The sequence below is a fragment of the Ruixingdingia sedimenti genome (genome assembly GCF_031432425.1).
In the GTDB taxonomy this organism is placed as follows: Bacteria; Pseudomonadota; Alphaproteobacteria; order Rhodobacterales; family Rhodobacteraceae; genus Ruixingdingia; species Ruixingdingia sedimenti.
This window is the reverse complement of record NZ_JAVKPH010000002.1, coordinates 54,334-169,676: the sequence shown is the minus strand read 5'-3', so window position 1 is coordinate 169,676 and position 115,343 is coordinate 54,334. Positions and strand designations below refer to the sequence as shown.

The following is a 115,343-nucleotide window of genomic DNA, read 5'->3' as shown; positions in this document are numbered from 1 at the left end:
GCGCGGCCGATGCCGATGCCGCCGCCGGTGATCAGACAGACCTGGGTCATAGCATCACGTCTCCGGAATTGGGGCCAAGGGTCTGGCCGACGAACAGGGAAGCGGCGGGCGAACACAGGAAGGCGACGGCCTCTGCCACCTCCTCGGGTTCGCCGAACCGGCCCAAGGGCAGTTCCGCCGCCTTGGCGGCCTGCCATTCGGGCGAAAGGCTGCGCACCAGCGGCGTATTGATCGGGCCGGGGGCGACGGCGTTCACCCGCACGCCCTGCCCCGACACCTCGCGCGCCAGCGCCTTGGTCAGGCCGATGATGCCGGCCTTGGCGGCGGAATAATGCACCAGTTCCACCCCGCCGATCTGGCCGAGCTGCGAGGCGATGTTGACCACGCAGCCCGCGCCGCGCGCCACCATCCCCGGCAGCACCGCCCGGGTGCACAGGAAGGTGCCGCGCAGGTGGACGGCGATCATGCGGTCGAAATCCGCCACCTCCAGATCGGTGAAGCGCGCCTGATGCACATGGCCCGCGCAGTTCACCAGATGGGTGACGGGCCCGAAGGCGCCCTCCGCCGCCGCCACCATCGCCGCCACGTCGTCGGGGTTCGACACGTCGCCGCCGATGGCGCGCGCGCCGGACCTCGCCTCGGTCGCCACGGCCTCTGCCGCGGCGGGGTTGTAGTCGTTGACGAGGACGTTGTAGCCCTGCCCCGCCAGCTTCTGCACGATCGCGCGCCCGATGCCCGACCCCGCGCCGGTGACGATGGCCGTGTTCGCGGTCGTCATGCGATGTCCTCCTGCATGGCGAGCTTCCTGGCCCGGCGCACGGAAAGGCCCATCAGGATCGCATAGACCGTCAGCAGCGAGAACGAGAACAGCGTCGTCAGCACCCCGAAGGCGAAGATGTTCGGGTGGATTTCCACCGCGAAGGTGCCGTAGATCGCCAGCGGCAGCGTCTGGTCACGCCCCGAGGCGAACAGCGTGCGGGGGAATTCGTCGAAGCTCAGCGTGAAGGCGAACAGCATCGCCGACAGCACGCCCGGGAAGATCAGCGGGAACGTGACCTTGCGGAACGTGGTCCAGGGCGACACGCCGAGCGACCAGGCCGCTTCCTCGACCGAGGCGTCGAAGCGGTTGAGGATCGCCAGCATCACCAGGAAGGCGAAGGGGAAGGTGTAGGACACATGGGCCACGAAGGCGGTGGTGTACCAGTGCCGCTCGATCCCGATGAAGTTGTTGGCCAGAAGCGAGGTGCCGAGCCCGGTCAGCACGCCCGGCACCATCATGCCGAGCACGATCAGGTAGAACACCACGCCCGACCCGCGGAACTTCTTGCGGAAGGCCTGCGCCGCCATCACCCCCAGGACGGTCGAGGTGACCATGGTCATGAAGGCGAGGATCAGGCTGCGGATCAGCGCCTGGCCGACCGGCAGCGGCGCGATGCGCGAGGGCGGCGTCAGCCCGAAGATGTGCCTGTACCAGTAGGTCGACCATTCGACGATCGGAAACTGCGGCCCGCCTTCCGGCCCCTGCTGGAACGAGATGATCGTCAGCACCACGAACGGGCCGTAGAGGAACAGGATGAAAGCCGCGACATAGACCGCGAGGATCGGTTTGAGGATACGCGATTCCATCGCTCACAGCTCCCGTTTCAGGTCGACGATGCGCAGGAAGGCCGCGATCACGATGCCCATCACCACGGTGAGGATCACCCCCACCACCGAGGCCGTCGCCCATTTGAGCGACCCCACCTGGGTCACGATGATGTTGCCCAGAAGGTTCACCTTGCGGCCCGACAGCGCGCCAGAGGTGGCGAATTCACCCAGCACCATCACGCTGACGAAGATCGCGCCCACGACGACGCCGGGCAGCGACAGCGGGAAGATGATCTTCCAGAAGATCCGGCCGAAGCCCGCGCCCAGATCGCGCGCCGCCTCGATGATGTTGCGGTCGATCCGCGCCAGCATGAAGGCGATGGGGCCGACCATGAACACGCAATAGATCTGCGTCATGCCGATGATGACCGACAGTTCGGTGAACAGCAGCACCTCGATCGGCTGGCTGATGATGCCGGCCTTCATCAGCACGATGTTGATGGCGCCCTCGCGCCCCAGCATCGGCCGCCAGGCCAGCACCCGGATCAGGAACGAGGTCCAGAACGGGATGACGCAGATGACCAGCAGCACCGTCGACAGCGTCTTGGACTTGACGAAAAGCCCCACGAACAGCGCCGTGGGATAGCCCACGATGAAGGTGCAGGCCAGAACGATCAGCCAGATGCGGATCGTGGTCCACAAAGAGCCCATATAGGTGTCGGAGCTGAAGAACTGCTTCCAGCTCGCCAGCGTCATGTCGGGCTTGATGTTGAAGGTGGTCTGCGTCCAGAACGAGACATAGACGATCATCAGGATCGGCACGACCAGGAACAGCACCATCCAGATGACGCCCGGGGCGATCAGCCAGCCGGTGGCGGAACGGCGCCGCGTGACGGTTGCGTCGGACATCAGTGCGCCTCCCGGCCAAAGACGATGGCCTGTTCGGGGTTCCAGGTCAGCAGGTAATCCTGCCGGGGAACGTAGGTGTCGGGCGCGCCGAGGCTGAGATGGTGTTCCATCTCGATCACGCGGCCGTCGGGGGTCTCGAAGAAGTTCATCACCGACGAGCCCAGATATTCGTTGGCCACGAAATGCGCACGGATCGCCGGGCCCTGGGGCGCGGCGTCGGCCGGCAGCACGCGCATGCGGTCATAGCGCACGCCGTAGATGTCGGATTTCGCCGGCCGGGCGCGGGGGGCGGCGACGCGGCCGAAGGGCCCCTCGAACACACCGCCCTTGAGGCTGCCCTCGAACAGATTGAAACGGTTCATGAAATGCGCGACCTCGGGGGTTTCGGGCATGTCGTAGACCTGTTCCGAGGTGCCGATCTGGATGATCCGCCCGCGGTCCAGCACCACCACCCGGTCGCCCATCGCCAGCGCCTCGGTCTCGCTGCCGGTCACATGCAGGAAGGTCACGCCGAGCCGTTCGCGGATCGCGCGCAATTCATTGCGCATACGCGCGCGCAGGTTGGCGTCCAGCGCGCCGAGCGGTTCGTCCAGCAGCACCAGCTTGGGCTGCATCACCAGCGTGCGCGCCAGCGCCACGCGCTGCCGCTGGCCGCCGGAAATCTGGTCGACCCCGCGGTCTTCCATCCCCGCAAGGCCCACCATCTCGATCATGTCGCGGCAGCGTTGGTCGATTTCCGCCTGCGGGACCTGCGCGCCCTTGCCGTGCATCAGGCCGAAGGCGACGTTCTTCATCACCGTCAGATGCGGGAACAGCGCGAAGTTCTGGAACACGAAGCCGATGCCGCGTTCATGCGCCGGAAGGGCGGTGATGTCGCGCCCCTGGAAATGCACCCGCCCGGCGTCGGGGGCCTCGAAGCCCGCGATCACGCGCAAAAGCGTGGTCTTCCCCGACCCCGAGGGCCCCAGAAGCGAGATATATTCGTTCACCCCCGCATCGAGCGTGACGCCGTCGAGCGCCGTCACGTCCCCGAAGCGCCGGGTGACCCCTTCAAGTCGAAAGATTGCCGATTGTGCTGCCATGCCTGCTGTCCCCGGCGCGATTCCGCAGAACCGCTCGCCGTCGCTGACTCCCCTAGACGTGTCCAACCCTGTAGCGGCGCATTGTCGTCTGCACCTGCCGTGCGAAGTGCCGCCGCAGCAGCATCAAACTGTATATCGTATAAAATAGCGAATAGATCTGTCTGTCAACATGTGTCTTTCTTTCTTTTGGCGTATATTCAGGGCATGAAAACCGCAGACATGCCCATGTATTCCGCAAAAATGCGAGAACACCGCAAACTTCAAAATGGATAAAGAACGCAATATACGTTTTATTGAGGCGTCAGATAGGGCGCGAGCTTGCGTGTCTCGCTGATCACGGCGACGATCTTCATCCGGGCGAGGTTCTTGCGCGCCATGATGTGCAGGTGGTCGCGCAGGTATTCCGCCGCGGAATCAATCGGATGGCGGGCGATGAGGTGGAAAAGCGTCCGGTACTGGTCCAGCGCGATGTCGTCCGGCGGCAGGCCGAGCCCGGTCAGCGCCCGGTTCACCGCCGACAGAAGCAGCCGGTTGTTGCGGATCATTTCGACGAGAGTCGTGTTTGGTGCCTGCGCGATGCACTCGTCCATCAGCGCGTCCTCCAGCGCCTCCCAGGTCAGGTCGGGGTCGGCGCCGATGCGGTTGCGAATCGCCTCGACGGCGGCATAGCGGATGTGGGGCGCGGCAAGGCGCAGCGCCGCCGGTTCGACGATGGCGCGCAGCTCGAACTTCTCGCGCAGGGTGCGGGCGGTCAGGGGGCCGGCGATCCAGTGGGAACTGGGGTTCTTCTGGATCAGCCCGCGTTCCTGCAACCGCGCCAGCACGTCGCGCACCACGGTGCGGCTGACGCCCAGATAGTCGGCCAGTTCGGTTTCCACGATGCGGTATTCGCCGAACACCTGACAGGTGGCGACCTCTTCCTCCACCTGGTCGTAGACATGCCGCCAGGTGCCGCGCACCTGAAGCGCGTCGTCCACCGCCGCGGGGATTTCCAGCGCGAAATCGCGGATGTCGCGGCGCAGCGGCGCCACCTCCGCCCCCGGCGGGCCGACGAGAAAGCCGCGCCCCTCGAACCGGTGGATCAGCCCCTCGGCCTGCAAGCGGCGCAGGGCCGATTGCACGGGCGCGCGGCTGGTCTGCATCAGCGCCGCGATCGGCCCTTCCAGCAGCACCAGCCCCGGCGGCAGGCGGCCCTCGGCGATGTTTTCGCGCAGGACCTGGGTGATGAGTTCATAGCGCGGTTCCTGCGCCAGCGGGTTCGCGGTCCTGATCATGGCGCCCCCGCATTCACACGCTGGATGAACCGGTCCCAGACCCGGACGGCGTAGTTGTATTCCTCCATCACCGTGTTCCACACCGCGATGCGGCTGAGCCGTTCGCGATAGGCTCCCCCTGCCCGGCGCGCGCCCGCGCGCACCACGATCTGGCCCGAGGGCCCCGGCAGGTCGCAGGCCGCCGGCGCGCCCTCGTACCAGTAGGCCCATTCCTCGGGCGTCATCTGGGTGCGCGCGCGTTCGGGGGTGGAAATGTAATAGCCCTGCCGGGCCATGATCGCCCCGGCGCGCCCGGCCAGCCACCAGTTGAGATATTCATAGGCCATGTCGAGTTCCGCCCCCGCGGCATGGCGCGACAGGCTCGCCCCCCCGTGCCAGGCGCGATAGCCCTCGGCGGGCGCGGCCTCGGCGAAAAGGCCGGTCATCGGGCCCAGATCGCCATAGACGGGCGACCACATGCTCTGCACCGCGACGCGGCCCTCGTGCAGCAGGCGCGCCGCATCCTCGCCGTTGCGCCAGGATCCGCAGAAATAGCCCTGCCGGCGGCGATCCTCCAGCAGAGCCATCAGCGCGTCGATTTCCGCGATGGTCATGTTGCCGATATCGGCGAAGGACAGCTCTCCCGTCGCCTCGGCGGCCAGCGCCGCATCGAAAAGGCCGATGGCGGGTTCGTCCACCAGCGCGATCCGGCCCTTGGCGCGCGGGTCAAGAAGCCAGGCCCAGCTTGGCGTCCGGGGCGCCTCGCCGGTGCCGAACACGCGGGGGTCGAAGCCGAAGCTGTCGACGTTGTGCACCGTGGGCAGCATCGCGATCTGCCGCCCCGGCCGGTCGCCCAGAAAACCCCCGGGCTGGATGTAAAGCTTGCCCACCGGCGCGTCGCCATGCCCGCGCCAGGCATATTTGCTGACCCCGCCGGTCTTGGTCAGGTCGGACATGCTGTCCCATTCGACGATGCGCTGCGTGTCGATGGGCTGCAACGCGCCCCAGAACCACACGATGTCGAGATTCTGGAAGCAGTGTTCGTAGACGTCGTAGGCCTCGGGTTCCAGCGCCGCACGGCGCTGGCATTCCACGAAGTCGAGCAGTTCGTAATCGACCCGGAACCCCAGATCCCGTTCCGCCTGTTCGCGCATCTGGCTGAGCAGCGTGATCGAGGTGCCGCGCACGCGCAGCCGGCGGCGGGCCACCCCCGGGGGGGCCGCAAGGGCGCCGTTCACCTCGGTCTTGCCGGTCGATCTCACCTTCGATGCTCCCTGTCAGGGGCGGCGGGTGGGCCCGCCGCCGCCGGTCCTATTCCAGCGCCGCGGTGATCGCGGCCAGGGTGGCCTTGCGTTCGGCCCGCGCCGCCAATGCCTGATCCATCGTCACCGGCACGAAGCGCGTGGGGGTATGCGGCTGCAACTGGCCGATCAGGTCCATGTCGGCGGACACCACCGTGCCGATCATGAAATACCCCCCGCCCGACACCGCATCGCGGTGCAGCACGATGGGTTCCGTCCCCGAGGGCACCTGGACGGACCCATAGGGATAGGGCGCATCCACGATGTTCGACGGGTCGGACCCGGCGCCGAAGGGCGGTTCGCGCGGCACGAAATCCAGCACGCGGCCCGCCTTGAAGCGATAGCCGATCCGGTCGGCCTCGGGCGCGACCTTCCAGATGTCCTCGAAGAACGCCTTGCCCGCGCCTTCGGTGATCCGGTGCCAGTAGAGCCCGGGCACCATGCGCAGTTCCGCCGGATTGCCGGGCCCGCGGCGCAGGTTTTCGGCCAGCACGCGGCCCTCGGCCACCGTGGCCCCCTGCCCGACCGGCAGCACATCGCCCGGTTCCAGCTTGCGCCCGTTGAAGCCGCCGAGCGCGCCGAGCGCATAGGTGGACCGCGATCCCAGGACCACCGGCACGTCGATGCCGCCCGAGATGGCGATATAGGCCCGCGCGCCCTTTTTCAGGAACCCGAAGGACAGCACCTGCCCCTTCTTCACCCGGAACGCCGTCCAGCCCGGCTGTTCGACGCCATCGACCTTGGGCGGCATCTCTGCCCCGGTCACGGCCACCATGGCGTCCTGTTGGAATTCCAGTTCCGGGCCCAGGAACACCGCCTCCAGCGCCGCGGCGCCGGCGGGGTTGCCGACCAGCAGGTTCGCGGCCGTCAGCGAAAGCTGGTCCATCGCCCCCGACAGCGGGATGCCCAGATGGTAATACCCCGGCCGGCCCAGATCCTGCACCGTCGTGGCAAGGCCCGGCTTGATGACATTAACGGCCATTGAGCGCCTCCATCACCTTGGCATTGGTGCCATCCATGTCCTTCTTGAAATCGGCCAGCGAAAAGGTCACAGGCGCGATCCGCGGCATCCAGCGGCCGGCCTCGACCTCGGCCAGGGTATGGTCGTATTCGGCGCGGTCGATGGGGGTGAACTTCACGATGTCGCCCGGCGTGAAAAGGCACATGAAATCGCGCAGATACGGCACCTCTTGCGCGGGGTCGAAGATCGGCATCGGCGTGATGCCGAACATCTGGTAGCCGCCCGCACCGCGCACCGAATAGATGCAGCCGAAACAGCCCCCGTGCCCCACCGTCAGGCGCGGCGTGTCGGTGCGCGGGCGCAGGTATTTCGGCGACTGGATCTGCCGCGCGCGGTCCACCATCTGGTAAAGGAACGGCAGCCCCGCGACGAAGCCCACCATCGACACGAACCACGGCGCGCCGGAATGCGCCTTGACGAAACCGTCCACCCCGTCGAGATCGTTGATCCGCGCGGTATATTCGATGTCGGTGGAACCCGGGTCCTGATGGCGTTCGCGGAACCGCATCAGCGTCTCATGCGTCCAGGGATCGTTGTAGAGAACCGGCACCTCGATGATGCGGGTATCGAGCACCGAACTGCCCACATCCGCCGCGGCCTCCAGCGCCTTCAACTCGCGCATCATGTCGTCGGGCGCGATCACGTCGGGGTCGAAACGCACGAGGAACGACGCGTTGGCCGGGCAGATTTCCGTCACGCCGGGGATCTTCGCCTCTTTCAGCGCGGTGGTGATCGACATGCCCTTGAAGAAAGCGTCGAGCGACATTTCCTCGTCGCATTCGACGAAGACATGTTCGTCGCCGCCGAAGGAATACCGGGTCTTCATGCACTTCCTCCTTCTGCCGCCAGCGCCGCGGCGTTCTGCTCCAGCCAGGGTTCCAGCCAGCGGGTGTGGAAATCGCCGAGCCGCACGCCCGGGTCGCGGGCCAGCGCCTGATGCAGCGGTTTGGTGGTGGCGATGCCGCCGACCTGCAATTCATCCAGCGCGCGGGCCATGCGGGCGATGGCGGATGCGCGGTCCTCGTCCCAGACGATCAGCTTGGCCAGCAATGAATCGTAAAAGGGCGGGACGGTGTAGCCGTCATAGAGCATGGAATCGAACCGCACCCCCGCACCGCCGGGCACGCGCAGGCCGCTGATCGTGCCCGGCCCGGGCTTGAAGTTCTGCGCCGGATCCTCGGCGCAGATGCGCACCTCGATCGCGTGGCCGTTCAGCCGCACGTCCTCCTGCGCCAGGCGCAGGGGTTCGCCGCCGGCGATGCGGATCATCTCGCGCACGAGGTCGATGCCGGTGATCATCTCGGTCACGGGATGTTCCACCTGGATGCGGGTGTTCATCTCGATGAAGTAGAAATGCCCCGTCGCATCGTCGTAAAGGTATTCCAGCGTCCCCGCCCCGCGATATTTCACCGCCTCGGCCAGCGCGACGGCAGAGGCGCAGAGCCGCGCGCGCATCTCCTCGGGCAGGGTGGCCGAGGGCGCCTCTTCCCAGACCTTCTGGCGGCGGCGTTGCAGCGAACATTCGCGTTCAAAGCAATGGATCGCGCGGGCGCCGTCGCCGAGGATCTGCACCTCGATATGCCGCGCGCGTTCGATCACCTTCTCGATATACAAACCGCCGTCGCCAAAGGCCGATTTCGCCTCTGCCGCGGCCTGGGGCATCAGGCGGTCGAATTCCTCCATGTCGTGGCAGATGCGGATGCCGCGCCCGCCGCCGCCCGCCGCGGCCTTGATCATCAACGGAAAGCCGATGGCCAGCGCCACCGCGCGGGCCTGCGCGGGATCGTCGATGCGCCCGTCCGATCCGGGCACCACGGGCACACCGGCGGATTCGGCGGCGACCCGCGCGGCCACCTTGTCGCCCATCACCCGGATCGCATCGCCCGAAGGCCCGACCCAGACCAGCCCCGCCGCCACCACCGCATCGGCGAAATCGGCGTTTTCGGCCAGAAAGCCATAGCCCGGATGCACCGCATCCGCGCGGGTATCGGCCGCGGCCTTCAGGATCGCGGCGATGTTGAGGTAGCTTTTCGCCGCCATCGGCGGGCCGATCAGCACGGCTTCATCCGCCATCCGCACGGCAAGGCTGTCGGTGTCGGCGGCGGAATGGACCTGTACGGTGGCAATCCCCAGTTCGCGCGCGGCGCGGATGATCCGCACCGCGATCTCGCCCCGGTTGGCCACCAGAAGCTTGCGGATCGCCATCAGCCCAGGTCCACCAGCGGCTGGCCGGCCATCACGGGTTCTTCGTCATCGGCGGGAAAGCCGGTGATGGTGCCCGCCTGATCGGCCACGACCTCGTTGAAGGATTTCATCACCTCGATCAGCCCCACCACATCGCCCACCGCCACGGCATCGCCCACATCCTTGAAGGCGGGCTGGTCGGGGGCGGGCTTGCGGTAGAAGGTGCCGGGCAGCGGCGACAGGATCTGTTTGGTCATGCGTTGCATCCCTTGTCAGGCAGAGGTCAGGTAAGGCTCGACGGCGGCGCGCACCCGGCGCGCGACGGCGACCGCATTGGGCGTGTCGGAATGCACGCAGATCGCATCGGCCCGCACCGTCACGTCCTTGCCGTTCACGCTTGTCACCTTGCCCTCGCGGATGGCCCGCAGGCAAGCCTGCGCGGCGTGATCTTCATCCGTCGCGGCATGTTCGCGGGTGATGATGACGCCGCCTTCGTCGTTATAGTCCAGATCGGCGTAGAATTCGGAAATGAACCCGTGCCCGCGCGCGGTATAGACCTGTTCGTGCAGCGTGCCGGCCATGCCCATCAGCGGCACCCTGAACACATCCGCCGCATCGGCCACGGCATGGGCGATGTCCTCCATCCGCGCGGCCATGCCGTAAAGGCTGCCGTGCGGCTTGATGTGGTTCAGTTCCATCCCCTCGGCTTTCAGAAAGCCCGACAGCGCGCCGATCTGGTAGATGATGCAGTTCGCCAGTTCCTCGCGCCCGATCTTCATCTCCCGCCGCCCGAAGCCCTGAAGGTCGGGCAGCGAGGGATGCGCGCCCACCTTGACCCCGTGCTTCTTCGCCAGTTGCACCGTCGTGCGCATGTGGTTGAAATCCGAGGCGTGAAAGCCGCAGGCGACATTGGCCACGTCGATCAGCGGCATCAGCCCGGCATCGTCGCCGATCTTCCACAGGCCGAAACTTTCGCCCATGTCGCAATTGATGATGGTCATGCTGGTCTCCCTGTTATCGTTGGTTGGCCCCGAGGGTCCGAAACCTCGGGGCCAACGTCAAGTGCGCCCTGTGTCCCGGCGGCGATCCGCGCCGGGGCGGGTTCACTCTTCGGTCATGGTCAGCACATAGACCCCGCTGTCGTGCAGGTCGGCGACCCAGCCCGGCTCGATCACGATGGTGGTCGTCACCTCCTCGATCACCGCGGGGCCGGCGATGCGGTCGCCCGCGCCCAGTTTCGCGCCGTTGTAGACGGGCGTGTCCTGCGCGGTGCCGTCGGCGCGGAAGATCATCTCGCGCGTGCCGTCGAGCGCGGTATGCGCGCCCCTGCCCGCCGCGATGCTCACCCGCCTGGGCTTGTCCACCCGGCCCCAGATCGCGCTTTCGACGTTCACCACCTCGACCGCGCTTTGCGGTTCGGAATAGGTGTAGAGTTCCTCGTGCCGGGCGTGGAAGGCGGCCTTGAGCTTTTCCAGCGCCGCCTCGTCGACGGTGAACGGGTCCACGTCCACGGTGCATTCATGCACCTGCCCGACATAGCGCATGTCGAGGCTGCGGCGGATGGCGATGCGGTCCTCGGTAAACCCGTCCTCGGCCAGATCCTGGCGGCCCCGCGCCTCCAGCCCGTTGAAAAGGGTGTCGAGCTTCGCCGCCGCCTCTGCCCCTTCCAGACGCACCGGGGCGGGGGCCATGTAGTTGTACTTCACATCCGAAATGATCTGCCCATAGGCGCAGAGCCCCGAAGCGAGTTTGGAAATCAGGATCTTGCGGATCCCCATTTCCCGCGCCAGCGCGGTGATATGCGCCGCCGTCGCACCGCCCGCGCAGTTCAGCACGAAGTCGCGCGGGTCGTAGCCGCGTTCGACCGACACGCGGCGGATCGCGTTCACCATGTTGTTGTTCACGATGGTGAACATGCCGTAGGCGGCCTTTTCCACGCTCATGTTCAGCGGATCGGCCAGATGCGCCTGCACCGCGCCGCGCGCCTTTGCCACGTTCAGCGGCAGCCGCCCGCCCACCAGCCCGTCGGGGTTGAGATAGCCGAGGACAAGGTTCGCGTCGGTGGTCGTCGGCCGCTCGCCCCCCTGGTCATAGCAGGCGGGCCCCGGTTCGGACCCCGCCGACTGCGGCCCCATCTGCATCAAGCCCATCGAGTCGATCCAGCCGATGGACCCCCCGCCCGCGCCGAGCGTTTCCACCTGGATCATCGGGATGCCGATGCGGTAGCGCAAAAAGTCGATGTTCTTCGACACGTTGGCCCGGCCGTCGCGGGTCAGGGTGATGTCGAAGGACGTGCCGCCCATGTCGACGGTGATGATGTTCTTCAGATCCCAGGGCGCACCGATGTAAAGCGCGGCCTGCGGCGCCGACGCGGGGCCGGAGTTGATGGCATAGACCGACTGGTCCGTCACCACCGACCCCACCGCAAGCCCGCCGTTCGACTGGAAGTAGCGCACCGGGTTCCGGGCGCCGAGGCTGCGGAAATAGCCGTCCACCGCCTCGACATAGCGTTGCAGGATGGGGGCGAGGTAGGCGTTCACGATGGCGGTCGAGGTGCGGGTGTATTCGCGCACCTGCGGGTAAAGCTGGCTGCCCACCGTCAGGCGCACGTCCGGCATCATCTCGCGCACGATTTCCGCCGCGCGCAGTTCGTGCTGGGGATGCAGCACCGACCAGACGAAGGAAATGGCGACCGACTGCACGCCTTCCTTGAGGAAGAAGCGGCAGGCGTCGCGCACGTCGTCCTCGTTCATCGGCGTGTGGACGGCGCCGGTGGAAATCACCCGTTCGCGCACCGGGCGGCGCAGGTAGCGCGGCACCAGCATCGTCGCGGGCGGATATTCCGGGTCGTAGCGGTAGCCGTCTTCCTTGTGGCCGAGGCGGATCTCGATGCTGTCCTCATGGCCCGAGGTGGCGATGAGGCCGGTCTTGGCGCCGGTATGGGTGATCAGCGCGTTCAGCCCCACCGTGGTGCCGTTGATGCACAGGTCGGCGTTCGACACGATCTCGGTCGGCGTGATGCCGGTTTCCTCCTCGATCAGTTTCAGGCCGTTGCGGATGGCCAGCGTCGGGTCCTGCGGCGTGGACAGCGCCTTGAAGATGCGGACCTCGCCGTCGCGGTCGGCCAGGATGAAGTCGGTGAAGGTGCCGCCCGCGTCGATGCCGAGGCGATATTTGTTCAGCATGGTATGCTTCCTTGGTGGCGTCGGGGCCCGTGGCTGCTGCCGGCGCCGGGGGCTGCCTGCCCCCGGACCCCCGAGGATATTTCTGGACAGAAAATGTGCGCGTCGCGGATCAGGCGGCGGCCGCGCGCAGTTTCCGGGTGGCGTCGTGATCGACGGCGAGGGTTTCGGCATCGGTGATGACGACACCGTAGTCGGCCTTGGCCCCCGCGAGGCTGACGAGGCCGTTGCGCACGTCCTCGACCACCTTCTGGATGTCGCGTTCATACGGGTTGCCGTAGCCGCCGCCGCCGGGGTTCTTGTTGGCCGCGCGTTCGCCGGGCTGGATCGTCTCGATGACGTTTTCGGTGATGATCTTGGTCTCGCCGTTGCGCGTGACCTCCAGCCGCCCGACCTTGGGCGCGACCATGTTCGACTTCGCCCCCGCGGCCCCCATCGCCGGGATGCGGCGGCCTTCGCCGAAGGTGATCAGCGTCATCGGGGTATCCAGCGGCTCCACCTCCCAGCAGGTGCCGGACCCGCCGCGGTTCTTGCCCGCGCCGCCCGAATCCTCCATCAGCCCGTAGCGGTGGATGATGATCGGGTAGCTGTGTTCCAGCATCTCGATATCTCCGCTGGTCAGCGCGCCGAAGCAGCATTCCGGCCCGCAGGCATGCCAGCCGTCCTGGCTTGCCGTGGCCCCGGCGCCCGAGATGATCGAGGCCAGCACCATGGTCACATATTCCTCGTCATGCCGCTTGTCCCAGCCGGCGATGTTGCAGCCGTTGGCATGGCCCCAGCTTGCCGAAACCTTGGCGGGCGCCGCCTGCTCGAACGCCAGCCGCACGGCATCGGTCAGCGTTTCCATCGGCGTCGTGGTGCAGTTCATGTGCGGCGCGGGCGATTTCGCGTTGCAGAGCGTGCCCTTGGGGCCCATGTCGGTGGTGACGCAGCGATAGAGCCCCTCGTTGTAGGGCGGCGGAAGCTGCGCGAACATCATCAGGCCCAGATAGACGCCCGAATGGCTGTTCCCTTCATAGCTGTTGATGAAATAGGGCACCTGCGGGGGCGAGTTCACGGCGATATGGCAGTTGTCGCCGGTGATCGTCACCGTCGCGGTGATCTCGAAATCGCCGAAGCCGTGGCCGGCGTCCTCGAGGATCGCGGTGCCGGTATAGGTGCCGTCCGGGACCTCGGAGATGAGCTTGCGCATATGCGCCTCGGCCATGTCCAGCAGTTCGGCGATGCAGTCCTGCACCATGTCCTTGCCGTATTTGTCCATCAGCCCGGTCAGCGCCCTCGCGCCCACCTTGCAGGCGCCGATGAGCGCGTTGAAATCGCCCTCTTGGTCGCGGCGCGCGCGCATGTTGGTCAGCAGCAGGTTCATCACGTCATGGCGGGGCTTGCCCTTGTCCCACAGCTTGACGGGGGGGATGCGCAGACCCTCGGCATAGATCTCCGTCGCCGCGGGGTTGTAGCCGGCGGGCACCGGGCCGCCGATGTCGGTCAGGTGGCCCTTGCAGACGGTCCAGAACACCAGCTCGCCCTCGTAGAACACGGGGTAGTACATGCAGGTGTCGATGATGTGCGACCCGCCATAGGCCGGGTCGTTGTGCAGGATCAGGTCGCCATCGTGGATGTCGCCCTCGAAGAACTTCGCCACCGACTTCATCGCCGGGATCAGCGAGCCGAGGTGGATCGGGATGTCCTGCCCTTGCAGGATCATTTCCGGCGTGTGGTTGAAAAGCGCGGTGGAATAGTCGTGCGCGAGGTTGAAGACCGAACTGCGCGCGGTCTGTTCCAGCGTCAGGGTCATCTCGCGCTGCGTCGTCTCCAGCACGCCGCGCACGACCGAAAGCGTGATCGGGTCGACCTTCCGTTTGGTCATGGTCCATCCTTCCTGTGGGGCCGTCCGGCCGCGCAGGCGCCATCGCCGCCCCGGAAGGGGTGGTTGTCCGGCGAAACTCCCTGCACTGGCCGATTCCCGGCTTCTTGAACTCTGGCAATCAGCGTCGCGCGATTCGGGGGCGGCGTCTTGCAGGCCAGCGCGGAAGGATTTGGCAATCCGTGCACCCGGGCCGTGCACCCGGGCCCTGCACCCGGCCCCATCGGGTGCGGCAAGACGGCGGCGGGGCGGAAATGCCTTGCAATGAGGTGCCGCGGGACTATCTAGAATCAACCCATGTCACGCTGTCGGGGGGTGGCGCGTCCATGCAGACCAAGGCACACAGCACCGATCATGTGGCCGCGCCGGAACGCGCGGGCCACTGGAACGCCGTGATCGCCGAGGCCTATTTCCCCCTGCAACTGACCTTCCGCGATGCCGGGGCCTTTCAGGGCCGGCTGGAAAAGGGCAGCGTCGGCGCGGTGTCGCTGTCGCGGTTGCAGACGCAGCCGCTGCGCTATGAACGCAACCTGCGCCACATCGCCGGCACGACGGAAGAGGAATACCTGATCACCATCCCCCGCCGCGCGCCGGTCGATTTCCGGCAACTGGGCCGCGACGTGCGCTGCGACCCCGGCGGGTTCATCATCGAACGCGGGGACGAGCCCTACCGGTTTTCCTACGAGGCGCCGAACGACCTTTACGTGCTGAAGGTGGCCCGGCCGGTGCTGGCGGAAAAGATCCGCAGCCCCGACCGCCATTGCGCGCAGGTGTTCGACGGGCGCGGGGGGATGGGGGCGCTGTTCGTATCGATGGCGCAGCAGGTGCAGGCGCAGCGCGACGTGGATCCCCGCAGCGCCGAGGTGCTGGGACGGCAGCTGATCGAACTGCTGGCGCTGGCGGTCGACGGGCAGGCAGGCGGGGGCGAGGGCGTGCGCTCGGCCGTGCGCGAGGCGCATCTGCGCCGGGCCGAAGCGGTGATCCGCCGCAGCCTCGCCGACCCCGCGCTGTCGCCCGACATGGTGGCCGAGGCCTGCGGGATTTCCAAACGCTACCTGCACGAACTGTTCGCAGAGGCCAACAGCACCGTGTCGCAATATATCCGCGACCAGCGCCTCATCGCCGCGCGCGACCTGCTGCAACTGCCGGGCACCATGCCGATGTCGGACATCGCCTACCGCTTCGGCTTTTCCGACCAGGCGCAGTTTTCCCGCCTGTTCAAGGCCAAGTTCGGCCAGACCCCCTCGGGCTATCGCCAGCAGCACGCGGCGCGGGGCGGCTAGACCCCCGCCCGGCAGCCCCGGGACCGCCGCCTCGGGGGGCATCGAGCCCCCCTCGCCGGCGCTGCCGCGGCCCGGTGGCGACGCTGGCCGCATCTTCGGACGGGTGGAGCGGGTGGGCAGGTCGGGGGCCTCCGGCGGGGATATTTGGGGACAGAAAATGCGGCGGCCGCGCTTGCCCGGCAAGGGTGGGCGGCTTCATCTTTTTCCAAATACTCCCGCCGGAGGCTGCCGACGGATGTCAGGGGCACGGCCCCGCCGAAAGGGCGATGGCCGTGGCGCGGGGCCGGCCCTCTCACGCCACCGGGGTCCAGAGCACGTCGTCGATGCGCGGGGCGGCGGTGGCCAGCATCACCAGCCGGTCGAAGCCCATCGCGATGCCGCTCGCGGCGGGCATATGGGCGAGGGCCGCGAGGAAATCCTCGTCCAGCGGGTAGCGCTCGCCATAGACGCGGTGTTTTTCCGCCATCTCGGCCTCGAACCGGCGGCGCTGTTCGGCGGGGTTGGTGAGTTCGCCGAACCCGTTCGCCAGTTCCACCCCGCAGGCGTAAAGCTCGAACCGTTCGGCCACGCGCGGGTCGTCGGCAGCGGGGCGCGCCAGCGCCGCCTCGGCCACCGGATAGCGGTCGAGCACCGTCAGGCGGCCATGGCCCAGATGCGGCTCCACCGCCGCGACCAGCACGCGGCTGAGCATGTCGGACCAGGTGTCGTCCGCCGCCGTGCGGTGGCCGCGCGCGGCCAGTTGCGCGCGCAGGGCGGGGGCGTCGGTCGTCCCGTCGGGGGCGAGAGTGGCCAGCAGGTCGATGCCGGCGTGGCGCGCGAAGGCCTCTGCCACCGACAGCCGTTCGGGTTCGGCGAAGGGATCGCATTCATGGCCGCTGAACCGCAGCGCCGTGCCCCCCGCCGCCCGCACCGCCAGCCGCGCCAGCGCCGCGCAATCGGCCATCAGCACCTCGTAGCCCTGCCCGGCGCGGTACCATTCCAGCATGGTGAATTCGGGGCTGTGCAACACCCCCCGTTCGCGGTTGCGCCAGACATGGGCGAAGGCGGCGATGCGGGTCTCGCCCGCCGCCAGCAGCTTCTTCATTGCGAATTCGGGGCTGGTGTGCAGATACATCGCCCGGCCCGCGCCGTCATAGCCTAGGGCCTCGGTCGCGAAGGCATGCAGATGCGCCTCGTTTCCCGGGCTGACCTGCAACGCGACGGGATCGACCTCGGTGAACCCCTCGGCCGCCAGCCAGCCGCGCAGGGCCGCCTGGATCCGGTTGCGCGCCAGCAGCGCCGGGCGGCGGTCGGCATGGCGTTCGGGCGACCACCAGGGCGGGGCATCGGGCGTTCCGGCGGGCATTTCGGTGTCCTTGGGGCTGGCGATTCCGGTCAGGATGCGCTAGGGCGCGGTCATCCCGCCCCGCCCTACCGCGCGGGCGCGCCGCAAACAAGGATCGAAACCCGTGGTCAAAGTCATCGCCTCCAGCATCCGCAAGGGCAACGTCATCGACATGGACGGCAGGCTCTATGTCGTTCTTCAGGCCCAGAACATCCACCCCGGCAAGGGCACGCCCGTGACCCAGGTCGACATGCGCCGCATCGCCGACGGGGTGAAGGTATCGGAACGCTGGCGCACGACCGAACAGGTGGAACGCGCGACGGTGGACGAACGCGAATACGATTTCCTCTACGAGGACGGCGAGGGCTATCACTTCATGGAGCCCGAGACCTATGAACAGCTCGCCGTGTCGCCCGATGTGGTGGGCGACGGCAAGGTGTTCCTGACCGAGGGGATCCGCGTCTATCTCAAGACCTTCGAGGGCAATGCGATCGCCATCGAATATCCCCAGAAGGTGACGGTCGAGATCGCCGAGACCGAGCCGGTGGTGAAGGGCCAGACGGCCTCGTCGTCCTACAAGCCCGCGATCTGCACCAACGGGCTGCGGGTGATGGTGCCGCCGCATATCGGCGCGGGCACCCGGATCGTGATCAACACCGAGGACAATTCCTACGTCGAGCGCGCGAAGGACTGACGCGCCCTGCGGCAGGGCCGGAACATGCGGGCGGTGGCGCGGGCCACCGCCCGTTTTCGTTGCCGCCGCCGGGGCGGGGCCAGCTGTCGCCGGAAAACACCTGAGAGCCGCGACCATACCGCCTTTTCCCTGCCGTCACAGGGCATGAGCGCGGTTTGGCCGGGCGGGATCAGGAAACGCATTGCGTTTCCCCCGCCCGTTCGCGCGGGGTTGCCGTCAGGAATGGTGTGCCGGGAAATCCTGGTAGGCCAGCGCCTGCCCCGGCGGGCGAGTAGCGCCCGCCATGGGCGGGGCGCTGGTCGAGGGCTTGGGGCCCCCGGCCGGGGCAACTCCACCTGAATCGCGGTGGCGAAGGCACGCGCCTTCGCCAGACAGCGCGGTGAATGCGAATTCCGATCCGGCTTGCGGCCAGGTGAGTGAGCCGGCATTCCTACCGCCCCCGTCAGGCCCGCCCTCACCCCCGCCCGCGCAGAATATCCGCCGCGCGTTCCGCGATCATCACCACCGGGGCATGGGTGTTGCCCGACACGATCCGCGGCATGACCGAAGCGTCGGCGACGGTGACATTCGTCAGCCCCCGCAGCCGCAACTGCGGATCCACCACCGCGCCCGCATCGCCCGCAGGCCCCATGCGCGCGGTGCCCACGGGGTGGAAGATCGTGGTGGCGATGCGGCCCGCCGCCGCGACCGGATCGGCGTCGGCATCCACCTCCGCCCCCGGCAGCACCTCTTGCGGCGCCATCCCCGCCATCCGCCGCGTCGCCATCAGCCGCCGCGCCAGCCGGACCGAGGCGACGGCGACCTCCATATCCTCGGGCGTGGACAGATAGCCGGGCGCGATCCGCGGCGCCTGCCGCCAGTCGGGCGATTGCAGCGTCACCGCCCCGGTGCTGGTCGGGCGCAGGTTGCAGACCGAAACGGTGATCGCCGGATCGCGGTGCAGCGGCTGCCCGAAGGCATCCAGCGACAGGGGCTGGACGTGGAATTCCACGTTCGGCGTGGCATGACGCGGATCGGTGCGGGTGAAGATGCCCAACTGGCTCGGCGCCATCGCCATCGGGCCGCGCCGGAACAGCGCATATTCCGCCGCGATCCCCGCACGCCCCAAGGGCCGCGCCGCGCGGTCGTTCAGCGTGCGCACGCCGGACACCCGGAACACGGTGCGGATCTGCAAATGATCCTGCAAGTTCCGCCCCACCGGCAGGTCGAGCCGCGGCGCGATGCCCAGATCGGCCAGGTGATCCGCCGGGCCGATGCCCGACAGCATCAGGATCTGCGGCGTGCCGACCGCCCCCGCCGCCAGCACCAGTTGCCCGGCCACATCCACCCTGCCCGGCCGGCCCCCGCGGTCATAGTCCACCGCCGTCACCCGGCCGTCCGCCAGCACCAGCCCCGTCACCTGCGCCTGCGTCAGGATCGTCAGGTTCGCCCGCGCCCGCACCTTGCGGCCCAGAAAGGCGCGCGCCGCGCTATGCCGCAGGCCGGATTTCTGCGTGACCTCGAAATAGCCCACGCCCGCATTGTCGCCGGCGTTGAAATCCGCCGTGGGGGCAATGCCCAGTTCGCCCGCCGCCTCCGCCACCGCGTCCAGCACCGGCCAGTGAAGCCGCTGGCGTTCCACCCGCATCTCGCCCGCCGTCCCGTGGGCGGGCCCGCCGGCATGATGCGCCTCGGACCGGATGAACAGCGGCAGCACGTCGTCCCAGCCCCATCCGGTGCAGCCCATCTGCGCCCAACCGTCGTAATCGGCCGCCTGCCCGCGCATGTAGATCATGCCGTTGATCGACGAACAGCCGCCCATCAGCTTGCCGCGCGGGTAAAGGATCGACCGCCCGCCGAGGCCCGGTTCGGGTTCGGTCCGGTACATCCAGTCGGTGCGGGGGTTGCCGATGCAGTAGAGGTAGCCCACGGGGATATGCACCCAGTGGTAGCGGTCGGATCCGCCCGCCTCGATCAGCAGGACGCGGGCGCGCGGGTCCTCGGACAGGCGGTTCGCCAGCACGCAGCCGGCGGAGCCCGCACCGATGATGACGAAATCGAAGCTTCCTTCCATCGCCCCTCCCTGCGCGCGCCGCTATCGCCGCAGCGAGGCCGCGCGCCGTTCCAACCACCAGCCCGCCTGCGGCGGCCAATGGTCCCACCGGTCGCCCGTCAGCGCCCGTTCGGCATGCAGCGGCCAGTTCGGATCGTCGAGCGCGGTGCGTCCGATGGCGATCAGGTCGGCATCGCCTTCGGTCAGCGCGGCCTCGGCCTGATGGGGGTCGAGGATCAGCCCCACCGCCATCGCGGGGATCCCCGCGCCCTCGCGCACCGCGCGGGCATAGGGCAGCTGGAACCCCGGCCCGCGGGGCACGCGCGAGGCGGTGGCGCTGCCCAGCATCCCGCCGGTCGAGCAATCCACCACATCCACCCCGAGCGCCTTCAGTTCCCGGGCGAAGGCCACCGTATCCTCCACCGTCTGCCCGCCATCGGCCCCGTCCACGACCGAGACGCGCACGAACACCGGCCGGTCGGCGGGCCAGATCGCGCGCAGGTCCGCCGCCACCTCCAGCGCCAGGCGCATGCGGCGCGCGCGGTCGCCGCCATAGGCATCGTCGCGCGTATTCGACAGGGGCGACAGGAATTCGTGCAGCAGATAGCCATGCGCGGCATGGATCTCGATCACGTCGAACCCGGCCGCCAGCGCGCGGCGGGCGGCGGCGGCGAAATCGGCCCGGACCTGCGCGATACCCTCGAGGCTCAGCGCCTGCGGCACCGGCCAGCCCTCGGCCATCGCCAGCGCAGAGGGCGCGACCACGGGCCAGGCGGGTTCGCCCCGCAGATCGGCATCCTCGGGGCCGAGCGGCCCCGCGCCATGCCAGGGCCGCTGGCTGGCCGCGCGCCGGCCGGCATGGGCAAGCTGCACCCCCGCCGCCGCGCCCTGCGATTTCACGAAAGCCGCGACCCGCGCCATGGGGGCGATCTGCGCATCCTCCCACAGCCCCAGATCGCCGGGCGAGATGCGGCCCTCGGGGCTGATCGACGTGGCCTCGAACAGCACCAGCCCCGCCCCCCCCATCGCCAGCCGCCCGTAATGCGCCAGATGCCAGTCGTTCGCGATCCCGCCTTGCGCCGAATACTGGCACATGGGCGAGATCACGATGCGGTTGCGCAGCGTCAGCCCGCGCAGGGCCATGGGGGTGCAGAGGGTGGCTGTCATCTTCGGGTCTTCCATTCCGGTCCGGTTCGCCCCGACGATAGCCGCCCCCGCCGCAGGGGCAAGGCGCTATTGCGCGGGCGCCGCCACCGGGCGCAGCCGGGCAAGGACCATGCCCCCGGTCAGAATCCCCATCGCCACGACGGTCAGCAGGCCCGAGGCCAGCAGGACCTCGCGATAGGCCGCAACGCCGCCGCCGAACAGACCCAGCAGCAGCGGCCCCGCCGCCTGCCCCACGCCGCCGCCGAAGGTCAGCGCGCCGAAGCCCCGCCCGCCCAGACCGTGCCGGCCGAGCGCGGCGACCAGAAACGGCGTCGCCATGAAGGTGGTGCCGAAGATCGCCGCCGCCAGCAGCGCGACCCAGCCCGCATCCGAGGCCACCGGCAACAGGATCGCGGTGGTCTGCATCACATAGTTCAGCAGCAGCGCGCGGGCATAGCCGATACGCTTGGCGATCGCGCCCGCCCAAAGGCCGCTCGGCACCGCAAAGAGGCCGACGACGATCCATACCCAGTCGGCCACGCCCTCCAGCCCCGGGCGGGCCTTGATGATCGCCACCACGAAGGTGGCGAAGGCGGCAAAGCCGATGCCGCCGATGGAATAGGTGAAGAACAGCGGCCAGAACGGAAACACCTGCGGCAGATGGCGCGGCGGGCGGCGGCCCTCGCGCCGCGGCAGGTCGGCATCGCGCACCCCCGACAGGATCACCGGCACCGCGGCCACCGAGATCGCCCCCGCCACCACCCAGATGGCGGCCGAATCCATCCACCGCGCCGCCTGCGGCACCAGAAGGCCGCTGGCCGCGATCCCCGCGCCCATGCCGCAGAACAGCCAGCCCACCCGCGCGTCGTCGCCGATCCGCGCCAGCGCGTCCGACACGATCCCGGTGCAGCAGATCAGCGCAAAGGCGTTGCCCGCCCCCGACAGCACCCGGATCGCCTGCCACGCCGCGGGATCGTCGGTCAGCCCCATCGCCAGTGTCGTCAGCACGCTGACCAGCACGCCCGCCCGGAACCCCCACAGCCGCGCCCGCCCCCGCGCACAAAGCAGCGCCAGCAGCGACCCCACCAGATACCCCCCGAGGTTCAGCCCCGCGAGCGAACCGAAGAACGTCAGCGGCAGCCCGTGTTCGGCCTGCATCAGCGGCAGAAGCGGCGTATAGACGAAACGGCTGATGCCGAACGCGACAAGCACCGTCAGCAGCCCCCCGGCCAGCATCCTGTTGGTCTGGTTCATCTCGTCCTCCGCCATGGCCTCGCGCGGCGTACCATAGCCGCACCGGCGGGCGCCACCTGTCCCGGCCGGGGGGACTCGGGCGGGGATACGTGACCGGCCGCGACGGGGATGCCGGGGCAGGCCCCGGCCGACGGCCGCCCTTCCCCGCCGCAGGCGGATCGACCTTCCGCCCCCCGCCCCCGCGCCGTCTGGCGAAGGCGCGTGCCTTCGCCATGGGACAAGATTGGAGTTGCCCCGGCCTTTCCATTATTCCCGGCATCACCGTCGCTGACGGCACCGCCGCGCGACGGGCGGGGAAACGCGATGCGTTTCCTGATCCCGCCCGGTCCGGCCCCGGTGTGAGGGTCGATCCGACCCGGCGCAGGCGTATGTCTGGACACTCCGGGCAAGAGCGGCAGGTCTTCGGCATGCCCTGACATTTGCGGGGGACCCGGAGGCGCTGTGTCCGGCCTGCGTCCGCGCGCCTCACCCGGCAGATAGGCATTGCGCCCGGCGACGGGTTCATATATTCATAATCTTGAATTTGAATGCGCCGGGCCCCTGCCCGCCCCGATCGAGGACCGAACGATGCGCCAACCCCTGCTTGCCCTCGGCCTTGCGGCCGCGCTGGCCATGCCCGCCGCCGCGGCCCGGGCCGACACCGCGCCCCTGGCCCCCGTCGCCGTGACCGAATGGAAGGCCGTCTACGGCCGGATAGAGACGCGCGACCGCATTCCCGCCCGTGCGCGGATCGGCGGCACCGTCGCCAGCCTCGCCGTGGCCGAGGGCGATACCGTCGCCGCCGGTCAGGTGCTGGCCACCGTGGTCGATGCCAAGATCGGCTATCAGCTGTCGGCCATCGACGCCCGCGCCGCCGCGCTGGACGCGCAACTGGCCAATGCCCGGGCCGAACTGGAACGGGGCGAGAACCTTCTGCAACGCGGGGTGACGACGGCGCAGCGGCTCGACCAGTTGCGCACGCAGGTGGATGTGCTGACCGGACAGATCGCCGCCGTGCATGCCGAACGGCAGGTGCTGGAACAGCAGGCGGCCGAAGGCGCGGTGCTGGCCCCGGTCGCGGGCCGGGTGCTGGACGTGCCGCTGGCCGCGGGCGCGGTCGTCATGCCGGGCGAGGCGGTTGCGGCCATCGGCGGCGGCGGCTTCTTCCTGCGGCTCGCGGTGCCCGAACGCCATGCCGCAACGCTGGCCGAGGGCGACGCGATCCGCATCGAAACCGCAGCGGGCGAGGCCGAAGGCCGCCTTGCCCGCATCTATCCGCTGATCGAGAACGGCCGCGTGCTGGCGGATGTCGAGGTCGAGGGCCTGCCCGAAACCTTCGTCGACGCCCGCGTGCTGGTCCGCCTGCCGGTGGGCGCGCGGCAGGCGCTGCTGGTGCCCGCGGATGCGGTGGTCGGCCGCGCGGGGCTGGATTTCGTCATCGTCACCGGCCCCGCCGGGGCGAAGGAACGCGCCGTGGTCATCGGCCAGCGCCATGACATCGGCGGCGCGGCGATGGTCGAGGTGCTTTCGGGCCTGCGGCCCGGCGACAGGGTGGTGACGGGCAATGAGTGACAAGCTGGAAAACCGCCCGCTCGGCATGGCCGGGCATCTGACGCGGGGCTTCATCACCTCGGCGCTGACGCCCCTGTTCATCCTCGCCGCGCTGGCGGTGGGGATGGTCGCGCTGATCACCCTGCCGCGCGAGGAGGAACCGCAGATTTCCGTCCCTCTCGTGGACATCCATGTGCAGGCGCAGGGATTGCGGGCCGAGGATGCGGTCAAGCTGGTGACGGAGCCGCTGGAGGGCATCGTCAAGGGCATCAACGGGGTCGAGCACATCTATTCCCAGACCGCCGACGACCGCGCGATGGTGACGGCGCGGTTCATCGTCGGCACCTCTGCCGATGCCGCGATCCTGCGGGTGCATGAAAAGATCCGCGCCAACATGGACCGGATCCCTCTCGGCATTCCCGAACCGCTGGTGGTGGGGCGCGGGATCGACGATGTGGCCATCGTCTCTCTGACGCTGTCGCCCGCACCGGGGGCCGAAGGGGTCAGCGCCAACGACCTGACGCGCGTCGCGCGCGAATTGCGCACGGAAATCGCCAAGACCCCCGATGTCGGCCTGACCTATCTGGTGGGCGCGGCGCCCGAGGCGATCCGCATCGCGCCCGACCCCGAGCGGCTGGCGCTTTACGGGGTGACGCTGCAACAGCTGGCGGGCAAGGTGGCGCAGGCGAACCGGTCGCTCAACACCGGGCTGGTGCACGATCAGGGGCAGGAAATCGGGCTGGTGGCGGGCGAGACGCTGAGCGCGCCGGCGCAGGTGGCGAACCTGCTGCTGACCACCCGCGACAACCGCCCCGTCTATGTCGCCGATGTGGCGGATGTGCAGTTCGTGTCCGATACCTCGGACCATCTGGTGGCGCATGTGACCCGGGCAGAGGACGGCACGGTCGCGCGCAACCCGGCGGTGACGCTGGCCGTGGCGAAACGCGCAGGCGCGAACGCCGTGGTGGTGGCAGAGGCGATCCTGCACCGGGTCGAGGCGCTTCAGGGCCGCACCATCCCCGATACCGTCGCCGTGACGGTCACGCGCGACTACGGCGAGACCGCGAACGAAAAGGCCAACGAGCTGCTGTTCCACCTCGGCCTCGCCACGGTGTCGATCATCGGGCTGGTGTGGCTGGCCATCGGCTGGCGCGAATCCATCGTGGTCGCCATCGTGATCCCGGTGACGATCCTGCTGACGCTGTTCGCCGCCTGGATCATGGGCTACACGCTCAACCGGGTGTCGCTGTTCGCGCTGATCTTTTCCATCGGCATCCTGGTGGACGACGCCATCGTGGTGATCGAGAACATCGCCCGCCACTGGGGCATGAAGGACGGCCGCGACCGGGTGCGCGCCGCCATCGACGCGGTGGCAGAGGTCGGCAACCCCACCATCGTCGCCACCCTGACGGTGGTGGCGGCGCTGATGCCGATGCTGTTCGTGTCCGGCCTGATGGGGCCCTACATGTCGCCCATCCCGGCGAATGCCAGCGCGGCGATGATCTTTTCCTTCTTCGTCGCGGTGATCGTGACGCCCTGGCTGATGATCAAGATCGCCGGCCGGGCGCCGGTGCATGGCGAGGGGCACGGCGGCGGGCATGGGCATGACGACGCGGGCGGCGTTCTGGGCCGCATCTATTCCGCCGTCGCGCGGCCGGTGCTGGCGTCGAAGGGGCGCAGCCTCGGGTTCCTGCTGGTCACGGCGGTGCTGTCCTTCGGCTCGCTCGGCGCGCTTTACACCCGCGACGTGACGGTCAAGCTGCTGCCCTTCGACAACAAGTCGGAACTGTCGGTGACGGTGGACCTGCCCGAGGGCGCCTCGGCAGAGGCCACCGACCGCGTGGCGCAGGACGTGGCGCGCGCGGTGCTGGACCTGCCCGAGGTGCTGTCGGTCCAGACCCATGCCGGGGCCTCGGCCCCCTTCAACTTCAACGGGCTGGTGCGCCATTCCTACCTGCGGGCGGAACCGCATCTGGGCGAGGTGCAGATCAACCTCGACCACAAGGAACACCGCGACCGGACGAGCCACGCCATCGCGCTCGACATCCGCCAGCGGCTGGCGGCGCTGGACCTGCCGGAAGGCACCGTGCTGAAAACGGTGGAACCGCCGCCCGGCCCGCCGGTGCTGGCGACGCTGCTGGCGGAAATCTACGGCCCCGATGCCGACACGCGGCGCGCGGTGGCGCGCAAGGTCCGCGCGGCGTTCGAGGGCGTGCCCTATATCGTCGATGTGGACGACAGCTTCGGCGAACAGCCGCGGCGGCTGCGCGCGACGATTTCCACCGACGATCTGGACTTTTTCGGCGTGCAGGAGGCGGATGTGTTCGACACGCTGGCGATCCTGAACGGCGGGCAGGTGGTGGGCTATTCGCATCGCGGCGGCGGGCGGATGCCGATCCCGATCGAGATCGCGCGCGACGCCGGCGACCGGATGGTGGACGAACGTTTCCTGTCCACGCCGATCCCCGCCAATGTCCTGCCGGGCGCGCGCGGGGTGGTGGAACTGGGCGACGTGATCCGCCTGACCGAGGAACGGGCGAGCTTTCCCGTCTTTCGCCACAACGGCCGCGCCATCGAGATGGTCCAGGCGGAACTGGCCGGCGATTTCGAGGCGCCGCTCTACGGCATGCTGGCCGTGGCCGAGGCCATCGAGGCGATGGACTGGGAGGAGGGCACGAAACCCGTGATCCGCCTCAACGGCCAGCCCGAGGACGAATCCGCCGTGACGCTGCTGTGGGACGGCGAATGGGAGGTGACATGGGTCACGTTCCGCGACATGGGGGCGGCCTTCGCGGTGGCGCTTCTGGGAATCTACATCCTTGTCGTGGCGCAGTTCGGCAGCTTCCGCCTGCCGCTGGTGATCCTGACGCCGATCCCGCTGACCTTTCTGGGCATCGTCTTCGGCCACTGGATCTTCGCGGCGCCGTTTTCCGCCCCCTCGATGATCGGCTTCATCGCGCTGGCGGGGATCATCGTCAGGAACTCGATCCTGCTGGTGGATTTCATCCGCCACGCGCCCGCGGGCCTCGGCCCGGTCGAGGTGCTGATCCAGGCGGGGGCGATCCGGTTCAAGCCGATCCTGCTGACGGCGGTGGCGGCGATGATCGGGGCGGTGGTGATCCTCGCGGACCCGATCTTCCAGGGGCTCGCCATCTCGCTCCTGTTCGGGTTGCTGACCTCGACCCTGCTGACGGTGCTGGTGATCCCGGCGATCTATCGGGTGTTCAAGACCTGACGGATGCGTGGCGTCACGGTGGGCGCCGGGGGCCAGCCCCCGGACCCCCGGGATATTTTCAGACAGAAAATGAAGAGGCACCCCTGTTCATTTTCTGTCTGAAAATATCCCCGCCGGAGGCGCAGTTCTCCGCCCCGGCCAACCGCCGGGGTGTCTCAGGCCAGCAGTTGGGCGAGGCGGCGCAGCGCGGCGCGGTAGCCTTCGGTGCCGAGGCCCGCGATCACCGCTTCGGCGCGGGCGCTGACGAAGGAATGGTGGCGGAACGCCTCGCGCCGGTGGATGTTCGAGATATGGACCTCGATCACCGGGCCCTCGAAGGCATGCAGCGCGTCGAGGATCGCGACCGAGGTGTGGCTGTAGGCGCCGGGGTTGATGACGATGCCCTGCGCGTCGCGGCGCGCCTGCTGGATCAGGTCCACCAGCGCGCCTTCGTGGTTCGACTGATGCGCCCGCACGTCGAGGCCGAGGTCGCGGCCGAGCGCGGCGCAGGCGGCCTCGACATCCGCAAGCGTCTCGCGTCCGTAGATGTCGGGCTGGCGCTGGCCGAGCAGGTTGAGGTTCGGGCCGTTGAGAAGGAAGACGGTCTTGGTCATGGGCATCCGCTGGCTGGTCGGGTCCGTTCCGGCCCCCCTGTTCTGGCACGCCGGGCGCGCCGGGGAAAGGTGGTGCGGAAAGGCGGCTCAGGCCAGGCGGCGCAGGCGGAAGGCCAGCGCGCACATCACCACCCCGGCCAGCAGCGCATAGAGCCCGATCAGCCAGCCGAAGGCCAGGATCCCCGCCAGCGGCACGAAGCTGAGCGCGATGCCGAAGGCGACCGACAGAAGGCCCGACAGCCCGAGCAGCCATTCGCCCTCGATCAGGTTGCGCCAGGCGATGGCGGCGGCCATGCGCAGCACCCCCGCCACGATGGCCCAGACCGCCGCCAGCACCACCAGCGCCACTGCCGTTTCCGCCGGCCAGAACAGCGCGATGATGCCGAAGATCGTGCTTGCCACCCCGTCGAGCAGCCATAGCCACGGCCGCGCCGGCCGGTCGCGCACCGACAGCCCCGCCCAGATCGTCAGGATGCCGTCGGCCAGCGCGAAGGCGCCGAACAGCATCACCAGCACCCCCACCGTCAGCGCCGGCCAGAACAGCGCCGCCAGCCCGAAGAGGATGACCGCGATGCCCCGCAGCAGAAGAAGCCACCAGTCCTGCGCGATGCGTCCGGGGGGAAGGAACATGGGAGCCTCCAACATTCATGCGGGCGTCAGCCGTGATCACGCGCCATGATGCCCGCCCGGAAACGCCAAGGAAAGCCCTTCGTTGCGGTTGCCCCCGGGGCCGGGGCCGGGGCATTCTGGGACAGGGCAGAAGGATGCATGCGATGGACAGGCTGAGTTGCGACCGGATGTTTATGGCCGTGATGGAAACCGGCAGCTTCGCCGCCGCCGCGCGGAGGCTGGGGACAAGTTCGGGCCAGGCGTCGAAACTGGTCTCGCGGCTGGAGGCGGATCTGGGGGTGCGGCTTCTGAACCGCACCACGCGGGCGCTGGCCCCGACCGAGGCGGGGCTGGCCTATCACGAAGGGCTGCGCGCCCTGCTGGAGGAGTTCGACGCGCTCGACCAGTCCATCCGCCATGCGGCGCAGGCGCCGCGCGGGCGGCTGCGGCTGTCGGCGCCGCTGACCTTCGGCATCACGCAGCTGGTGCCGGCGCTGAACGATTTCGCCCGCCGCTACCCCGAGATCACGCTGGATGTCAGCTTCACCGACCGGATGGTGAGCCTTGTAGACGAGGGTTTCGACGCCGCGGTGCGGGTGGGCCAGGCGGGGGATTCGGGGCTGATCGCGCGGCGGATCGGCGGATCGCGGGTGCTGACGGTGGCGGCGCCGTTCTATCTGGCCGAACGCGGGGCGCCCGGGGGCCCGGGCGATCTGGCGGCGCATGACTGCATCATCGACACCAATTTCCGCGACCCGGGGCATTGGCATTTCGCCTCCGCCGCGGTGCCGGTCGCGGGGCGGCTGCGCTATTCCAACGCGGCGGCCTGCCTTGCGGCGGCCGAGGCGGGCCTGGGCATCGCGCGGGTGCCGGATTTCGTCGCCGCCGACAGTCTGGCCGCCGGGCGGGTGGCAGAGATCCTGACCGGCCATGCGCCCCCGCCCTATGGCGTCTTCGCGCTTTACCCGCCGGGGCGGCATCTGGCGGCGAAGGTGCGGGTGCTGGTGGATTTTCTGGCGGCGCGGTTCCGGGATTGATTCCATCACGGATGAAATAACCTTCCGGATACGCGGATTATCACCTGCGCGGGTCCGGTCCATATTGACGGAAACCAGACAAGGAGACTGCCGATGCATACCGCCTCTGCCCCGCTGGAAATCGGCCGCGTCGCGCTGACCGTCCATGACCTTGGCCGCGTGGGCGCCTTCTACGAAACCGCCCTGGGGCTGGAACGGATATCCGCCGATGGCGCATCCGCGCTTTACGGCGCGGGGGGCCGCGTTCTGCTGGAACTGCGCGCCGATCCCGCCGCCCGCCGGTCGAGCCCGCGCGAGGCGGGGCTGTTCCATACCGCCTTCCTGATGCCCGACCGCGCGGCGCTCGGCCGCTGGCTGCACCATGTCGCCGCGACCCGCGTACCCCTGCAAGGCAGCGCCGACCATCTGGTCAGCGAGGCGCTGTATCTTGCCGACCCTGAGGGCAACGGGATCGAGGTCTATGTCGACCGCCCGCGCGACCGATGGCAGGTCAGCACCGACGGCGTGAAGATGGCCACCGAGGCGCTGGACATCCAGGAGCTTGCGGCGGCGGCGGACGGGCCCTGGCAGGGGGCGCCCGCGGGCATGGTAGTGGGCCATGTGCATCTGCAAGTCGGCAGCCTGCCGGCGGCGGAATCCTTTTACCACGGCCAGTTGGGCTTTGCCGTGACGTCCCGCTATCCGGGCGCGCTGTTCTATGGTGCGGGCGGCTATCACCACCATCTGGCGACCAACATCTGGAACAGCCGCGCCGCCGGGCCGCGGGACTATCCCGCGACGGGGCTGGCCGAGGTCGAGATCCGCGCCGATCCCGATCTGGCGGGCCGGCTGGCGCCGGTGCAGGCGGATCCCTGGGGCACGCGGATCCGCGTCGCGGCGAAAGGGGCCTGAGATGCTGGTGGATGGCAAATGGACCGCCGACTGGCAGCCGGTGCAGGCCAAGGACGACAAGGGCCGGTTCGTCCGGCAGGTGTCGCGCTTTCGCAACTGGATCACGCCCGACGGCGCGCCGGGGCCCACGGGCCGCGGCGGGTTCAGGGCGGAACCGGGGCGGTATCATCTGTATGTCGCCTATATCTGCCCCTGGGCCAGCCGCACGCTGATCGCGCGCCACCTGAAGGGGCTCGACGGGGTGGTGAGCCTGTCCGCGGTGGACCCGGTGCTGACCGATCAGGGCTGGCGGCTGACCGAACCCGGGGATGCCGCCTACCTGCATCAGATCTACACCCGCGCCGACCCGCATGTCACCGGCCGCGCCACCGTGCCGGTGCTGTGGGACCGCGCGCAGGGCACCATCGTGTCGAACGAATCCGCCGACATCCTGCGGATGTTCAACAGCGGCTTCGGCGCGCTGGCCTCCGGCCCCGACCTCTGCCCGCCCGACCTTGCGGCGGAGATCGACGCGCTGAACGCGGATCTGTACGAGCGGTTCAACAACGGCGTCTACCGCGCCGGATTCGCCAGCACGCAAGGCGCCTATGACGAGGCCTTCGCGCAGGTCTTCGCCGCGCTCGACATGCTGCAATCGCGGCTGGCGGACGGGCGGCGCTGGCTCATCGGGGACCGGTTCACCGAAACCGACATCCGCGCCTTCGTCACGCTGGTGCGGTTCGACGCGGCCTATCACGGGCTGTTCAAATGCAACCTGCACCGGGTGGCCGATTATCCGGCGGTACAGGGCTATATGGAGCGCATCCTCGCCCTGCCCGGCCTGCGCGCGACGGTGAACATGGATCACATCAAGCGCGGGTATCATTCGATCAAGGCGCTGAACCCCACCGGGATCGTCCCGCGCGGGCCCGCCCTGCCCTGGCTGCCGCCGGGGCCGTAGGGCGGAAAGGCCACCGCATCGCCACCGGGCCGGGCGGGGTCAGGAAACGCACCGCGTTTCCCCCGCCCGTCGCACGGCGGTGCCGTGAAAGTCGGTGATGCCGGGAAATCCGGCCAGGCCAGCGCCTGCCCCGGCGGGCGAGAAGCGCCCGCCATGGGCGGGGCGGGCGCTGGCCGGGGGCTTTGGGCCCCCGGCCAGGGCAACTCCACGCGCGGGATATGGCGAAGGCACGCGCCTTCGCCAGACAAATCGGCAGCGCGATGATCCGCCCTCCGCGGCGAAATGTCCCGCGCGCCGGGTACAGCGCGCGATTCCGCCCGCCCCTAGCCTTCCCTGCATAATAACCTAGGGAGGACGGACCATGCCCATCGCCACCATCCGCAACGCGGCCCTTTCGGGCCTTGCGGCGCTTGCCCTCACCACCGCGGCCGAGGCGCGCGACCTGCGCTTTGCCCACGGCTTTCCGCCCGGATCCATCGGGGACCAGAGCCACCATGTCTTCGCCGACAAGGCCAAGGAACTGTCGAACGGCGATCTGAACGTCCAGATCTTCCCCCGCTCGCTGCTGAGCTTCACCGAGATGCTCGGCGGCCTGCGCGACGGGATCGCCGATATCGGCTTCCTGCTGTTCCCCTATTCGCCGGCGGAATTCCCGAACTCCAACATGGTCGCGGACATGACCATGATGTGGAACCTGTCCGACACCGACAACCGCGCCGCGCTGGCCTGGACCGGCGCGCTGTCGGAATACGTGATGCTGAACTGCCCCGAATGCCTGGATGAACTCAAGGCGCAGAACGCCGTCTATACCGGCAGCCAGGCCAGCCAGTATGTCATGCTCTGCGCCAACAAGAAGGTGGTCACGGCCGAGGATCTCAAGGGCCTGAACCTGCGCGCACCGGGATCGCACTGGGCGCGGTGGGCGCAGGCGGTGGGGGCGCGCACGGTTTCCGTACCCGCCAACGAGACCTTCGAGGGCCTGACCCAGGGGCTGGTCGACTGCACGCTGTCGCCGGCGGTGGACCTTGTGGACCTCAGCCTGATGGACGCGGTGAAATACATCGTGGTCGAGGTGCCCGGCGGCGGCTTCGGCGGCACCGCGCAATCCACCGTCAACAGCGAGGTCTGGAAGGATCTCAGCAAGGCGGAACGGGAAATCATCATGCGCGCCTCGGCGGCGATGTCGGGCAGCCAGTCCTGGCGCTATCGCATGCTGCACAACGAATACCTCGACCGCGCCAAGGCCAAGGGCATCGAGGTGGTCGAGATCTCGCCCGACCTGCTGACCATGACGCAGGACTTCACCCGCGCCGACATCCAGGGCATCGGCGCCTCCTACGAGGCCAAGTTCGGCATCAAGAACGCCGGGCAGAAGGCGGAAACGATGCAGAAGATCTTCGACCGCTGGATGGGTCTGGTGGCGAATGTGGAATCGGCCGAACAGCTCGAGGCCCTGATGTGGGACGAGGTGCTGTCCAAGGTCGATCTGGACAGCTACGGGCTCTGACGGACCCGGCCGGGGCGCGTAACCCAAAAGGGTGACACGCGCCCCGACCCCCTGCTGTACCCTTGATCCACGATGCGGATACGCATCCAAGAACGCGGCAACGACCGCTGTCCAACGGGAGATACGCTATGTTCGTCAAGAAGATACTGGGCCTCGGCCTGGCCACGGCGCTGAGTTTCGGCGCGGGCGCCGCCTGGGCCGAGAACGTCACCATCAAGTATTCCAGCTGGCTTCCGCCCTCGCACTTCCTGTGGACGGATGTCTATGTGCCCTATTTCGCCGAGATCGAGAAGGCGACCGAGGGCCGGGTCAAGATCGAGGTCCTGCCCAAGGTCGTCGGCAATGCGTCGAGCCAGTACGACGTGGTGCGCGACGCGCTGGCGGACATGAGCTTCACCGTCGCCTCCTACACGCCCGGGCGTTTCCCCAATTCGGAAATCGGCGAACTGCCGCTTCTGGGCACCGATGCCGCGGTGATGGGCCCGGCCTATTGGCGGCACTTCAAGAAATGGATCGAACCTTCGGGAGAGTTCAAGGAAATCAAGGTCCTGTCCATCTGGATGATCTCGCCCCTGCAACCGCATACCAAGACCCGCGCGATCCGCACGGTCGAGGATTTCAAGGGCCTCAAGATGCGCACCCCCAACCCCAACGTCGTCATGGCGCTGGAACTGGCGGGCGGCGTGCCGATCCTCAAGAACTCCACCGAGGCGTTCGAGATGCTGGCCTCGGGCGCGATCGACGGGCAGATCACCATCCCCAACACCATCCCCGGCTTCGGTCAGCTCGACCTGCTGAAATACGTGACCATCATCCCGGGCGGCATGTCGAACTCCGTCAACATGATGTTCATCAACAACGATGTCTGGGCCAAGATCTCGCCCGAGGATCAGGCGGCGATCGAGGCGCTGTCGGGCGAAAAGCTCGCCCGGGACATCGGCGTGGCCTACATGAAGGCGGATGAGGAGGCGATGGAAATCTTCCGCAACGCCGGCTACGAGATCATCGAGGGCGACGGGGCGATGCTGGAACAGCTGTCCGAACTGTGGAAGCCGGTCGAGGAAGGCTGGATCAAGCGCGCGACCGAGGCGGGCGTGAAGGATCCCGCCGGGCAGTTGGCCGAACTGCGCGCCGAAATCGCCAAGGGCCAGTAGCATTTCCGGCCCGGGCCGCCCGCCGGCGGCCCGGGCCGAACCTCGGGCGGCGCCCCCCTTTCCGCGATGTGCCGGCTGCTCCCGCCGGCGGGGAAGGCGCCGCCCGCCTTGTCATTCCGCACCCCCGCCCGGCGGGCCCGGCAACCGGAGGCGACATGCGCGACCCGATCCAGACCGACCTTGAAAAGACCTTCGCCGCCCCCGCCGCCGCCTGCCCAGCCAGCGCCATCGGCGAAGGCTATGCCCCCTTCGACCATTACGCGATGCACGCCCATCTGGCCCGCGCCCGGGCCGAAGAGCCGGTATTCTACGCCACCGACCTCGGCTATTGGGTCGTCACCCGCTATGACGACGTGTTCGCCATCCTGCGCGACCCCGACCGCTTTTCCGCCGCCAACGCCAACACGCCCATCGTACCCCTGTGCGATCAAGCGGTGGCGATCCTTCAGGCCGGGAATTACCAGCTGGAAGCCGTGCAGGTGAACTGCGACCCGCCGCGCCACACCCGCATCCGCGCCTCGGCGCAGCAGGCGATGAGCCTCAAGGCGCTGTTGTCGCTGGAGGACCACATCCGCGAACTGGTGGTGGCCGCGATCGGCGATTTCAGCGGCAACCGCATCGACCTGTTGCAGGAACTGACCTACGAATTGCCCGCGCGCACGATCTTCAAGCTGCTGGACATTTCGGAATCGGATGCCCGCAAGGTCAAGGACTGGTCCACCAACCGCTTCCTTCTGGGCTATTCGCGCCCCACGCCGCAGTTGCAGGTGGAATCGGCGGAAAATCTGGTGAAGTTCTGGCGCTATTGCACCGGGCTGGTGGCCGACCGGATGGAAAATCCCGGCACCGATTTCGTCAGCCGCCTGCTGGACCTGCGCGGCGGCGACGATGCGGTGCTGACGGTGAACGAGGTCAACTCGCTCGCCTTCGGGCTGATGTTCGCGGGGCACGAGACGACGACGAGCCAGACCACCAACACGCTGAACGCGCTGCTGGAAGACCCCGCCCTGTGGCGGATGCTGTGCGCGGACCCCGCCCTGATCCCGAATGCGGTGGAAGAGGGGCTGCGCATGTACGGCGCGGTCGTCAACTGGCGGCGGCGCGCGAAAGAGGATGTGGAAATCGCGGGCGTGAAGATCCCGAAGGATTCGAACCTGCTGATTTCCTTCACCTCGGCCAACCGGGACGCGGCGGTGTTCCCCGACCCCGACCGTTTCGACCCGCACCGGGCGAATGCGCGCAAACACCTGACCTTCGGCAACGGCATCCACCATTGCCTCGGCGCCCCCCTTGCCCGGCTGGAAATGCGCATCATGATCGAGGAACTGACCCGCCGCTTCCCCCGCATGGCGCGGGTGCCGGACAGGCCGGTGAAATACAAGGCCAGCTTCGCCTTCCGCGTGCCGGAATCGCTCTGGGTCGATCTGGAGCCCGCATCGTGAGCGATACCCCGCTGGTACTCGACGTCATCGTCTGTTCCACCCGCCCCGGGCGCGTGGGGCCGGCGGTGGGGCGCTGGTTCGCCGATCATGCCCGCGCGCAGTCGCGCTTCGCCGTGCGGCTGGTGGATCTGGCCGATTTCGCCCTGCCCGTCTTCGACGAACCCCACCATCCCAAGCTGGGGAAATACGTGCACGACCACACCCGGCGGTGGGCGGCCTCAGTCGCCGGGGCGGATGCCTTCGCCTTCGTGCTGCCGGAATACAATGCCGCGCCCAATTCGGCCTTCGTCAATGCGCTGTCGTATCTCAGCGCCGAATGGGCAGGCAAACCCTGCGGCTTCGTCAGCTATGGCGGCATTTCCGGGGGCTTGCGGGCGGTGCAACTGTCCAAGCAGATCGTCACCACGCTGCGGATGATGCCGCTGATCGACGGCGTGCCGATCCCCTTCGTGGCGGAAAGGATCGGGGCGGATGGGGTTTTCGCGTCGAACCCGCTGATCGACGCATCGGCAGACAAGATGTTGCCGGAACTCTATCATTGGGCAAAGGGCCTGCGGGCGATGCGGCAAGAGGAGAAGGCATGAAGATCGCGAGCTATGTGAAGGACGGCAAACCCACCTTCGGCCTGCTGACCGAGGCCGGGCTGGTCACGCTCGGCGGGCTGGTGCCGGGGGTCGACAGCCTGCGCGCGGCGCTGGCGGCGGACGCGCTGCCCCGGCTGGCCGCCCTGTCGCAGGGCGCGGCCCCCGATGCGCAACTGGCCGATGTTACGCTGCTGCCCCCGGTGCCCGACCCGCGGCGGATCTGGGGGATGGGGCTGAACTACGCCGCCCATGCCGCGGAAACCGGGCGCGAGGTGACGCGCGAGGCGCCGGTGCTGTTCTTCCGCGACGCCGCGACCGTGGTGGCCCATGGCCGGCCGGTGCTGCGCCCCAAGGTCTCGACGCATTACGATTTCGAAGGCGAACTGGCCGTGATCATCGGCAAGGGCGGCCGCCATATCCCGGTGGACCGCGCGATGGACCATGTGGCGGGCTATGCCTGTTTCATGGACGGCTCGGTCCGCGACTACCAGAAACGCAGCCTGCCCACGGGCAAGAACTTCGAATCCTCCGGCGCCTTCGGCCCGGTGATGGTCACGGCCGACGAGGTGCCGGACCCCGCGCGGCTGCACCTGACGACGACGCTGAACGGCGCGGTGGTGCAGCAGGCGGGGCTGGAACAGCTGATCCATACCATCCCCGACCTGATCGCCTATTTCTCGACCATCCTGTCGTTCGAACCCGGCGACGTGATCGCCACCGGCACCCCCGCCGGCGTCGGCGCGGCGCGCACCCCGCCCCTGTGGCTGAAGGCGGGCGACGTGGTGCAGGTCGAGATCCCCGGCGTGGGACAACTGGAAAACCGGGTCGAGGACGAGGGCTGAGGCAAGTCCCGGCCTACGGCCCCCGGCCCCGTGCGAGGCGGCGGCTGCCCTGCCGGGCGGCTGTGCCCCTGCCCGCTGTCGGCGGCGCGCCGCGCGGGAGTGTTTGGGGCAAGATGAAGCCCGGGCGCGCGATCCACACAGCGCGCCCTTCGCCTTTCACCGCGACCCAAATATCCCCGCCGGAGGCTCCTGCCCCCGCCACCGGGTCAAACGCCGGGCCTCATGCGCGCCCGTGCCGCCGCGTCGCAGGACAAGGCCCCGGGGTTGATCCCCGGGGCCTTGCCGTCCCTCGTTCCGGCGCGGGCGGCCCTTCCCTGGGAAGGGAGCAACCCCGCCCGCGTCAGGCGCGTTCCTTGCGCATGTCGGCGATGGTCATGCCTTCCGGGATCGGCGGGCGTTCGCGGATGCGTTCCCAGGCCACGCCGGCTTCCCAGTCGGCGCGCAGCTTGTCGGGGTCGACGATCACGCCGATGGGGTTTTCGGCGAAGGCAGGGCTGTTGAAGAACACGTTCGCCTCTTCCTTGGTGGCGAAATTGTCCACCTGCAGTTCCAGCTTCACCCCGTTCGGGTCGCGGTAGTAGAAAGAGATCGTCGGCCCGTGGTTGATCGTGCGCACCGGCTCGATCCCCAAGGTCTTCAGCCGGTAGTAGTTCGACAGCAACTCGCCCAGATCGTTGTAGCTGTAGGCCACATGGTCGATCGTCCCGGTGCCGTGGTCCAGCGGCGCCTCGGGCGGCAGCTGGATGAAGGCGATGCGATGGTGTTCCTCGTCATAGGTGGTGAAGCAGATCACGTTGTTGCGGAACACCACCTTGGTGCCGATCACCTTCTCGAACCAGTCGAGGGTCGAATCGAGGTTCTTCGTCTTGACCACCAGATGGGCGAAGGTGGAGGGCGGAATGGTGGTGTTGGGGTCGATGGTCTTGCGCTGATTGATGGTATCGGCCATCTGGGGATCCTCCCGGCTGTTCCGGCGCGGGCGGCCCGCGGCGGGGTTTGCGCCAGCATGAACGCGCGCGGGGCTGGCGTCGGTCCCCGCGGCTTGGGACATCAGCCCTTGGGGCGCGGCGTCGACTGCCACGAGGTCATCCGCCAGCCGGGGCCCGAACGGACCCAGGTTTCGATGAACCGGTTGTCGAGCACCTTGTCCACGCCCCCCACCGTCACCGCGATCTCCATCACCCCGGTGCGGATCACCGCGCCCTCGTTCAGCGTGATGAAGCGCAGTTCGGTGGGCGTGAAGCTGTGGTAGGTGATATGGCCGCTGCCGATGCTGTCGATATGGCTCTGCTTGCCGTCCACCCGGGCGGAGGAGTGGATATAATGCAGGTCGTCGTGCAGCAGATCGGCCAGCGCCGCGATGTCGCCGCGCCGGGTGGCGTCGGTGCGGGCGGTGGCGGCGGCGGCGACTTCGCTGTGCAGGCTGTCGGTCATTGCGGGATCCTCTGTCAGTTGCGGCCGGCCTTGCGGTCGGCCTTTTCGATCATCGCCCGGGTCTGGGCGAGCGATCGCGTCAGCCGGTCTTCCAGCGTCATGTGGATGTTCGGGATTTCCACCCCGATCACCATGCCGGGGGGCAGGACATCCACGAAATCCTGCAAGGGAAAGATGCCGTCGCCGGGCGGCAGGCGGGCGCTGCGGGCCTCGTGCAGTTGCTGTTCGGGCGGAATGTCGCCCGCGCCGTCGCACAGCTGCACCCGGCAGATCCAGTCGAGATGTGCGCGCATTTCCGCCATCGTGCCGACATGGCGGAAGAAATGCATGGAATCAAGCGTGATGCGCGCCTCGGGGTCGCCCAGTTCCTTGAGGAACCGCACCGTGTTGGTCAGCGTGTCATGGGCGAAGCGGCGGCTGATCTCGGTCGAGACCTTCAGCCCGTATTCGCGCGCGATGCGGCAGGTGTCGCCAAAGCTGTCCATCAGCCGCGATTCGTCGGGGTCGCGGGCCAGCACGTTGATCCAGTCGGCGCCCAGATAGGCGCTGCTTTCCATCGCCGGGCGGAAGATTTCGGGGTCGGTTTCCGGCTGGATGTTGAAGGCATCGGTCACGTCGAGCTTGATGCCGTTGGCCGCCAGCGCGTTGCGCGTTTCCCGCCGGGCCCTGGTGTCGCCCAGAAGGTCGAAGAAGGGAAAGGGCCGCATCGGCTGCACCAGCAGGCCGACATGGGAACAGCCGTGTTCGGCCGCCAGTTCGATCATTCTGGCAGAGGGCACTTCGGAGGCGGTGAGGAATTCGAGGCTGATGGGGCGCATGGGGGTCTCCTTCAGGGGCCGCCGGTCTAGCGGTTGCCGTCGATTTCGGTGCGGAAGGCGGGGTCGGTGTAGTAGCGGCGGGTCCAGTGCATCGCATCGGCAAAGGACAATTCCGGCACGATCCCGGAATCGTCGAGGAACCGCGAACAATCGGCCTGTTTGTAGGCGACCAGATATTCCACCGGCACCGCCGCCTTTTCGAACGGTCCATGGCCGGGGGCCTCGCGCAGGATGATGTCGTAGATCTCGGCCTCGGACAGGGTTTCCGTGCCGCCGACATTGTAGATCTGCCGCGGCAGTTCGGGGCCGATGGCGGCCTGCACGAAGAACTTGGCGATATCCGTCACATGCAGCGGGTTGTGCACGCAATCGTCGGTCCAGACCTGATGCCAGTGCACCGGGCGGCCCGTCACCGCGTTGCGCATCGCGAGGTTGATCTGGCCGAGCGCGCCGACATAGCGCCCCGGCCCATAGGCGAAGGTGGGCCGCAGCCCGACCGAGCGCATGCCATAGGCGCGCAGGTAATGCGCCGCCGTCGCCTCGTTCATCGCCTTGGTGGCACCGTAGATCATGCCGGGCATCACCGGCGAATCCTCTGTCACCACCTCGGGGTAGAGTTCCGGCGGGCCGTAGACGCCGACAGAACTGGCATAGACCAGCCGGGGCTGGTGGGTCAGCCGCGCGGCCTCGAACAGAAAGCCCGTGCCCATGACGTTGACGCGCAGCGCCTCGATGGGGTTGTGGTGGCTGTTGTGGGTGATCATCGCGCCCAGATGGATCACCGCCTTGGGCTCATGCGCGCGCAAGAGCCGCATCCAGGTCAGCGCATCGCCGATATCCGCGCGCTCGAACGTCTCGCTGTCGCGGACCGTGGCCGGGGGCGTCACGTCGACGCTGACCACCCGTTCGCCGCGCAGGATCAGTTCGCGCACCACGAACCGCCCGATGAGGCCCGCGGCCCCCGTCACCAGTACCGGCATGCCCGCCCCCTATGCCACCAGCCGCAAGGGCAGGTTCTTCAATGTCCGCAAGGTGTTGACCAGCCGGATTTCCGGCGTGCCGGTCAGTTCCAGACGGTCGATCCGCCGGGCGAGGGCGGAAAGGATGCATTCCGCCTCCAGCCGCGCGATGTTCTGGCCAAGGCAGATGTGATCGCCCGCGCCGAGTGCCACATGCTTGCCCGCCGGGTTGCGGTCGATGTCGAAACGGTCGGGGTCGTCCCAGGCGCGGGGGTCGCGGTTGGCCGCGCCCATGAACATCGCCACCTTGGTCGCGCCCTTCAGGTGCAGGCCGCTGATTTCCGCCCCCGCATCCACCGTGGTGCGGAACAGGTTCGCGGCCGGGCTTTCCAGCCGGATCGCCTCTTCGAACGCCGGTTTCGCCTTGCCCGGGTCGGCCCGCAGCGCCGCCCATTGCGCGGGGTCGCGCGCGAGGTAATGGAGCGCGTGGCCGATGCCGGAAATCGTCGTGTCCACGCCCGCGCGCAGGAAGGACCGCACCTGCAACGGCCCGGTGCCGGGGGCGAATTCGCCGCGGTCCTCGGCCAGCAAGATCTGTTCGGCAAAGCCGCCGGGGAGGATGTTTTCCCGTTGGATCGCCGCCTGATAGCGCGCCATGATCGGTTCGGCCTGGCGCATGGACTCCTCGAACAGGGCATTCTTGGGCCCCTGCTGGTTGAAGTTCATGTCGCCGATGACGAGGAATTCCTCGGGCGAGAAATCCACCCCGAGGACCGTCAGGAAGGCGTCGAGGACGAAGGCTTCGGCGATGTCCTTCACCGCATCGACCTCGCCTGCCTCCACCACGCGGTCGGCCAGCGCCTCGGCCTTTTGGGTGAACACCTCGCGCCACTGGCGGATGATGAGGGGCGACAGGATCCGGTTCATCGCCGCGCGCACCGGGGTATGGGCGGGCGGGTCCAGTTCGGTGATCGGGCTCGGGGACCGCCAGGCGCCGGGCTTGCGGATATCGGACATGCCGATGCCGCCGGTGGTGGTGAAACGGCGGTAGTCCGACATCACCTGCCGCAATTCGTCATGCCGGCCGACGGCGTACATGTCGTATTTCGGGATCCAGACCACCGGCCCGGTATCGCGCAGCGCGGCATGGAACCCCCAGGGTTCGCGCAGTGTGTCGAGCGCATAGGGATCGAGGTCGAGCACGGGGGCCCCGGTCAACATGTCGTCTGGCATGGCATCCTCCCTTGCCCCTGTCCGGGGCCGGCGGAACCGCGGCGGGGCCGGGTTCTTCTGCGGAAAGGATGCCTGCGGCTGCGGGGCGAATCTGTACCTGCCCTAGGGTACGCGGCTGTGATATGCTGGATGGATGGAGGGCCCCATGGCCGAACGCAGGACCGAAGGCGCACCGCGGCTGCTGTCGGGCGGCAACCCGCAGATCCCCAAGGGATACGGCGAGGCGCCGGTGCGCGCCTATATCGCCGCCATGCCGGGCTGGAAACAGGCCGTGGGGCAGGACATCGACCGCATCGTGACCGAAACCCTGCCCGGCGTGCGCAAGGCGGTGAAGTGGAACTCGCCCCTCTACGGCGCGGAGGATGACGGCTGGTTCCTCAGCTTCCACTGCATGACCCGCTATATCAAGGTCGCCTTCTTCCGCGGCGCCCTGCTGGACCCGCCGCCGCCCGAGCCGTCGAAACAACCCGAGGTGCGCTATCTGCATATCCCCGAGGGCGAGGCGGTGGATGAGGCCCGACTGGCCGACTGGATACGCCAGGCCGCGCGCCTGCCCGGGGTGAAGATGTAGGCGCGGCGCGGGATCGGTATTCCGCACTGCCGCTCTGTCTGGCGAAGGCGCGTGCCTTCGCCACCGCGATGCAGATCGCGTTGCCCCGGCCGGGGGCCCAAAGCCCCCGGCCAGCGCCCGCCCCGCCCATGGCGGGCGCTACTCGCCCGCCGGGGCGGGCGCTGGCCTACCCATTATTCCCGGCATTTCCGTCTCTCACGGCACCGCCGCGCGACGGGCGGGGGAAACGCGGTGCGTTTCCCGATCCCGCCCGGCCCAACGGTGGTGTGAAGACCAATCCCCAAGCCTTCCGCCGGCTGCCCGGAACGAAAAACGCGGCACCCCGGGGGGATGCCGCGCGGTTTTCCGCCCGTCAGGGGCAGCTCACTTCGGCTGCGCTTCGGCCAGTTGCGCGCGATAGTCGGCCAGGATCGCCTCGGGGTTGGCGAAGCCCTTTTCCTTGGCGCGCTTCACCCAGGCTTCTTCCAGCGGCTTCAGAATTTCGCGCAGTTTCGCGACATCCTCGTCCGTGGCCTCGACGATGGTGTATTTCGGGTTCGCCGACAGGACCTCCAGCGCCTCCTTGTCCTTGTTTTCCCAGGCCGCGCCGAACTTGGCCGCCAGCTTGTCCTGCGAAATGGCCTGGATCGCGGCGCGGTCGGCTTCCGAGATCCTGGCCCAGACCGCATCGTTGATCAGGATCATGCAGATCGCGTTCGACAGCCCGCCGGGCAGCAGATAGGCGCTGTCGGTCAGGTCGACCTGGTTGAAGCCGACGACCGAACTGCCGGGCGTGATCTGCCCGTCGATCGCGCCCGAGGACAGCATTTCATAGGCTTCGGTCGGCGCCTTGGTGATCGGCACGCCGCCCAGAAGCTCCACCGCCGCGATCACCGTATTGCCGGGCGAGCGGAACTTGAGCCCCCTGAGATCCTCGAGCGTCTTCACCGTCTTGCCGCGGATGAACATCTGCGAGGGCGAGATCGGGAAGATCGTCAGGACCTGCGTGCCTTCGTATTCGTTGAAATCGGCCAGATGCTTGCGGTACACGCGGTCATAGATCGGCGCGTGGATGCTGGCAGAGTTGCTGACCAGCGGCAAGTCCGCGAATTCCGACACCGGGAAGCGCCCGGGGGTGAAGCCGGCGGTGAACCACGCCATGTCGGCCAGCCCGTCGCGCACCACGTCGAACTGGCTTGCGGCGGTGCCCACGACCTTGGGCAGGATGTCGATCTTGACGCGGCCCTCGGTCACCTGCTCGATTTCCGCGAACCAGGGCTGGATCACGTCGGTCCAGGCGAAATAGTTCGCGGGCATCCAGTTGGAATACTTGATCGTCACGGTTTCGGCCATCGCCGAGGCCGCCGTGAAGCAGACCCCCGCAAGCGCGCCGACGACGCCCAGTTTCTTCAACATCATCCTCGTTTCTCCTCCGTTGATCGTCAGGGCCGGATCGCCACCTTGACGGGCGATTCGGGGGTTTCGTAACCGGCGGTGCGCACGGCCTCTTCGGCCTGATCCAGCGCGAACACATGGCTGACCATCCGCCCCACATCCTGCCCCCGCGCGCGCAGCACCTGGCCGAGCCGCAGCGCCTCGGGCACGGTATGGGGATGGGCCAGCGGGCTTTGCATCGTCACCTGTTTCAGCAGCACGGCGGTGAAATCGACGCTCAGCGGCCCGGGCGGGACGGAACAGTTCACCACCCTGCCCCCGGTGCGCACCGCGGCCAGCGCAAGGTCCTTGGCGGGCTGCGCCCCCGCGGTCTCGATCACCACCGCCGGGTCCTGGCCGAGTGCTGCGCGCAGTTGCGCCGCGCCGTCGCCGCCGTCCAGCACCACCGTGCGCGTCACGCCGAGGTCCCGCGCCAGCGCCAGCCGGGCGGCATCGCGCGGCAGGCCCGCCAGCACCACATCGGCCCCGCGCAGCTGCGCGACCAGCGCCGCGCCGATGCCCTGCGGCCCCGGCCCGATCACCGCCACCGGATCGCCGAGGCCGATCCCGGCCGTGCGGGTCCAGTAGATGGAATTGGCCAGCACCGAACAGGCGACCAGCGCGGTTTCGGCCGGCAGGTCGGCATCCACCGGATAGACCAGCGCATCCGCGGGCACGAAGACATGGGTGGCATAGCCGCCCCACAGATGCGGCGGGGCATCGGCGCGCATCCAGCCGTAGCCGCCCTTTTCCCACCTGTGATCGCACAGGTAATAGTTCCCCTCGCGGCAGGGGCGGCAGTCGGCGCAGGGCCAGCGCGCCTCGACCACCACCCGGTCGCCGGGCTTCAGCCCGCGGCGCGCGGCGGCCTGCGCCCCGATGGCCTGCACCCGGCCCAGGATCTCGTCGCCGAAGACCACCGGGGCGATGGCGTCGATGGCCGCGATCTCGCCGCGGAACATGTGCACCTCGCTGCCGTCCACGCCCGCCAGTTCCACCGCCACCAGCATGTCGCCGGGGCCGAGTTCGGGCAGCGGAAAGTCCCGGACGGTCAGCCGCCCGGGGCCTTCGTAGACGGCGGCGCGCGCCGTGGCGGGGTCAGGCGCGGCCATAGCTCGCCGGCCCATAGACCAGATCGGTGCGCGCGGCGATGTCCTCGGGCGCGATGGCGTGGGTGTGCAGGTAAAGCTGGTTGCGCTGGATCGCGTCGCGCACCATCTCGCCCACGGCGGCGGCGTCGATATATTCGTCGACCAGCTTCTTCATCCGCTCGTCCACCATCTCCTTGAACACGCGCCCCTCGCCCTTTTCGCCGGCCGGGCGCTGCGATTCGGAATTGGCGACCACATTGGTGCGCACCATCGCCGGGCACAGGACGGTGCAGCCGAAGCCCTCGTCCCCGATGTCGTTCACGATGCCTTCCGAGATTCCCACCACCGCATATTTGCTGGCGCTGTAGGGGGTGTGGCCCTTCACCGGCCAGACGCCCGCCATCGAGGCGGTGTTGACGATGTGCTTTTCGCCCGGCTGCGCCTTCATCCGCGGCAGGAACACGTCGAGCCCGTTGATGACGCCCCAGACGTTCACGTCGAACATGAACTTCCAGTCCGCCAGCGTCGCATCCGTCAGCGGGCGCAGCGGCCGCCAGGACACGCCGGCGTTGTTCACCAGCACCTCGACGGACCCGAACCGGCCATAGGCCGCATCCGCCATGGCGGCGACGGATCCGTGGTCGGCGACGTTCGCCTGCACCGCCAGCGCCTGGGTGCCGAGCGCCTCGACCTCTGCCGCGACGGTGGCGGCGGTATCGGCGTTGAGATCGGCCACGACCACGTTCATCCCCGCCTTGGCCAGCGCATGGGCGATCGCCCGGCCGATACCGCTGCCCGCGCCGGTCACGACCGCCGTCTTGCCGTTCAGGTCCTGCATCCTTTCCTCCCCCTATCCTTGCGGGGTATCATCCGCGCCGCACCGGGCGCGTCTGTCCCCCGCCGATGGGGCGGGCGGCGGCGTTCAGATATGCAGCGGCTGGCCGAGCGCGCGCAGCGCCGCTTCGTGCAGCGCCTCGCCCCGGGTGGGATGGGCGTGGATCGTGCCGGCGATATCCTCGATGCGCGCGGCCATTTCCACCGCCAGCGCGAAACCCGCCGCCAGTTCCGACACACCCGCCCCCACGGCATGGATGCCCAGAACCTCGCCGGTTTCCGCCCGGGCGGTGACGCGGACGAACCCGTCCTCGCGCAAAGCCGTCATCGCGCGGCCATTGGCCGAAAAGGGAAACATCCCCACCGTCACCTCATGCCCCGCCAGCCGCGCCTCGTCGGGGCCGAGGCCGACCGACACGATTTCGGGGTCGGTGAAGCAGACGGCGGGGATCGCGCGCCTGTCCCATGTGCGCCGGTGCCCGGCGACCAGTTCGGCCACCATCTCGCCCTGCGCCATGGCGCGATGGGCCAGCATCGGTTCCCCGGTCACGTCCCCGATGGCCAGCACCCCGCGCATCGAGGTGCGGCAGCGGTCGTCCACCCGGATGAACGGGCCGTCCATGTCGAGCCTGAGTTCGCGGATTCCGGCCTCGGCGGTCCGCGGCCTGCGGCCCACGGTGACAAGCACCCTGTCGGCCAGGATGTCCTCTGCCCCGTCGGCCAGCGCCACGCGCAGGGCGCCATCCGCCGACATGCCCCCCGCCCGCGCCCCGGTCAGCACCCGCACGCCCAATGCCTCCAACCGCTGCATCACCGGGCGGGTCAGTTCGGCGTCGTATTGCGGCAGGATGCGCGGCGCGGCCTCGATCACCGTGACGCGGGCCCCCAGCTTGGCAAAGGCGGTGCCGAGTTCCAGCCCGATATAGCCGCCGCCGACCACGGCGAGGCTTTCGGGCAGGTCCGTCAGCGCCAGCGCATCGCTGGACGAAATCACCCGCCCCCCGAAGGGCAAGGACGGCAGCGCCACGGGTTCGGACCCGGTGGCGATCACCAGCACCTCGGCGCGGATCATCACCGGGCCTTCCGGCGTCGTTACCACCGCGGTCTTGCCGTCGCGCAACACCGCCTCGCCCGCCACCAGCCGCACGCCCGCACGGCGCAGAAGCCCCGCGACCCCGCCGGTCAGCCGCGCCACGATGGCGTCCTTCCACGCCACCGTCGCCGCAAGGTCGATGGCCGCACCGCCGGCCGAAACCCCCATCGCGGGCGCGGCAGCCAGCCCCGCGATGCGGTGGAATTCATCGGCCGCCTGGATCAGCGCCTTGGACGGGATGCAGCCCACGTTGAGGCAGGTCCCCCCCGGCGGCGCGGGGTCCACCACCACCGTATCCACCCCGAGCCGCCCGGCGCGGATCGCGCAGACATAGCCGCCCGGCCCCGCGCCGATCACCAGAAGCCTGCAGGACATCTCGCGCATCTCAGCCCTCCACGAAGATCAGCGCCGGGGTTTCCAGCAGGGTTTTCAGCCGCTGCACGAACACCGCCGCGTCCCAGCCGTCGATCACCCGGTGGTCGAAGCTGCAAGACAGGTTCATCATCCGCCGCGGCTCGAACGCGGTTCCGTTCCAGAAGGGCCGCGTGGCCAGCCGGTTGACGCCGACGATGGCGACCTCGGGCGCGTTCAGGATCGGCGTGGACGCGATCGCGCCGAGGGGGCCGAGCGAGGTGATGGTGATGGTCGATCCCGACAGTTCCTCGCGCCGGGCGGTGCCGTCGCGGGCGGCCTGCGCCAGCCGCGCGATCTCTGCCGCCATGTCGCGCAGCGACAGCGCCTCGGCATGGCGCAGGACGGGGACCATCAGCCCCCCCGGCGTCTGCGCGGCGATGCCGATATGGACGGCGCCGAAGCGGCGGATCAGCCCCTCGTCGGCCAGATGGTGGGCGTTCAGCATCGGCTGGTCGCGCAGCGCCCGGACCAGCGCGCGGGCGAGGAAGGGTAGGAAGGTCAGCTTCACCCCCTGCATCCCCGTCCCCATGCGGGTGCGCAGATCCTCCAGCGCGGTGGCGTCGATTTCCTCGACGATGGTGATATGGGGAATGGCGGCGGCGCGGGCCATGTTTTCGGAAATCCGCCGGCGCAGGCCGATGATGCGGATATCCTCCACCGTGGTGTCGGGCTGCGGGCCCGGCGCGGGCGGGATGCCGCCCGAGGCGATGAAGGCCGACAGGTCCTCGTGCGTGATCCGCCCCATCGGGCCGGTCCCGCGCACCTGCCGCAGGTCCACCCCCGCCTCGCGCGCCCGCTGGCGGACCGAAGGCGGGGCCAGCGGGCGTTCGCCCTCTGCCCGCAGGGGGGCGGGGGCGGCGGGTTTCGGAGGGGGCGCCGGTGTCGGCGCAGGCGCGGGTTTCGGTGCGGGCTTCGGCGCGGCCTCGGATGGCGGCACAGGTGGCGGCGCGGGCGGCGCCTCGGGTGCGGGCGCAGGCGCTGCTTCGGCAGCCGCTGCGACATTGCCCGCGCCCTCGACCTCCAGCCGCACGAGTTCGGCCCCCACGGCCAGCACATCGCCCGGCTGGCCCGCGCGCCAGACCACCTTTCCGGCGACCGGCGAGGGGATTTCGACCGTCGCCTTGTCGGTCATCACCGCGCAGAGGGGTTCGTCCTCGCGCAGGTGCTGGCCGACCTCGACCAGCCATTCCGCGATTTCCGCCTCGGCGATGCCTTCGCCGATGTCGGGCATGCGGATCGAATGGATGCCCATGTCAGACCTCCGTCAATGCGCGCAGGGCCTCGCCCACACGGGCGGGGCCGGGGAAATAGCTCCATTCATGGACATGCGGATAGGGCGTGTCCCAGCCCGCCACGCGGCGGATCGGCGCCTCCAGATGGTAAAAGCATTCCGCCTGCACCAGCGCCGCCAGTTCCGCGCCATAGCCCGAAGTCAGCGTCGCCTCGTGCAGCACAAGACACCGTCCGGTCTTTTTCACCGAGGCCACCACGGTGTCGAGGTCCAGCGGCAGCAGCGTGCGCAGGTCGATCACCTCGGCGTCCACGCCGGTTTCCTCTGCCGCCGCAAGGGCCACATGGACCATCGTGCCATAGGTCAGCACCGTCGCCGCCCGCCCCGCACGGCGCACCGCGGCCCGGCCCAGGGGAACGGTATAATGCCCCTCGGCCACCTCGCCCAGGTCATGCGATTTCCACGCCGTCACCGGCCGGTCGTGGTGGCCGTCGAAGGGCCCGTTGTAAAGCCGCTTGGGTTCGAGAAACACCACCGGGTCCGGGTCGGCGATGGCCGCCAGCAACAGCCCCTTGGCATCGACCGGGTTCGAGGGCACCACGACCTTGAGCCCGGTCACATGGGTGAACAGCGCCTCGGGGCTCTGGGAATGGGTCTGGCCGCCGAAGATGCCGCCGCCGGTGGGCATGCGGATCACGATCGGGCAGGTGAACTCGCCCGCCGACCGATAGCGCAGCCGCGCGGCCTCTGACACGATCTGGTCGTAGGCGGGGTACATGTAGTCGGCGAACTGGATTTCCACCACCGGGCGCAACCCATAGGCGGCCATGCCGATCCCCGCCCCCACGATGCCGGATTCGTTGATCGGCGTGTCGAAACAGCGCGCCTTGCCGTATTTCGCCTGCAACCCCGCGGTGCAGCGGAAGACGCCGCCGAAATAGCCCACGTCCTCGCCGAAGACCACCACGCGTTCGTCCGCCCCCATCGCCACATCGAGCGCGTCGCGGATCGCCTCGACCATCGTCATGCGTGCCATGTCAGAACCCCGCCTCCTGGCGCTGCCGCAACAGATGCGGCGGCATTTCGGCATAGACATCCTCGAACATGTCGCTCGGGGACGGGCGCAGGCCCTGGTGCAGGGTGCCGATCGCCTCCGCCTCTTTCTGGGTGGTGGTGATTTCGGCCATGACCTCCGCCTCGGCCTGGGTGTGGCGGTCCTCGGACCAGAGGCCGCGCGCGATCAGGTGGTTCTTCATCCGCAGGATCGGATCGCCCAGGGGCCAGGCGTTGCTTTCCTCTGCCGGGCGGTAGGCGGACGGATCGTCCGAGGTGGAATGCCCGCCCACCCGGTAGGTGACATATTCGATCAGCGTCGGCCCGAGGTTCCGCCGCGCCCGCGCCGCCGCCCATTTCGCCGCCGCCAGCACGGCGAGGTAGTCGTTGCCGTCCACCCGCAGCGCCGGGATGCCGAAGCCGTGGCCGCGCGCGGCGAAGGTGCCCGATCCGCCCCGGGCGATGCCCTGGAAGGTGGAGATCGCCCACTGGTTGTTGACGATGTTCAGCACCACCGGCGCCTTGTAGGTCGAGGCGAACACCAGCGCCGCGTGGAAATCGCTTTCCGCCGTGGACCCGTCGCCGATCCAGCCTGCCGCGATCCGCCGGTCGCCGGAAATGGCCGAGGCCATCGCCCATCCCACCGCCTGAATATACTGCGTCGCAAGGTTGCCCGAGATCGAGAAGAACCCCTGGTCGCGCGAGGAATAGCACACCGGCAGCTGGCGGCCGTGCACCGGATCCTCGGCATTGGAATAGACCTGGTTCATCATCAGCTTGAGCGGATAGCCCCCCGCGATCAGCAGCCCCGCCTGCCGGTAGGTCGGAAAGTTCATGTCGCCCGGGCGCAGCGCGCGGCGGAAGGCGCAGGACACCGCCTCTTCCCCCAGATGCTGCATGTAGAAGCTGGTCTTCTGCTGGCGCTGCGCCATCAGCATCCGCGCGTCATAGGCCCGCAGCAGCATCATGTGCCGCAGGCCCGCGCGCAGGTCGTCGTCCGACAGGTCCAGCCCCTCGGCCCAGGGCCCCACCGCCTCGCCGTCGCGGTTCAGCACCCGGATGATGGTGAAGGCCAGGTCGCGGATCGATTCCGGGTCGGCGTCGACCTCTGGCCGGCGCACCGCGCCCGCGCGGGGGATGGCGACATGGCTGAAATCGGGCCGCCCGCCGGGGCGGACCTCCGGCTCCGGCACCGTGAGCCTCAGCGGCGGCAGATCGTGGGCGTCGTCGTCCATCGGCATCTCCTCCCGTATCGCGGCCGGATCAGGGCCCGGCCAGCCCGCCCTCCAGCGCATCCACCCCCGGGATCCGCGCGACGCGCGCGAGGAAGGTTTCGGGCGCGATCACGCCCTGCGGGTGAAACATGATGCGGACGCGCGCAGGCCCCTGCCGCTCCGGCGCCATCTCGACCCCGCAGAGGCCGAAGCCGATGCGGCGCAATTCGTCCAGCGCGCGCGGCAGATGGTCGATCGGCTCTGCCGACAGGAAACTGGTGTAGTGCAATGCCCGGCCCTCCCTTCGCCGTGCCGCCCTTGCGGTGAAGTGTATCATGCGCCAAATGCGGCAGAACAGGCTTTTGATCTTGTTGCCGGATCGGGCGATTTCGACATGTCCTTCCGCGGCGTGGCCGGGGCACGAAAGAAACGTTCGCAGGGCGCGGGAAACGCCCCGGAAACCCGAGTCGCGGTCCCGGGGGCGGGGCAAGCCCCGTCCTGCGGCCGGCCGGCGTTCGGCCCCACCCGCCATGGGCGGGGCGGGCGCTGGCCGGGGCAACACGATCTGAATCGCTGTGGCCACCAGAAAAATTTTCGGACGAAGATTTTTCGCCCTACCCCCGCGCCAGGGCCCGGGCCAGCGCCGACAGAAGATCCGTCCGGGTGACGATGCCCACGATCCGCGGCCCCTCCATCACCGGGATCGCCTCGTCCCCGCCATCGGCCAGCAGCGGCAGCAGCGCGCCCGCCGGCGTGTCGGCCTTCACCTGCGGCAGGTCGGTCGTCATCACCTCGGCCGCGCGCAGCCCCTCGTCCAGATCGTGGCGGATCAGGTCGAGCTGGAAGATCACCCCCTCCAGCACCCCGCCCGGCCCCACCACCGGCAGCGAGCTGAACCCGTGGCGCGCGAACAGCACCGCGGCCTCGGACACCGGCGCGTCGGGGGTCAGCACCACCAGATCGCGCGACATGAATTCGCCGCAGACCATGCGGTTGAGCCCATGCGCCGCCGCCGCCTGTTCCGCCGCCCCGATCAGCCGCGCAAGGTCGGCGACGCCCAGGTTGGCGGACTGGCGCAACTCGTCCAGGATCGCGCCGAGCGTGCCGCTGTCGAGCCCGAGCCGCACCTCGGGCGCGGGATCGGCGGTGCCGTGGCGGCCGGGTGGGTCGGGCTGGCGGAAGGGATAGACCCGGCCCGACAGCCGGTGCCACAGCACCGCCACCGCCACCAGCATCGCCGTGCCCGCCATCACCGGCGCCAGCACGAAACCGAAGCCGAGCGTCTGGCCCAGTTCGGGGCTCAGCACCGCGGTCAGCGCCACCGCGCCCCCGGGCGGGTGCAGCGCGCGCATCAGCAGCATGGCGAGGATCGCCCCCGCCGGGGCCAGCGCCGCCGCCGCGCGCGGATCGGGCACCCATCGCAGCACCGCGACCCCCACCAGCGCCGCCACGCCATTGCCCACCACCGCCGACCAGGGCTGCGCCAGCGGGCTGTTGGGCGTCGCGAACAGCAATACCGCCGTGGCCCCCATCGGCGCGACCATGATCAGCCCCCGCGCCAGATCCTGCCCGAGCGGCAAGAGCGCGGCGCAGATCAGCAGCCCCACGCCCGCCCCCACGACCATCCAGACCACATCCCGGGGCCGCGTATGCCCCACCGCCGGCCCGAGCGCGCGCAGCCCCCGGTGCAGCCTTTCGCGCCGCGTCACCGTCATCCGCGCGCCCCCCCGCGCCGCCCGGCCTTGACCCCGCCGCCCCGCCGCCGCACCATCGCCCGCCGCATCGGGAAGAAGCCGACATGACTGACAGATGCATCTTTTGCCGCATCGCAGAGGGCAGCCTGCCCGCCCACAAGCTCTACGAGGACGACCGCGTGCTGGCCTTTCTCGACCTGCATCCGGTGCGCGCGGGCCATGCGCTGGTGATCCCCCGCGCCCATCACGAGGGGTTCGAGGACATGGACCCCGATACCGCCGCCGCGGTGATGGCGGTGGCGCAGCGGCTTGCCCGGCGGATGAAGGCGGTCTGCGGGGTGGACCGGGTGGGGATGGCCTTCGTCGGCATCCATGTGCCCCATGCCCATGCGCATCTGATCCCGCTGCATCACCGCCACGACCTGACCTCGGCCGCCTACCTGCGCGACGGGATCGACGGCTTCACCGCCCCGCCCCCGCCCCCCGCCGGGGAACTGGCCCGCATGGCGGGGCTTCTGCGCGAGGGGCTGGAATAGGGCGGGCGGGCACGCGTGGCGCCCTTCGGCCCGGGCGGGGACAGGAAACGCATCGCGTTTCCCCCGCCCGCGGCGCGACGGTGCCGCAGGGGCGGTAATGCCAGGAATAATAGGTAGGCCAGCGCCTGCCCCGGCGGGCGAGTAGCGCCCGCCATGGGCGGGGCGGGCGCTGGCCGGGGGCTTGGGGCCCCCGGCCGGGGCAACGCGATCTGCATCGCCGTGGCGAAGGCACGCGCCTTCGCCAGACAGGTGGAGGGACAGCAGGTAGATACGGCCCGGCGCGCAATGGCCGGGGGCACCGGGAACCGGGAGATGGGGGCCCGGGATACCGGAGCCGGTGGAAAAGGGCATGGCGAAACCCGGGGTTGCGGCGTCATGTCGGCTTGCGGCGCAACCTAGTGGACAAATATAGGATGGACCACCCGCGATTTTCACCCGGTTCCGTACCTGCATGCGTCTGACGAGTTTCACCGATTACGGGCTGCGTGCGCTGATGCGCATGGCCGCCGACCCCGAACGCGCCTTTTCCACCGCGGAACTGGCCGATTTCTTCGGCCTGTCGCGCAACCACCTGATCAAGATCATGGGGCGGCTGGCCACGGCGGGCATCGTCAGCACGCGGCGCGGCCATGCGGGCGGGGCGGTGCTGGCGCGGCCGGCCGACCAGATCCGGCTCGGCGATGTGGTGCGCGTGCTGGAAGAGGGCCAGCCCCTCGTCGAATGTTTCAGCCCCGATGGCGGCAACTGCACCATCGGCGCCTGCTGCGGGCTGCGCGCGCGGCTGGCGGCGGCGGAACGCGCCTTCCTCGACAACCTCAACCGCAGCACGCTGGCCGATATCGCGCTGGACGGCACCCGGCTGCGCCCGCTGCCGGCGGGGCCCGATCCGGCGGCGTTCTGGCCCGCCGAACCCTGAGCCCCCGCCGTCCGCGCCGTTTCGGGGGGTTGCACGGGCGCACCGACTGGCCCACGCTGGCAGCGTCACAGATGAGGACCGCCGCCGTGACCGACCCCCAGCCCGCCACCACCGCCCTGCCCGCCACCGCCCTGCGCGCGCGTCTCGACCCCGCGACGCTCGGGTTCGAGACGACGGCGACGCTCGCCCCTCTCGACCACCTGATCGGGCAGGACCGCGCGGTCGAGGCGATCCTTCTGTCGGCGGGCATCGGGCACAAGCGGTTCAACCTCTTCGTCCACGGGCCCGAGGGCACCGGGCGGCACAGCGCGGTGATGGACCTGCTGACGCAGGAGGCCGCCCGCCGCCCCGCGCCGACCGATTGGGTCTATGTCCACAATTTCGACGCCCCCGAACGGCCCCGCGCGCTGCACCTGCCGCGCGGCGCGGGACAGCGGCTGAAGCTGGCCATGCAGGAACTGGTGGACGATCTGGCCAACGACATTCCGGCGCTCTTCGAATCCGAGGATTACCAGCGCCGCCGCGCCGCGATCGAGGAACAGTTCGGCGGCCAGCAGGAGGCCGCCTTCGCAGCACTCGGGCGCACCGCGCATGACCGGGGCGTGGCGATCCTGCGCACGCCGATGGGCTTCGCATTGGCGCCGATGAAGGACGGCGAGGTGCTGAAACCCGAAACCATCGCCCGCCTGCCCGAGGCCGAACAGGCCGACATTCAGGCCAAGGTCGCCGCCACCGAACGCGATCTGGAGGCGTTCCTGAAATCCGTCCCCCGGTTGCAGAAGGACCACCGCGCCGCGGTCGCGCGGCTCAATGCCGACATGGCGCAGAACGCGGTCGAAGCCGGGCTCGACCGCGTGATCGAGGCATTCCGGGGCGTCGCGGTGCTGGAGGATTATTTCGCCGACCTGCACCGCGACCTGATCGACAATGCCGAACTGTTCCTGCAGGCGGGCCAGCGCGAGGGCGACGGCGCCTTTCCCATGGCCGCCGTGCGCCTGCAGGACGACCTGCGCTTTCACCGCTATGCCGTGAACGTGATGATCTGCCGGCCCGCCGATATCACCGAAGGCGCGCCGGTGGTGCACGAGACCCTGCCCACGCTGTCGAACCTGACCGGGCGGATCGACCATATCTCGACCATGGGCACGCTGGTGACGGATTTCACCCTGATCCGCCCCGGCGCGCTGCACCGTGCCAACGGCGGCTTTCTGGTGCTGGACGCCGCGCGCGTGCTGGCCGAACCGCTGGCCTGGGATGCGCTGAAACGCTGTCTGGAAACCCGCGCGATCCATGTCATCACCGCCGCCGAACGGCTCGGCCTGACCACGACCACGACGCTGGAACCCGATCCGATCCCGCTCGACCTGCGGGTGGTGCTGGTGGGCGACCGGCGGCTGCTGCGGCTGCTGGAGGCGTTCGACCCCGATTTCGGCGAATTGTTCGGGGTGGCGGCGGAATTCAGCGACGAGATGGACCGCACGCCCGCCGCCATCGACGCCTTCGCCCGGCTGGTGGCCAGCGTCGCCGCGCGCGAGGGGCTGCGCCCCGTCACCGCCGGGGGCGTGGCGGCGCTGGTCGACGCCGCCAGCCGCCATGCGGGCGACCAGCGCAAGCTGTCGCTGCGCGTCAACGCGATCTGGGACATCCTGCGCGAGGCCGACCATCTTGCCGCCAGGGGCGGCGCGGCGACGGTGACGGAAGCCGAGGTCACGGGCGCAGAGGCCGCCGCCGAACGCCGCGCCGATCTGGTGCGCGAACGCATGCAGGAAATGATCGCGCGCGGCACCATCCTGATCTCCACCCGCGGCAGCGTGATGGGGCAGGTCAACGGGCTGACCGTGGCGCAGCTCGGCGCCCGCGCCTTCGGCTGGCCCGCCCGCATCACCGCGCGCGTGCGCATGGGCGCGGGCCAGGTGGTGGACATCGAGCGCGAAGTGAAGATGGGCGGGCCGATCCATTCCAAGGCGGTGATGATCCTGACCGCCTTCCTCGTCACCCGCTATGCGCCCGACATGCCGCTGTCGCTCTGGGCGAGCCTCGGGTTCGAGCAGAGCTATGGCGGGGTCGAGGGCGACAGCGCCTCGGTCGCGGAGCTTTGCGCGCTGCTGTCGGCGCTGGCGCAGGTGCCGCTCAGCCAGGCGCTGGCGGTCACGGGGTCGATCAACCAGATGGGCGAGGTGCAGCCCGTGGGCGGCATCAACGAAAAGATCGAGGGCTTTTTCGACACCTGCCGCGCGCAGGGGCTGACCGGGCGGCAGGGCGTGCTGATCCCGCGGCAGAACGTGGAAAACCTGATGCTGCGCGCCGATGTGGTGGCAGCGGTGGCCGAGGGGCAGTTCCACATCCATGCCATCGGCCATGTGGATCAGGCGATCGCGCTGCTGACCGGGCTGCCCGCGGGCAGGCGCGGCCTGAACGGGGATTTCGAGCCCGGTTCGGTCAATGCCAATGTCGAGGTGCGGCTGATGGATTTCGCCGAGGCCCGCCGCGACTTCGCCCGCCATGACCCGACCGGCCCGGCGGCGGCGGACCGCGACGAATGAGGAGGAGCCGGGGCAAGCCCCGACCTACGGGAAGGGCGAGCGTCGCGCCACCGCCGGGCCGGGCGGGGGCGGGGATGCCGGGAATAATGGGCAGGCATGCACCAACCCGGCCGTCGCAGGAAAAGTTCCGTCCGAAAATTTTTCTTTCCCGCCGCCCCGTCACACCCCGCTGACGGCATCCGCCGCGCGCAGTTCCTGCACCAGCCGCGCCTCTTCCGCCGCGCGGGGCTTGGAAAAGCCCGCCAGCAGCAGATAGGCCACCGGCGTGAGGTAGAGCGTCGCCATCGTGGCGAGGCCGAGGCCGCCGACGATGATCCAGCCCAGAACCGCCCGCGCCTCTGCCCCGGCCCCCGCCGACAGCACCAGCGGCACGCCCCCCAGCACGGTCGAGACCATCGTCATCATCACCGGCCGCAGCCGGATGACCGACGCCTCCTCGATCGCGCGGCGCACATCGGCGCCGGAATCGCGCAACTGGTTGGCGAATTCCACGATCAGGATGCCGTTCTTGGCCATGATCCCCACCAGCAGCACCAGCCCGATCTGCGAATAGACGTTCAGGCTGCCCCCCGTCAGCAACAGCGCGAAGATCGCGCAGGCAAGGCCGAGGGGCACCGTCGCCATCACCACCACGGCGGAAACGAAGCTTTCGAACTGCGCCGCCAGCACCAGCAGCACCACCAGCACCGCGAAACCGAAGGTCAGCGCCAGCCCGCTCGAGGTCTCGTTCATCATCGCGGCCTCGGCCAGCGGCACGATGCGGGTTTCGGGCGGCAGGATGTCGGCGGCCATCCGTTCGACCCCCGCCAGCGCATCGCCGAGCGACAGGTCGGCCGAAAGCCCCGCCGAGATCGACACCGACTGCATCTGCGCCTCGCGCGCCAGTTCCGGGGCCACCGCGCGTTCGGACAGGCGCACGAAGCTCGACACCGGCACCATCTGGCCGTCGGCGGTGCGGGCAAAGACACGTTCCAGATCGCCGGGGTCGTTCACCGGGTCGCGGGTCGAGACCATCTTGATGTCGAAACTGCGGTCGCCGACAAAAACGGTGCCCACGCTGCGGCCGTCGAGCACCGCCTGCATCGCCTCTCCCAGCCCGTCGATGTCGACGCCCAGATCGGCGGCGCGGGCGCGGTCGACCTCGATGAACAGCTGCGGCTGCGTGGTTTCATACCCGAGGCGCACCAGCCCGTAGGCGGGATCCTTTTCCATCTCTGCCGCCAGCGCCTCGGCCTCTGCCGCCAGCCGCGCGTAGTCGTCGCCCACCAGCGCGAAGGTCAGCCCCTGCCCCGCGCCGCGGATGCCGAGCGAGTTCGACTGGATCGCGAACACCCGCACGCCGATGACGGCGGCGATGCGGCGCTCGATCTCTGCCACGATGTCCTGCTGGCTGCGGTCGCGTTCCTCCCACGGGGCGAGCGTCAGGACGATGAAGCCGCGGTTGTCGCGCCCGCCGGATCCGACGATGGTGAACATGCTGCGCACGTCGCCGCTGGCGCGCAGGGGCGTCAGCGTATCCTCGATCTCGCGCATCCTGGCGTCGGTATAGTCCAGCGCCACCCCCTGCGGCGCCTGCACCGACAAAAGCGCAAGCGCCCGGTCCTCGGGCGGGGTCAGTTCCTGCCGGATGGCCCCGAACAGCAGCACCGCCGCCATGGCGAAGGCGGCGGCGATCGCCACCACCACCAGCGGCGCGGCCAGCGCCGCGCGCAGCGTGACCGCATAGGCCGCCACCAGCCGGTCGCCCAGCCAGGCCACCGGCCCCTTCGGCGCCCCCACCGCCGCGGCATCCACCCCGCGCAGCAGGCGGCTGGCCAGCACCGGGCAGAGCGTCAGCGCCGTGATCGACGACAGCACCACCGCGATCGCCAGCGTGAAGCCGAATTCGCGGAACAGCCCCCCCGTCTGCCCGGGCAGGAACGACAGCGGGATGAACACCGCCGCCAGCGTCGAGGTGGTGGCCAGCACCGCAAAGAACACCTGCCGCGTGCCCAGAACCGCCGCCGCCCGCGGCCCCAGCCCCATCGCCCGGCGCCGGACGATGTTTTCCAGCACCACGATGGCGTCGTCCACCACCATCCCCGTCGCCAGCACCAGCGCCAGAAGCGTCAGGATGTTGATGGAAAAGCCCACGATCCAGATCGCCGCCAGCGTGCCGATCAGCGCCACCGGCATCGCCAGCGCCGGGATCAGCGTCGCGCGCAGGTCGCGCAGGAACACATAGATCACCGCCACCACGATCAGCACCGCCAGCACCAGCGTGATCTGCACCTCGTGGATCGCGCCCTTGATGAAATTGGCGTCGTCGCTGGTGACGTAAAGCTTCACATCCGGCGGCAGGATGGGTTGCAGTTCCGCGACCACCGCGCGCACCGCGGCGCTGATTTCCAGCGTGTTGCTCTGCGCCTGCCGGATGATGCCGAGGCCGATCCCCGTCACGCCGTCGGCGCGCAGCATCGAACTGCCGCTGTCGGGGCCGAGCGTGACCTTCGCCACATCGCCGAGCCGCACATTGCCCGCGACCACCAGCGCCTCGAACGCCTCGGGCGTGTTCACCGTCGCGGTGGTGCGGACCTGGATGCTCTGCCGGTCGGAACTGATCGCGCCGGCGGGCGCGTCGAAGGCGACATTGGCCAGCGTGCGGCGCAGGTCGGCCAGCGTCAGGCCGCGGCTGGCCATCTGCATCTGGTCCACGTCCACGCGGAAGATCTGTTCGCGGTCGCCGTAGATCTGAAGATCCGCCACCCCCTCGGCCGCCAGAAGCCGGTCCGTCACCAGATCCTCGACCAGCGTCGTCAGGTCCTGCGCGTTGCGCCGGCCCGAGGTGACGGCAAGCCGCATCACCGCGTCGGCATTGGCGTCGGCCTTGACGATGCGGGGCTCTTCGATATCGTCGGGCAGGTCGTTGCGGATGCGCGAGATCGCATCGCGCATGTCGCTGGCGGCGACGTCGAGGTCGGTCTTGTCGCTGAATTCGACCGTCACCTGGCTGCGCCCGAACCGCGAACTGGACGCGATCGCCTTGACCCCGGCGATGCGGCCCGCCGCGCCCTCGATCCGGGCCGTGACCTCGCGGTCGATGGTTTCGGGCCCCGCGCCGGTGAAGGTGGTGGTGACGGTGATCACCGGCCGGTCCACATCGGGCAGTTCGCGGATTTCCGCGCCGTAAAGCCCGGCGAGCCCCGCCAGCACGATCAGCACGTTCAGCACGAAGGCGAGGATCGGGCGGCGCACGAACAGCGCGGTGCCCGAGGATGCGATCTGTTCGGCGTCGGGGCGCATCGGTCAGCCCCGCGACGCAGGCACCGCGGCCTGCGTCAGCCCCGCGGCGGCGCCGTTTTCGGGCGCGACCGTCACCGGCGCGCCGGGGCGCAGCGCCTGCACGCCCTCGGTCACCACCAGATCGCCGGGGGCCAGATCGGCCTCGATCAGCACCGCGTCGGCATTGCGCTGCACGATGCGCACCGGCAGCTGCGCGGCCTTGCCCTCGCGCACCAGCCAGACGAAGGACCCGTCGCCCGACCACTGAATCGCCAGCGGATCGACCGCCGGATAGCTGTCGGCCGGCAGGTCGATGGCGATGGCAAAGGCCATGCCGGGGCGCAGGCTGTCATCGGCATTGGCCAGCGCCGCCTGCACGCGCAGGGTGCGGCTGGCCTCGTCCACGCGGTTGTCGATGGCGCTGACGCGGGCGGGCAGGCCCTGCCCCGCGCGGGCCAGCGGGCTGGCCTGCACGCCGTCGCCCACCGCCAGCCGGCCCACCACCCGTTCGGGCACGCGGAAATCCACGATCAGGCTGGACCGGTCGTCGATGGTGGTCAGTTCCGTCCCCGCCGACACCAGATCCCCCGGTTCCACCGACAGGATCCCGACCCAGCCGGAAATCGGCGCCACCACCTGCCGCTGCGACAGCGCGAATTCGGCCTCGCGCAGCGACAGTTCCGCCGCCCGCAACCCCAGTTCGGCCTCCTGCGCCTGAAGGTCGGTCGCAGCACCCGTGGCGCGCAGCCGGCGCAGCCGCTCGGCGGTGGCGCGCGCGTCCTCCAGCATCAGCGCGGCGCGGTCGGCGGCGATCTGCTGCGCGGCACTTTCCAGCCGCACGATCACCGTGCCCGCCGCGACATGCTGGCCCGAGGCCACCGGCAGGTCCGCGATCTGGCCCGACACCTCGGGCGCCAGCGCCACCGCGCGCACCGGGCGGGCCGAACCGATGGCCGCCACGCGGTCGGTCAGCGGCACCGCGCGCGCGGGTTCGGCGCGCACCATCGCCGCCGAGGGCGCGCCCCACCCGCCCTGTTGCGGGGCCGCGGCATGTTCCACCCCGAACCGCGCCAGAACACCGTCGAGCCCCCACCGCGCCAGCACCGGCCCGGCCGACGGGATCCACAGCGCCCAGGCCACGAACCCGGCCAGGGCGATGGCCAGGACAAGCACGGCCTGTTTCCAAAACGACATCGGCATCTCCAGCAACGGGCAGTTTTCCGACGGTTGAACGGGGCAGCCGCGATTCTCCGTCGGTGGCGCCGACAATCGGGAATGGCGGCCGGATTGGCAACATGATTGCGCGGCGCCGGGGTCACATCCTTGCCATGCCGGGCGGGCCGGCGCATCCTGCGCCACAGGCGGCGCCGGGGGAAAACGTGGACGACCTGATCCTGGATCTGGGGCTGGCGCTGGCGATCGGGCTTCTGGTCGGGCTCGAACGCGGCTGGCGGGACCGCGACGACCCGGCGGGCAGCCGCACCGCCGGCATCCGCACCTTCGGCATCGCCGGGCTTCTGGGCGGCGTCATGGCCGCGCTGGCAGAGGCGTTCGGCGCCCCCCTGCTGCTGGCCGCGGGGCTTCTGGGCTTTGCCGCGGTCTTTGCATGGTTCGGGGCGCAGGAGGCCGCGCACGAAGGCAGCTTCAGCGTCACCGCGACGGTGGCGGCGCTGCTGGTCTTCGCCCTCGGCGCGCTGGCGGTGGCGGGCGACCGGACGGCGGCGGCGGCCGGCGGCGCGGCGCTGGCCGCCGTTCTGGCGGGGCGCGAGATGCTGCACGGCCTGCTGCGCCGGCTGACCTGGGTGGAACTGCGCTCGGCCGTGGTGCTGGCGGCGATGACGGCGATCGTGCTGCCGCTGCTGCCCGACCGCGCGCTCGACCCCTGGGGCGGGTTCAACCCGCACGAGGTCTGGCTGTTCACCGTGCTGGTGGCGGCGATTTCCTATGCGGGCTATGTCGCCGTGCGGGTGCTGGGGCCGACGCGCGGCATCGTGGTCAGCGCGCTGGCCGGCGCGCTGGTGTCCTCGACCGCGGTGACGCTGGCCTTCGCGCGGCGCGCCCGCGAAACGGACGCGGGGCGGCAGCTCGCGGGGGCGGCGGCGCTGGCCGCGGTGGTCTCTGTCCTGCGGGTGCTGGCGGTGGCGGCGCTTCTGCGTCCGGCGGTGCTGGCCGCCGCCGCGCCCGCGGCCCTTGCCGGGGCGGCGGTGTTCGGGCTCGGCGGCCTTTTGCTGCTGCGCCGGGCCGATCCCCCGCCCGAAGGCGCCGCCGCCGCGCGCAACCCGTTCGAACTGCCCGCGCTTCTGGGCTTCGCCGCGCTCTTCGCGCTCGTCTCCACCCTTTCGGCCGCCGCCGTCGCCCGTTTCGGCGCGGCGAGCCTGCTGGCCAGCGCGGCGCTGGCGGGCAGTTTCGACGCCGATGTCGCCGTGCTCAGCGCCCTGCGCCAGACCGACGCCGCCGTGGGGCTCGACCTGATCGGCCTCGCCGTGCTGGCGGCGCTGGCCGCCAATGCGGCCGGCCGCCTGCTGCTCGCCGCCGCCGCCGGCCCCCGCGCCTACTGGCTGCCCCTCGCCGGCACCTCCGCCGCCGCCGTCGCCGCGGGCGCCGCCGTGCTCATCCTCCTCGCCTGATCCGCTTCATCTTGCCAAAAATACTCCGGGGTCCGGGGCAGCGCCCCGGCGCCGCCATATCCACCGGCCCTACCCCTCCAACGGCAAGGCCGTCTTGTACTTCACCTGCTTGAGCGCAAAACTCGACTTGATATTCGCCACCCCCGGGATCTTCGACAGCTGCTGGACGATGAACCGCTCCAGCGCCGCCATGTCGCGCACCACGACACGGATCAGATAGTCGCTGTCCCCCGTCATCAGGTAGCATTCCATCACCTCGGGGTATTGCGCCATCCGGGTCTCGAACGTTTCCAGCGCGCGTTCCACCTGCCGTTCCAGCGCGATCTGGATGAACACGCTGATCCCGAGGCCCAGTGTTTCGGGCCGCACCAGCGCCACATAGCCCGCGATCACGCCGTCGCCTTCCAGCGCCCGCACCCGCGACAGGCAGGGCGAGGGCGACAGGCCCACGCGGGCGGCGAGTTCCACGTTGGTCAGCTTGGCATGATCCTGCAATTCGCGCAGGATTCGGCGGTCGATGGCGTCGATGGGGCGTTGCGGCATGATGTGCTGTGATCCTTTCCACAATCGGCACGGAATGCTGCGCAGGACGCGCGCGCCCTGTCAACTCGGCACCACCTGCTTCGCCGGCCCGGCTATGAATGGGCCAAGGCCAGCCGGAGGACCGCCCGTGACCACGCATGACACCGACCCGCAGGAAACCCGCGAATGGATCGAGGCGCTGACCGCCGTCACCGAAACGGCGGGCGGCGCGCGGGCGCAGTTCCTGTTGCGGCAGCTGGAGGAAACCGCGCGCCGGTCGGGCGTGTTCACCAGCGGGCAGCCGTTTTCGTCCTACCGCAACACGATTCCGGTGGCGCAGCAGGGCCCCTACCCCGGCGATCTGGATCTTGAGGAACGGCTGACCTCGATCATGCGCTGGAACGCGCTGGCGATGGTGGTGCGGGCGAACAAGGCCTACGGCGAACTCGGCGGCCATATCGCAAGCTACGCCAGCGCGGCGGAAATCTTCGAAACCGGCTTCAACCATTTCTTCCGCGCCCGCACCGCCGATTTCGGCGGCGATCTGGTCTATTTCCAGCCCCATTCCGCCCCCGGCGTCTATGCCCGCGCCTATCTGGAAGGCCGGCTGACCGAGGGCCAACTGGCCAACTACCGGCAGGAAACCAAAGGGGGCGGTCTCTGTTCCTACCCGCACCCCTGGCTGATGCCGGATTTCTGGCAGTTTCCCACCGGATCCATGGGCATCGGCCCGATGAGCGCGGTCTATCAGGCGCGCTACATGCGCTATCTGGAACATCGCGGCCTTGCCGACACCGCCGGGCGCCATGTCTGGGGCGTGTTCGGCGACGGCGAGATGGACGAGCCCGAATCCATCGGCGGCCTGACGCTCGCCGCGCGCGAGGGGCTCGACAACCTCACCTTCATCGTCAACTGCAACCTGCAACGGCTCGACGGCCCGGTGCGCGGCAACGGGCAGATCATCCAGGAGCTTGAGGCGCTGTTCATCGGCGCGGGCTGGAACGTGATCAAGGTGCTCTGGGGCAGCGAATGGGACGGGCTCTTCGCGCGCGACAAGAACCTGACGCTGCTGCGCCGCTTCGCGGAAACGGTGGATGGCGAATACCAGAACCTCGGGTCCAAGGATGGCGACTACAACCGGCAGAAGTTCTTCGACCGCGACCCGGCGACGCGCGATCTGGTGGCGCATCTGACCGATGCGGAAATCAACGCGCTGAAACGCGGCGGGCATGATTTCCGCAAGCTGCACGCGGCCTTCGCCGCCGCCAAGGCGCACAAGGGCCGGCCCACGGTGATCCTCGCCAAGACCAAGAAGGGCTACGGCATGGGCGGCGCGGGCGAAAGCCGGATGACCGCGCATCAGGCGAAAAAGCTCGACATGGAGGCGCTGGTGGCCTTCCGCGACCGGTTCGACCTGCCGCTGAGCGAACGCGACCTGGCGGAACTGAACTTCTACAAACCCGCCGCCGACAGCCGCGAGATGCGCTATCTGCACGACCGCCGCGCCGCCCTTGGCGGCTACCTGCCCGAACGCGCCCCCCGTGCGCCGCAGGCCAGGCGGCTGGCCGTGCCCGCCCCCGCGTCTTACGCGAAATTCGCGCTGGAGGCCGAGGGGAAAGAGATGTCGACCACCGTCGCCGCGGTGCGGATGCTGGGAAGCCTGCTGAAGGACCGCGATTTCGGCCCCCGCATCGTGCCCATCGTCGCCGACGAGGCGCGCACCTTCGGCATGGACAACCTGTTTCGCCAGATCGGCATCTACGCGCCGCAGGGGCAATTGTACGAACCCGAGGACGCCGGCTCGATGCTGTTCTACAAGGAAACCCGCGACGGCCAGCTGCTCGAGGAAGGCATCACCGAGGCGGGCGCGATCTCCAGCTGGACCGCCGCCGCCACATCCTATTCCGTGCACGGCCTGCCGGTGCTGCCGGTCTACATCTACTATTCGATGTTCGGCTTCCAGCGCGTGGGCGACCTGATCTGGGCCGCCGCCGACCAGCGCGCACGGGGGTTCCTGTTCGGCGCCACCGCCGGGCGCACCACGCTGTCGGGCGAAGGCTTGCAGCATCAGGACGGGTCGAGCCACCTTGCCGCCGCCGCGGTGCCGAACTGCCGCGCCTGGGATCCGGCCTTTGCCTATGAACTCGCCGTCATCATGGACCACGGCATGCGCCGGATGATCGAGGAAGAGGCGGACGAATTCCACTACATCACCGTGATGAACGAGGTCTACGCCCAACCCACCATGCCCGAAGGGACCGAGGCCGGGATCCTGCGGGGGATGTACAGCCTCGGGGTGCGGGGCGAGGGGGCGGCGCAGGTGCGGCTGGTGGGGGCGGGCACGATCCTGACCGAGGTTCTGGCGGCCGCCGACATGCTCGCGCAGGACTTCAACATTCCCACCGAAGTCCTTAGCGCTACAAGCTTTTCCGAACTTGCGCGCGAGGCGCAGGCGGTGGAGCGGCTCAACCGCCTGGAAGGCCCGCGCGCCAACCGGCAAAGCCATGTGGAAACCCTGCTGGCCGGTGACGCCCCGGTGGTCGCGGCCACCGATTACGTCCGCGCCCTGCCGGGGATGATCGCGCCCTACATCCGCGCGCCCTTCGTGACGCTCGGCACCGACGGGTTCGGGCGGTCGGCCAGCCGCGCGGCGCTGCGCGCCTTCTTCGAGGTGGACCGCAAGTCGATCGCGCTGGCCGCCATCGACGCGCTGGTGCGCGCCGGTGGGGCCGACGCGGACCTGCACGACCGCGCCCGCGCCGCCCTTGGCGCGGATGCCGCCAAACCCGCCCCCTGGACGCTGTGAGGTGCCCGCGATGACCCGCCTGATCGAACTGCGCGTACCCGACATCGGCGATTTCAAGGATGTGCCGGTGGTGGAAATCACCGTCGCCCCGGGCGACATGGTGGCCCGCGACCAGACCGTGGCGATGCTGGAAAGCGACAAGGCGACGCTGGACATTCCGGCGACGGAACCGGGCCGGGTGGCCGAGATCCGCGTGAAACCGGGCGACCGGGTGGGCGAGGGCAGCGTGCTGATGCTGCTGGAGGCGGCGGAAGCGGAAGCGGCAGAGGCCCCCGCACCCGTCCCGGCCGAACCCGCACCCGTCGCGGCGCCGGCTCCTCTACCCGCCGCCCCCGTAGTGGCACCGGCCCCCGCACCGGAGGACAGCACCCTGCCGCCCCATGCCTCGCCCGCCGTGCGGAAATTCGCGCGCGAACTGGGTGTGGAGGTGACGCGCGTCACCGGCACCGGGCCGCGCGGGCGGATCACGCGCGAGGATGTGCAGGCCCATGTCAAGGCTGCCCTGTCGGCCCCCGCTGCCCCCGCCACGGGTGGCGTGGGTGCCGGCCTGCCCGCCTGGCCGCAGGTGGACCACGCCAAGTTCGGTCCCGTCACGCGCGAACCGCTGTCGCGCATCCGCCGCATCTCCGGCCCCGCGCTGTCGCGCAACGCGCTGGTGATCCCGCATGTGACGAATTTCGACGAGGCCGACATCACCGAACTCGAATCTTTCCGCAAGACGGTGAACGCCGAGGGCGGGACGAAGCTGTCGATCCTGCCCTTCGCGGTCAAGGCGGCGGTGGCGGTGCTGAAGGCCTATCCTTCGTTCAACGCCTCGCTCGACGGCGATGCGCTGGTGCTGAAGCAATACTGGAACATCGGCGTCGCCGCCGACACGCCCGACGGGCTGGTGGTGCCGGTCATCAAGGCGGCCGACCGCAAGGGCATCTACGAGATCGCCGGGGAAATGGCGGCGCTGGCCGCCGATGCCCGCGCCGGGCGGCTGAAGGCGGCGGACATGCAGGGGGCGAGCTTCACCATATCCTCGCTCGGCGGCGTGGGCGGCACCGGATTCACCCCGATCATCAATGCGCCCGAGGTCGCCATCCTGGGGCTGGCGCGGGCGGCGGTGAAGCCGGTCTGGGACGGCGCGGCCTTCCAGCCCCGGCTGATCCTGCCCATGTCGCTGTCCTGGGATCACCGGGTGGTCGATGGCGTGGCGGCGGCGCGGTTCCTCGGGGCCCTGGGCGCCATCCTCGCCGATTTCCGGCGTATCGCACTCTGAAGGTGATGCATGAAGATCGACGTCGAAATCCCTGACATCGGAAGCTTTTCCGATGTGCCGGTGGTCGAGGTCCTGGTGCGCCCCGGCGACCGGGTGACGGCGGACACGCCGATCCTGATGCTGGAAAGCGACAAGGCGACCCTGGACGTGCCCGCCCCCCGGGCGGGCGTGGTGGCCGAGGTTCTGGTGCGCCCTGGCGACCGGGTGAGCCGGGGCGATGTGGTGATGGTGCTGGATGGCGCCGAAGCCGCCCCCGCCGCCGCCCCGCCGCCCGAGGGCGCGATGCAGGCCGACCTGCTGGTGATCGGCGGCGGCCCCGGCGGCTATACGGCCGCCTTCCGCGCCGCGGACCTGGGCCGGCAGGTGGTGCTGGTGGACCGGGGCGAAACACTCGGCGGGGTGTGCCTGAACGTGGGCTGCATCCCCTCGAAGGCGCTTTTGCATGTGGCGAAGGTGATCGAGGATGCCGCCGACATGGGCGCCCATGGCCTGAGTTTCGGCGCGCCGCAGGTGGATCTGGACGGGATCCGGGGCTACAAGGCCGGCGTGGTCGGGCGGCTGACCGGGGGGCTGGCGGCGCTGGCCCGCAGGCGCAAGGTGCAAGTGGTGCGCGGCACCGCCCGCTTTACCGGGCCGCACACGGTGGCGGTGGAGGGCCAGACCATCGCCTTCGCGCAGGCCGTCGTCGCCACCGGGTCGGAACCCTTCCGCCTGCCCTTCCTGCCCGACGATCCCCGCATCATGGACAGCACCGGCGCGCTGGATCTGGCGGATGTGCCCGCCCGGCTGCTGGTGCTTGGCGGCGGGATCATCGGGCTGGAAATGGCGCAGGTCTATCATGCGCTCGGAAGCCGGGTCACGGTGGTCGAGATGACGGACCAGATCATCCCCGGCGCCGACCGCGACATCGTGGCCCCCCTGATGGCCCGCATCGCCGCGCGCTATGACCGCATCCTGCTGTCCACCCGCGTGACCGGCGTGACTCCGGGCGCCGAGGGTCTGCGCGTCGCCTTCGACGGCCCCGATGGCCCGCAGGACGCCGTGTTCGACCGCGTGCTGGCCGCCGTGGGCCGCCGCCCCAATGGCGCGGAGGTGGACCCGGGCGCGGCGGGCGTGGCGGTGGACGACCGCGGTTTCATCCCCGTGGACCGGCAGATGCGCACCAACCTGGCCCATATCTTCGCCATCGGCGATGTGGTGGGCCAGCCGATGCTGGCGCACAAGGCGGTGCACGAAGGCAAGGTCGCCGCCGAGGCCGCCTGTGGCCACAAGACGGCCTTCGACGCGCGTGTGATCCCCGCCGTCGCCTATACCGACCCCGAGGTCGCCTGGGCCGGGCTGACGGAAACGCAGGCCCGCGCGCAGGGAATTGCCGTGAGGAAGGGGGCCTTTCCCTGGGCGGCCTCGGGCCGGGCGCTGTCGATGGGGCGCGATGCGGGGGTGACGAAGCTGCTGTTCGATCCCGATACGGGGCGTGTCCTCGGCGCGGGCATCTGCGGGCCGAACGCGGGCGAGCTGATCGCCGAAGCCGTGCTGGCGATCGAGATGGGCGCGGTGGCGGAGGATCTGTCGCTGACCATCCACCCGCATCCCACGCTGTCGGAAACGCTCGGCCTTGCCGCGGAGGTGTTCGAGGGGACGGTGACGGATCTTTAGCGGCGGGCGGATGTTGTTGGGCCGCGGAAGGCAACGGGCATCCTTTCCGCGCCGCGGTGGATCTGCATTCGCCCTGCGGCCGGACCGGGCGGGATAAGGAAACGCATTGCGTTTCCCCCGCCCGTCGCGCGGCGGTGCCATTGGAAACCGTGACGCCCTAAAACCGACAGGCCAGCGCCTGCCCCGGCGGGCGAGAAGCGCCCGCCATGGGCGGGGCGGGCGCTGGCCGGGGGCTTTGGGCCCCCGGCCGGGGCAGCGGAAAGGTTAGCCCATGGCGAAGGCACGCGCCTTCGCCAGTCAGAACGGCGGTGCGAATGCCGGCCGGCACATCCGGGCGCGGCAGGGAGGAAGAAATCCCTACAGGATCAATGCCTTGAAATACCGGCACTCTGCCGGGCCTCGCCCGCATGCGCTACCGCCCCGTCCCGGCCAACCGGCAAAGTCATAAATTTACTTGACAACTTTGCGGCAGGATCACAGGTTCGCGCTCAGGATCCCGGCCCCGGTCCCGCGTCAGAACGGGCGAACGGCCCGGGTCCCGTACCGACAGCGAGGAAGGCATGATCCTGGTTTGCACCCGGCCCACGGCGGCCATCGCCGCGCCCGGCCTTCTGCGGCCCACGCCTGCGGGTTTCGGTCCGCATTCCGGCCTTCGCCCCTGACAACGCCACCCGGACCGCGCGCCAGATCCCTGCCGCAGGTCCGCCACGGACAAGGAGATTGTAGAATGCACCGGATCATCGCGCCCTGCCTTGCGGGCGTCCTTGCGCTCGGCACCGCCGCCGGGCAGGCCCAGACATCGCTGACCGTCGGCGAGGCGCTGGAACCGCCGGGCCTCGACCCGACCGTGGCGGCCGCCTCGGCCATCCGCCGCGTGACCTATTCGAACCTGTTCGAGGGCCTCGTCCGCATCGTGGAAAACGGCGACATCGTGCCCGGCCTCGCCGAAAGCTGGACGGTGTCGGACGACGCGCTGACCTATACCTTCAAGCTGCGCAACGGCGTCAAGTTCCACGATGGCGCGGCTTTCGACTGTTCGGTGGTCAAGTTCTCCTACGAACGCGCGGTGGCGCCCGAGTCGACCAACGCCCAGAAGGGCCTGTTCGCGCCCATCGCCAGCACCGAATGCCCCGACCCGCTGACCGCGGTGGTCACGCTGAACCGCCCCTCGTCGACCTTCCTCTTCGGCATGGCCTGGGGCGATGCGGTGATGGTGCATCCCGACAGCGCGGCGACGAACAAGACCAACCCCGTCGGCACCGGCCCGTTCAGGTTCACCCGCTGGGTGCAGGGCGACCGGGTGGAGATGGAAAAGAACCCCGACTACTGGGGCACGCCCGCCGGGGTGGACAAGGTGACGATCAAGTTCATCCAGGATCCCTCGGCCGCGGCGGCCGCCGTTCTGGCCGGCGACATCGACGTCTTCGCCGAATTCCAGGCGCCCGAACTGCTGAACCGCTTCCGCGACGACCAGAACCTGCATGTCGAGGTGGGCACCACCGCCGGCAAGGTGGTCATGTCGCTGAACAATGCCCGCGCGCCGTTCAGCGACCCGCGCTTCCGCCAGGCGCTGACCCATGCCATCGACCGCAATGTGGTGATCGAGGCGATCTCGTCCGGCCATGGCGTGCCTGTGGGCTCGCACTACACCCCCGTCGATCCGGGTTACATCGACCTGACCGGCACCTATCCCTACGATCCCGAAAAAGCCCGCGCCCTGCTGGCCGAGGCCGGGATCGCGCCGGGCACGTCCTTCACCATGACGCTGCCGCCGCCGGCCTATTCGCGCCGCGGGGGCGAGGTGATCGCGGCGATGCTGGCCGAGGTCGGGCTGAACGTGAACCTCGTGCCGATCGAATTCCCGCAGTGGCTGGAACAGGTCTTCACCAACGCGGATTACGAGGCGACGATCATCGGCCATACCGAGGCGCGCGATCTGGATATCTACGCCCGCGACAAGTACTACTTCAACTACGACAGCCCCGAGTACAAGGCGCTCTACAAGGCCTATACCGAGGCGACGGACGAGGCCGAGCGGCTCGACCTGATCGGCCAGTTGCAGACGAAACTGGCGCAGGACGCGCCGAACGTCTTTCTTTACGCCCTGCCCAAGATCGGCGTCTGGAACGCGAAACTGGAAGGTCTGTGGAAGAACCTGCCGCTGCCTGCGAACGACCTGACGCAGGTCCGCTGGACGAACTGACGGCGCGGGGGCGGGGGTCGACACCATGGCTGCATACGTTTCAGGGCGCATCCTGTCGCTGGTGTTGACCACGCTTGCCGCATCGGTCGTCGTGTTCCTGCTGATGCAACTGCTGCCGGGCGATCCGGCAGCGGTCATGCTGGGGGTCAATGCCCAACCCGAGACGCTGGCCGCGCTGCGCAGGCAGATGGGCCTCGATGAGCCCCTGCTGACGCGGTATCTAAGCTGGATCGGCGGCTTTGCGGTGGGCGATTTCGGCACCAGCTACACCTATTCCGTGCCCATCGCCGAACTGCTCGGGCCGCGGGTCATGGTCTCGCTGCCGCTGGCGCTGATGGCGATGGCGATATCGGTCGGCGTGGCGCTGCCGGTCGGGGTCTATGCGGCGGCGAACCGCGGGCGGGCGGGCGATACCGCCAGCATGGGGATCGCGCAGGTCGCGGTGGCGGTGCCGAACTTCTGGCTCGGCCTGCTGCTGATCCTTCTCTTCGCGCTGGAACTGCGCTGGTTTCCGGCCTCGGGTTTCGCGGGGTGGGAAAACGGTCTCTGGCCCGGCATCCGGTCGCTGATCCTGCCCGCGCTGGCGCTCGGCCTGCCGCTGGCGGCGATCCTCGCGCGCGTCACGCGGTCGGCGGTGATCGAGGCTTTGGGCGAGGATTTCGTGCGCACCGCCCGCGCCAAGGGCCTGAGCCGCCGCGCCACCCTGTGGCTGCATGCGACGCCCAACGCGCTGATCCCGGTGATCACCATCATCGGGCTGCAATTTTCCTTCCTGATGGCGGGGACGATCATCATCGAGAACGTCTTCAACCTGCCCGGCGTCGGGCGGCTGGTGTTCCAGTCCATCGCCCAACGCGACCTGATCACCGTGCAATCGCTGGTCACGCTGCTGGCGGCCAGCGTGATCGTGGTGAACTTCCTTGTCGATCTGGCCTATGGCTGGCTGGATCCGCGCCTGTCCACGGGGGGCGCGCGATGATCGCCGCCACCTTCCGTTCGGTGCGCAGCAGCCGCAACCTGATGATCGGCCTTGCGATCACCGGGCTGATGGTGGCGATGGCGCTGGTTTCTTTCGTGTGGACGCCGCATTCGCCGACCGGGCTCAACATCCTCAGCAAGATGCAGGCGCCTTCGGCCAGGCATCTCTTCGGCACCGACGCCTTCGGGCGCGACGTGTTCTCGATGGTGATGACGGGGGCGTGGAATTCGCTGTCGGTGTCGATCGTGGCGGTGGCGGTGGGCATGGGCGCGGGCGTGCCTCTGGGGGCGCTGGCGGCGGCGCGGGGGGGCGTCATCGACGGGCTCATCATGCGGATGAACGATCTGGCCTTCGCCTTTCCGGCGTTGCTGACGGCGGTGATCATCACCGCGATCTTCGGCCCCGGCGCGATCAACGCCATGATCGCCATCGGCATCTTCAACGTGCCCGTCTTTGCCCGCATCACGCGCGGCGCATCCCTGGGCCTGTGGTCGCGCGATTTCGTGCGGGCGGCGCGCTGTGCCGGGCGGTCGGACGTGGCGATCACGCTGTCGCATATCCTGCCCAACATCAACCATGTGCTGGTGGTGCAGGCGACGATCCAGTTCGCGCTGGCCATCGTGGCAGAGGCGGGGCTGTCCTATGTCGGTCTGGGCACGCAGCCGCCGCAGCCGAGCTGGGGCAAGATGCTGAACGATGCGCAGACCTATATCTACGACGCGCCGTGGCTGGCGATCTTTCCCGGCCTTGCGATCACGCTGGCGGTTCTGGGGCTGAACCTTCTGGGCGACGGGTTGCGCGACGTGCTCGACCCCCGCGTGAGGCGGCAGAGATGAGCGCGCTGCTGGACATCGACGGGCTGAGCGTCGCGCTGCCCGGGGGGGTGGACCTGCTGTCGGGGGTATCGCTGACGCTGAACCGCGGCGACCGTCTGGGGATCGTGGGCGAAAGCGGGTCGGGCAAGTCGCTGACCTCGCTCGCCGTGATGGGGCTGCTGCCCGACCGGATGGTGCTGTCTGGCGGCCTGCGCTTCGACGGCGAGGATCTGACCCGGATGCCCGAGGACCGCATGTGCGCCCTGCGCGGCGGGCGGATCGCGATGATCTTTCAGGAACCGATGACCGCGCTGAACCCGGTGAAATCCATCGGCGCCCAGATCGCAGAGGGCCGCCGCCTGCACCGGGGCGAAAGCCGCGCGGCGGCAGAGGCCGTCGCGCGCCGCCTGCTGGACCGTGTGGGCCTGCCCGCGCCCCGGTTCGATCTGGGCCTTTATCCGCATCAGCTTTCGGGCGGGCAGCGTCAGCGGGTGATGATCGCCATGGCGCTGGCCTGCGAGCCCGACCTGCTGATCGCGGACGAACCCACCACCGCGCTGGACGTGACGGTGCAGGCGCAGATCCTCGACCTGCTGGACGAACTGGTGGATGAAACCGGGATCGCGCTGATGCTGATCACCCACGATCTGGGCGTAGTGTCGGAAATGACCGACCGCATCGCGGTGATGTATGCCGGTTCCATCGTCGAGACCGGCCCCACCGCCGAGGTGTTCGCGCGCATGGCGCATCCCTATGCGCACGGGCTGTTCGCGGCCTCGCCCTACGGGTTGCTGGCGCGGGGGGCGGGGCGCGGCGCCGATGGCCGACGCCCGCGCCTGCAGGCGATCCCCGGGATGGTGCCCGACCCCGCCGACCGCCCCGCCGGCTGCCGCTTTGCCGACCGCTGCGCGCGGGTGCAGGCCGATTGCCGCGCCGCCATGCCGCCCCTGGCCGCGACCGATGCGTCGTCCGGCCACCGCGTCGCCTGTTTCCACCCCCGGCAGGAGGCCATGCAGCCATGACCGCGCCGCTTCTGGAAATCCGCGACGTGGCGCGCGACTATACCCTGCCCCGGGCCTCGCTGCTGTCGCGGCCGCAGGTGCTGCGGGTGCTGCATGGCATCAACCTGACGCTGCCCGCGGGGCAGAGCCTCGGGATCGTGGGGGAATCCGGCTGCGGGAAATCCACGCTCGCCCGCTGCGTCATGGGGCTGGAGGCGCCGCAGCAAGGCCGGGTCATGCTCGACGGGCAGGACATCTATGCCTTGGGCCGCCGCGGTCTGCGGGGCCTGCGCAGCCGGTTCCAGGCGATATTCCAGGATCCCTACGGATCGCTCGACCCGCGCCAGACGGTGCGGCGCATCGTGCTGGAACCGCTGGCGGCGCTGCAACCCGAAACCCCGGCGGCGGATCGCGAATCCCGCCTGATCGAGGTGCTGGAGGCCGTGGGCCTGTCCCCCGCCGCCGCCGACAAATACCCGCATGAATTTTCCGGCGGCCAGCGCCAGCGCATCGCCATCGCCCGCGCGCTGATCACCCGGCCCGCGCTGATCGTCGCGGACGAACCGGTGTCCGCGCTGGATGTGTCGGTGCAGGCGCAGGTTCTGAACCTGATGATGGACCTTCAGGAACGGTTCAACCTGTCCTACCTGTTCATCAGCCACGACCTGGGCGTCATGCGCGTGATCACCGACCGGGTGGCGGTGATGCATCTGGGCGTGGTGGTCGAGGAAGGCCCCACGAACGAGGTTTTCGACAATCCGCAGCATCCCTACACCCGCAAGCTGGTGGATGCGGTGCCCAAGCCCTTTGCCGGCCGCCGCATGCGCCGGCCCGCCCCTTCCCCCGCCCCTTCCGCAGTCTGAACCGGATACGCCCATGTCATCGCTCGCCGATCTTTCCGCCGTCGATCTGGTCGCCGCCTACCGCGACCGCAGCCTTTCCCCCGTCGAGGTGACGGCGGCCGTCCTGACCCGCATCGCGGCGTCCGAACCGCATCTGAAGGCGATGTGGGCGCTGGACCCGGAGGGCGCGATGGATGCCGCCCGCGCGGCAGAGGCGCGGTGGGCCAAGGGCGAACCCGCCGGGCCCATCGACGGCGTGCCGGTGACGATCAAGGACAATATCGCGACCAAAGGCGTCGCGGTGCCGCTCGGCTGTGCGGCGCTGCCGATGACGCCATCGGCGCATGACGACCCGCCGGCGGCGCATGTGCGCGCCTCGGGCGGGGTGATCCTCGGCAAGACGACGATGCCGGATCTGGGCATGCTGTCCTCGGGCCTGTCGAGCTTTCACGACCTCGCCCGCAACCCCTGGGATCTGGCGACCAACCCCGGCGGGTCGAGCGCGGGTGCGGGCGCCGCGGCGGCGGCGGGCTATGGGCCGCTGCATATCGGCACCGACATCGGCGGGTCCATCCGGCTGCCGGCAGGCTGGTGCGGGCTGGTCGGGCTGAAGCCCACCTATGGTCGCATCCCGATGGTGCCGCCCTTCGCGGGCCGCGTCGCGGGGCCGATGACGCGCACGGTGGCGGATACGGCGCTGTTCATGTCGGTGCTGTCGCGGCCCGATGCGCGCGACAATACCAACGTGCCGGGCGATCACCTGCCCTGGCTGGATCTGGACATGGACGTGAAGGGCCTGCGCATCGGCCTGTGGCTGGACGCCGGTTTCGGGCAGCAGGTCGCGCCCGAGGTGACGGCGGCCGTGACCGCCGCCGCGCGGGCCTACGAGGCCGCAGGGGCCACCATCGTGCCCGTCGCCCCCTTCCTGACCCGCGCCATGATCGACGGGCTGGACGAATTCTGGCGCGCGCGGTCCTGGGCCACGATTTCCGCCCTGCCCGCCGAAAAGCAGGCGCTGATCCTGCCCTATATCACGCAATGGGCGGAAACCGCGCGGGGCCTGACCGGCATGCAGGTCTATCACGGGTTCAACCAGATGAACGTCATGCGCGATGCGGCGATGGCGGCGCTGGACGGGCTCGATTTCATGCTGTCGCCGGTCGCGCCGACGGCGACCTATCCGGCGGACTGGGCCTCGCCCGTCAACGACCCGCAGCGCCCGTTCGAGCATATCGCCTTCACCGTTTCCATGAACATGTCGGGGCAGCCGGCGGTTTCGGTGAACTGCGGCTATACCGGCGCCGGCCTGCCCATCGGCTTGCAGATCACCGGCCACCGGCTGGACGACCTTGGCGTGCTGCGCATGGCGCATGCCTTCGAACAGATGCGCCCGGCGCAGCGGCCATGGCCGCTGTGGGATGCGGCCTGAGGAGGAACGAGATGACCATCGAAGTCGAATGGGCGCGCATGACGGCGCCGGATCTGCGCGCCATCGCCGCACGGGGCGGCGCGCTGGCCATCCTGCCGGCGGGATCGCTGGAACAGCACGGGCCGCACCTGCCCGTCATCACCGATACCGCCAGCGCCCATGCCGCCGCAGTCGCCGCCGCGCGGCTGGTGGCGGGGGGGCCCGATCCGGTGCCGGTGGCGGTGCTGCCGGGGCTGTGGCTGGGGCTGAGCGAACATCACCTGCCCTTCGGCGGCACGATCAGCGTGGATTACGCCGCCTATCGCGCCATTCTGGAAAGCATCGTGCGGTCGCTGCGCGCGCTCGGGTTCGCCCGGCTGCTGATCGTCAACGGCCATGGCGGCAACGTCGATCCGCTGGCGGTGGCGACACGGGAACTGGCGGTGGCCCATGACATGCCCATCGTGGCGACGACGCCCTGGTTCCTGTCGCCCGAGAGGCTCGCGGCGGTGTTCGATTCCGACACCATGCCCAAACATGCCTGCGAGGGCGAAACCTCGGTCATGATGGTGATCGCGGGCGATACGGTAAAGACCGGCAAGCTGGACGAGGCGATGGAACAGGCCCCCGCCCCGGTGCAATCGCCCGCGGGCTTTTCCCGGTTCTATTCCTTTTCCGAACGCGCGCCGGTCACCGGCACCTGGGGCGACCCGCGCACCGCCAGCGTCGAAAAGGGCAAAAGGTTCCTTGCGATCCAGGCAGAGGCATTGGCGGCCGCGATCCGCGATCCCGTGCTCTGGTCGCGCCCCGATCCGGTGTGGCGGCCCGGCCGCGGGCTGGAAACCACCGCCGGCAAGGCCGACTGACCCCGCCCCGGTACGGCCCGACAGGAGGATGCCATGACGCTTTTCACCCCCCCGAAACCGCTGCGCCGCCCGCTGGACGGGCGGGCGCGGCAGATGTTCATCGGCGGCGAATGGGTCGAGGCGGCATCCGGCCGCCGCTTCGACAGCCTGAACCCGGCGACGGGCGCGGTGCTGGCCAGCGTGCCCGCGGGCGATGCGGCCGACATCGACCGCGCCGTCGCCGCCGCCCGCGCGGCCTTCGAGGGCCCGTGGTCGCGCTTCAAACCCTATGAGCGCCAGCAGCTTCTGCTGCGCATCGCCGATCTGTTCGAGGCGCATTGGGACGAACTCGCGCTGTCGGACACGCTCGACATGGGGATGCCCATCGCGCGGACGCGGGCGAACCGCAACCGGGTGGTGGGCATGCTGCGGTTCTATGCCGGGCAGGCGACGGCGCTGCATGGCGCGACCATCGACAATTCGCTGCCCGGCGACGTGGTGTCCTTCACCCGCAAGGAACCCTTGGGCGTCGTCGGCGCGATCATCCCGTGGAACGCGCCCACCGCCGCCTCGATCTGGAAGATCGGCCCGGCGCTGGCCACCGGCTGCACCGTGGTGCTGAAACCATCCGAAGAGGCCCCCCTGACCCCCCTTCTGATCGCCGAACTGATGGCAGAGGCGGGCGTGCCCCCCGGCGTCGTCAACGTGGTGACGGGCACCGGGGCCGAGGCGGGCGCGCCGCTGGCCGCGCATCCGGGCGTGGACAAGCTGGTGTTCACCGGGTCCACCGCGACCGGGCAGGCAATCGTCCGCGCCTCTGCCGGGAACCTCAAGAAGGTGTCGCTGGAACTGGGCGGCAAGTCGCCGGTCATCGTCTGCGCCGATGCCGACATGGACCGCGCGGTGCCGCTTGCGGCGATGGCGGTCTTTGCCAATTCGGGGCAGATCTGCATCGCGGGATCGCGGCTGTTCGTGGCGCGCGCGATCCACGACGAATTCGTCGCCCGCCTCGCCGCCTTTGCCGAGGGGCTGCGGCTCGGCGACGGGCTGGACGAGACGACGGATCTGGGCCCGCTGGTGTCGCGCCGGCAGCTGGACCGGGTGGAGGGCTTCCTCGCCAGGGGCCCGGCAGAGGGCGCGCGGCTGGTGACGGGCGGGGCGCGGCTGACCACGGGCGCCTTCGCCGCCGGGCATTTCGTGCAGCCCACCGTTTTCGCCGATGTGGCCGACGACATGACCATCGCGCGCGAGGAAATCTTCGGCCCCGTCATTTCCGCCCTGCCCTTCGACACGCTGGACGAGGCCGTGGCCCGCGCCAATGCGACCCCCTACGGGCTGGCGGCGGGCGTGTTCACGCGCGACCTGACCACCACGCACCGGCTGATCCGGTCGTTGCAGGCGGGGTCGGTCTGGGTCAACACCTACCACGCCATCGACCCCGCGGTGCCCTTCGGCGGCTACCGGATGAGCGGATACGGCCGCGAGGGCGGGGTCGAGCATCTGCATGAATACCTCAACACCAAGGCCGCCTTCATCCGGCTGGACTGAGGATCACCCCTGAAGCATGATGGAATCGCATATGAAACTGGCGGGCAAGACAGCAATCGTGACCGGGGGCGCCTCGGGCTTCGGCGAAGGGATCGTGCGGTCCTTCGTGGCCGAGGGCGCGCGGGTCGTGATCATGGACCGCAATGCCGCTTTGGCCGAAACCGTCGCCGCCTCGCTGGACGATACCGCATGGATCGCCGCGGATGTCAGCCGGGCGGCGGATTTCGCCGCGGCGGTGGACCTCGCGCAGACGCGCTTCGGCGGGCTCGACATTCTGGTCAACAATGCGGGGATCGGCCACACCCCGCGCCCGATGGACGAGGTGGACGAGGATCTGTTCGACCGCATCATGGCGGTCAACGTGCGCTCGGTCTATCTGGGCGCGCGGGCCTGCGCGCCGCTGTTCAAGGCGAAACGCGCGGGCGCGATCCTGAACGTGGCCTCGACCGGCGGGGTCAGCCCGCGGCCGAACCTGACGTGGTACAACGCCTCCAAGGGCTGGGGCATCGCCGCGACCCGGGCGATGGCCATCGAACTGGCGCCCTTCAACGTGCGGGTGAACGCGATCAACCCGGTGGCGGGCGACACGCCGCTTCTGGGCACGTTCATGGGCGAGGACACGCCCGAGATGCGCGCCAAATTCCTGTCCACCATCCCCATCGGCCGCTTTTCCACGCCGCAGGACATGGGCAATGCGGCGGTGTTCCTGTGTTCGGACGACGCCTCGATGATCACCGGGGTGGCGCTGAACGTCGACGGCGGCCGCTGCATCTGACAAGGGGGGCACATGGGCGAAGGCAGGACGATACGCGCGGGCAGCCGCCCCGATCCGGCGGATGGCCTGTTCGGCACCGACCGGCCGGGCGAATTGCACGAACGCATCTACCGCAGCCTGATCCATGCCATCGCCTCGGGCCGGTTCGCCGCCGGCAGCCGCCTGCCGTCGGAACCCGAACTGGCCGCGGCCTTTTCCGTCTCGCGCCCCGTGGTGCGGCAGGCCATCGACAAGCTCAAGGCCGACGGGCTCGTCTCGTCGCAGCGCGGGTCGGGCACCTATGTCACCTCGCTCGATCATCTGGCGCAGACGCGGCTTGCCAACCGCGAGGGGCTGCGCGAACAGCTCGACCAGATGCAGAGCGATCTGGAATTCCGCCTCGTCTACGAACCCGAGGCCGCGCGCCTTGCCGCCGAACGCCACAGCGAAGCCGATCTGGCCCGGATGGAAGAGGCGATGGCCCAGTTCCGTCAGGCGCATGAGGAAGGGCGGATAACCCACCACTACGACTATCTTTTCCACGAGGCCATCGCCCGCGCGACGGGCAACAGCCGCTTCGTGCGCGCGGCGCAGTCCCTGGAATACGCGCAGGACGATGCCTGGCTGGTGATCCGCCATCTGGTCTATTTTCAGCCCCCCACCCGCGCGGTCGAGATCCTGGCCGAACATGCCGCCGTGCTGGCCTTCATCCGCGCCCGCGACGGCAATGCCGCCCGGCAGGCCATGGCCGACCACATCCGCGCCAGCCGCCAGCGGCTTGCAGGTTTCTTCGCGCCCCCCGACCGGCAGGACTGATCCCCCGCCGATGCACCGGCGCCATGGCGCTTGAAAACCTGTCGAAAGCATCCCACGCTTGGCCGGTTGCCCTCCGGCAGGCCGGGCGGGCGGCACGGGACCCGGAACACCGGGACCGGACGCGAAACGACGGGGAGACGGCGAATGACATTCCGCATTGCAGTGGACACCGGGGGTACGTTCAGCGACGTGGTGATAACGAACACCGCGACCCGGCAACTCTGGATCGACAAGGCGCTCACCACCTATGACCGTGTGTTCGACGGCATCTCCGCCGCCCTGACGGCGGCGGCCGGCGATATCGGGACCGACCTTCGGGGGCTTCTGTCGCAGACCTCGCTGTTCACCTATGGCACCACCTTTTCCACCAATGCGATCATCACCGGCGATGTCGCACGGACGGCCTTTCTGACCACGCAGGGCCACCCCGACACGCTGGTCCTGCGCGAGGGCGGCAAGCTCAACCCCTTCGATTTCCGCCATCCCTACCCCGACCCCTATATCCCCCGCCGGCTGACCTTCGAGGTGCCCGAACGCATCGACGCCGAAGGCGGCATCCTGATCCCGCTGGACGAGACGCGGGTGGCCGAAATCGCCGCCGACCTGCGGGGGGTGGAGGCGGTGGCGGTCTGCCTGCTGTGGTCCATCGTCAACCCCGCGCACGAATTGCGCGTGGCAGAGATCCTTGCGCGCGACCTGCCGGGCGTGCCGGTCACGCTGTCGCATCAGATCAACCCGATCCTGCGCGAATACCGGCGCGCGTCCTCGGCCGCCATCGACGCCTCGCTGAAACCGCTGATGCAACGCCACCTGCGCGAGATGGAAACCGACCTGCGCCGGGGCGGCTTTGACGGGCAATTGCTCGTCGGCACGTCCTTCGGCGGCGTTCTGGGGGTGGAGGACGTGGCGGCGCGGCCGATCTACACCGTCAATTCGGCCCCCGCCATGGCCCCGGTCGCCGGACGCGCCAATGCGCCCGACGAGGACAGCATCATCGTCTGCGACATGGGCGGGACCAGCTTCGACGTGTCCATCGTGCGCGACGGGAACATGAAGTTCACCCGCGAAACCTGGATCGGCGGGCAATATACCGGCCATATGACGGGCCTGTCGGCCGTCGACATCCGCAACATCGGCGCGGGCGGCGGTTCCATCGCCTGGATCGACCCGGGCGGGTTGCTGCATGTCGGGCCGCAAAGCGCGAAATCGACGCCGGGCCCGGCCTGCTACGGCCAGGGCGGCACCTGGGCGACGGTGACGGATGCGAGCCTTGTGATGGGTCATATCGACCCCGACTTCTTTCTGGGCGGGCGGATGCGGCTCGACCCGGCGGCGGCGGAACGGGCGATCAGGATGAACGTGGCCGAGCCCCTAGGCATCGGCCTGCACAAGGCGGCCCATGCGATCCTGACCATCGCCACCGAGAACATGGTGAACGCGATCCGCAGCATCACCGTCAACGAGGGGCTCGACCCGCGCAAGTCGCTGCTGATCGCAGGCGGCGGCGCGGGCGGCATGACCATCGGGCGCATCGCGGAACTTCTGGGGTCCAGCCGCGCGCTGGTGCCGCGCACCGCCGGCACGCTGTCGGCCTCGGGCGGGCTTTTCTCCGACATCGTGACGGAATTCAGCGCCAGCCGCCGCGCCGACACCCGCGATTTCGACCATGCGGCGGTCAATGCCGAACTCGCGCGGCTCGACGCGCAGATCGACGCTTTCTTCGACCGGATCGAGACGCCGAAGGACCGGCAGGCCCGCGAATTCCTTGTCGAGGCGCGCTATCCCCAACAGATCTGGGAACTGGACGTGCCGCTGCGGGGCGCCGCCTTTGCGGGACGCGAGGATGTGGAGGCGATGATCGCGGGTTTCCACGCCGCGCATGAACGGGTCTTTGCGGTCAGCGAACCGGGACAGGGCGTCGAATGCATCGGCTGGAAGGCGCGCGCCATCGCCCGCCTGCCCCGGCCCCGGCTGGAACGCGGGGCGCAGACCGCCGCCAGCGCCGAACCGCTGGCGGTGGGGCAAAGCTGGTTCGGCGGCGACAGCCCGGAACCCACGGCCCGCTATGACGGCGCCAACCTGCCGGCGGGGACGATCCTGCAAGGGCCCTGCATCATCCTGGAACCCACCACGACCATCGTCGTCTTCCCCGGTTGGACGGCCACGGTCCTGCCCAACGGCGACTACATGATGGCGAAGGAGTGCTGACGATGACGACCGAACCGCTTCTGCTCGCCATCCTGTCGAACCGCCTCGACTGCATCGTGCGCGAGATGACCAACACCCTGCTGCGTGCCGGGCGTTCGGCGGTGCTGAACACCGCGCGGGATTTTTCCTGCTCGATCATCACCTCGGACAACGAACTTCTCGCCTCGGCCGAGGGGCTGCCCGTCCATGTCATCGGCACCGAGTTCCTCGCCAGGGCGATGACCGACCTGCACGAGGATTTCCGCGAGGGCGACGCCTATCTGCACAACGACCCCTATCTGGGCAACACCCATGCCGCCGACCATGCGATCCTCGTGCCGGTGTTCTTCGAGGGCGAACACATGTTCACCGCCTGCGCCAAGGCGCATCAGGCGGATTGCGGCAATGCGCTGCCCACGACCTACATGCCCGCCGCGCGCGATGTGTACGAGGAAGGCGCGCTGATCTTTCCCTGTGTCCTGATCCAGCGCGACTTCCGCGATGTGGCCGACATCATCCGCATGTGCCGCCGCCGCATCCGCGTGCCCGACCAGTGGTACGGCGACTATCTGGCCACCCTCGGCGCGGCGCGGATCGCCGAACGGCGGCTGAAGGAATTGTGCGCGGAATACGGGCGCGACGCCGTGCGCGCCTTCATCCGCGACTGGTTCGACTACAGCGAGCGGCGGATGATCGACGCCATCGGCAGGCTGCCGGGCGGGCGGATCACCGGCGAGGCCCGCCACGACCCCTACCCCAACCTGCCCGAGGGCGTGCCGCTGAAAGTGACCGTCACCATCGACAGCACCGAGGGCCGGATCGACCTCGACCTGCGCGACAACCCCGACAACTACCCCGGCGGGCTGAACGAATCCCGGGCCTGCGCGACGAACAACGTGATGACGGGCGTCTTCAACTCCATCGACCCGGAGGTGCCGCACAACGCGGGCAGTTTCCGCCGCATTTCCGTGCAACTGCGCGAAGGCTGCATCGCGGGCATCCCCAAGTTCCCGCATTCCTGTTCCATGGCGACGACGAACATCGCCGACCGTCTGGTCACGCTGACCCAGGCCGCCTTCGCCCGTCTGGGCGAAGGCTTCGGGCTGGCCGAAGGCGCGCTCGGGATGGGGATTTCCTATGCCGTGATCTCGGGCGAGGATCAGCGCTATGGCGACGAGGCCTATGTGAACCAGGTCTTCCTCGCCTCGACCGGCGGGCCGGGGGGCCCCGAGGCCGATGGCTGGCCGACCTACTACCTGCCCGTCGCCGCCTCGCTGATGTATCACGACAGCACAGAGGTGGACGAACAGAAATACCCCCTGCTGGTGTGGGAAAAGCGCCTGATCCCCGATTCCGAGGGCGCGGGGCGGCATCGCGGGGCGCTCGGCTCGCGGGTGGTCTATGGATGCCGGAACCGGCCGATGATGGCGGCCTATACCTTCGACGGCCACGAAAACCCCGCGCGCGGGGTGCGCGGCGGGCTGACGGGCACGGGGTCGGACGGCTGGAAGATCGACCGGGACGGAAACCGGGTGGACCTGCCGATGGCGGGCACGCAGGTGATCGTGCCGGGCGAGCGGCTGGTGTCGCATACCGGCGGCGGGGGCGGCTATGGCGACCCGTTCGAGCGCGACCCGGAACGCGTCGCGCATGACGTGTCCGAAGGCTGGGTGTCGGTCGCGCGCGCGCGCGACGTCTATGGCGTGGTCCTGACCCCCTCGCCGGCCGGGAAGGGCCTGTACCTCGTCGACCCCGAGGCGACACGCCAGCAACGCGCCAGACCCCGGGCCTGACAGGCCGATGCAGCACGGGCGGGGGCGGGAATGTCCGGCCGCAAGGGCATTCAGCCGCCCCCTTCGCGGAGCGTGGGTGGAAACTCCCTGCCCGACTGCGAGGGCGTCGAGGGCTGGTGGTCGTCCCCTTCTCGAGGGCGCGGGTAGAAACCTGGTGGACGACCACGATCCGGTCGAGGCGGGCATGTCGCCCCCTGCGCGGGGCGCGTGCAGAACCTCGCCCCCGCGGCCATCCGGGGACCAGGGCCGGGCGGGCAATCTGCATCGTGAATACCGCAATGGTTGAATAGCTGCGCCGGTGCCGTAACATGGCCCCCGGCATCCAGGGCTTGCCCCGCCCCAGACCTGTCAGGAGGTTCCCCATGTCAGATCAAGGCAATCCGCGCGCGACCGGCTCGACCATGAGCACGGGCGCCCCCGCGCCGAGCGACCGCAACTCGCTGACCATCGGGCCCGATGGCCCGATCCTGCTGCACGATGTGCATTTTCTTGAACAGATGGCGCATTTCAACCGCGAAAAGGTGCCCGAGCGCCAGCCCCACGCCAAGGGCGCCGGCGCCTTCGGCATCTTCGAGACGACCGAGGACATGTCGGCCTGGACCCGGGCCGCGCTGTTCCAGAAGGGCGCCAGAACCGAGATGCTGGCCCGTTTCTCGACCGTCGCGGGCGAGATGGGCAGCCCCGACACCTGGCGCGATGTGCGCGGGTTCAGCCTGAAATTCTACACCGCCGAGGGCAACTACGACCTCGTGGGCAACAACACGCCGATCTTCTTCGTGCGCGACCCGATGAAGTTCCCGCATTTCATCCGCAGCCAGAAACGGCTGCCGGATTCCGGCCTGCGCGACAACCACATGCAGTGGGATTTCTGGACCAACAACCCCGAGAGCGCCCATCAGGTCACCTATCTGATGGGCCGGCGCGGGTTGCCGCGCACATGGCGCAACATGAACGGCTATGGCTCGCACACCTATATGTGGGTGAATGCGGGGGGCGAGCGGTTCTGGGTCAAGTACCATTTCCACACCGAACAGGGGATGGCATTCTTCACCAATGCCGAGGCCGCCGCCATGGCCGGGTCGGATGCCGATTTCCACCGCCGCGACCTGTTCGACGCCATCGCGCGGGGCGATCATCCGGGCTGGGTCCTGTCGGTCCAGATCATGCCCTATGAGGATGCCGGAACCTATCGCCTCAACCCGTTCGACCTGACCAAGACATGGCCGCATGCGGATTATCCGCTGCACCGGGTGGGGCGGATGGTGCTGAACCGCAACCCCGAGAATTTCTTCGCCCAGATCGAACAGGCGGCGTTCTCGCCCGGCAATACCGTGCCGGGGATCGGGCTTTCGCCCGACAAGATGCTTCTGGGCCGCGCCTTCGCCTATAACGACGCGCAGCGGAACCGGATCGGCACGAATTTCCACCAGTTGCCGGTGAACCAGCCCAAGGTGCCGGTGAACACCTATATGTTCGACGGCCAGATGGCCTATCACCATGCGGGCAATGCCCCGGTCTATGTGCCCAACAGCCACGGCCGCGCATGGGCGGACGAAACCGGCCCCGTGGCCGACGGGTGGGAGGCCGACGGCCCCATGGTCCGCAGCGCCTATACCCTGCGCCGGGACGACGACGATTTCACCCAGCCCGGCATTCTGGTGCGCGAGGTGATGGACGACGCGCAGCGCGCCGAACTGGTGGATCAGGTCGCGGGCAGCCTTCTGGGCGGGGTGCGGGAACCGGTGCTGAGCCGCGCCATCGGCTACTGGAAAAGCATCGACCCCGGCGTGGGCGCCCGGATCGAGCAGAAGGTCCGCCACGGCAGCGCCGGAAAGCCCGCCGAGGGCATGGGCGAGGCATAGGCGGCACTCCGGCGGGCCGGGAGCGGCCCGCCATCGCGACCGCCTCATTCCCCGCGCGCTCAGGCCGGGCGGGATCAGGAAACGCACCGCGTTTCCCCCGCCCGTGGCGCAGCGGTGCCGTGAAAGACGGAGATGCCGGGAGAAATGGGTAGGCCAGCGCCTGCCCCGGCGGGCGAGAAGCGCCCGCCATGGGCGGGGCGGGCGGCTCACCGGGGGCTTTGGGCCCCCGGCCGGGGCAACGGCGAGGGCGGGATGTGGCGAAGGCACGCGCCTTCGCCAGCCAGCACGATGGACCGACCCGCCCCCTGAACTTGCCTCCCCATATGCAACCTGGGCAACGGGCCGCGATGCGATCCGCAGGCCAATTCCTTCCATTCCGGATGCAATGATCTTCCTTCCACGCGGATTATCGCCCGCTCCAAACCGGTGCATGGTCCCGTCCAGACGCCGCCCCGCGCGTCGGCAGGAAAACCGGCATGAACAGCCCCACCTTTGGGCCGGGCACCCGCCCGCCGTTCCCGCCGGGTCCGAACCGCGCGCAAGGCACCGGCATCGCCCCCACATGGCACGGCATCGCCCGCGCCGCATCCCGAAAGGACACCACCATGACCTATGCCACCGACACCACCCGCCCCGGCCTCGTCGCCGGCATCGCCGATGCCGATCTTGCGGCCCTGATCCTGCGCGTCGCGATGGGCATCCTGTTTCTTGCCCATACCTGGCTGAAACTGGTGATCTTCACCCCCGCCGGCACCGCGGCCTTCTTCGAAAGCCTCGGCTTTCCGGGCTTCCTCGCCTATCTGGTGATCGCGGCCGAACTTCTGGGCGGCATCGCGCTGATCCTCGGCCTCTGGACGCGCTGGGTGTCGCTGGCGCTGGTGCCGGTCCTGCTCGGCTCGATCTACGCCCCGCATGGCGCGGCGGGGTTCTTCTTCTCGAGCGAGGGCGGCGGCTGGGAATTTCCCGCCTTCTGGGCGGTCGCGCTGGTCGTGCAGGCGCTGCTGGGCGATGGCGCCTTCGCCCTGCGGCGCGGGCGCTGAACCATCGAACCAAAGGCCGGCCCCGGCGGGCCGGCAAACCCGCAGCCGCCCGGGAACCTCTGGCGCGGCGGCGGGTTTTTCTGTTAGTGGAAAGGCTTGACCGCAGGCAAACAAGGTCGCAGGTGCAGATGCCCGATCCGGTTTCATCCCTTCTGGCCGCCCTCCGCGAGGGGGACGATGCGCGGGGCTGGGCGTGGTTCCTCGATCTGGACGGCACGCTGATCGACCTCGCACCCCGGCCCGGGGATGTGGTCTGCCCGCCCGGCCTGACCGCGACCCTTGCGGCGCTGGACGCGGGGGCGGCGGGGGCGCTGGCGATCGTCACCGGGCGGTCGGCGGATTTCGCGGCGGCGCTTCTGGGCACCCGGGCCTTCACCATCGCGGGCCTGCACGGGGCCGAGATCCGGTTGGGCGAAAGGTTGGGTGGCGGGCAGCCGACCGCCGCCCCGGCCCGCCCCCCGGCCCCGGCCGCAGACCATGCCGCCGCCGCCGCCCGCGCGATGCCCGGCGTGATCTTCGAGGACAAGGGGGCCGCCTTCGCCCTGCATTTCCGCCTCGCCCCCCGGATGGAAGCGCGGGTCGCGCAGGCGATGGACGAGGCGCTGGCGCTGGCGGGCGCGGGCTATCGGCTGCGTCCGGGCAAGGCGGTGGTGGAGCTGTGCCCCGCGGGCGCCGACAAGGGCGCGGCCCTGCGCCGCCTGATGCGCCACCCCGCGTTCCGCGCCCGCAGGCCCTTCGCCGCCGGCGACGACCTGACGGACGAGGCGATGTTCGCCGCCGCCGATGATCTGGGCGGCCTGTCGCTGCGGATCGGGGCCGGAAACGGGGAAACGCGCGCGCGGCACGCCCTGCCCTCGCCCGCGGCGATGCGCGAATTGCTGTCGCGCATGGTGCAACCGCGCGCTTGACGGGCGGGGCGGCTTGCATAAACCTGTGGCCGCATGGAACAAATCCCCGCGAGGCCGGTTTCAGGACCGCAGCCGGATCGTTCCGAAAAGGGCCAACCGCCCGGCCCGCCGGTCCATCCCCGAAGGGCCCCCGCCGCAGGGAACCGACCGTATGGGGGCGAAAAGGGGCTGGCGGCGCCATCCCGGCCCATCACCCCGCCCGGATCCCGGGACCATAACCGGAGCCAGACCATGAGCCGCCTGATCGTCGTTTCCAACCGCGTCCCCGACCCCCGCCGCCCCGCCGCAGGCGGTCTGGCCACCGCGCTGACCGCCGCATTGCAAGCGAGGGGCGGGATCTGGATGGGATGGTCGGGGGAATGCTGCGACGACGACACGGAACCGCAGCTTCGCCAGCGTCAGGCCGGGGCCGTGACCTATGCGGTGACGGATCTGAGCGCGCGCGACCATGCCGAATATTACCAGGGCTTCGCCAACAGCGTGCTCTGGCCGCTGTGCCATTACCGGCTCGGGCTGACGGATTATGCGCGCAAGGACGCCGCCGGATACTGGCGCGTGAACCGCCTGTTCGCCGGGCATCTTCTGCCGCTGCTGCGCAAGGACGATGTGCTGTGGGTGCACGATTATCACCTGTTGCCGCTGGCGGCCGAACTGCGCCTGCACGGCGTGACCAATCCCATCGGCTTTTTCATGCATATCCCCTGGCCCGCGCCCGATGTCTTTCTGTCGGTGCCGGGCAGCGATGCGCTGCTGTCGGCGATGACGGGATACGACCTTCTGGGCTTCCAGACGGAAAACGATACCGCGAACTTCGCCCAATGCCTTGCCCGCAGCCGGATCGCCCGCCCCATGCCCGGCGATCCGGGCCGCCTGGCCACCCGCCAGCGCAGCTTCCGCGCCGGCACCTTTCCCATTTCCATCGACACCGCCGGATTTGCCCGCACGGCGGAACAGGCGGTGCGCAATCCCGCGATGCGCCGCCTTCAGGAAACCCTGCGCGGCCAGCGGCTGATCCTCGGGGTGGACCGGCTGGACTATTCCAAGGGCATCCCGCAGCGGATCGAGGGCTACCGGCGCTTCCTGCTCGACCGGCCGGCGTTCCAGGGGCAGGTGACATACCTCCAGATCACCCCGAAAAGCCGCGCCGGGGTGGAACAATACGAGGCCCTGCAACGCGAGATCGCCGAACAGGCCGGGCATCTGGCGGGGGAACTGGGGCGGCTCGACTGGGCGCCGATGCGCTATGTCAACCGCTCCTTCGGGCAGAGCGTGCTGGCCGGCACATGCCGGATGGCGCGGGCCGCGCTGGTGACGCCGCTGCGCGACGGGATGAACCTCGTCGCCAAGGAATATGTGGCGGCGCAGGATCCGGCGGATCCGGGCGTGCTGATCCTGTCGCGCTTTGCCGGGGCGGCGCAGGAACTGGACGAAGGCGCGCTGCTGGTCAACCCCTACGATGTCGAGGCGATTGCCGGCGCGCTCGGCCAGGCGATGGACATGGCGCCCGAGGAACGGCGCGAAAGGCATGGCGCGATGCTGCGGGTGTTGCAGGACCATACCGTGTTCGACTGGTGCGACAGCTTCCTGTCGGCGCTGTCGGCGCCCGGGGCGGCCCAGGCCGCGGCGGGGACGGCGGAACCGCGGCGGCGGATCGACATCCGCCTTGCCGCGCCGTCGGGCCCCCAGACCCCCGGCAACGGCCCCCGCCCGAGCCTGCCCGAAACCGCCTGAGCGGCGCGGCGTCCCTGTCCCCGCACCCGCGCCTGCGCCCGTCCGGCAGGGGCGGCGGGAACAATCCGGCCGCCCGGCGGGTTGCTTGCGCATCGGGAACCGGCCGTCCGCTGCCCGCCTGCGGCCGCCGAGGGAGGGAGGAGGACATGCCAGCCACCATGCCGCGCAACAGCGGCCATCGCCGCCCGGGGGGCGTCCGGGGATGGCCCGGGGCCGCGCCCGCGCGGGAAAGGCGTGACCCGTGACCCCGATCGCCGCCGTTCCACCCCCGCCCTATTGCGGCCCCGCCCCGGCGCCCGGCGCGCTGTGGCAGAGCTGGAACCTCGACCCGCCGCTGCTGGCGGGGTTGGCGGTGCTGCTGGTCTGGGGAACGGTTCGGGCCCGGCGGCGGGGGGGCGGGGGGGCCTTCGCGGTCTTCTGGCTGGCGCTGGCGGTGGCCTTCGTCTCGCCGCTCTGCGCGCTGACGGCGGCGCTGTTCAGCGCGCGTGCGGTGCATCATCTGGTGCTTCTGGGGATCGCCGCCCCCGCGCTGGCGCTGGCCCGGCCATGGCGGGGGGCGCCCGCCGCGGCGGTGTTCGGCGCGCTGGCGGCGGCGCTGGTCCTGTGGCACCTGCCCGGGGTCTATTCCGCCATCTGGCGCAGCGAGGCGCTTTACGCCGCGATGCAGGCGGCGCTGCTGCTGCCGGCCTGGGGGCTGTGGTCGGCGCTGCTGGCCCCCCGGGACGGAATGGCGCTGATGCCCGTCGCGCTGGTGGGGGGGCTTGCCGCGCTCATGGGGCTGATCGGCGCGGTGCTGACCTTCGCGCCCGTGCCGCTTTACGCCGAACATGTGCTGCTGGCGGCGCTCTGGGGTCTCGATCCGCTGGCGGATCAACAGCTTGCCGGGCTGGTGATGTGGGTGCCGGGGATGATCCCGCTGGCGGGGGCGGCGGCGCTGGCCGCGCGGCGGGCCTGGCTGCGGGATGCGCAGACATGATCGCGGGGCTCAAGGCGCTGCATATCGCGGGGCTGGTCTGCTGGTGCGCGGCGCTGATCGGGCTGCCGCTGCTGCTGCACCGCCATGGCGGGCGGCGCACGCAGCGCGGCTTTGCCGAATACCGGCTTGTGACCCATATCGGCTATATCGCCTTCGCCACCCCCGCGGCCCTGGTCACGATCGCGGCGGGCACCGCGCTGGTGCTGCTGGCGGGCGTGTTCGAGCCGTGGTTGCTGGTCAAGCTCGCCGCCGTTGCCGGGATGGTGCTGGTCCATGTCTGGCTCGGCCACATGATCCAGCGGTCGGGCGAGGAACGGCGCAGCGACTGGCACGGCGGGCCGCTGGCGGGGCTGGCGCTGGCGGTGCCGCTGATGGCGCTGGTGCTGGGTCTGGTGCTGGTCAAGCCCGATGCCGGCCTTCTGGCCCGGCTGGTGCCCGATCAGTTCTTCGCCCCGCGCGCGGTATCGCCATGATCGTTCTGGGTGCCGAGGCCGTAGTCGAACACCAGCTTGCCGCCGTGCCAGCCGGTCATCCCCGTCATCACGGCGGCAAGGCCAGAGGTCAGCAACCCCCAGGGCAGCACCGCGCCTTGCGGGTCGGCCAGCCGCAGCCCCCAGTTCGCGCCCAGAAGCGACAGCAGCATCACCGCGAGGATGAAATGCGTCCAGCTGGCGGCGCGGATGCGGATGCCGGGCACCAGCAGCAGTTCCGCCGTACCCGTGACGCCCGCCAGCACCCCCATGCCGAACCCGACCCCGGCCGCCCACAGCGCCACCCGGGGCCAGAACGGATCGCCGGTCAGCCAGTAGACCAGATCCGCCCCGAACGTGCAGATGCAGAGCGCGATGGGAAACGTGACCAGCATCGCATGGACCGGGTGGCCGGCGATGGCGATGCGCGATTCCTTCAGGTGGAAGGCCGCATGTTCGTGGATCGGGTCGCGGAACCTGCGGCGGGGGCGCGGTGTCGGGCGGGGGGGCATGCGGGGGTCTCCTGTCCGGGGGCGAGGGGCGGCGCGACGCGGACACCCGCGCCCATGGGGGCGAAACCCGCGCTGGCGGCGGTTGTTCCCGCCCCGGCGGGCGGCGGGGGGCAGTTGTCGAGCCCGTCCCGTGGGGATCGCTGTCGAGGGCCGATGGATGGCGCATCCCGGGGGGCCGCGCCCATGGCGGCGGAACCTGCGCTGGCGGGCTACGGGAAGCGCCTGCCGAGCCTCTCCCCTGGGGATCTCTGTCGAGAGCCGAAGGATGGCGCATCCCGGCGGGCCGCGCCCATGGCGGGGAAACCTGCGCCGGGAGGTGTCGGCATCCCCCCCTTTCGGCTGTCTGGCGAAGGCGCGTGCCTTCGCCATGGCGATGCCCTTGCCGCTGCCCCGGCCGGGGGCCCAAAGCCCCCGGCCAGCGCCCGCCCCGCCCATGGCGGGCGCTTCCCGCCCGCCGGGGCAGGCGCTGGCCTTTCCGGTATTCCCGGCATCACCGTCTCTCACCGCACCGCCGCGCCACGGGCGGGGGAAACGCAATGCGTTTCCCTAACCCGCCCGGCCCAACCGGTGTGCGAATACCGATCCGACCCTGCGAGCGGCGGAAGGGGGGCCTCCGATCCATCACCCCCCTGCCGCGGACCGAAGGGCAGCACGTCACGGCCCCCCGCGCCCATCGCGGCGAAACCCGCGCTGGCGGTCATCGTGCCGGTGCTGGCGGGCTGCGGGGGGCCGCTGTCGAGCCTGTCCCCGGCGGGGCCGGCGGCGGCGGGGATCGCGGTGCTGTGGTGGGCGATGCTGGCGGGGGCGGTGCTGATCACGCTTCTGGTGTTGGCGCTGGTCTGGCGGGGCTTCGGCCCGCCGGTGCGCCGCCCGCCCGGCGAAAGGTTCTGGCTGCACGGCATGGGGGTGGGCTTCCCGCTCGCCGTGCTGGCCGCGCTCGTCGGCGCGGGGATCGTGGTGGGCGAGCGGCTGCATCCCGGGCAGGAACCGCCCGCCCTGCGGGTCGAGGCGATCGGGCGGCAGTGGGAATGGCGGTTCCGCCAGCCCGGGGCGGACGGCGCGATGGTGGAAACCCGGGGCCGGCTGCACATCCCCGCCGGGGTGCCGGTCGATGTGGTGATCCGGTCCGAGGATGTGATCCACAGCTTCTGGGTGCCCCGGCTGGCAGGCAAGATGGACGCCCTGCCCGGCCGCGACAACCTGCTGCGCCTGCGCGCCGACCGGCCGGGGCTCTACCACGGCACCTCGGCCGAATTCTCGGGCGCGGGCTATGCCGGGATGCGGTTCGAAGTGCTGGCCTATCCCCCCGACACCCCGCCCGCCGCCCTTGCCCGCCCCGGACCGGAGGCCGGACGATGACCCGGCGCGCCAATCCCCCACACCCCTGCGCCGCCCCCCCGGGGCCCTGCCCCCGCCCCCCGCCGGACGCGGGTCCTGAAGGCGTGCGGTTGAAGACACTACCCCCCGGACCCGCCGCCCCTGAATGCGGCGATCCCCGACGCCAACCGACGATCCGCCCCCGATCCCCGCAGGCCGGGACTTTGCCGCAGCCCCTCGGTCAAAATGCCCCGCGCGGGCCATGCCGGAATGTGGTTCCCGGTTGGTCTCTCCTCCCCCTGCCTGCCCGGGTCGGCAAGGACCGGGCCATGGCCCTGCCTTCCAGACCTCGGCAGAACGCCCTGCACTTGCCCGATCAGCCAGAGCGTTGCCGCAATGCCCCGGCCGGAGGGCCGCGCGCGGGTGGTGCAGGCATGCGGTTCGAGGTGTCGGCCTATCCGCCCGCCGCCCTTGCCCGCCCCGGACCGGAGGGCCGCCGATGGTCCGCCCCCGCCGCCCCCTGCCCGTACAAGCCGGGGAGGGCCGGCCGATGACCCTGCCCCCCAATCCCCCGCAGAACGCCCTGCGCCTGCACCGCGAGCTTGAACGCATCTGGGGCCGCCCGCCGGGGCTGCGCGGCGCCCTTTGTTCCGTCAACCACAGCGAAATCGGCAAGCGGTTCATGATCGCCTCGGCGGTGTTCTTCGCCATCGCGGGGCTGTTGGCCATGCTGATCCGCGCGCAGCTGGCGACGCCGGAGGGCGCCTTTCTGGATGCCGCGCAGTACAACCGGATCTTCACGATGCACGGCAGCATCATGATGTTCCTCTTCGCCATTCCCATGCTGGAGGGGTTGGGGATGTATCTTCTGCCCAAGATGCTGGGCACGCGCGATCTGGCGTTTCCGCGGCTGTCGGCCTTCGGGTGGTGGTGCTATCTGTTCGGGGGCACGATCCTGATCCTGGCGCTGCTGGCGGGCGTGGCGCCCGATGGCGGCTGGTTCATGTACACGCCGCTGACCTCGAAAGCCTACAGCCCCGGCATCAATGCCGATGTCTGGCTTCTGGGCATCACCTTCGTCGAGATCTCGGCGCTGGCGGCGGCGGTGGAGATCACCGTCACCATCCTGCGGATGCGCGCGCCCGGCATGCGGCTGTCGCGGATGCCGCTGATGGCGTGGTATCTTCTGGGCACCGCCGCGATGATGCTGGCGGGGTTTCCGCCGCTCATCCTCGGCTCCGTCCTGCTGGAGGTCGAGCGCGCCTTCGACTGGCCCTTCTTCGATGTCGCGCGGGGGGGCGATCCGCTGCTGTGGCAGCATCTCTTCTGGCTGTTCGGCCACCCGGAGGTCTATATCATCTTCCTGCCCGCCGCGGGGGCCATTTCCACCATCCTGCCGGTGATGTGCCGCACGACGATCCTGGGGTACGGCGCCATCGTGGCGGCGGTTCTGGGGCTGGTGTTCCTGAGCTTCGGGCTCTGGGTCCACCACATGTTCGCGGTGGGCATCCCGCATATGGCGCTGGCGTTCTTTTCGGCCGCCTCGGCGCTGGTGGCGGTGCCGACGGCGGTGCAGATCTTCGCCTGGATCGGCACCATGTGGAAGGGCCACCCCCGGCTGCACCTGCCGATGCTGCATCTGATGGGGTTCTTCGGCACCTTCGTCATCGGCGGGCTGACGGGGGTGATGCTGGCCATCGTGCCGTTCAACTGGCAGGCCCATGACACCGCCTTCGTCACCGCGCATCTGCATTACGTGCTGATCGGCGGCTTCGTCTTTCCGATGATGGCGGGGGTGGTCTACTGGCTGCCGCTGATCCTCGGGCGGGAACGGGTGCCGGGGGTGGGCACGGCGGCGTTCTGGCTGATCTTCGCGGGCTTTCACGGCACCTTTCTGGTCATGCACCTGACCGGGCTGATGGGCATGCCGCGGCGGATTTCCGTCTATCCCGACAACCCGGAATGGATCTGGCCCAACCTGATCAGTTCCGCCTTCGGTTTCGTCATGGCGGCGGGGTTCGCGCTTTTCGCGCTGGATCTGGTGTTGCAGGTGCTGTTCGGGCGGCGGGCGCGGCGCGACCCCTGGGGGGCGGGGACGCTGGAATGGGCGATGCCGATGCCGCCGCCGAGCTACAACATCGCCGCCCTGCCCCCGGGGCCCGGGGCCGATGCGCTGGCGCTGGCGCGGGGCGAGGGGGCCCTGCCCGGCGCGCCGCGCGGCCAGCGCGAGACGCTGGTGGTCGATACGCTCAGCGGTGCGCCGCGTTTCGTCGCCGTCCTGCCGGGCAACAGCCTGCTGCCGGTCTGCACCGCCGCCGCCATCGGGGGGTTCGTGCTGCTGATGCTGGCGGGGCTTTACGGTGCGGCGCTGGCGGCGCTGGCCGGGGTCGGCGCGGTCTGCTGGTGGTGGCAGGGGTTTTCCGGCCGCCCCACGGGCCCCGCCACCGTGCCGGTCGCCCCGGGGCTGGACCTGCCGCTGCACTGGGGGATGGAGGATACGCTGGCGCGTTCGGGCCTCGTGTGCCTGCTGGTCGCGGATGGGGCGCTGTTCGGGTCCTACCTGTTCGCCGCGGGGTTCCTGACGGTGATCGCGCCCGGCTGGCCCGCGCCCGCCAGCGGGATCGGCACCCTGCCCGCGGGTCTGCTGGCCGGGGGCATGCTGGCGGGGCTGGCCGTGGCGGCGGGGCTGGCGCGGGTCAGGGGCGCGCGCGGGGCGGCGGCGGGGGCGGTGGCGGGGCTGGCCGCGCTGATGCTGGCGGGGCTTCTGGCGGCGCAGCTGGACGACCCGACCCGGCATGCGCGCGATGCGCTGCGCGCGGCGGGGCTGGCCTATGTCGCGCTGCACGCGGGCGTGGGGGGCCTTCTGGCGCTGGTCTGCGCCGTGCACCGGCGGGACGGGGCGATCGGGCCGGGGGCGCAGGGCGTCTGGCGGCTGTGGCAGGATTTCACGTTGGCGACGGCGGCGATCCTTGTCGCGCTTGTCGCCGTGCAGGAGGCATCATGACCTGGCCCTGGCTCGCCTTGCGGGGGCCCATCCTCTGGGCCATCGCCTTTTCCGGCATCTACGCGCTGCACGGGGTGGGCTGCACATGGGGCTGGCCCGGGGTGGCAACCCCGCTCGGCCCGCTGCACGGGGTGGTGCTGGCCGGTGTCTGGCTTTGTGCGCTGATCGGGGCGGGCGCGATCGTCCTGACCGGCCCGCGCGGCGCGGACCGCGCGGCGGCGATCACCCGTCTGGGCGGCTGGATCGGCCTTGCGGCGACCTTGCTGACGCTGTTTCCGGTGCTCGGCGTCACCAGTTGCGGTTGAGAACCGCAGAGGAAAAACCGCTGCCGCCGTTTCCCGGGCCAGGCCGCTGGACGGACGGGGCGGAAAGCGTTCTGATGGGAACAAGGGCCGCCGGGCCGACCGGTGCCCCGGATTACGGAAGGCAGGTGAAATGGCGACCATACTTGGCCTCAGCGGCAGCTTGCGCCGGGCATCCTTCAACGCGGGCCTGCTGCGCGCGGCGGCGGACCTGACGCCCGAGGGCACGCGGATCGAGATCGGCACCATCCGCGACGTGCCCCTCTATGACGGCGACATGGAGGAGGCGACGGGCCTGCCGCCCCCCGTGCAGGCATTGCAGGCGCAGCTTGCGGCGGCGGATGCGTTGCTGCTGGTCACGCCGGAATACAACAACGGCGTCCCCGGCGTGTTCAAGAACGCCATCGACTGGATGTCGCGCGGCGACGGGCTGGCGCTGTTCACGGCCAAGCCGGTGGCGGTCATCGGCGCCTCGCCCGGCGGGTTCGGCACGATCCTGGCGCAGAGCCACTGGCTGCCGGTGCTGCGCACGCTGAAGATGCACCCCTGGCTGGAAGGGCGGCTGATGGTGTCGCGCGCGGGCGGGCTGTTCGACGACAGCGGCAACCTGACCGACGAAAAGACCCGCGCCGCGTTGCGCGATTTCATGGCCGGCTTCGCGCGCAGTCTCTGACAGCGGGCTGTCGGGGCGGATCGGCATTCAGCTTGAGGTTTGGCCGGGCGGGACAAGGAAACGCACCGCGTTTCCCCCGCCCGTTCGCGTAAGGGTGCCATCAGGGGCGGTGATGCCGAGAATAACGGATAGGCCAGCGCCTGCCCCGGCGGGCGAGAAGCGCCCGCCATGGGCGGGGCGGGCGCTGGCCGGGGGCTTTGGGCCCCCGGCCGGGGCAGCGAAATCTGCATCGCCGTGGCGAAGGCACGCGCCTTCGCCAGCCGAACGACAAGACTGAATTACCGATCCGCCCTAGCCCTGCCGACCGACATCGCCGGGCGGGGCCTTGAACAGATCGGCCCATTCGGGGTGGCGCGCGGCCTGTTTGCGCACGAAGGGGCAAAGGGGCAGGATGCGGAAGCCGCTTTGCCGCGCGTCCTCGATCATGAAATGCAGCAGCGCCATGGCCACGCCCTGCCCGGCCATCGCATCGGGCACGCCGGTATGGTCGGCGCTGATCAACCCCGGGCCGCGATGGGTGAAGGTGATCTCGCCCTCGGCCTCCACGCCGTCGATACGGGCGACATAGCGGCCGTGCCGCGCGCCGTCCTCCTTGGTGATGGCGACGGGCCCGCGCGGGGCCCGGGTTTCTGCGGTCATGATGTTCTCCCGTCCTCGAACCGGCCGGCCCGGGGGGGGGGGCCGTTCCGGTCTTGCGCCGCCGTCAGTCCCCGCCAGTGGACAGCCAGACGCGGGCGATGTCCAGATCCTCGGGCGACAGGTCGTGCCCCGCCGTCACCCGGCGCGCCTCCAGATCCGCCCCGCCCGCCCGCAACGCGGCCTCCAGCGCCGGGGCCATGCGCGCGAAGGGATCCTGCGCGCCGGTCAGCAGCAGCACCCGGACCCCCGTCAGATCGGCGGGCGGCGGGGCCTCGAGCGCCTCGATCCCGCGCAGCAGGACGGCGCGGCGCACCACGCCCGGGTGCAGCCGCAGGACCGCCCCCAGAAGGTTCGCCCCGTTGGAATAGCCGAGCCAGATCATCCGCGCGGGGTCGAGCCCATAGCCCTTCACCGCCTCCGCCGCGAAATCGGCAAGGGCCGCCGCCTCGGCCCGGATGTCGTCCTGGTCATAGGTCATGACGTCGTAGCGGCGGAACCAGCGGCTGACGCCCTCCTCGGTCGAGCGCCCCCGCACCCCTAGAAGCGTGGCGCGCGGGTTCAGCCGCGCGGCCATCGGCATGAGATCGGCCTCGTTCCCGCCCGTGCCGTGCAGCAGTACGATCACCGACCCGTCCGGATCGTCCGGCACATGGAAGCGGTGGATGAAGGACAGATCGCGCATCGGCATCCTTGCCGCCCCCGGCAGGGCGAATTGCGGCAGCATCACCCGCAGGTCTTCGGCGCGCGCCGCGTCCCGGGGCGGGATCTGCAGGGTTTCGCCCAGATGGGCCTCGTCCTCGTCCACGGTGAATCCGGGGGCGTCGGTGGCGTATTCGAACAGCGCCCCCGCCGGTTCGCGCACATAGAGCGACAGGAAATACTTGCGGTCATGCACCTGGGTCACGCCGTCATGGTCGCGCAGGTCCAGCCGCATCCGCCCCACGGCCCCGGCGTCGGGCGCGCGAAAGGCCACATGGTCGATCGTCCCGGTCCCGGGGCCGCCGGCGACGAAACCCGCCGACTGGCGCAGGTCGATCACATCGCTGTCCGAAGCCATACGCAGGAAGGGCCCCTCGCGCAGCGCCTCGCGATAGCCGAAGCGCGCCGCGAAGCCGGCGGTGGCCGGTGCATCCGCGGTCAGGATCGTGACGGACCGGATACGGGTGGGCGCCATCGGGTCGGGCAAGGGCGCGGCGGCGGGCAGATCCGCGCCGATCAGCTTGACGATGATCCCGTCGGGGTCGCGCAGGCGCAACACGGTCTCGCCCAGTTCGCGCGCGGGGCCGGTGACGGGCACCCCGGCGGCCAGCGCACGTTGCAGCCAGCCGCCGATACCGGCGGGCGGAACGGCCAGTCCGATCTCGGCCACCTGCCCCAGCCCCACGCGTCCGCGCGCGCCGTCCTGCCAGACCAGAAAGGTGACGACCGACCCGGGGCTTCCCCGCCGGTCGCCGTAGAACAGGTGCAGCTGTTCGCCGTCCTCGTATCCGCCGGTCTGCTTGACCAGCCGCAGGCCCAGGAACCCGGCGTAGAAATCGACGTTCTTCTGGACGTTTCCGGTAATGGCGGTGACATGGTGGATGCCGGTGGTCACGGTCTGGCCCTCATCTGGAACAAGCGGTCCCCCTGACATGGGAGGGCCGCGCGCGGTTGTCCATCTTCGCATATCCGCGACAACGCGCCAGCATGTGCCTGCTCAATTGACTGAAAACCCGACGAATTTCGATGCCGCCCTGATTTCCGGGAGGGCGCTCGAAGAGAGATGCGGGCCGTTCAGAGACCAATATTGGCAGCAGCGCCAGTCTCCGCAGGTCGGACCCAGCCGCCAAATCCATTGAGATAAAAGAAAAAATCCCCGCACGGGGGCCTTGTGGCAGGTTCGCGACTTGGAAGTGGCGGTGCTGTCAGACGGATGCGAACTCGTCCCTGCTTCGGCGCTTGGCAGTCCGGGGATCGCCGGGAACCGGGAACCTCAACGAGGGCTGCGAATTGGGAAAAGACGTGCACTGCGGCACGTCAGCAGAATGTCCAGAGCTGCCGATGCTGTCCATCCCGACCCGCCCGACGCAGGGCACAGGGCCATGACGTCGCGCCGGGGCGAGATCCGCATCGGCGTGTCGGGCTGGCGCTATCCGCCGTGGCGTGGGCATTTCTATCCCGAGGGCCTGGTGCAGCGGCGCGAACTCGCCTTCGCGGCAAGCCGGTTTTCCGCGCTCGAGATCAACGGGACATTCTACGGCCTGCAACGCCCCGAAGTCTTCATGCGGTGGGCCGAGGCGGTGCCGGAGGATTTCGTCTTCGCCGTCAAGGCGCCGCGCTTCATCACGCATGAGATCCGCCTGCGCGATGCCGAAACCCCGCTGGCGAATTTCCTGGCCTCGGGGCCGCTCTGCCTCGGACCCAGGCTGGGGCCGCTGCTCTGGCAGCTGCCGCCCAGCTTCCGGTTCGACGCCGCGCTGATCCGCGAATTCCTCGGGTTGCTGCCGAAGGATACCGAAGCCGCAGCGCAGCTTGCGCGCCGGCATGACCGGCAGGTCGAAGGACGGACCGCGACCGGGACCGATGCGCGCCGCCCGCTGCGCCATGCCATCGAGATCCGGCACGAAAGCTTCCGCACCCCGGCCTTCGTGGACCTGCTGCGCGCGCATGATGTCGCGCTGGTCTGCGCCGATACGGTGGACTGGCCGCGGCTGATGGATCTGACCTCGGACTTCGTCTATTGCCGCCTGCACGGATCGGCCGAACTCTACCGTTCACGCTATGACGACGCGGATCTGGCCCGGTGGGCCGGCCGCATAAGCGCCTGGTCCGAGGGGCGACCGATGCGCGACGGCGATTTCGCCGGCGGGGAAAACCCGGCCGATACGCCCCGCGATGTCTTCGTCTTCTTCGACAATACCGACAAGCTCCATGCGCCGGACGATGCGGGGCGGCTTATGGAGATGCTGGCGCGGGGACCGCATCGGGCCGGCTGAGCGGATCGGGCTGGCTCCCGCAAAGGGTCGGTGCCGATTTCAGGATTTTCTAAAGGTCGAACCGGATCGCCGACAACAAGCCTACCGAGTTGGGCGGATGGGACGAGATCCCGCTTTCCGTAAGCAGCTCAGCGAATCCCGCAAGTTCCACACAAGGGGGAAGAGACAGGGGTGGATGATGGAGGGGGTGGGTGTAGCGTGACACGAAATTTTGCAGTGTTTGACACGAAGGTTTGCAGCAGAGCGATTTTCGATCCGGCCCTGTTTCGGGGGTGTTGAAAGGGGGCTTACCCGGCACATCGGGCAGGCCGGATCCGGCCAGCGCATCGGTGGTCCACCATTCCTGGGCGGGGGGCATGACTCATGCCATACCTCCGTTGCGCATGGCCGCGATGTCAGCGGCATCGCGGGTCTCGGCCTCATCCACGACCAGCGGCGACAGGCTGTCGAATGCGTCCTCGACAAACCGCCGCCGCGCCGGCCCGTTCCCAAACCCGCAGCAACACCAGATACTGCTCATCCACCGCGGATTTAACGGGCGGTTGAAGGCCGTTTTCAGCGCGCAGGGATCCGGGCCCACTACTGCGGCGAGCAGTTCGAGAATGACGGCAGCATCGGCTCGAATCTGCTGAAAACCGTCAAACGGGTCATGGCTGGCGAATACAGCCGCGAACTCTCGGTAAAGGTTTTCGCGGGCCAGTGCCGCCTCGTCGAGCTCGGTTTTCGCCAGGGCGGCGCGCCTGGATACGGGTTGCGCCGGGTGCTGATCGACGAGCACGGCAATCCCAAGGGCGAGCTGTCGCGCGGCGAGCAGAAGAGCCTTCAGACCGACAGAGTCATTCTCGTCCCAGCGCCTCGTCGCCGCTTGCGGCGCGCGGCGTGATCCCCGCGCCGACGATATTGTTCGATGCCGCCCCAGTTTCCCGGCAGGGCGCTCGAAGAGAGACGCTGGCCGTTCAGAGACCGATATCCGCCGTGCTGCCAGTCTCCGCAGGGCGGACCCAGCAGCCGAACCCCTTTGAGATAAAAAGAAAAAAGCCCCACTTGGGGGCCTCGTGGCAGGTTCGCAACTTGAAAATGGCGGAGGGGATGGGCCTGACGTCGAACCTTCTTTTGTGGATGCCGCTCCGTTTGCAAGGAATTTCTGATCGTTTCGACATGTGATCGAGTGCGTACTTTTGTCAGGCCTGTTCGTGCGGCTGACATGGCGCCGCTGGCCGGGATGGTGATGCGCGGAGCGGGACCAAATCTCCAACGGCGAGCTCGGGGCTCGGAGAAGGTTTCTGGTTTGCCCGACCCGGATCGTGTCGATCATGTGCCCATGCTGATCATGCCTTCCTCACAATTCGGTGGCCCAATGCCCGTTCGACGCCGGATCAGGCGCCGATCAGCACCGGGCCACGATAGCTTTCACCGCGCGTCAGCATCGCCCAGATGCCACGCGCCATCTTGTTCGCCAGCGCGACCGCGACGACCGGGATCGGTTTGCGCTCCAGCATCCGCGCCAGCCACGACCCCTTCGGCGCTCCGCGGCGCGAGGCCCAGCGGATCACGGCGGTCGCCCCGATGACCAGCAACCGCCGGATGTCGCGTTGCCCCATCTTCGAGATCTTCCCAAGCCTTTGCTTGCCCCCTGTGGAATGCTGCCGCGGCACGAGGCCAAGCCAGGCGGCGAAATCGCGCCCGCGGCGGAACTGCTCCATCGGCGGGGCGAAGGTCTCGACTGCGAGCGCGGTGATCGGTCCGACACCCGGCATCGTCTGCAACTGGCGCGGCATTTCCGCTTCGTTCGACATGGCCGCGATCCGTGCTTTCAGCGCATTGATCCGGTCGGTCAGGTGGGCGATCTGCTCGAGGAGCATCCGGCAGATGTCGCGTGCCAGATCGGGAATGTCGGCGTCAGGATCTTCGATGACTCGTTCAAGGCGCGGCACATAACCGATCCCTTCGGGAGCGACATGGCCGAACTCGTAGAGATGCGACCTGAGCGCATTCACGGCTTCCGTGCGCTGTTTCACGAGTTGCTCGCGCGTCCGGAACGCAACCGCCCGGGCCTGCTGCTCTGCCGATTTCGGTTCCACGAAGCGCATGGTGGGCCGCTGCGCCGCCTCGACGATCGCTTCCGCATCGGCGGCGTCATTCTTCTGGCGCTTGATGAACGGCTTGACGTAATGCGGCGCGATCAGCCGAACCTCGTGCCCGAGGCGGGACATTTCCCGCGCCCAGTGATGGGCACTGGCGCACGCCTCCATCGCCACCAGGCACGGCGGCTGCTCCGCCATGAACCGGGCGAACTGCGGTCGCGACAGCTTCTTGCGGAACACGGCGGATCCGTCTGCCGCGGCGCCGTGCACCTGGAACACGTTCTTTGCGAGATCGATGCCGATGATGGTAATATCTCCCATGGATGCCCTCTCCTTCAGCTTGTGATTCAACACCCCAAGCTTGGCACATTGCGATGCCGTCTGGGGAGAGCGGCATCCACCCCATCTCCATGTTAAGTTACTGATATATTTTCCTTTACTGAATCATTGGCCGCCATCATCGTTCCCTTACCCGACCGTCACACCGAAGATCGTTCCAACGGCTGCCGTCGCCGCCATCGCGAGTGTCCCCCACAAGGTGACCCTCGCAGCACCGCGAACGAGCCCCGCGCCGCCAGCGGATGCTCCGAGGCCGCCGAGGGCGGCGAGACCAACGATTGTCGATGCCGCCACCAGAACTGCGATCTGCGCCTCGGGCACGAGCAACACCACGATCAGCGGAACCACCGCGCCGAAGGCAAACGTCAGCGCGGAAACCAGGGCCGCCTGAATCGGGCGGGCCGTCACGGTCTCGGAGATCCCGAGTTCATCGCGCGCATGCGATCCGAGGGCGTCGCGCTCGGTCAGTTGAGCCGCCACCCTCTCGGCCAGATCACGATCGAGGCCTCGATCCACATAAATCCGGGTCAGTTCCTCCAGTTCGGCCTCGGGGGTTTCCTCAAGTTCGCGAGTTTCGCGTGCGATGTCAGCTTGCTCCGCATCCGTCTGTGAACTGACCGAGACGTATTCGCCCGCAGCCATCGACATCGCGCCGGCCACGAGTCCGGCGAGCCCTGCGATCAATACTTCCGGCTTTCCGGATCCCGCTGCGGCGACGCCGACCACGAGGCTCGCAGTCGACACCAGTCCGTCGTTCGCTCCGAGCACAGCCGCCCGCAGCCAGCCGATGCGATGCACCATGTGGATTTCGGAATGCGAGAGGCGGCTCATGGCGTGGCTCCTTGCGCGATGTCGGCCTGCCCGGAGGAGACAGCCTTTGGTTTCGGAATGGTGGGTTCATGGGGCGCGATGCGCAGCGCACGGAGGGCGTTCAGGATCACTGCAACGTCGATGACCTCCTGCAGAAGCGCGCCCTGCACCGGGGTGAGATAGCCGAGAGCGGCCGCGATCATGCCCACGACCGACAGGCCGATCCCGGCGACGACACTTTCGACAGCAATGCGGCGCGCCCCGCGCGCAATCTCGATCCCGGGGCCCAGCCGGTCGATCCGGTCGACAAGGAGCACGACATCGGCCGCTTCGGCCGATGCCGCGGCGCCGCGGGCCCCCATGGCGACGCCGACATCGGCAGCCGCGAGCGCCGGTGCGTCGTTCACGCCGTCGCCCACCATCATCACGGGACCACGCTTGCGCTCGGAGAGGACGAGCAGGACCTTCTGGTCGGGCGTGAGACCTGCCCTCAGGCCGTCGAGGCCGAGCCCTTCGGTCACGCGTTCGGCTACGTCGGCACGGTCGCCGGTGGCGAGCAGGATGCGCTTGACCCCCTCGCGGCGGAGCCCGGACAGCATGGCACCGACCCCCTCGCGCAGGGGATCGGACATCACCAGATGCCCGGCCATGTGCCCGTCTACTGCGACGGCGACGAGCACCGAGCCGGCGGCGATGACGGAATGATCGCCGGGCCGCCGTCCAACGCGGGAGGCGACGAAGTCATCCCCACCGACGATGACCTTCCGGCCCTCGACGTGGCCCACGACGCCTTCGCCGGGGATCTCTGCCACGTCCGACGGAACCGGCAGAGCGAAGCCCCGCTCTTTCGCAGCGGCGACGATGGCCTGCGCCACGGGGTGCTTCGAAGCCTGGTCAAGTGCCGCGGCAAGGCGCAGGATTTCGCCCTCGGCCATGCCGTCGTGGCTGTCGATCGAGACGATCTGCGGCCGGCCGTCCGTCAGCGTGCCGGTCTTGTCGAGGATCAGCGTTCGGATGCGCGCCATCGTCTCGAGCGGTCCCGCGCCCTTGATCAGCACCCCGAAATGCGCGGCACGCGACAGCCCGGCCACCAGCGCCACCGGCACGGCGAGGATCAGCGGACAGGGCGTGGCGACAACGAGCACGGCGACGGCCCGGATTGGATCGCCGGTGAACCACCAGGCCGCGAAGGCGATGCTGACCGTGACCGCGAGAAAGCCCAGCGACCAGCGGTCGGCCAGCCGCGACATCGGCGCCTTCGAGGCCTGCGCCTCCTCGACCAGCCGGACGATCCCGGCATAAGTGCTGTCCTTGGCTTCTCTCGTCGCCGTCAGATCGAACGCCTCGCCTGCGTTTGTGGAGCCGCTCATGGCTTCGGCGCCGTGGGCGAGGCGCACTGGCAGGGACTCGCCCGTCAGCGCTGAGGTGTCGACGAAGGCCGTCTCCGAGGCCACCGTGCCGTCCACCGGCACCACGTCGCCCTGACGTATCAGGAGGCGGTCGCCGGGCGCGATGTGGTCGAGCGGGATCTCCTCCAGCCCGCCGTTGCGGTGCCGGGTCGCGGTCCGCGGCACGCGGGAGAGGAGGTCGTGCATCTCGCGCCGGGCGCGGCCTTCGGCGAAGGCTTCGAGGAATGTGCCGCCGGAATACATCACCGCGACCACCGCCGCGGCGAGGGTCTCGCCGAAGACGAGCGCCGCCGACATCGACAGCGCTGCGACGATATCGAGGCCCACCTCGCCGGAGCGCAGGCTGCGCAGGATCTCGACCACGAGCGCGGCGAGCGCTGGAACGACGCCGGCGATCCAGATCAGGTTCGCAGCGTTGGGTCGGCCGGAAAAGTAGAACGCAAGTCCCGCAAACAGGCCGGTCGCGGCAATGAGCAGGATAGCGGTCTTGAAGCGGTCAGTCCTTGTCGTCTCCATGCGGCCTATCTCCCCTCTGCAGGGGTAATCGCCGCTGGCTCTTCGGAAAAAAGTCGTCCGACTCCCACGCCCCTCACGCTCCCGCAATCTTCGCGCAAGAGGAACAGGGCGTCGAGCCCTTCTTTTCTTGCGAGTTCGGCCCCTTTGCCGAGACCGAGCACCATGAGCGCCGTCGCCCAGGCATCGGCCTCGGCACAGCTGCGGGCAACGACGGTGACGGAGGCCGGCGATGCGATCAGCGGCGCACCGCGCCTCGGGTCCATTGTGTGCGACAGGCGTCGTCCCTGAACCTCGACCCAGTGGCGATAATCGCCGGAGGTGGCGACGGCGGCATCCTGCAGCGCGAGGATCGAATGCGGCGTCCGGCGTTCCGCGTCCGGCGCCTCGACCGCAATGCTCCAGGCCTCGCCGTCAGGCCGGAGACCCATCGCGCGCATCTCGCCATCGACCCCGACGAGGGCGTCGGCGATCCCGTAATCGCGCAGGGTTTCGGCCAAACGGTCCACGCCGTAGCCCTTGGCTATGCCGTTCAGATCCAGCGCTATGGGAGCGACCTTGCAGATGCGGTCGCCTTCGAACTCCAGAGCCTGATCCGCCGGGCGGCGCGGGGTTTTCATCGCGGCGCGGATGCCCTCGGGCGCGGCCGTCTTCGGCCCGAACCCCCAGGCCGTCACCGCGTCACCCATGCCGATGTCGAACGCGCCGCCGGATATGCGCCCGATCTTTAGGCCGAGTCGCAGCACCTCGGCGAGCCGCGCGGGAAGCGCGATCCATTCGCCCACCGGCGCCGCGTTGAGCCGCATCAGGCCGCTGTCGGGCTTCCAGGTCGACATCTGTCCGTCCACTTCGTCCACGGCCGCCTGCAGCGCCGTGCGGATCGCCGCCGTGTCGAGACCGGGCCCTGCGAAGAACAGCGCCGACCAGCGCGTGCCCATGGTCGCCCCATTCAGGGCGTGCCTCGTCAGCTCAGTAGACATCTTCGACATACCGCCCCTCCGCCTTCAGGACCGCCGGCGTCAGCCCGGCCGGTGCGAGGATCTCGGCCAGCGCCTCGGCCACGCCGGCGGCCATGTCCCGTCCGCCGCAGACCATCACGCGCGCGCCATTGCGGATGAGCTCTGCGACCTGAGTGGCCTCGCTGCGCAGCGCGTCCTGGACGTAATGGGGACGCGCCCCGCGCGAGACGGCGGTGACCAGCCGGCTTACACGCCCTTCGTCCTGCCATCCGGGGAACTCCTCGCCGTAGAAGAAATCGCTGTCGGGATGGCGCATGCCGAAGAACAGGTGGATCGGCCTGCGGCGCGTATTGCCGCGCACAAAGCCCGCTAGCGGCCCGATGCCGGTCCCTGCGCCGATCAGGATCAGGGGCGCCCGGCTCCGCCCCGGACGGAAACCGGGGTTGGGGCGCAAGAAGGCGCTCACCGTGTCGCCAGGTTCCAGCGCTGTGAGCTGACCCGAGCAGAGGCCGCCGGGATGCTTCTTGACCACGATCTCGATGAAGCCGTCGCGGCGCCCAGAGGCGAGCGAATAGAGCCGCGGGACGGTCCCGCCTTCGGGCAGAATGCCGATCAGGTCACCCGCCTGGAACCGTGCGAACCCGCCCCCGAGCAGCCGTTGCCCGAGCGAGACGCGGGGAAACGCGAAGCGGAGGATCGCCGTCGGGGCCTGCACCTCAGCGCCGTAGTCGCGCCGCGAGACGAGGGTCAGCGTGGTCGTTTGCGGCTGGACCGGCTGGTGCGTCAGTTCGAGCGCAATGCCGAGCACGTCTCCGAGCGCCCGGCCCCAGCGCGCGAAATCCTGCGGCGATTGCCGGTCGATTGTGTCGAGCGGCAGAAGCTCGGGCCAACCCTTCGCCTGCGCCGCTGCCGCGACGTCCCTTGCGAAGGCGCAATAGGCCGGAAAGCTGCGGTCGCCGAAGCCGAGCACCGCCAGAGAAATGTCCGGCGCCCTGTCGGAAGCGTTTAGCCGCTCGAGAAAGCCCTTCGCCGAGGCGGGCGCCGCGCCGTCGCCATAGGTTGCGGCGAGCAGGATGATCCGCTGGGCCGTAGCGTAGCGTTCTGGCGCGAAGGCCGACATCGGTGCTGTGTGTACCTTCTGCCCGGCTTGCGTCAGTGCGGTGTGGAGCGTGGCCGCAAATCCCCAGGTGCTGCCGCCCTCGCTGCCGACGAGCAGGATCGTCTCGGCACGTCCCGCGGGCTGATTGCCTCGGATGCGCGGCCGACCGCGCCGCCCGGCGAGCCAGATCAGCACGCCGGTCGCGCCCATCGCGGGCACGCCGAGCGCCATGAGGCCGAGCACCAGGCCGAGCGTCGCCGCGCCCTGTCCGGTGTGCAGCATGTAGATGGTCTCCGAGACGCGCTCCCATCCCGTGAGGTCGGCCCAGGCCAGGAGGTCTCCGTCGCCCTGGTCGAGATAGCCGGTGCCCCGGTCGGTCTTGAGCGTGAACACGTCCGTCGCGTCGCCGGGATAGGGAAAGCTCAGTTCGCGCAACTCGGCGACGGGCGTCTGCTGCAGCGTGGCCATTCGGTCCGGCGCAAACCCCGTCGCTCCACTGACCTCGGTCGGCATGGCCGGGATGGCGCTGCCATCCGGCAGGAGATCGAAGGTCGACGCCGTCATCCAGAGGGCGGTCGTGGAAGACAGAACGAAGCCGACGACGGCGATCCGGGCGATCTCGACGTGCAGCCTGCCCGCGAGCGGACCGCGCAGGCGCGCGAACCAGTGCCGCCAGCCGCCCGTCCGCCGCGCGACCAGCGCCGCACCGGAGAGCGAGAGGATCAGCATCGCGGCAGCCCCTGCAGCCATGGCTATGCGCCCGCCGTCCCCGAGGAACAGCGACCGGTGCAGGTTGGTGAGCCAGCGTTCGGCCTGGTTCGGGTCGGCCGAGGCCACGCCCTCACCGGTCACCGGGTCAATCACGGCAGCGCCCGGCGCGCCCTGGTCGAACCAGTAGGCGGTGATCCGGCCCGAGGGTGATCGGCGGATCTGCTCGACGCCCGGATAGACCGTCTGGATGCGGTCCGCGAGGGCGGCGACGGTCAGTCCGGCTTCCGCCTGCGGTGCGGCAAGCCGTTCGGCCGCTGGGAAGACCGACAGCGCCGCGCCGCTCAGACTCAGGATGGTGACGAGCGCAAGGGCCAGAAGACCCGGCCAGCGATGGAGTGCACGGATCATGGCCCCGCTCCTCACATGTCGTAGGCGAAGCTGGCGATGTAGCGGCGGCCCTGCACCGGCGTGCCGGCGCCGTCGGTCGTGAGCGGGACGGCCACCTCGTTCGGGCTGTCGCGCATGTCCTCGACGGCCGCGTCGATGTGGAGCGTGTAGCCCGCGTCGAAGAGCGCGTCGGCCAGGTCGAGCGTGATCTCGAGCGTGCGGCCCGCGCCGACGCTGGCGCCGGTGATGCCGTTCACCTGCGCGGTGTCGCCGCCGGTGGCGCGGTACCAGTCGCTGAGGTGCTCGTAGTACTTGGACTTGCCGCCAGCCATCCAGAGACTGCCGACATAGGCGCCCGAGGTGTCGGTGACGTAGAGCGCGAGATAGGCCCCGTCGCCGCCGTAATTGTTGAGGATCGTGGTGAGCGTCACCGGACGCGCCATGGCGAGGCCGGGGAGCGTCAGCGCCGTGGTCAGCGCGAGCGTGGCGAGAAGCGATTTCATCGTATGGATCCTTGTTCGGAGAGGAACTTCGGAGCGGTTCAGTTCACCTGAACCTGCGGCGGCGCACCGTTGCCGAAGAGGCCGTTCTGCGGAGGGGCGACCGTGCCGGCGGGCGCGGGATTGCGAGCGCCGCGGCGCTCGTCGTCCTCGTACTGCATCTCGACAATCTGCAGCGTCGCTGGATCGAGCTTCACCTCGATCTCCCGGTCATCCTGGTCTCGGCCCTCGATCTCGTAGCAGCCGTCGTCGATCTCGAAGTCGCGCACGGTCCAGCCGTTCTGCTCGGCCAGCTGCATCGCGGCCTCGCGCAGCTGCCATTGGTCACGGGGCGCATGGCACTCATCGTCGTCGGCCAGTGCGGCGCCCGCGGGCAACAGGGCGATCAGGGCGAAGGCGGTCAGGGTCTTTTTCATGACAGGGTCTCCTTGTCATCTGCTGAGGACAATCTGGAGACGCGACCTGAGGGCTTCCTGACGCGTCCGCGATTCCCGCTTCAGCTTGCCGTCAGGAAGAGAGCGGCTTCGGACGAAAAAAGGCCCCGCCTGTGAGGGCGAGGCCAGGCGGTGCCGAAGGGACGGTCGGCCTTGGGTATGGGTGCCGTCAGGCGATGTCGCCGGGACCAGGGCCGCGCTTGTCGCCCGTCACCATGGCGCGCGCTAGGTTCTCGTGATGCCGGAAGGAGGCCAGCACGACGCCGCCCACATGCAGCGCGGCAAGCAGCAGCATCAGGTTGGCGAGGGTCTCGTGGACCTCCTTCAGCGGTCCCTCGACCTCGCCCCGCGCGCCGTATTCCCGCTCGTCGCCGTCGTCGTCTGCCCAAGCGGGCGCCACGATTGCGGGCATGGACGGAAGCATCGCCAGTCGGGCCTCGTCCTCCATGAGCCAGCCGGTGAAGGCCGTCCCCGACAGTGTGACCAGCAGCGCCACGACCATGGCCGCGCCCGCCGGATTGTGGCCGAGGTAACGCCGCTCGCGCCCGCGGGTCATGTCCCCGAGATAGGCGAGGGTCTCGCCGGGTCCCTTCAGGAACTGCGCGAACCGCGCGTAGCGACTGCCGACGAGGCCCCAGACCAGCCGGAAGGCCACCAGTCCTGCGACGGTGTAGCCTGCGAACTCGTGCACGGGCTGCAGCTCGTCCGCGGTCAGCCATGCGGTCGCGAAGGACGCGACCAGTCCCCAATGGAACACCCGGAGCAGCGGGTCCCAGACGCGGACCTTGCTGTTCGGCCCCGTGTTCATCTCTGGCCCCTGGTGTGAGATTGCGTCAGTCACCGTCGCCTCCTTCGCGATCCCGGTGGGGGCTATCGTCGTCGTCGTCCTCGTATTCGAACTCGATCACCTGGAGCGTCGCCGGATGGACGGTCACTTCGATCCGGCGCCCTTCGGCGTCGCGGCCGTCGATCTCGTAGCAGCCGTCGTCGATCTTGATCCGGCGCACCGTCCAGCCGTTCTCCTCGGCCAACCGGGCGACGGCTTCGCGCGGCTGCCAGTCAGCCATCGGCGCGAAGCAGTCGTCGTCCGCCAGCGCGACTCCGGCCGGGAAGACCGCGAGAAAGCCAAGAATTGTCAATGTCTTCTTCATGGGCCAAACTCCTCGATGCGGCCATCTTGACGCGATTCATGCGCGGCGAAGCTGACGGCATCCTGAAGGGACGTGCCCGGCAGCTTCAGCTTCCTGTCAGCCAGGCGGATCATGGAGGGTCATCGGAAGAGGACGGGGACGAGGATGCGGATCCTGCTGATCGAGGACGACACGGTTCTGGGGGCCGCTGTGCGCGACCAGATCGCGGCTGATGGCCAGTCGGTGGATTGGGTGATGCGCCTCGATGCGGCCGGAGATGCGACGAGATCCACGTCCTACGACCTGATCCTGCTCGACCTGATGCTGCCGGACGGGCGCGGCATCGGCTTCCTGAAGAGCCTGCGCGCGCGCGGAGACGTGACGCCGGTCATCATCCTGACCGCGCTCGACCAGGTGTCCGACCGCATCGAGGGCCTGAACGCGGGCGCCGACGACTATCTCGTGAAACCCTTCGATCTTGCGGAGTTGTCTGCGCGGATCGGGTCTGTCGCCCGGCGCTACAGCGGCAACCCGAACCCCATTGTGACCCACGGGCCGCTGGAAATCGACCTCGCCGCGCGCAGCGTGCACCGCGACGGCAAGCCAGTCCCCCTTACGGCGCGGGAATGGGCGCTCTTCGAGGCCTTTCTCGCGCGGCCGGGGCAGCTCCTGTCCAAGGCGCAGCTGGAGGAGAAGCTCTATGCCTTCGACGCAGAGGTGGAGAGCAACACGATCGAGGTCCATGTCAGCCGGCTTCGCAAGAAGCTCGGGAGCGAGGTGATCGAGACCGAGCGCGGCATGGGCTACCGGCTGGGCAAGACATGAGATGGCCCGCCAGCCTTCAGGGCCGGCTCGGCCTGTCGCTTGGCCTTGCACTGACGGTGCTGTGGCTGCTGGCGGCGACGGTGACGGCCGTGATCGTCCGAGGCGAATTGGACGAGGTCTTCGATAGCGCGCTGCGGGAGACGGCCGAGAGGATCCTGCCGCTGGCCGTTACCGATATCGTGGGCCGCGAAGATCAGGGCGTGACGCAGCGGCTCTCGCCGATCCGGGAGCATGACGAGTTGTTCACCTACCTCGTGCGGGATGCCGATGGGCACATCCTGCTGCAATCCCACGCGGCCGACCCCGCGGTGTTCCCGTCCTGGGACGGGCGCGGGTTTCGGCAGACTGCCACCCACCGGCTCTATAGCGACGCCGCCCTTCAGGACACGATCCGGATAACCGTGGCCGAGCCGTTGGCCCATCGCGCGTCGGTCGCGCGCGAAATCCAGATGGGTCTCGGCCTGCCCCTGCTGATCGTCCTGCCGGTCGCGCTGACGGCGATCATTCTCGCCGTCCGTTTCAGCCTCGACCCGCTGCGCCGGTTCCGCGCACGCCTCGAGGCGCGCGGTGCCCGCGACCTGTCGGAGGTTCCCGCCGAGGGGCTGCCGAGCGAGATCGGTCCGCTGGCCGAGACGCTCAACGGCCTTCTCGCCCGCTTGCGCGAGGCGTTCGAGGCCGAGCGCAGCTTTGCTGCGAACGCGGCCCACGAGTTGAGAACGCCGCTGGCCGGCGCAATCGCTCAGGCGCAGCGGCTGAGGGCGGAGACGCAGGAGCCGGCCACCGAAGCGCGTGCCGCCGAAATTGAGGCGACGCTCAAGCGCCTGACCCGGCTTTCCGAACGCCTCATGCAGCTTGCGCGGGCCGAAGGCGGGCGGCTGCGGATGGACCGGAGCGGGGACCTGAGGGCGGTCGCCCGCGTGGTGGTGGACGATCTTGAGCGTGCCAGCACGAAGGACCGCATCGCGCTGACGCTGCCGAGTACAACCGTCATGTCCGACATCGACCCCGACGCCTTTGCCATCCTGTGCCGCAACCTCGTGGAGAACGCGCTCCGGCACGGAGCCGAAAACACGACGGTCGACGTCACGTTGACCGCGGACGGGCTGCTTTCTGTCGCGAACGACGGCCCGGTCCTGCCACGCGACACTCTCGACCGCCTCACGGTGCGCTTCGAAAGGGCGAATGCGAATGCCGACGGTAGTGGGCTCGGCCTCGCCATCGTCGCCGCCATTGCTGGCCGGATCGGCAGCTCGCTCGTTCTGGAGTCGCCACGTTCGGGTGCATCGTCCGGTTTCCAGGCGTCGATCAGGTTGCCAACTGAAGTCCCGGGCACCACTGCGAGGCGCGACGCATAGCTGGTGACGAGTGCCGGAACATCAGCAGACCCGCGCCTGTTCCCGCAGCACGGCATAATCGCTGAGCATCTCCGCTATCGCAGAGCCTTTCGGCACCCGGATATTATGGCGACCGTATTCCATGGCCGCGTTCTTGGTCAGACCGTTCACCCCGTGTTTTGCAGCGACATAGGCAATGGTGTTCGGCTGAGGCCGGAAGCCCGAGACCGACGAAATGTTGACGATCGACCCGCCGCTGCCCTGAGCCACCATCTGCGCCAGCTCATGCTTCATGCACAACGCCGTCCCCTTGAGGTCGACCGACATCAGCCGGTCCCAGTAGGCTTCGTCGAACTCTGCGGCGGGGGCGTTATCGGGCCTGAGCGCAGCATTGTTGCCGGTCTTGTCCAGCGCCAGCATGTCGATGCGGCCGGCGCTTTCCAGATGCTGCCCGCCCTTGATGAGGATGCCCGACCGCGCTGCCCGCCCGATGCCGGCGACGACGGAGACCGGCGTCGAGATCACCAGGGTGCCCGGACAGGCCACCACCAGAAGGGTCAGCGCGAGGCGAATATCCTGCGTCACCGCCCAAGCACCCAGCGCCAGCACCATGATGCCGGGCGTATACCATTGGGCGAAACGCTCGATCATGCGCTGGCTGTTTGAGCGTGGTCTCAACGAAGACGACATTGCCGAGTTGCAGGAGCTCTATCTGAGCCTCGCCAAGCGGACAGAGATCGCCCTCCGGGACTTCGAGAAGGGCATCCTGGTTGCACCGGGCGACGTCGGCGTCGGCATCTCCCAGATGGTCCCGGTGGTCGTCGCCTCGTTGCGCAAGCAGGACGGCGTTCTTGGGATCGAGCAGCCGGAACTCCATGTTCATCCCGCCATCCAGGTCGGCATGGGCGACCTGTTCATCAAGGCTGCGAATGGCGACCAGGACAGGCTTTCGTCTGGAAAGACTCTGATCATCGAGACGCACAGCGAGCACATCATGCTTCGCCTTCTTCTGGCCTGCCCCCTGAAAAGTGGTCCTCCCTGAAGTAGGCTATTTGGCCGTTAGAGAGGACGTTGGAATGCCCCAGAAGAAGCACAAGCCCGAAGAGATCGTCGCGAAGCTGCGCCAGGTTGATGTTCTGTTGTCACAAGGCCGGTCAGTTGGCGAAGCGGTTCGTTCGATCGGCGTGACACAGTTCACGTATTACCGATGGCGCAAGGAGTTCGGCGGCCTGAAGGGCGATCAGGTGAAGCGCCTGAAAGAGCTTGAGAAAGAGAACGACCGGTTGCGCAAGGCGGTGTCGGACCTGACGCTCGAGAAGCTGATCCTGAAGGAGGCTGCCTCGGGAAACTATTGAGCCCCGCTCGCCGCCGTCGCTGCGTCGATCATGTCATGGCGAAGTTCTCCGTCTCGGAGCGCTTTGCCTGCAAGGTTCTCGGCCAGCACCGTTCGACCCACCGCAAAAAGCCCAAAGGCCGGCCGGATGAAGAGGCATTGACCGCCGACATCATCCGCCTGGCCTCACGCTACGGCCGCTATGGCTATCGCCGGATCACGGCAATGCTGCGATCCGAAGGCTGGACGGTGAATGCCAAGCGTGTCGAGCGCATCTGGCGGCGGGAGGGGCTGAAGGTTCCCCAGAAGCAACCGAAGAGAGGACGTCTCTGGCTGAATGACGGATCATGCGTTCGGCTTCGGCCGGAGCACCCCAACCATGTCTGGTCCTATGACTTCGTCGAGGGCCGGACCCACGATGGCAGGAAGTTCCGCATGCTCAACATCCGGAGGGAGCCAACCTGATACCGAACTCTCTCCGTGCGAAGCAGCGTAGTGGCAGGCGCTCAAGCGAACTGCTGCGCAATCATTTTTCGAAGGCTTTCGCGCGTCGTCAGCTCTGGAAGGGTATCGCTGCGCCGCCATCGCCGGTCCCGGCAGGTTCTCAAGGGCGCCCTCGAATCCCCGACCGAGGCTCCTTGAGGTCCATCGTCCGTCCCGCGCGCTTTTGGTCTTCCTGAGCGGGGTGCCAAAATGTAGGCACGTCCCATCGCATTGACATGGCGGCAATTTTTTTAAGCGCCGTGGTGGAGCCCGGCAAGATGAATTCGACGTTTTCCCTCCTTCTGGTCTTCTTGGCCCGGCTCTTCATGCCCCGACACAACGCGCAGATGAGGCTCCTCAAGGCCCAGATCCATATTCTGCGGGCCCGCATCCCGGCGCAAAGGTTGATCCTGTCGCCCGCGGAGAAATCCGAACTTCTGCGTATCGGGGCAGAGTTCGGACACGATATCGACGGGCTCATGGAGGTGGCGAAGCCCGCGACCTACAAGCGCTGGCTTGCCCAGACGCGCAGCGGGCGCCCCTTCAAACCCGTGGGCAGGCCGCGCTTGACCCAGGAGCTGCGCGACGTCGTCATCCGCATCGGGTCCGAAAACCTGCTCTGGGGCTACAAGCGGATCGCCGGGGAATTGAAGAAGCTGGGACTTTATGCCGGGGCCAACTCGGTGAAGCGCATCCTCAATGAGGCGGGGAACAGCGCCGTGCCGTCGGCCATCGCCGGGTTGGCGGTGATGATGCCCCAGACCACGTCGGATTCCAGCTGGGCGATGGAGTTGCCATACATCGCCGGGATGCGGGTGAAGGCATCGAGATCGTCGTTGATCAGCACTTGCCGGGTGATCGCGACGACCCGGCCATAGGTCTTGACCTTGTAGCTCTCCTTGCTCTCGCCGAGCGTCCCGCGCTTGAACTCGCCGCTTTCGCCGACCTCCAGCAGTTGCGGCGCTTCACCCAGCTGGACGCGGTGCATGGACTTGAAGTCGGTCGCCAGCACCTGGCGGCAGAAGAGCGCGAAGGTGCGGGGATAGGCGTCATAGGCCTGCCGCAGGGTCTTGTTGGTGACGGCCGACAGGATCTCGGGGAAGTCGGAGGTCGAATGCAGCGCCCGCGTCGCCACCTCGTCGCGCGAGAGGCCGCGCGTGTTCACCCCCGCATTGCCGAGGCTTTCGCGGGCCAGTTCCAGGAGCGTCATGCCGCGATACTGGCGCGCGGCGTCCTCGAGCTGGAACAGCGTCGGGCTGTAGCGGTGCAGCAGGGCATTCGCCACCGCATCGCGGCGGGTGATGCGTTCGTCGCGCCCGCCGAGCGGGATCGACACCTGGCCGAAGGTCCGGGTTTCGTCCGACTTCGCGGCGACCTGATCGAGGATCAGGCGGCGGGCCTCGTCGACGCCGACACCGCGCTTCACCAAATCCTCTGCAAAGCTGCGCTCGAGGTTCAGTCGTCCGGCCAGATCGTAGATGGTGGAGACGCGGTCGCGCTCGGCCTCGCGGGCGCGGGTCGCGATAGCTTCGCTGTCCGCAAGCGCGACGGATCGAGGAGATGGTTATACGCACCTCTTGAAACGCGAGGATTCGTCGTCCGTCTCGATGGCCTAGCAGTAAGCGGCGATGGGAATGCCGGTTTGGCCGCCTGTCACGGCCTATGCGCCGGTGCGGAAATGTGCAGTCGGCCCGAATCATGTCTTTTCGGCCCGCGTTCCCCGACCTGGG

Annotated in this window: 97 protein-coding genes and 2 pseudogenes (1 of these 99 running past the window's edge); 48 read left to right on the top strand and 51 right to left on the bottom strand. The window is 69.2% G+C overall.

What is annotated here, in order from left to right:
• From RGD00_RS02850 to capB, 14 genes are all read right to left on the bottom strand, one after another.
• Positions 1-50, bottom strand: the start of a protein-coding gene (locus tag RGD00_RS02850; protein ID WP_310455722.1) for an SDR family NAD(P)-dependent oxidoreductase. 706 nt of this gene lie to the left of the window's left edge; only the first 50 of its 756 coding nucleotides appear in the window; it begins with the start codon at positions 48-50; its stop codon lies off the left edge, out of view.
• Positions 47-778: an SDR family NAD(P)-dependent oxidoreductase gene (locus tag RGD00_RS02845; protein ID WP_310455720.1), complete on the bottom strand. Its 732-nt coding sequence runs from the start codon at positions 776-778 to the stop codon at positions 47-49. Before RGD00_RS02845 ends, RGD00_RS02850 begins: the two co-directional genes overlap by 4 nt.
• Positions 775-1,626, bottom strand: a complete 852-nt coding sequence (locus RGD00_RS02840; RefSeq protein WP_310455719.1) for an ABC transporter permease — start codon at positions 1,624-1,626, stop codon at positions 775-777. Before RGD00_RS02840 ends, RGD00_RS02845 begins: the two co-directional genes overlap by 4 nt.
• Positions 1,627-1,629: 3 nt before the next feature.
• Positions 1,630-2,496: an ABC transporter permease gene (locus RGD00_RS02835; RefSeq protein ID WP_310455718.1), complete on the bottom strand. Its 867-nt coding sequence runs from the start codon at positions 2,494-2,496 to the stop codon at positions 1,630-1,632.
• Entirely contained in the window at positions 2,496-3,578 is a 1,083-nt protein-coding gene (locus RGD00_RS02830; RefSeq protein WP_310455716.1) for an ABC transporter ATP-binding protein, read from the bottom strand. Before RGD00_RS02830 ends, RGD00_RS02835 begins: the two co-directional genes overlap by 1 nt.
• Before the next feature lie 290 nt (positions 3,579-3,868).
• The gene (locus tag RGD00_RS02825; protein ID WP_310455714.1) at positions 3,869-4,852 is read right to left on the bottom strand and encodes a GntR family transcriptional regulator; all 984 of its coding nucleotides are present in this window, start codon (positions 4,850-4,852) and stop codon (positions 3,869-3,871) included.
• Entirely contained in the window at positions 4,849-6,093 is a 1,245-nt protein-coding gene (locus RGD00_RS02820; protein ID WP_310455713.1) for an ABC transporter substrate-binding protein, read from the bottom strand. The genes RGD00_RS02825 and RGD00_RS02820 overlap by 4 nt, the downstream gene beginning before the upstream one ends.
• Positions 6,094-6,142: 49 nt before the next feature.
• Positions 6,143-7,114: a 5-oxoprolinase subunit C family protein gene (locus RGD00_RS02815; RefSeq protein ID WP_310455711.1), complete on the bottom strand. Its 972-nt coding sequence runs from the start codon at positions 7,112-7,114 to the stop codon at positions 6,143-6,145.
• The gene (locus tag RGD00_RS02810; RefSeq protein ID WP_310455709.1) at positions 7,104-7,979 is read right to left on the bottom strand and encodes a 5-oxoprolinase subunit B family protein; all 876 of its coding nucleotides are present in this window, start codon (positions 7,977-7,979) and stop codon (positions 7,104-7,106) included. The genes RGD00_RS02815 and RGD00_RS02810 overlap by 11 nt, the downstream gene beginning before the upstream one ends.
• Positions 7,976-9,358 (bottom strand): acetyl-CoA carboxylase biotin carboxylase subunit, encoded by a 1,383-nt coding sequence (locus tag RGD00_RS02805; RefSeq protein ID WP_310455708.1) that lies wholly within the window; start codon positions 9,356-9,358, stop codon positions 7,976-7,978. Before RGD00_RS02805 ends, RGD00_RS02810 begins: the two co-directional genes overlap by 4 nt.
• The gene (locus RGD00_RS02800; protein ID WP_310455707.1) at positions 9,358-9,594 is read right to left on the bottom strand and encodes an acetyl-CoA carboxylase; all 237 of its coding nucleotides are present in this window, start codon (positions 9,592-9,594) and stop codon (positions 9,358-9,360) included. Before RGD00_RS02800 ends, RGD00_RS02805 begins: the two co-directional genes overlap by 1 nt.
• Positions 9,595-9,609: 15 nt before the next feature.
• Positions 9,610-10,338, bottom strand: coding sequence for a 5-oxoprolinase subunit PxpA (gene pxpA, locus RGD00_RS02795; RefSeq protein WP_310455706.1), 729 nt, complete (start codon positions 10,336-10,338; stop codon positions 9,610-9,612).
• Between the two features lie 102 nt (positions 10,339-10,440).
• On the bottom strand, positions 10,441-12,522 hold the full coding sequence (capA, locus tag RGD00_RS02790; protein WP_310455705.1) for a caprolactamase subunit alpha: 2,082 nt from the start codon (positions 12,520-12,522) through the stop codon (positions 10,441-10,443).
• Positions 12,523-12,631: 109 nt separating this feature from the next.
• Positions 12,632-14,386, bottom strand: coding sequence for a caprolactamase subunit beta (gene capB / locus RGD00_RS02785; RefSeq protein ID WP_310455703.1), 1,755 nt, complete (start codon positions 14,384-14,386; stop codon positions 12,632-12,634).
• 323 nt (positions 14,387-14,709) lie between these two features.
• On the opposite strand from capB, the gene RGD00_RS02780 reads away from it, so the two are divergent.
• Positions 14,710-15,666: an AraC-like ligand-binding domain-containing protein gene (locus RGD00_RS02780; RefSeq protein ID WP_310455701.1), complete on the top strand. Its 957-nt coding sequence runs from the start codon at positions 14,710-14,712 to the stop codon at positions 15,664-15,666.
• 292 nt (positions 15,667-15,958) lie between these two features.
• Here RGD00_RS02780 and epmA read toward each other — a convergent pair whose 3' ends face one another.
• Positions 15,959-17,011, bottom strand: a complete 1,053-nt coding sequence (epmA, locus tag RGD00_RS02775) for an EF-P lysine aminoacylase EpmA (RefSeq protein WP_310455700.1) — start codon at positions 17,009-17,011, stop codon at positions 15,959-15,961.
• A gap of 103 nt (positions 17,012-17,114) precedes the next feature.
• Between epmA and efp the strand changes: the two genes are divergently transcribed.
• Positions 17,115-17,684, top strand: a complete 570-nt coding sequence (gene efp / locus RGD00_RS02770) for an elongation factor P (protein ID WP_310455698.1) — start codon at positions 17,115-17,117, stop codon at positions 17,682-17,684.
• Between the two features lie 454 nt (positions 17,685-18,138).
• Here efp and RGD00_RS02765 read toward each other — a convergent pair whose 3' ends face one another.
• From RGD00_RS02765 to RGD00_RS02755, 3 genes are all read right to left on the bottom strand, one after another.
• Positions 18,139-19,737: a GMC family oxidoreductase gene (locus RGD00_RS02765; RefSeq protein WP_310455697.1), complete on the bottom strand. Its 1,599-nt coding sequence runs from the start codon at positions 19,735-19,737 to the stop codon at positions 18,139-18,141.
• Between the two features lie 21 nt (positions 19,738-19,758).
• Complete coding sequence (locus RGD00_RS02760; protein ID WP_310455695.1) at positions 19,759-20,883, bottom strand: NADH:flavin oxidoreductase/NADH oxidase; 1,125 nt, start codon at positions 20,881-20,883, stop codon at positions 19,759-19,761.
• Between the two features lie 66 nt (positions 20,884-20,949).
• On the bottom strand, positions 20,950-22,116 hold the full coding sequence (locus tag RGD00_RS02755; protein WP_310455693.1) for a YbfB/YjiJ family MFS transporter: 1,167 nt from the start codon (positions 22,114-22,116) through the stop codon (positions 20,950-20,952).
• Between the two features lie 579 nt (positions 22,117-22,695).
• Here RGD00_RS02755 and RGD00_RS02750 point away from each other — a divergent pair.
• Together RGD00_RS02750 and RGD00_RS02745 are read left to right on the top strand one after the other, a co-directional pair.
• Positions 22,696-23,667, top strand: coding sequence for an efflux RND transporter periplasmic adaptor subunit (locus RGD00_RS02750; protein ID WP_425603350.1), 972 nt, complete (start codon positions 22,696-22,698; stop codon positions 23,665-23,667).
• The gene (locus RGD00_RS02745) at positions 23,660-26,881 is read left to right on the top strand and encodes an efflux RND transporter permease subunit (RefSeq protein ID WP_310455691.1); all 3,222 of its coding nucleotides are present in this window, start codon (positions 23,660-23,662) and stop codon (positions 26,879-26,881) included. Before RGD00_RS02750 ends, RGD00_RS02745 begins: the two co-directional genes overlap by 8 nt.
• Positions 26,882-27,036: 155 nt before the next feature.
• Here the strand turns inward: RGD00_RS02745 and aroQ are convergent, their stop codons facing one another.
• Together aroQ and RGD00_RS02735 are read right to left on the bottom strand one after the other, a co-directional pair.
• Positions 27,037-27,474, bottom strand: a complete 438-nt coding sequence (gene aroQ, locus RGD00_RS02740; RefSeq protein ID WP_310455689.1) for a type II 3-dehydroquinate dehydratase — start codon at positions 27,472-27,474, stop codon at positions 27,037-27,039.
• Between the two features lie 87 nt (positions 27,475-27,561).
• Complete coding sequence (locus RGD00_RS02735) at positions 27,562-28,104, bottom strand: HdeD family acid-resistance protein (RefSeq protein WP_310455688.1); 543 nt, start codon at positions 28,102-28,104, stop codon at positions 27,562-27,564.
• Positions 28,105-28,247: 143 nt separating this feature from the next.
• On the opposite strand from RGD00_RS02735, the gene RGD00_RS02730 reads away from it, so the two are divergent.
• The 8 genes from RGD00_RS02730 to RGD00_RS02695 all read left to right on the top strand — a co-directional run bounded on the left by RGD00_RS02730 (position 28,248) and on the right by RGD00_RS02695 (position 36,480).
• The gene (locus tag RGD00_RS02730) at positions 28,248-29,120 is read left to right on the top strand and encodes a LysR family transcriptional regulator (RefSeq protein ID WP_310455686.1); all 873 of its coding nucleotides are present in this window, start codon (positions 28,248-28,250) and stop codon (positions 29,118-29,120) included.
• Between the two features lie 93 nt (positions 29,121-29,213).
• The gene (locus RGD00_RS02725; protein WP_310455685.1) at positions 29,214-30,011 is read left to right on the top strand and encodes a VOC family protein; all 798 of its coding nucleotides are present in this window, start codon (positions 29,214-29,216) and stop codon (positions 30,009-30,011) included.
• Between the two features lies 1 nt (position 30,012).
• Positions 30,013-30,951 carry a glutathione S-transferase family protein gene (locus RGD00_RS02720; RefSeq protein WP_310455683.1) on the top strand — a complete coding sequence of 313 codons (939 nt, stop codon included), beginning with the start codon at positions 30,013-30,015 and terminating at the stop codon, positions 30,949-30,951.
• 361 nt (positions 30,952-31,312) lie between these two features.
• Positions 31,313-32,458 (top strand): C4-dicarboxylate TRAP transporter substrate-binding protein, encoded by a 1,146-nt coding sequence (locus RGD00_RS02715; protein WP_310455681.1) that lies wholly within the window; start codon positions 31,313-31,315, stop codon positions 32,456-32,458.
• Positions 32,459-32,586: 128 nt separating this feature from the next.
• The gene (locus RGD00_RS02710; RefSeq protein ID WP_310455680.1) at positions 32,587-33,612 is read left to right on the top strand and encodes a TRAP transporter substrate-binding protein; all 1,026 of its coding nucleotides are present in this window, start codon (positions 32,587-32,589) and stop codon (positions 33,610-33,612) included.
• A 155-nt stretch (positions 33,613-33,767) separates the two neighbouring features.
• Positions 33,768-35,054, top strand: coding sequence for a cytochrome P450 (locus RGD00_RS02705; RefSeq protein ID WP_310455679.1), 1,287 nt, complete (start codon positions 33,768-33,770; stop codon positions 35,052-35,054).
• Positions 35,051-35,638, top strand: coding sequence for an NADPH-dependent FMN reductase (locus tag RGD00_RS02700; protein ID WP_310455677.1), 588 nt, complete (start codon positions 35,051-35,053; stop codon positions 35,636-35,638). Before RGD00_RS02705 ends, RGD00_RS02700 begins: the two co-directional genes overlap by 4 nt.
• A complete protein-coding gene (locus tag RGD00_RS02695; RefSeq protein WP_310455676.1) occupies positions 35,635-36,480 on the top strand; it encodes a fumarylacetoacetate hydrolase family protein in 846 nt (281 codons plus the stop codon). Before RGD00_RS02700 ends, RGD00_RS02695 begins: the two co-directional genes overlap by 4 nt.
• Positions 36,481-36,820: 340 nt before the next feature.
• Here RGD00_RS02695 and RGD00_RS02690 read toward each other — a convergent pair whose 3' ends face one another.
• The 5 genes from RGD00_RS02690 to RGD00_RS02670 form a co-directional block, all read right to left on the bottom strand.
• Positions 36,821-37,429, bottom strand: a complete 609-nt coding sequence (locus RGD00_RS02690) for a VOC family protein (protein WP_310455674.1) — start codon at positions 37,427-37,429, stop codon at positions 36,821-36,823.
• 101 nt (positions 37,430-37,530) lie between these two features.
• Positions 37,531-37,914 (bottom strand): nuclear transport factor 2 family protein, encoded by a 384-nt coding sequence (locus RGD00_RS02685; protein WP_310455673.1) that lies wholly within the window; start codon positions 37,912-37,914, stop codon positions 37,531-37,533.
• A gap of 14 nt (positions 37,915-37,928) precedes the next feature.
• Entirely contained in the window at positions 37,929-38,732 is an 804-nt protein-coding gene (locus RGD00_RS02680) for a sugar phosphate isomerase/epimerase family protein (RefSeq protein ID WP_310455672.1), read from the bottom strand.
• A gap of 26 nt (positions 38,733-38,758) precedes the next feature.
• Entirely contained in the window at positions 38,759-39,712 is a 954-nt protein-coding gene (locus RGD00_RS02675) for an NAD-dependent epimerase/dehydratase family protein (protein WP_310455670.1), read from the bottom strand.
• Between the two features lie 9 nt (positions 39,713-39,721).
• Positions 39,722-40,924 (bottom strand): cytochrome P450, encoded by a 1,203-nt coding sequence (locus tag RGD00_RS02670; protein ID WP_310455669.1) that lies wholly within the window; start codon positions 40,922-40,924, stop codon positions 39,722-39,724.
• A gap of 145 nt (positions 40,925-41,069) precedes the next feature.
• Between RGD00_RS02670 and RGD00_RS02665 the strand changes: the two genes are divergently transcribed.
• Positions 41,070-41,495 (top strand): DUF1801 domain-containing protein, encoded by a 426-nt coding sequence (locus RGD00_RS02665; RefSeq protein WP_310455668.1) that lies wholly within the window; start codon positions 41,070-41,072, stop codon positions 41,493-41,495.
• Between the two features lie 363 nt (positions 41,496-41,858).
• On the opposite strand, the gene RGD00_RS02660 is transcribed toward RGD00_RS02665, so the two are convergent.
• The 9 genes from RGD00_RS02660 to RGD00_RS02620 form a co-directional block, all read right to left on the bottom strand.
• Entirely contained in the window at positions 41,859-42,893 is a 1,035-nt protein-coding gene (locus RGD00_RS02660; protein ID WP_310455667.1) for a TRAP transporter substrate-binding protein, read from the bottom strand.
• A gap of 23 nt (positions 42,894-42,916) precedes the next feature.
• Positions 42,917-44,020 carry a zinc-dependent alcohol dehydrogenase gene (locus RGD00_RS02655; RefSeq protein ID WP_310455665.1) on the bottom strand — a complete coding sequence of 368 codons (1,104 nt, stop codon included), beginning with the start codon at positions 44,018-44,020 and terminating at the stop codon, positions 42,917-42,919.
• Positions 44,007-44,837 carry an SDR family NAD(P)-dependent oxidoreductase gene (locus tag RGD00_RS02650; protein ID WP_310455664.1) on the bottom strand — a complete coding sequence of 277 codons (831 nt, stop codon included), beginning with the start codon at positions 44,835-44,837 and terminating at the stop codon, positions 44,007-44,009. The genes RGD00_RS02655 and RGD00_RS02650 overlap by 14 nt, the downstream gene beginning before the upstream one ends.
• 84 nt (positions 44,838-44,921) lie before the next feature.
• Entirely contained in the window at positions 44,922-46,310 is a 1,389-nt protein-coding gene (lpdA, locus tag RGD00_RS02645) for a dihydrolipoyl dehydrogenase (RefSeq protein ID WP_310455662.1), read from the bottom strand.
• A gap of 1 nt (position 46,311) precedes the next feature.
• Positions 46,312-47,592, bottom strand: a complete 1,281-nt coding sequence (locus RGD00_RS02640) for a dihydrolipoamide acetyltransferase family protein (RefSeq protein ID WP_310455661.1) — start codon at positions 47,590-47,592, stop codon at positions 46,312-46,314.
• A gap of 1 nt (position 47,593) precedes the next feature.
• Entirely contained in the window at positions 47,594-48,607 is a 1,014-nt protein-coding gene (locus tag RGD00_RS02635) for an alpha-ketoacid dehydrogenase subunit beta (protein ID WP_310455659.1), read from the bottom strand.
• 1 nt (position 48,608) lies between these two features.
• Complete coding sequence (locus RGD00_RS02630) at positions 48,609-49,859, bottom strand: 3-methyl-2-oxobutanoate dehydrogenase (2-methylpropanoyl-transferring) subunit alpha (RefSeq protein ID WP_310455657.1); 1,251 nt, start codon at positions 49,857-49,859, stop codon at positions 48,609-48,611.
• A gap of 28 nt (positions 49,860-49,887) precedes the next feature.
• Positions 49,888-50,127 carry a hypothetical protein gene (locus RGD00_RS02625; protein ID WP_310455655.1) on the bottom strand — a complete coding sequence of 80 codons (240 nt, stop codon included), beginning with the start codon at positions 50,125-50,127 and terminating at the stop codon, positions 49,888-49,890.
• 325 nt (positions 50,128-50,452) lie between these two features.
• A complete protein-coding gene (locus tag RGD00_RS02620) occupies positions 50,453-51,553 on the bottom strand; it encodes an HPP family protein (protein ID WP_310455654.1) in 1,101 nt (366 codons plus the stop codon).
• Positions 51,554-51,636: 83 nt separating this feature from the next.
• Between RGD00_RS02620 and RGD00_RS02615 the strand changes: the two genes are divergently transcribed.
• The 3 genes from RGD00_RS02615 to RGD00_RS02605 all read left to right on the top strand — a co-directional run bounded on the left by RGD00_RS02615 (position 51,637) and on the right by RGD00_RS02605 (position 55,527).
• Positions 51,637-52,068: an HIT family protein gene (locus RGD00_RS02615; protein WP_310455653.1), complete on the top strand. Its 432-nt coding sequence runs from the start codon at positions 51,637-51,639 to the stop codon at positions 52,066-52,068.
• A 451-nt stretch (positions 52,069-52,519) separates the two neighbouring features.
• A complete protein-coding gene (locus tag RGD00_RS02610; RefSeq protein ID WP_310455652.1) occupies positions 52,520-52,984 on the top strand; it encodes an RrF2 family transcriptional regulator in 465 nt (154 codons plus the stop codon).
• 86 nt (positions 52,985-53,070) lie between these two features.
• Entirely contained in the window at positions 53,071-55,527 is a 2,457-nt protein-coding gene (locus RGD00_RS02605; protein WP_310455651.1) for a Lon protease family protein, read from the top strand.
• A 159-nt stretch (positions 55,528-55,686) separates the two neighbouring features.
• Here the strand turns inward: RGD00_RS02605 and RGD00_RS02600 are convergent, their stop codons facing one another.
• On the bottom strand, positions 55,687-58,809 hold the full coding sequence (locus RGD00_RS02600) for an efflux RND transporter permease subunit (protein WP_310455650.1): 3,123 nt from the start codon (positions 58,807-58,809) through the stop codon (positions 55,687-55,689).
• Between the two features lie 3 nt (positions 58,810-58,812).
• Positions 58,813-59,982, bottom strand: a complete 1,170-nt coding sequence (locus RGD00_RS02595; RefSeq protein ID WP_310455649.1) for an efflux RND transporter periplasmic adaptor subunit — start codon at positions 59,980-59,982, stop codon at positions 58,813-58,815.
• Positions 59,983-60,167: 185 nt separating this feature from the next.
• Between RGD00_RS02595 and RGD00_RS02590 the strand changes: the two genes are divergently transcribed.
• Complete coding sequence (locus RGD00_RS02590; RefSeq protein ID WP_310455648.1) at positions 60,168-61,415, top strand: MgtC/SapB family protein; 1,248 nt, start codon at positions 60,168-60,170, stop codon at positions 61,413-61,415.
• 69 nt (positions 61,416-61,484) lie between these two features.
• Here the strand turns inward: RGD00_RS02590 and RGD00_RS02585 are convergent, their stop codons facing one another.
• Positions 61,485-61,958, bottom strand: a complete 474-nt coding sequence (locus tag RGD00_RS02585; RefSeq protein WP_310455647.1) for an Lrp/AsnC family transcriptional regulator — start codon at positions 61,956-61,958, stop codon at positions 61,485-61,487.
• 127 nt (positions 61,959-62,085) lie between these two features.
• On the opposite strand from RGD00_RS02585, the gene mdeB reads away from it, so the two are divergent.
• The 21 genes from mdeB (at position 62,086) to RGD00_RS02480 (ending at position 89,844) form a co-directional block, all read left to right on the top strand.
• The gene (mdeB, locus tag RGD00_RS02580) at positions 62,086-64,743 is read left to right on the top strand and encodes an alpha-ketoglutarate dehydrogenase (RefSeq protein ID WP_310455645.1); all 2,658 of its coding nucleotides are present in this window, start codon (positions 62,086-62,088) and stop codon (positions 64,741-64,743) included.
• Between the two features lie 10 nt (positions 64,744-64,753).
• The gene (locus tag RGD00_RS02575) at positions 64,754-66,007 is read left to right on the top strand and encodes a 2-oxo acid dehydrogenase subunit E2 (RefSeq protein ID WP_310455644.1); all 1,254 of its coding nucleotides are present in this window, start codon (positions 64,754-64,756) and stop codon (positions 66,005-66,007) included.
• Positions 66,008-66,016: 9 nt separating this feature from the next.
• Positions 66,017-67,663, top strand: a complete 1,647-nt coding sequence (gene lpdA, locus RGD00_RS02570) for a dihydrolipoyl dehydrogenase (RefSeq protein ID WP_310455643.1) — start codon at positions 66,017-66,019, stop codon at positions 67,661-67,663.
• Positions 67,664-68,390: 727 nt separating this feature from the next.
• On the top strand, positions 68,391-69,866 hold the full coding sequence (locus tag RGD00_RS02565) for an ABC transporter substrate-binding protein (protein ID WP_310455642.1): 1,476 nt from the start codon (positions 68,391-68,393) through the stop codon (positions 69,864-69,866).
• A 25-nt stretch (positions 69,867-69,891) separates the two neighbouring features.
• Positions 69,892-70,845, top strand: a complete 954-nt coding sequence (locus RGD00_RS02560) for an ABC transporter permease (RefSeq protein WP_310455640.1) — start codon at positions 69,892-69,894, stop codon at positions 70,843-70,845.
• On the top strand, positions 70,842-71,681 hold the full coding sequence (locus RGD00_RS02555; protein ID WP_310455638.1) for an ABC transporter permease: 840 nt from the start codon (positions 70,842-70,844) through the stop codon (positions 71,679-71,681). Before RGD00_RS02560 ends, RGD00_RS02555 begins: the two co-directional genes overlap by 4 nt.
• A complete protein-coding gene (locus RGD00_RS02550) occupies positions 71,678-72,682 on the top strand; it encodes an ABC transporter ATP-binding protein (RefSeq protein ID WP_310455636.1) in 1,005 nt (334 codons plus the stop codon). The genes RGD00_RS02555 and RGD00_RS02550 overlap by 4 nt, the downstream gene beginning before the upstream one ends.
• Positions 72,679-73,524: an ATP-binding cassette domain-containing protein gene (locus RGD00_RS02545; RefSeq protein ID WP_310455634.1), complete on the top strand. Its 846-nt coding sequence runs from the start codon at positions 72,679-72,681 to the stop codon at positions 73,522-73,524. The genes RGD00_RS02550 and RGD00_RS02545 overlap by 4 nt, the downstream gene beginning before the upstream one ends.
• Positions 73,525-73,537: 13 nt before the next feature.
• Positions 73,538-74,932, top strand: a complete 1,395-nt coding sequence (locus tag RGD00_RS02540; RefSeq protein ID WP_310455632.1) for an amidase — start codon at positions 73,538-73,540, stop codon at positions 74,930-74,932.
• Between the two features lie 11 nt (positions 74,933-74,943).
• On the top strand, positions 74,944-75,777 hold the full coding sequence (locus RGD00_RS02535) for a creatininase family protein (protein WP_310455630.1): 834 nt from the start codon (positions 74,944-74,946) through the stop codon (positions 75,775-75,777).
• A 33-nt stretch (positions 75,778-75,810) separates the two neighbouring features.
• A complete protein-coding gene (locus RGD00_RS02530; protein ID WP_310455629.1) occupies positions 75,811-77,304 on the top strand; it encodes an aldehyde dehydrogenase family protein in 1,494 nt (497 codons plus the stop codon).
• A gap of 31 nt (positions 77,305-77,335) precedes the next feature.
• The gene (locus tag RGD00_RS02525) at positions 77,336-78,079 is read left to right on the top strand and encodes a glucose 1-dehydrogenase (protein WP_310455901.1); all 744 of its coding nucleotides are present in this window, start codon (positions 77,336-77,338) and stop codon (positions 78,077-78,079) included.
• Positions 78,080-78,091: 12 nt separating this feature from the next.
• Positions 78,092-78,874: a FadR/GntR family transcriptional regulator gene (locus RGD00_RS02520; protein ID WP_310455628.1), complete on the top strand. Its 783-nt coding sequence runs from the start codon at positions 78,092-78,094 to the stop codon at positions 78,872-78,874.
• Positions 78,875-79,018: 144 nt separating this feature from the next.
• A complete protein-coding gene (locus RGD00_RS02515) occupies positions 79,019-81,082 on the top strand; it encodes a hydantoinase/oxoprolinase family protein (RefSeq protein WP_310455627.1) in 2,064 nt (687 codons plus the stop codon).
• Between the two features lie 2 nt (positions 81,083-81,084).
• Entirely contained in the window at positions 81,085-82,854 is a 1,770-nt protein-coding gene (locus RGD00_RS02510) for a hydantoinase B/oxoprolinase family protein (RefSeq protein ID WP_310455625.1), read from the top strand.
• Between the two features lie 362 nt (positions 82,855-83,216).
• Positions 83,217-84,716, top strand: coding sequence for a catalase (locus tag RGD00_RS02505; protein ID WP_310455623.1), 1,500 nt, complete (start codon positions 83,217-83,219; stop codon positions 84,714-84,716).
• Between the two features lie 476 nt (positions 84,717-85,192).
• The gene (locus RGD00_RS02500) at positions 85,193-85,756 is read left to right on the top strand and encodes a DoxX family protein (protein WP_310455621.1); all 564 of its coding nucleotides are present in this window, start codon (positions 85,193-85,195) and stop codon (positions 85,754-85,756) included.
• Positions 85,757-85,884: 128 nt separating this feature from the next.
• Entirely contained in the window at positions 85,885-86,664 is a 780-nt protein-coding gene (gene otsB, locus RGD00_RS02495) for a trehalose-phosphatase (RefSeq protein ID WP_310455900.1), read from the top strand.
• Positions 86,665-86,895: 231 nt separating this feature from the next.
• On the top strand, positions 86,896-88,395 hold the full coding sequence (locus RGD00_RS02490; protein ID WP_310455620.1) for an alpha,alpha-trehalose-phosphate synthase (UDP-forming): 1,500 nt from the start codon (positions 86,896-86,898) through the stop codon (positions 88,393-88,395).
• Between the two features lie 241 nt (positions 88,396-88,636).
• Complete coding sequence (locus tag RGD00_RS02485) at positions 88,637-89,371, top strand: cytochrome c oxidase assembly protein (RefSeq protein WP_310455619.1); 735 nt, start codon at positions 88,637-88,639, stop codon at positions 89,369-89,371.
• Positions 89,368-89,844 (top strand): CopD family protein, encoded by a 477-nt coding sequence (locus RGD00_RS02480; protein WP_310455618.1) that lies wholly within the window; start codon positions 89,368-89,370, stop codon positions 89,842-89,844. The genes RGD00_RS02485 and RGD00_RS02480 overlap by 4 nt, the downstream gene beginning before the upstream one ends.
• On the opposite strand, the gene RGD00_RS02475 is transcribed toward RGD00_RS02480, so the two are convergent.
• Entirely contained in the window at positions 89,811-90,353 is a 543-nt protein-coding gene (locus RGD00_RS02475; RefSeq protein ID WP_310455616.1) for a DUF2231 domain-containing protein, read from the bottom strand. The two genes, RGD00_RS02480 and RGD00_RS02475, sit on opposite strands and share 34 nt — an antisense overlap.
• A gap of 702 nt (positions 90,354-91,055) precedes the next feature.
• Here RGD00_RS02475 and RGD00_RS02470 point away from each other — a divergent pair.
• The 4 genes from RGD00_RS02470 to RGD00_RS02455 all read left to right on the top strand — a co-directional run bounded on the left by RGD00_RS02470 (position 91,056) and on the right by RGD00_RS02455 (position 95,649).
• Positions 91,056-91,712 (top strand): cytochrome c oxidase subunit II, encoded by a 657-nt coding sequence (locus RGD00_RS02470; RefSeq protein ID WP_310455614.1) that lies wholly within the window; start codon positions 91,056-91,058, stop codon positions 91,710-91,712.
• A gap of 508 nt (positions 91,713-92,220) precedes the next feature.
• On the top strand, positions 92,221-94,674 hold the full coding sequence (gene ctaD / locus RGD00_RS02465) for a cytochrome c oxidase subunit I (protein ID WP_310455612.1): 2,454 nt from the start codon (positions 92,221-92,223) through the stop codon (positions 94,672-94,674).
• Positions 94,671-94,979 carry a hypothetical protein gene (locus tag RGD00_RS02460; protein WP_310455610.1) on the top strand — a complete coding sequence of 103 codons (309 nt, stop codon included), beginning with the start codon at positions 94,671-94,673 and terminating at the stop codon, positions 94,977-94,979. Before ctaD ends, RGD00_RS02460 begins: the two co-directional genes overlap by 4 nt.
• Before the next feature lie 130 nt (positions 94,980-95,109).
• Positions 95,110-95,649 (top strand): NADPH-dependent FMN reductase, encoded by a 540-nt coding sequence (locus tag RGD00_RS02455; RefSeq protein WP_310455609.1) that lies wholly within the window; start codon positions 95,110-95,112, stop codon positions 95,647-95,649.
• Between the two features lie 291 nt (positions 95,650-95,940).
• On the opposite strand, the gene RGD00_RS02450 is transcribed toward RGD00_RS02455, so the two are convergent.
• Together RGD00_RS02450 and RGD00_RS02445 are read right to left on the bottom strand one after the other, a co-directional pair.
• The gene (locus tag RGD00_RS02450) at positions 95,941-96,288 is read right to left on the bottom strand and encodes a GNAT family N-acetyltransferase (RefSeq protein WP_310455608.1); all 348 of its coding nucleotides are present in this window, start codon (positions 96,286-96,288) and stop codon (positions 95,941-95,943) included.
• 64 nt (positions 96,289-96,352) lie between these two features.
• Positions 96,353-97,882: a VOC family protein gene (locus tag RGD00_RS02445; RefSeq protein ID WP_310455607.1), complete on the bottom strand. Its 1,530-nt coding sequence runs from the start codon at positions 97,880-97,882 to the stop codon at positions 96,353-96,355.
• Between the two features lie 487 nt (positions 97,883-98,369).
• Here RGD00_RS02445 and RGD00_RS02440 point away from each other — a divergent pair, with 487 nt between their 5' ends.
• Positions 98,370-99,263, top strand: a complete 894-nt coding sequence (locus tag RGD00_RS02440; RefSeq protein ID WP_310455606.1) for a DUF72 domain-containing protein — start codon at positions 98,370-98,372, stop codon at positions 99,261-99,263.
• A 559-nt stretch (positions 99,264-99,822) separates the two neighbouring features.
• Positions 99,823-100,134: pseudogene (locus RGD00_RS02435) on the top strand (recombinase family protein); the annotation flags it as partial.
• 505 nt (positions 100,135-100,639) lie between these two features.
• Here the strand turns inward: RGD00_RS02435 and RGD00_RS02430 are convergent.
• The 9 genes from RGD00_RS02430 to RGD00_RS02390 all read right to left on the bottom strand — a co-directional run bounded on the left by RGD00_RS02430 (position 100,640) and on the right by RGD00_RS02390 (position 109,659).
• On the bottom strand, positions 100,640-101,668 hold the full coding sequence (locus RGD00_RS02430; RefSeq protein ID WP_310455605.1) for an IS110 family RNA-guided transposase: 1,029 nt from the start codon (positions 101,666-101,668) through the stop codon (positions 100,640-100,642).
• Between the two features lie 147 nt (positions 101,669-101,815).
• Positions 101,816-102,517 carry a VIT1/CCC1 transporter family protein gene (locus RGD00_RS02425; RefSeq protein WP_310455604.1) on the bottom strand — a complete coding sequence of 234 codons (702 nt, stop codon included), beginning with the start codon at positions 102,515-102,517 and terminating at the stop codon, positions 101,816-101,818.
• Positions 102,514-104,421, bottom strand: a complete 1,908-nt coding sequence (locus tag RGD00_RS02420; RefSeq protein WP_310455603.1) for a heavy metal translocating P-type ATPase — start codon at positions 104,419-104,421, stop codon at positions 102,514-102,516. Before RGD00_RS02420 ends, RGD00_RS02425 begins: the two co-directional genes overlap by 4 nt.
• Positions 104,422-104,426: 5 nt before the next feature.
• Positions 104,427-105,407, bottom strand: a complete 981-nt coding sequence (locus RGD00_RS02415) for an FAD:protein FMN transferase (protein WP_101753526.1) — start codon at positions 105,405-105,407, stop codon at positions 104,427-104,429.
• Positions 105,388-107,595, bottom strand: coding sequence for a PepSY domain-containing protein (locus RGD00_RS02410; RefSeq protein ID WP_230377692.1), 2,208 nt, complete (start codon positions 107,593-107,595; stop codon positions 105,388-105,390). The genes RGD00_RS02415 and RGD00_RS02410 overlap by 20 nt, the downstream gene beginning before the upstream one ends.
• A gap of 11 nt (positions 107,596-107,606) precedes the next feature.
• Positions 107,607-108,077, bottom strand: a complete 471-nt coding sequence (locus tag RGD00_RS02405; protein ID WP_094022008.1) for a DUF2271 domain-containing protein — start codon at positions 108,075-108,077, stop codon at positions 107,607-107,609.
• A gap of 38 nt (positions 108,078-108,115) precedes the next feature.
• On the bottom strand, positions 108,116-108,490 hold the full coding sequence (locus tag RGD00_RS02400) for a PepSY domain-containing protein (RefSeq protein ID WP_310455598.1): 375 nt from the start codon (positions 108,488-108,490) through the stop codon (positions 108,116-108,118).
• 187 nt (positions 108,491-108,677) lie between these two features.
• Positions 108,678-109,316, bottom strand: coding sequence for a cytochrome b/b6 domain-containing protein (locus tag RGD00_RS02395; RefSeq protein WP_310455597.1), 639 nt, complete (start codon positions 109,314-109,316; stop codon positions 108,678-108,680).
• A gap of 25 nt (positions 109,317-109,341) precedes the next feature.
• On the bottom strand, positions 109,342-109,659 hold the full coding sequence (locus tag RGD00_RS02390; RefSeq protein WP_310455596.1) for a PepSY domain-containing protein: 318 nt from the start codon (positions 109,657-109,659) through the stop codon (positions 109,342-109,344).
• 144 nt (positions 109,660-109,803) lie between these two features.
• On the opposite strand from RGD00_RS02390, the gene RGD00_RS02385 reads away from it, so the two are divergent.
• Both RGD00_RS02385 and RGD00_RS02380 read left to right on the top strand, forming a co-directional pair.
• Positions 109,804-110,463 carry a response regulator transcription factor gene (locus tag RGD00_RS02385; RefSeq protein ID WP_310455899.1) on the top strand — a complete coding sequence of 220 codons (660 nt, stop codon included), beginning with the start codon at positions 109,804-109,806 and terminating at the stop codon, positions 110,461-110,463.
• Positions 110,460-111,818, top strand: coding sequence for an ATP-binding protein (locus RGD00_RS02380; RefSeq protein WP_310455595.1), 1,359 nt, complete (start codon positions 110,460-110,462; stop codon positions 111,816-111,818). The genes RGD00_RS02385 and RGD00_RS02380 overlap by 4 nt, the downstream gene beginning before the upstream one ends.
• A gap of 21 nt (positions 111,819-111,839) precedes the next feature.
• Here RGD00_RS02380 and RGD00_RS02375 read toward each other — a convergent pair whose 3' ends face one another.
• Positions 111,840-112,448 carry an SDR family NAD(P)-dependent oxidoreductase gene (locus RGD00_RS02375; protein ID WP_310455594.1) on the bottom strand — a complete coding sequence of 203 codons (609 nt, stop codon included), beginning with the start codon at positions 112,446-112,448 and terminating at the stop codon, positions 111,840-111,842.
• Here RGD00_RS02375 and RGD00_RS02370 point away from each other — a divergent pair.
• Positions 112,447-112,839: an AAA family ATPase gene (locus RGD00_RS02370; protein ID WP_310455593.1), complete on the top strand. Its 393-nt coding sequence runs from the start codon at positions 112,447-112,449 to the stop codon at positions 112,837-112,839. The genes RGD00_RS02375 and RGD00_RS02370 overlap by 2 nt on opposite strands.
• 34 nt (positions 112,840-112,873) lie before the next feature.
• Positions 112,874-113,577, top strand: a pseudogene (locus RGD00_RS02365) (IS3 family transposase); the annotation flags it as partial.
• A 700-nt stretch (positions 113,578-114,277) separates the two neighbouring features.
• Here RGD00_RS02365 and RGD00_RS02360 read toward each other — a convergent pair.
• Positions 114,278-115,039: a phage major capsid protein gene (locus RGD00_RS02360; RefSeq protein WP_310455592.1), complete on the bottom strand. Its 762-nt coding sequence runs from the start codon at positions 115,037-115,039 to the stop codon at positions 114,278-114,280.
• Positions 115,040-115,343: the final 304 nt, after the last annotated feature.

Coding starts and splice junctions, on each gene's coding strand:
- RGD00_RS02845 (WP_310455720.1), bottom strand. CDS start 778: ATGACGACCGCGAACACGGCCATCGTCACCGGCGCGGGGTCGGGCATC.
- RGD00_RS02840 (WP_310455719.1), bottom strand. CDS start 1,626: ATGGAATCGCGTATCCTCAAACCGATCCTCGCGGTCTATGTCGCGGCT.
- RGD00_RS02835 (WP_310455718.1), bottom strand. CDS start 2,496: ATGTCCGACGCAACCGTCACGCGGCGCCGTTCCGCCACCGGCTGGCTG.
- RGD00_RS02830 (WP_310455716.1), bottom strand. CDS start 3,578: ATGGCAGCACAATCGGCAATCTTTCGACTTGAAGGGGTCACCCGGCGC.
- RGD00_RS02825 (WP_310455714.1), bottom strand. CDS start 4,852: ATGATCAGGACCGCGAACCCGCTGGCGCAGGAACCGCGCTATGAACTC.
- RGD00_RS02815 (WP_310455711.1), bottom strand. CDS start 7,114: ATGGCCGTTAATGTCATCAAGCCGGGCCTTGCCACGACGGTGCAGGAT.
- RGD00_RS02810 (WP_310455709.1), bottom strand. CDS start 7,979: ATGAAGACCCGGTATTCCTTCGGCGGCGACGAACATGTCTTCGTCGAA.
- RGD00_RS02805 (WP_310455708.1), bottom strand. CDS start 9,358: ATGGCGATCCGCAAGCTTCTGGTGGCCAACCGGGGCGAGATCGCGGTG.
- RGD00_RS02800 (WP_310455707.1), bottom strand. CDS start 9,594: ATGACCAAACAGATCCTGTCGCCGCTGCCCGGCACCTTCTACCGCAAG.
- pxpA (WP_310455706.1), bottom strand. CDS start 10,338: ATGACCATCATCAATTGCGACATGGGCGAAAGTTTCGGCCTGTGGAAG.
- capA (WP_310455705.1), bottom strand. CDS start 12,522: ATGCTGAACAAATATCGCCTCGGCATCGACGCGGGCGGCACCTTCACC.
- capB (WP_310455703.1), bottom strand. CDS start 14,386: ATGACCAAACGGAAGGTCGACCCGATCACGCTTTCGGTCGTGCGCGGC.
- RGD00_RS02780 (WP_310455701.1), top strand. CDS start 14,710: ATGCAGACCAAGGCACACAGCACCGATCATGTGGCCGCGCCGGAACGC.
- epmA (WP_310455700.1), bottom strand. CDS start 17,011: ATGCCCGCCGGAACGCCCGATGCCCCGCCCTGGTGGTCGCCCGAACGC.
- RGD00_RS02765 (WP_310455697.1), bottom strand. CDS start 19,737: ATGGAAGGAAGCTTCGATTTCGTCATCATCGGTGCGGGCTCCGCCGGC.
- RGD00_RS02760 (WP_310455695.1), bottom strand. CDS start 20,883: ATGACAGCCACCCTCTGCACCCCCATGGCCCTGCGCGGGCTGACGCTG.
- RGD00_RS02755 (WP_310455693.1), bottom strand. CDS start 22,116: ATGAACCAGACCAACAGGATGCTGGCCGGGGGGCTGCTGACGGTGCTT.
- RGD00_RS02745 (WP_310455691.1), top strand. CDS start 23,660: ATGAGTGACAAGCTGGAAAACCGCCCGCTCGGCATGGCCGGGCATCTG.
- aroQ (WP_310455689.1), bottom strand. CDS start 27,474: ATGACCAAGACCGTCTTCCTTCTCAACGGCCCGAACCTCAACCTGCTC.
- RGD00_RS02735 (WP_310455688.1), bottom strand. CDS start 28,104: ATGTTCCTTCCCCCCGGACGCATCGCGCAGGACTGGTGGCTTCTTCTG.
- RGD00_RS02730 (WP_310455686.1), top strand. CDS start 28,248: ATGGACAGGCTGAGTTGCGACCGGATGTTTATGGCCGTGATGGAAACC.
- RGD00_RS02725 (WP_310455685.1), top strand. CDS start 29,214: ATGCATACCGCCTCTGCCCCGCTGGAAATCGGCCGCGTCGCGCTGACC.
- RGD00_RS02720 (WP_310455683.1), top strand. CDS start 30,013: ATGCTGGTGGATGGCAAATGGACCGCCGACTGGCAGCCGGTGCAGGCC.
- RGD00_RS02715 (WP_310455681.1), top strand. CDS start 31,313: ATGCCCATCGCCACCATCCGCAACGCGGCCCTTTCGGGCCTTGCGGCG.
- RGD00_RS02710 (WP_310455680.1), top strand. CDS start 32,587: ATGTTCGTCAAGAAGATACTGGGCCTCGGCCTGGCCACGGCGCTGAGT.
- RGD00_RS02705 (WP_310455679.1), top strand. CDS start 33,768: ATGCGCGACCCGATCCAGACCGACCTTGAAAAGACCTTCGCCGCCCCC.
- RGD00_RS02695 (WP_310455676.1), top strand. CDS start 35,635: ATGAAGATCGCGAGCTATGTGAAGGACGGCAAACCCACCTTCGGCCTG.
- RGD00_RS02690 (WP_310455674.1), bottom strand. CDS start 37,429: ATGGCCGATACCATCAATCAGCGCAAGACCATCGACCCCAACACCACC.
- RGD00_RS02685 (WP_310455673.1), bottom strand. CDS start 37,914: ATGACCGACAGCCTGCACAGCGAAGTCGCCGCCGCCGCCACCGCCCGC.
- RGD00_RS02680 (WP_310455672.1), bottom strand. CDS start 38,732: ATGCGCCCCATCAGCCTCGAATTCCTCACCGCCTCCGAAGTGCCCTCT.
- RGD00_RS02675 (WP_310455670.1), bottom strand. CDS start 39,712: ATGCCGGTACTGGTGACGGGGGCCGCGGGCCTCATCGGGCGGTTCGTG.
- RGD00_RS02670 (WP_310455669.1), bottom strand. CDS start 40,924: ATGCCAGACGACATGTTGACCGGGGCCCCCGTGCTCGACCTCGATCCC.
- RGD00_RS02665 (WP_310455668.1), top strand. CDS start 41,070: ATGGCCGAACGCAGGACCGAAGGCGCACCGCGGCTGCTGTCGGGCGGC.
- RGD00_RS02660 (WP_310455667.1), bottom strand. CDS start 42,893: ATGATGTTGAAGAAACTGGGCGTCGTCGGCGCGCTTGCGGGGGTCTGC.
- RGD00_RS02655 (WP_310455665.1), bottom strand. CDS start 44,020: ATGGCCGCGCCTGACCCCGCCACGGCGCGCGCCGCCGTCTACGAAGGC.
- RGD00_RS02650 (WP_310455664.1), bottom strand. CDS start 44,837: ATGCAGGACCTGAACGGCAAGACGGCGGTCGTGACCGGCGCGGGCAGC.
- lpdA (WP_310455662.1), bottom strand. CDS start 46,310: ATGCGCGAGATGTCCTGCAGGCTTCTGGTGATCGGCGCGGGGCCGGGC.
- RGD00_RS02640 (WP_310455661.1), bottom strand. CDS start 47,592: ATGGGCATCCATTCGATCCGCATGCCCGACATCGGCGAAGGCATCGCC.
- RGD00_RS02635 (WP_310455659.1), bottom strand. CDS start 48,607: ATGGCACGCATGACGATGGTCGAGGCGATCCGCGACGCGCTCGATGTG.
- RGD00_RS02630 (WP_310455657.1), bottom strand. CDS start 49,859: ATGGACGACGACGCCCACGATCTGCCGCCGCTGAGGCTCACGGTGCCG.
- RGD00_RS02620 (WP_310455654.1), bottom strand. CDS start 51,553: ATGACGGTGACGCGGCGCGAAAGGCTGCACCGGGGGCTGCGCGCGCTC.
- RGD00_RS02615 (WP_310455653.1), top strand. CDS start 51,637: ATGACTGACAGATGCATCTTTTGCCGCATCGCAGAGGGCAGCCTGCCC.
- RGD00_RS02610 (WP_310455652.1), top strand. CDS start 52,520: ATGCGTCTGACGAGTTTCACCGATTACGGGCTGCGTGCGCTGATGCGC.
- RGD00_RS02600 (WP_310455650.1), bottom strand. CDS start 58,809: ATGCGCCCCGACGCCGAACAGATCGCATCCTCGGGCACCGCGCTGTTC.
- RGD00_RS02595 (WP_310455649.1), bottom strand. CDS start 59,982: ATGTCGTTTTGGAAACAGGCCGTGCTTGTCCTGGCCATCGCCCTGGCC.
- RGD00_RS02585 (WP_310455647.1), bottom strand. CDS start 61,958: ATGCCGCAACGCCCCATCGACGCCATCGACCGCCGAATCCTGCGCGAA.
- RGD00_RS02575 (WP_310455644.1), top strand. CDS start 64,754: ATGACCCGCCTGATCGAACTGCGCGTACCCGACATCGGCGATTTCAAG.
- lpdA (WP_310455643.1), top strand. CDS start 66,017: ATGAAGATCGACGTCGAAATCCCTGACATCGGAAGCTTTTCCGATGTG.
- RGD00_RS02565 (WP_310455642.1), top strand. CDS start 68,391: ATGCACCGGATCATCGCGCCCTGCCTTGCGGGCGTCCTTGCGCTCGGC.
- RGD00_RS02560 (WP_310455640.1), top strand. CDS start 69,892: ATGGCTGCATACGTTTCAGGGCGCATCCTGTCGCTGGTGTTGACCACG.
- RGD00_RS02555 (WP_310455638.1), top strand. CDS start 70,842: ATGATCGCCGCCACCTTCCGTTCGGTGCGCAGCAGCCGCAACCTGATG.
- RGD00_RS02550 (WP_310455636.1), top strand. CDS start 71,678: ATGAGCGCGCTGCTGGACATCGACGGGCTGAGCGTCGCGCTGCCCGGG.
- RGD00_RS02545 (WP_310455634.1), top strand. CDS start 72,679: ATGACCGCGCCGCTTCTGGAAATCCGCGACGTGGCGCGCGACTATACC.
- RGD00_RS02540 (WP_310455632.1), top strand. CDS start 73,538: ATGTCATCGCTCGCCGATCTTTCCGCCGTCGATCTGGTCGCCGCCTAC.
- RGD00_RS02535 (WP_310455630.1), top strand. CDS start 74,944: ATGACCATCGAAGTCGAATGGGCGCGCATGACGGCGCCGGATCTGCGC.
- RGD00_RS02530 (WP_310455629.1), top strand. CDS start 75,811: ATGACGCTTTTCACCCCCCCGAAACCGCTGCGCCGCCCGCTGGACGGG.
- RGD00_RS02525 (WP_310455901.1), top strand. CDS start 77,336: ATGAAACTGGCGGGCAAGACAGCAATCGTGACCGGGGGCGCCTCGGGC.
- RGD00_RS02520 (WP_310455628.1), top strand. CDS start 78,092: ATGGGCGAAGGCAGGACGATACGCGCGGGCAGCCGCCCCGATCCGGCG.
- RGD00_RS02515 (WP_310455627.1), top strand. CDS start 79,019: ATGACATTCCGCATTGCAGTGGACACCGGGGGTACGTTCAGCGACGTG.
- RGD00_RS02510 (WP_310455625.1), top strand. CDS start 81,085: ATGACGACCGAACCGCTTCTGCTCGCCATCCTGTCGAACCGCCTCGAC.
- RGD00_RS02505 (WP_310455623.1), top strand. CDS start 83,217: ATGTCAGATCAAGGCAATCCGCGCGCGACCGGCTCGACCATGAGCACG.
- RGD00_RS02500 (WP_310455621.1), top strand. CDS start 85,193: ATGAACAGCCCCACCTTTGGGCCGGGCACCCGCCCGCCGTTCCCGCCG.
- otsB (WP_310455900.1), top strand. CDS start 85,885: ATGCCCGATCCGGTTTCATCCCTTCTGGCCGCCCTCCGCGAGGGGGAC.
- RGD00_RS02490 (WP_310455620.1), top strand. CDS start 86,896: ATGAGCCGCCTGATCGTCGTTTCCAACCGCGTCCCCGACCCCCGCCGC.
- RGD00_RS02480 (WP_310455618.1), top strand. CDS start 89,368: ATGATCGCGGGGCTCAAGGCGCTGCATATCGCGGGGCTGGTCTGCTGG.
- RGD00_RS02475 (WP_310455616.1), bottom strand. CDS start 90,353: ATGCCCCCCCGCCCGACACCGCGCCCCCGCCGCAGGTTCCGCGACCCG.
- ctaD (WP_310455612.1), top strand. CDS start 92,221: ATGACCCTGCCCCCCAATCCCCCGCAGAACGCCCTGCGCCTGCACCGC.
- RGD00_RS02460 (WP_310455610.1), top strand. CDS start 94,671: ATGACCTGGCCCTGGCTCGCCTTGCGGGGGCCCATCCTCTGGGCCATC.
- RGD00_RS02455 (WP_310455609.1), top strand. CDS start 95,110: ATGGCGACCATACTTGGCCTCAGCGGCAGCTTGCGCCGGGCATCCTTC.
- RGD00_RS02450 (WP_310455608.1), bottom strand. CDS start 96,288: ATGACCGCAGAAACCCGGGCCCCGCGCGGGCCCGTCGCCATCACCAAG.
- RGD00_RS02440 (WP_310455606.1), top strand. CDS start 98,370: ATGACGTCGCGCCGGGGCGAGATCCGCATCGGCGTGTCGGGCTGGCGC.
- RGD00_RS02430 (WP_310455605.1), bottom strand. CDS start 101,668: ATGGGAGATATTACCATCATCGGCATCGATCTCGCAAAGAACGTGTTC.
- RGD00_RS02425 (WP_310455604.1), bottom strand. CDS start 102,517: ATGAGCCGCCTCTCGCATTCCGAAATCCACATGGTGCATCGCATCGGC.
- RGD00_RS02420 (WP_310455603.1), bottom strand. CDS start 104,421: ATGGAGACGACAAGGACTGACCGCTTCAAGACCGCTATCCTGCTCATT.
- RGD00_RS02415 (WP_101753526.1), bottom strand. CDS start 105,407: ATGTCGAAGATGTCTACTGAGCTGACGAGGCACGCCCTGAATGGGGCG.
- RGD00_RS02410 (WP_230377692.1), bottom strand. CDS start 107,595: ATGATCCGTGCACTCCATCGCTGGCCGGGTCTTCTGGCCCTTGCGCTC.
- RGD00_RS02405 (WP_094022008.1), bottom strand. CDS start 108,077: ATGAAATCGCTTCTCGCCACGCTCGCGCTGACCACGGCGCTGACGCTC.
- RGD00_RS02400 (WP_310455598.1), bottom strand. CDS start 108,490: ATGAAAAAGACCCTGACCGCCTTCGCCCTGATCGCCCTGTTGCCCGCG.
- RGD00_RS02395 (WP_310455597.1), bottom strand. CDS start 109,316: ATGAACACGGGGCCGAACAGCAAGGTCCGCGTCTGGGACCCGCTGCTC.
- RGD00_RS02390 (WP_310455596.1), bottom strand. CDS start 109,659: ATGAAGAAGACATTGACAATTCTTGGCTTTCTCGCGGTCTTCCCGGCC.
- RGD00_RS02385 (WP_310455899.1), top strand. CDS start 109,804: ATGCGGATCCTGCTGATCGAGGACGACACGGTTCTGGGGGCCGCTGTG.
- RGD00_RS02380 (WP_310455595.1), top strand. CDS start 110,460: ATGAGATGGCCCGCCAGCCTTCAGGGCCGGCTCGGCCTGTCGCTTGGC.
- RGD00_RS02370 (WP_310455593.1), top strand. CDS start 112,447: ATGCGCTGGCTGTTTGAGCGTGGTCTCAACGAAGACGACATTGCCGAG.
- RGD00_RS02375 (WP_310455594.1), bottom strand. CDS start 112,448: ATGATCGAGCGTTTCGCCCAATGGTATACGCCCGGCATCATGGTGCTG.